Source organism: Flavobacteriales bacterium, assembly GCA_016124845.1.
GTDB lineage: Bacteria > Bacteroidota > Bacteroidia > UBA10329 > UBA10329 > UBA10329.
Map to the genome: position 1 here is coordinate 1 of WGMW01000029.1, position 115,343 is coordinate 115,343.

Here is a 115,343-nt window from a genome sequence, read left to right on the forward strand (position 1 = left end):
AAACAAAACGAAATATTTGTTTCGTATGCAGAGTCGCCAGCATCTGCAATAGGGAAAGAAAAAGCGTGGGAAATAATCAAAAAGCCTATTAAGCTATGAAATATCGGAATCAATCCTTTATAGGGAGACGTACGAAATAAAATAGGTTTTCAAATATATGGCGACTTAATACTTTGGTTTCAAATAATTGATTACGCAAAAGTTAAGAAGAGACCAATAATATTCGTGACTAATGATGTTAAAGAAGACTGGTGGCAGCATGATAGTGACGGTCAAAATAGCAACATACCAAGACACGAACTGTTATTTGAATTCAAAGACAAAAGCCAACAAAAGATTTGGTTTTATACGATTGACCGGCTCATTCATAAGTCCAATCAATACTTAGGTACTGCGGTTTCCGATGAAGTAATTGAGGAAATTGAGAATGTCAATATCAGCAACATTGATCAAGAATGGCTAGAGTTGCTTCAAGATGCGTTGGATAATGATGAAGACGTAAGGGCCAACCATAGATATAAATACAAAGGGAAATCCCTTGGGACTTGGTTAACGGGTATTGCTCAGCGAAATAAAGAGGACAAAAAACTCGACATCAGAGCTGAAATTGAAGAACTTGGATTTGACTACAATCTAAGAGGTCGAACACCTGAAGCATCCACCAAACGATTTATTCGAAAACTAATTTCTGATGAGGATCCTGTGAAAATGAATTATCAGAATTGGTTCAACAACATTATCGCACCAAAGAAAGATGACTTATCCGAAGAGACAATTGACAAGTTGAATCAGGTATGGGAACTGAAGTTTGACGAAGAGCGGTATTGGGAAATCCCATCAAAAATTAAGGATAGAGTTGATGATTGGAAATTATTCCGATATGATTCAGAGAGAAATCCAAGAAACAAGTGGTCAACAAATGACCAAGAGATGGGTGACCTATACACTTGGGTACTTAAACGGAAGAAGTATTCAGAGTTTATGGAGCCAATTATTGACAGATTTGATTCTGAAGAGTTGGAAGAACTCAAAGCTGAGGGGTTTCCAATTAAATAACGATTGCACAACATCTGCTATCAAAATAGGGCGTGACGACAGATACGCAAACCTTGGTTGTTTCTGCCAAGTTCAGTTTAGGCTGAAAGGTCAAAGGAGTTAAAGCCCTATTTTCATAGCAGTGACCGTTGGCGGTAATAAAATGTGACATCTGCGCATGACCCTTTTTTTGAAGACATCAGACAAGGAAATTATGGGGATTCGCAAGAAGATTGTCCTCGACAAGGCTATTCCTGCCTTGCAGAGAAATGGCTTTGACAAATCTCCATTTAGCGGTGCTGACTTTGGCTGGCATGGAAGTTTGGGGTATTTCTACGAACTATGTAGAATCACCGAAGGCTCTATTCTTGAGACGGTGACAATTGAACTTGTCAAAAGAGATAAATGGATTAAAGTCTTTCTTAACGCATTCGAGTTAAATCCTGTCCTAAAATCGCTAAGCGAATTAGATGGATTGGACGGAATACAGTTTAAGTTGCCACCAGCAAGTACCACTCAAATACGTGTGCATTCTGACGACATCAAAGGAATTCCGTTACTAAGTTGTGAGTTCATGGGCGACCTTCATAAACTTAAACGAAGCTACACTCAGCGTGGACAGAAAAGTGCGATTAGAAAGCTCGAATCACGGATTGAAAATGACATGACCCACATCGACTTTTACTTTAGTAGATGGTACAAACTTCATCAACCACTTAGGACGACTTGGGAAGGAAAAACTGTTGAATGAAAAGAAAGAAATTACTACCGCCAACACCCGCTACTGCGCCACAGCCTCCAACACAGGTTTTCCCACCCAGCAATCGGGGGCCTTGATGCCGAGAAGGTAGGCCAAGGTAGCGGCCGTATCGTAGGTTTTCACTTCGGCCTGTAGTTCTCCGTTCACCACACCTGTTCCCGTAAGAATCCATGGCACAAGGCGTTCTTCGGGCGTATCTCCTCCATGCCCGTGGCCAATACCGCCATGGTCGGCCGTAATAAGAATAACGGTGCTTTCCAATTCGCCAGAGGCTTTTACCGCATTCACCAGTTTGTGGATCATGCGGTCGGTTTCGGCAACTGCTGCGTAGTAGGCAGGCGTTCCGTGGCCTTCGTGGTGCCCGGCATGGTCCACCAGGTCCAGATGCACGAACATGAGATCGGGTTTCTGTTTCTTAAAATAGTTGGAGGCCATGCGTGTAATGCCTTTGTAGCCTTTGTGAGCTGCCGCCTGCAACAGGCATGCATCGCGCTGGCGGTCGGTCACACCCTTCTCAAACAAGCGGTTGTAGGCCAGCCAATCGTTGAAGCACGCGATCTTGGATTCCGGTCTCTGTCTCCGCAGCTCGCCAAAGATGGTGGGCCACATGCCGCTGGGTTTGCCGTTCCCGTTCGTCCCTTGGCATTCCAGTTCAATGGTCTGCTTGTTGGGCATCCAATCGTTGGAAGTAACGCCATGCTTGTCGGGTCCCGCGCCCATGATCATACTCGCCCAGTTGGGGCTGCTGCTGGTGGGCAGAACGGCCTCGCACTTGAACGTGTACGCGGCCACTTTCAGGATGCTGTCGATGGTCGGGGTTTCGGCCTTGTGCACGCCATCGGGGCTCATGCCGTCCACACCGATCACGATCACGTGTTTGATGGGTGGTTTTTGGGCCATCACGAAAACAGGAAAAAGGAGCAAGAAGCAGAACGGTAGCCACCGCACAATCTTCATCTGTCTTTCTGAGGAACGAAGAATCTCAAAAAAAAGAGAGACGCTTCCTTCGTCAGCGAAACAAAACGGTTCAGAGTAACAGGTTCTGTTCACTATTCGCCTATCAGCGAAGCAGCCACTTGGCAGCCATCTTAATGAAGTTGGTCTTGCCCGTTGTGTAAGGCGGGTATTTCTGCGCCACATCGCCAAGGAAGGCACGTGTCATTACCGGCTTTTTGTGCGAGAAGGTGTCGAAACCGAGCTTGCCGTTGTAGGCACCCATACCGCTGTTCCCTACTCCACCGAAAGGCAGATTCGGTTGTCCGGCATGCACCATCGTTTCGTTCACACAGATGGCACCCGAAGAGGTTTCGTTCATCAAACGCTTGCGCAATTTGCTGTCGTTAGAGAACAGGTACATGGCCAGCGGACGCTCGCCTGCATTGATGTGGTTGACGACCTCATCGAAATTGTCGTACCCGATAATTGGCATCACCGGCCCGAAGATCTCTTCCTGCATGGAAGGGTGATCCATACTCACGTTATCAATCACGGTTGGTGCGATATACTTGGTGGAAGCATCCGTAACGCCACCAATGATGATGTCGCCTGTCAGCATCTTGCTCACACGGTTAAAGTGCTTGTCGCTGATGATGCGGCCAAGGTCTTCCGATGGCTTATCGGCCGGACCGAAGAACTCGGTGATGTAATGCTTCACACGACCAAGGAATTTCTCCTTGATCTTGTTGTTCACGTAGATGTAATCGGGCGCAATGCAGGTCTGTCCCGCATTCTGGAATTTGCCCCACACCAAACGCTTGGCGGCAATGTCCACATTGATGTTGGTGTCGATGATGCAAGGGCTCTTTCCGCCCAACTCCAAGGTTACCGGAGTCAAATGCTTGGCTGCCGCCTGATAGACGATCCGTCCGATCTCGGTACCTCCGGTGAACAGCAGGTAATCGAAACGCTCTTTCAGTAGCTCGCCCGTTTCAGGAACGCCTCCTTCCACACAAACGATGTATTCCGGGTCGAACGTGTCTTTGATCAGGTCCGCAATGGCCTTGCTACAGTTCGGAGAAATTTCTGATGGCTTCACAACAGCCGTGTTTCCTGCGGCCATAGCGCCCAAAAGCGGCCCGAAAAGGTTCTTCACCGGATAGTTCCAAGGTGCAATGATGAGCGTGACGCCATACGGCTCAGGCACGATCATGGACGATCCCGGCTGAAAGAACAATGGCGTGGCCACGCGTTCCGGCTCCATCCAATCATCCAAATGGCGCAGATAGTGATCGATCTCTGCAACGGTCACTTCAATTTCCGTTGTAAACGCCTCCTGTTCCGGTTTGTGAAGATCGGCCCAAAGCGCATCCAACAGGCTTTTTTCATGCTTGCGGAAAGCATCTTTCAATTTGTTCAACTGGCGTTTTCTGAACCCTGCCGACTTGGTGGCGTGTGTCCAGAAATAATCGCGCTGCTTCTGAACAAGGGCTGAATATGCGGTGCCGGTGGCCGGCTTTTCGAGAACTGCTTCTGACATGATCAATATTTAATACCGAGTTTATTGTAGAGTTTGACCAATACCCACATTGGTCCAACAAGGAAGAATTCGAGGTCTTTGAAAAACGATGGCTTTTTGCCTTCGATCTTGTGTCCTACCAATTGGAACACCCACGAAACGACAAAAATGGCCAAGGAGAATATCCAAATGCTGATCGGGCCGTGGTACAGGTAGCACAGGACCATCCCCACCGCAGTTACGGAAATGATGCCTACTGCTACGGCAAACGATATGGAGAGGTAATACGCGAACACCAGCACCGCCACGATCATGGCCACATTCAGCGGTTCGCCACCGAGGAAACTGAGTTCAACAGGAAGTTTCACATCCCACAGAATTCCAATGGCACTCAGAAAAATAAGCGGAACAAAAATGTTGTGAATGACCTGATTGGTGTCATTCTGATGGCTTTCGCGATACTCACCGAGCAGGCGATCGATCTTTGACATAATGGAAATTGATTTTTGAATTCAGGTAAAGTTAGGGACTTTGCGCTGTTTAACTCGTTAAGCCGCTGCTAAATTTAGCCCGATGCAACATCTAACCAAAAGTTTTAGCCATCTGTTCGGCAAAGCCGAAAATATCCAAGGATTTTTCTCCCCTGGCAGGGTCAATCTCATTGGGGAACACATCGATTATGTGGGAGGATTGGTGATGCCCATGGCCATCTCATTGGGAATAACCGCTTTGGCAAGAAAGAATTTTCCTGACAGGTTTCGCATCCATTCCACCGATTTCGAGGAAACCGTTCTATTCGACCTCGATCACCTCCCTACTTCAAAGCAAGATCATTGGAGCGATTTCGCGCTTGGAGTGATCCTGCATCTGAAAAGCGGGGGAATGGAAATTTCAGGATGCGACATTCTACTGGACAGCAACCTACCAAAAGGCTCCGGGCTTTCTTCTTCGGCTGCGCTGGAAGTGCTCGTCTATTACACGCTTTGCCGACTTCATGGAATTGAACCCGACCGCACGCAAATGTCATTGGATTGCCAGAAGATCGAGAATGAGTTTATTGGTGTGAACTGCGGCATCATGGATCAGTTTGCGGTTGCAAACGGAAAGGCCGGCCACGCCATGCTGCTCGATTGCAACTCTCTTGATTGCGAACACGTGCCGCTTGATCTTGGCAACCACTCATTGCTCATCATCAACAGCAAGAAGCCAAGAGCCTTGGCCGAAAGTGCCTACAACCAACGCAGGGCGGAATGTGCCGAAGCCTTGCGAATCATCCGGCAGCATCGCCCTATGCAGAACTTGGTGGAAGCCAACGAAACAGACCTCGAACTGCTACATGATCCGATTCTCAAACAGCGAACGCGACATGCTTTTACCGAGAATCAACGCGTCAATAAATCGGCTGAAGCTCTCCGAAGCGGTAACCTTATACGGTTCGGGGCGTTGATGTCGGCTTCACATATTTCCTTACGAGACGATTGTGAGGTTTCCTGCGCGGAGCTTGACCTGATCGTAGCAACACTCTTGGAAAGCGAGAATTGCCTCGGAGCACGGATGACCGGAGCCGGATTCGGTGGTTGCTGCATCGCCTTGGTAAGATCAAATGCCATCGAAAGCATCTCATCCGAACTAAAAAACAGCTACCAAAAGATGTTTGGCCACGCCCCGGAATTCTACACGTGCGCACCGTCAGTTGGCGTACATCAGTTACTTGATGTTTAAATTATCTTTAACCCCACTTAACACACAAAATCTTACCATGAAAAGAATTTTTACTCTTCTGATGCTGACGTTCTCCATGTCGGCTGTTGTAATGGCGCAGTCCTCCGAATGTGATGGAACGCGCTATGTGGATTACAATGCATTTCCCAACGTTGATGTAACGAGCGGAGTGACCTTTGGGAGCAATACTGCTTTGGGCGGTGGTCAGGTCGATCTGAAAATGGACGTTTATGAACCTGCGGGCGATAATTTCGACAGCCGTCCAGTGATCATCTTGGCTTTCGGTGGCTCATTCATTGGCGGTCAGCGCAGCGATATGGAATTCCTCTGCCGGATATTCGCCAAACTGGGATATGTGGCCATTGCACCGGATTACCGCGTAGGTTTCTTCCTTCCAAATCAGGTTACTACCACTTTGGCGGTAATGCGCTCCATGCACGACATCAAAGGATGTGTTCGCTATTTGCGTAAAACCGTTGCTGAAGATGGGAATCCTTACGGTATCGACTCTCAGCGCATCATTGTAAGCGGAATCTCGGCCGGTGCCATCGGATCTATCCATGCTGCTTATCTTGACAAAGACTCAGAGGTGCCGTCCTATATGGCCAACGACACGGCCGGGCTCGGTGGTGTTGAAGGAAACAGCGGATCTCCCGGTTATTCCAGCCAGCCGTATGCGGTAATGAGTTTCAGCGGAACCATTGGCGACACCAGCTGGATCGAGCAGGGCGACATTCCCATTAGCAGCATTCATGATGAATTGGACAATGTGGTTCCTTACGGCACCACCGAAGTTTCCGTATCTGGTTTCCCTACAGGTCTGGTTGCTTCAGGTAGCAAGGACATTCACATCAGGGCGGAAAATTTGGGAATTGACAACTGCCTGCTCACCTACCGCGGTGTACAGGGGCACGTGGCATACTTCTCCAACGGGGTCGATCAGCAGGCCATTGACTTTGCACGCGATTTCTGCATGAACATGGTCTGTACCGGAGGCTCCGACTGCCATAGTGTAGACGCAGTAACGGAAGGAAATGGCATCAGCGAGATTGACCGAAACAGCATTGAGGTTTACCCGAACCCAACAGATGGCGTCCTCACTTTTACCATGGATGAAACCTCAACGGTTGAGGTACTTGATGCAACAGGAAGAGTGGTTCTTTCAGGCTCCTTGACCATCGGAAAAAACAGATTGGACGTGAGCGCGCTTCCAACAGGCTTTTACACGCTCCGCACCATCGGCAAAACCATCAGCACGGCTCCGTTCATCAAAAAATAATTGCTCTGAATTTGAGCACAAAGCCTCCGAGATAATTGGTCTCGGAGGCTTTTTTGTTTGCGCACAGACAATAAACCGAAAGCCCCGCGTTACTACTGAACAAACCTTTGCATAGCGGGTTTTATTCTGAGCCGATGGGCGAAGTGATACGCAAATGCTGGTCGTTTTACTTGGTTTATTGGTTGATCGAGTTATCATTAGACCATCGGCATGCCCCCGCACACAAATTGTGTGCGGGGGTTCTTTTTAACGCAATGCTGTTAACAAGTGTATTGCAATGGGCTTTGATCCATCTTAACACAAACATAAATTTGCTCAAACCAACAGTTACATATAGATGGCTTTAGGCATCACCTCCATTTTTAAAAAGAAGGTATCTGAAGAGAAGGTGGCCGAACTGTTTGTCAACATCATTTTCAATGCGGTTGATACGAGTTTCGCAGAGGTGGCCGAACTGTTGAACAACGACCTCAATCTCATTTCCCGCGCTACTATCGATTCTGAGGATCAGGATGACTTCCTGATGGTGGTGATCGCAGGGAATTTTCACCTTCTCGACAACTATTTCTTCGAAGGACAGGAAGACCGGATCCGTCAGTTGACGATTGAGAAACTGGCCGCCATCTATGGCGTTGACACCGTGACGATGCGCTCTGCCATCGACAATATGCTGTCTTATTTCGGCAAGATCAACTACCCGTCAAAGAACACGCATTACGCCATGAGCCGTGCGGTGTTCTACAAATATGGGTTGAACGATTTCCAAAAAGATTACTTCAAGAACCTGAACACGCCTGATCCGATCCTGCTCAAGAACATCGATGAGATCATGGAGCAGTTCATCATCAAGTGGGACACGTTCACGGAGAAGTTCCGGATCACCGATTGAGTCACCTATAAATCACGTCATGCTGAACTTGTTTCAGCATCCATAAGTTCAGACCCTGAAATAAATTCAGGGTGAATCTACCTTATCTTTTAGTGCAAACCGCTCTTCCGCCATTTCACGAATCTGATCGCCAATGGCCAAACTGGCCGTAGCCGCAGGGCTCGGAGCGTTCAATACATGTAAGGAATTTCCTTTCTGCTCAATGCGGAAATCATCAATCGTATCGCCACCCAATCCGAGCGCCATGGCACGTACTCCTGCCCTGCCGGGAACAATATCATCCATGGTCAGGTCAGGGATCAATCGTTGCAAGGTTTGTAGGAAAAGTCGCTTGGAAAATGCTCTTCTGTACTCATTCCAAGCAAAGCCGAAATGGTTGAAAAGCAGATTCCACGTTCCTTTGAATGAAAGCGCCTCAGCCGTGTCACGCAGGTTGAAATCCATCTTGCCATAGCCTTCGCGCTTAAAGGTGAACACCGCATTCGGGCCGCATTCGATATTCCCGTCCGTCATTCGCGTAAAATGCACGCCCAAGAAGGGGAATTCAGGGTTTGGAACGGGATAAATAAGGTTTCGGACCTTGTGTTTGGCATGCTCGGCCAGTTCGTAGTAATCGCCACGGAAACCGACAATGGCCATATCCAACTCTACGCCATCCTTCTTGGCCAATCGGTCTGATTGCAAGCCTCCACAAAAAACCATGTACTTGGCCTGGTAACTTGCCTTATTGGTTCGGATGTTCTTCAGCCCCGCTTCTTCTTTATATGACAGCACCTCCTCGTTGAAAACAACCTTGCTTTCGTTGTTCAACGACTCCGTAATCTCCAGCATTTTGGCCGTGGCACCCACAAAATCGATGATGCCCGTGTACGGCACCCAAATGCCTTTAATGCCGGTACAATGCGGCTCGATCTCTTTGATCTTCTCCGAACCGATGTACTCGATATCGGTCAGGCCGTTGGCTTTGCCATTGTTGAAGACCTTGTCCATCTGCGGCAACTCCTTCTCTTCCGTGGCCACAATGATCTTTCCGCACACGCCATGCTTCACACCATGCTCCTTGGCAAAGGCAATGAGCTGGTCTTTGCCTTTCACGCAGTTCTTCGCCTTGTACGAACCCGGCTTGTAGTAAATACCCGAATGGATGACTCCCGAATTGTGACCAGTCTGATGCGGTGCCGGACGGTTTTCCTTCTCAATAAGTAGCACTTTCAGCTCGGGATATGCCCGCTGAAAACTGTAGGCCGTGGCGGCTCCCACAATTCCACCGCCAACGATACAGATGTCAAAAACTTGGTTTTCGGCCATGCCGCGAAATTATGGAAACAGCAAATGGAAAATCTCAGCCATTGCCAGACCAAGGTAGTTGGCAATGGCATAGCCCACCAAACCTGTGGTAAGACCACTTACTACAATGTCCTTGTTCTTTAGCACACTTGCTACAGGTCCGATAAACGCAGGGCCGAAAATCCCCGCCACGGAAGTGATCAATGTGGTATCTGCATCAATCCTGAAAATCCACGAAAGCAGAAAATGCACGGCAAGCGTTCCAAGGAAAACGCAACTCACATACAGCAACACTTCCGGGCTGGCCGCCAACATTTCCTGAATGTTGGAAATGGAACCGATGCCCATGCAGAACACCAGCAGAAAGTATTCTCCGAACTCGTACGTGCGTGGCAGAAACCGCACCCTTTTAATAAATGACGCACCGATGCTCAATGTGGTGACCGCAAGAATGACCGAAGGCGCGGTGATCTTGCCGTCTATCAGAATGGAGAACCCGATACTGGCACCGACAATTGCTGCCGAAAGTAGAAATGCCCATGACCACGCCTTGGCCAATGTTTTCTTGGAGGCCATCCGCTCAACGCGCTGGTAATGGAACGTCTCGTCCCTGTCATGTTTCTCTTTCGGCACGAAGGATGGAAGAAACTTCAACGCGATCTTCTGCGCCACCGAAAGCAGCAGCAAGAGATAAAGCGCACTCAGAATAAGGTCACATGCGTTGAGCACAATGAATACTTCGTTGGAAATTCCCAAAGCCGTTCCGATGGCCGCCAAGTTGGGAGTTCCGCCCGTGTACACGCCCACCATCATTCCGCTGAGTTTCCAAACGTCATCCACGCCCATCTCCTGCAAATGGAAGTAGGCCGAAACAGCGAAGGAGGAAACGAGTACCGCCACCACGGCCAATCCGAACGATTTGGCCGTTTGCTTGGCGTATTTGAGCCACGCCATAAACCGCGTGGAAAGCAGCATGAGCGAAATGGCCAGCGGCACCATGGCCTCTGCCACGGTTTGGCTCAGTTCGGTATTTACGGGCGAATTGGGCAAGTTTCCAACAATCAGCCCAACCGCGTAGCACAGGATGACCGGCCCGACCATTCCGGCCAGTTTGTTCCGCTTCACGATCTCGATAACGATGATCGGAAACGCCAGCATGACCAGGATCTGAATGATGGACACCAAAGACATATTTCGAAAATAATCAGCGCAAACAAACCTGCAACGGCACATCAAAAAGAGTTATCCATACCACCGAACAGCTGGATTGTACTTACTTTGATGCACCAAGCATGAGCGTCAACCAACGGATAAAAAATGCCTTTTGGCACATTTCTGATGAGGTTTTCAAACCGCTTCATCTCAAGGAGATTAAGCCTTTTGAAAAGGAAGTTGTGGCCTTTGAGGATTCGCGTGTGAGTGATGCGGTGAAGTACCACAACGAGAAATGGTTTCACACGGAAATGGTGGTGAAAGCGAAGAATGCAACGGTGGAGCCGCAGTACGGCTACGCTGTTCACGGACTTCAGACCATCATTGGTGCAAGCATCCGCACGCGCAATAACCTTCCATCGCCCATTCCTATGTTGAAGGCCGTTTTGGGAAACAAAAAGAAACTGAAAAAGGCCATCCTTTTTGACGGAAGCATGGGCATCAACTACTTCCATTTTCTGTCGGATGTGCTGCACAAGATGTACCTGTTGGAAGAATACACGACCATCGACTGTCCCGTTCTGGTCGGTCAGGCCGTGTGGACAAAGCCGTTCTTCCAATTCTTCATTAACGAAACGGAACTGAGCAAATTCGATTGGCAGCCGATAACCGAACCTGTGCAGGCAGAAGAGCTTTGGATCGCGCGTCCACTCCCTTACGGAAAGGAATATTGGCTAAGGACAAAACGGCTTTTCATTCCTGAGGATCAGCCGCTGAACGAAAGAAAGGCCATCTTCATCAATCGGACCGGAACGCGGCATATCACCAATTTTGATGCGATTGAACCGATCCTTCAAAAACATGGCGTTTTGGTGGTCGACCCTGGTTCAATGAACGTCAGACAGCAGGCCGAACTATACAATTCCGCCACACACATCATTGGAATTCACGGGGCCGGAATGACCAATGTCGTCTTCAGCAATCACCAAAAAGTGAAGGTTCTTGAACTCTGCTCGAATAACCGCATCGGTACGCAGTATTACTGGCTTTGCACCGCTCTCGGAATCAACTGGGACATGGTGCTTGGAAGCGAGGCCAATGCCGACCAATCTTTTGAGTTGGATGCGGATGCGTTTGAGAGACGGTTGGCGGAACTTCTCGCTAACTGAAATGGTATTCCTTCACCGTATCAACGAACAATTTCACTTTTAGTGGGTCGATGTCGGGATAAACTCCGTGGCCAAGATTGGCGATATGACGCTGCGGCCCAAAGGATTTAAGCATCGCCTGCGTTTCGGCAACAATCATTTCATCCTCCGCATATAGCACGCATGGATCGAGGTTTCCTTGAAGCGTTTTGTTTGGCCCGATCAAGGCGCGGCTTTCCGCTGCATCCATGTTCCAATCCAACCCAATGGTATGGCAATTGAGTTCGCCCAATTCCTTACGGACGAAATATGCGCCTTTGGCGAATACCGTTATCGGCACTTCATCAATAGCATCACAGATCTGCGAAATATATCGCAAGGCAAACTCGCGGTATTGATCGGGACTTAGAATTCCTGCCCAACTATCGAAGATCTGAACCATGTCGGCACCCGCAGCAATCTGACCTTTCAGATAATTGATGGTACTCAGCGTGATCTTCTCCAACAATTGATGTGACAATTTCGGTTGGGTGTAAAGGAATTTCTTGGCCTTTGAGAAGGTCTTGGAACCACTTCCCTCTATCATGTAGCTGAAGATTGTCCAAGGCGCACCCGCAAAACCGATCAGTGGCACGCGACCACCCAACTCTTTCTTGGTGAGTGAAATCGCATCAATCGTATAACGGACATCATTCGCTTCGGCAACTTTCAGTTTTTCAATGTCGGATGCTGACGAAACCGTTTTCTCAAACCACGGACCACGCTTCTCCACCATTTCATACGGCAAGCCCATACCTTCAGGAATAACCAGAATATCGGAGAAGATGATGGCCGCATCCACGCCCAGGTGGTCAACTGGTTGAATGGTGACCTCACATGCAAACTCTGGACTTTCGACCAATTCTTTGAAGCCGCCCATCTTAGCACGGACCTCGCGGTATTCGGGCAAAATCCGCCCTGCTTGACGCATGAGCCAAACAGGCGTTCTCTCCACTTTTTCTCCTCGCGCTGCGCGCAGAATCAGGTCATTTTTCAGCATGAGGCAAAGCTAATCCTCACAATCGGAAAAACAGAATTTGACAGAGATATGACCTGCCAAAAAACTCACTCGCCTTCACAGGTAGGTTTGAAATGTCTTCAAACAATACCGCCTCACTCCAATTTGAAAAAGATCGGTAGCACCATCTGAACACTCACCTTCTTACCATTCTGCATACCAGCGGTCCAATTAGGCATCTCAGATATTACACGTACGGCTTCGGCATCAAGGTCATCCCTAACTCCTCGCACAACCTCTATTTGTCCAACCTTGCCCGTCTTATCAACCACAAACTGAACGAAGACCTTTCCTGAAACACTATCAGCCTTGGCACTTTCAGGGTATTTGATGGATGTCATCATATAGCTCATCATTTCCTGCATCCCGCCTGGGAATTCAGGCATAACGTCCGCAGTCTTGTACACTTCTTCTGCTTGTTCCTGCACCGCATCAACAGGTGTTTCCGTGCAAGCGGCCATCAACCCGATGACAGCCAATAGTGGCAAGGCGATGAGATAACGCATGCCACCCCATTTCGATGATTTTTCTGAATATATCATGTTTACTCGTTTTTTAAGATCATTTGAATTATTGAAACTGTTCGCAAATGAAAGTTCTGACGGTAGCTGAAACAGTTGATCCAATTGAACCTTAACGTAGTGCTCCTTCGATGAGGATATATATGTGAGAGCATCTGCCTGATACTCGTGGATTTCCTGAATGGCACGCTGATAAAAGACCAGCAGCGGATTGAACCAGAAGACGATGCGCAGCAATTGAAGCCACAGCACATCATACGAATGACCGAGCCGAACATGCGCCAGCTCATGATTCAGAATAACTTCTTGGTGATGAACCGATAATTTCTTCGGCAGATGAATGCATGAGAGAAATGAAAACGGCCCAGCCGAATCGGAACGGGAAACCCGTGTACCGTTTATCGTCTCCGTTTCGGCATTTCGGAACAATAGGATGATCGAAACCATTCCCCGAACGAAAAACAACAACGAGACAATAACACCTGTCAAGTACAGATACAATGGCCAGTTAAAGGATTCCGTTGCCAACGGTGCATTCGCAAATGGCTGGCTGAAATCAATTGTAGGGAGTTGCACGCCCAACACCACTTCCTGTGTTTCGGTACTGAAAGGCAACAGCGGCACAAGCAGCGAAACCACTGATCCGATAAGCAAAAAACCCCTGTTGATGCCATGAAACGTAGTGCGTTGCAGCAGCATCCGATAGCTGAGCAATACAGCTATTAGCGTCAGGTTGCTTATTAATATGTATCGCACAAATTCTTCCATGGCGTGCTCAATACTGTTACGGGTTCTGCGCTTTCTTCGCCTCGATCACCTTCATCAACTCATCCATTTCCTTAACGGTGAGGTCGTTATCCTTCACAAAAAATGAAACCAGATTCTTGAACGAACCCCCGAAATAGTTGTCCACCAACTGATCGGCCGTGTGCTTCGAATACTCGTCCTTGCTCACCAATGGGAAATACTGATGCGTTTTCCCGAACGCCTTGTGGTCCACAAACTCCTTCTTTTCCAGAATTCGGATGATGGTACTGATGGTATTATACGCAGGTTTCGGCTCTGGAAACTCCTCCATCACATCCTTTACGAATGCCTTTCCGAGTTTCCAGAGCGCTTGCATCACCTGTTCTTCAGCCTTTGTCAGATCTTTCATGCAACAAATATAACTATATTTTTAGTTATACAACTATTTATTTAGTTTTTCGAATGGAAGCACTTTCAAAAGCCTGATTCAGACTCAGATTTTCACCGTTCCCAATGCCCCTGACCAGAAAGAACGGTGAACCGTTTGGCCATTCGCTGTTTGATGGTCTGCTTTTTAATCGGCACGAACCATATTTCCGCTACCGATTTTTCCTGCGTCACTTCCAACGTGAAATAGCCGTGGCTTCCGAACTCTTCCCAGCGGTGATGCGGATTTGCTCCCATGCTCCAACTTCTTACCAACGGCAACAAAAAACCAGGCACGCCCGATTCCTTCATGTTGATGCGGCTGATGCTCGGACCTGTGATCTCCACACCCACCGAGCCTTCGCCCGTGCGTTTGTTGTATTCGGTTTTGCAGGTCGGCCAGCCCGTCATATCCATCACAAACGTCATGTGGATATCGCCCGTCAAGACAACGGTATTCTTCAGGTCATTCTCCTTCAGAAAATCATAGAATCGCTGGCGGTCTTCGGGATAACCGTTCCAGTTTCCTGTGTCGAAAACGCGGCCGTTTCCATTCTGCTTCCGCATGAAACTTGGCGTGTCCTCACTCAGCCAATCGGTCATCATTTCCTGATTGCCTATCAACTGCCAATGCGCATCTGAGCTTTTCAGTTGTTCCTTCAGCCAGTCAAATTGGGCTTCTCCCAGCACCGATTTCTTCCCTTCCGCAAACTCCGTCTTTCCACGATAGTAGAACATATCGATCATGTGCAATTCGGCCAATTTTCCGAAACGGAAACTGCGATAGATCTGCTCTGGATGCAACGGATCCATCATCCGAACAGGCACATATTCGTAAAATACCTCGATGGCATCGGATGTTTTTGCCTTATCGGGCAGGTCGATATCGTGGTTGTCCCATTCCGCGATCCACGTCTTTTCCTGTCGCGCCTTGCGCAGATCGGCATCCATCAGATAGTATTTGTGGCGTTCGCGCCAACCTTCCTTATCCTTCACATCTTCCTGCGGGAAAGAAGGCATGCGATTCAGCTGTCTGCTGTCGGGATAATCGTACACGTAATCGCCCAAATGCACCACAAAATCCACATCCTCGCGCTCTGCAATCCGCGCGTAGGCGTTGAAAAATCCAGCCCAAATGCTGGAACACGAAACAACCGCCAACTTCAGTTTGCCCACATTTTCCTGTGGCAGCGTTCGCGCCTTTCCAATGGCAGAAACTTCTCCGTTTTCGGAAATGAAGCGGTAGAAATACCTCCCGCCAGGTTGCAGGCCTGCGGCATCAACCCGAACGCAATGATCATGCATCTCGATGGCCGAAGCGCTTCCTTCAGAAACAATGCTGCTGAAAAGGCTGTCTTCCGAAACCTGCCAAGTTACCTGCACGATGGCCGTTCTACGTGATGGAACGACCTTGGTCCAAAGCATCACGCGGTCGGTCATCGGGTCGCCAGATGCCACGCCATAGACGAATGGTGCATGCAGCGTATCGCCAAACATATTGGCAGGATAGCCGTGTTGCGCGAAGGTGTTGGTGGCAGATACCAGCAATCCAACCAAAAGAAGTCCACGAAACCACTTCATGCCGCGCAAGTTAGTTTTTTGGCTATCGCGATTCGGAATTTCACGAAATCGTAATTTGCCAGCATGAGCAAGACAGCAATCGTTACAGGAGCAACAGCAGGAATTGGTGAAGCCACGGCCCACGAACTGGCCAAAATGGGCTACGATCTTATCCTTACGGGAAGAAGGAAAGAACGGCTTGAAACCGTGAAACAGCAGATCGGAAGCACATTCGGAATTGATGTTTCCATTCACACATTTGACATCCGCGAACGCGAACAGGTGGAATATTTCTGCCGAAATGAAATTGCTGACAAGACAATCGATGTGCTGGTGAACAACGCTGGTCTGGCATCTGGCCTTTCCCCACTCCATGAAGGTGATGTTGAGGATTGGGAGAAGATGATCGACACGAATGTGAAAGGGTTGCTTTACATCACCCGCGAAATTGCTCCACGAATGGTTGAACAGCAGTCAGGTCACATCGTCAATGTTGGTTCCATTGCGGGCATTGAAGTTTACCCGAACGGAAACGTGTATTGCGCCACCAAGCATGCGGTAAAAGCCATTTCGGAAGGGCTGCGCAAAGAGCTTTTCGACAAGGGAATCAAGGTCACGAACATCGCCCCAGGACTTGTGGAGACGGAATTTTCCATTGTCCGTTTTCATGGAGACAAGCAGCGGGCTGATTCGGTTTATGCGGGGATGCAACCACTCACAGCCAAGGATATTGCCGACTGCATCGGTTTCGCAGTATCGCGCCCTGCGCATGTGAATATTGCGGATATGCTGATCCTTTCAACGGATCAAGCGGCCTCCACCATGGTCAATAGAAAATAGGTTTGCACCATTACACGCGCCTGAACATGGAGCGATCGATGTCCACGTAAAACGGGAATTTCATCAGGTAATCCAAACCTTCCTCTACGGTCTTCTCACCATAGATCACATCATAAATGGTCTCTGTAAGCGGCACGCGAATGCCGAGGTAATTGGCCATGGCGCGGGAAATGCGAAGCGTGTTCAGACCTTCCGCCACCTCTTCCATATCGGCCAGAATGGCGGTGAGTGTTTCACCTTTCGCCAAACGATAACCGACCGTAAAGTTGCGGCTCTTGGAACTGGAACAGGTGGCAATAAGATCACCGATGCCAGCAAGACCGAGCACGGCCACAATATCACCGCCCAAGTGTGTTCCCACATGAATCATCTCCACCATTCCGCGGCTAATTAGCAACGCTTTGGCATTCTCCCCGAAACCCAATCCGCTGAGCGCGCCTGCCGCCAACGCGATCACGTTCTTCAAAACACCAGCAATCTCCACACCTGTCAGATCATGGCTTCCATACACCTGAAAACGGGGCGTTCGCAGACTCTTTTGGCCCAGTTTGATCACTTCGTCAAAATGGCTGGCCACAACCGTTGCAGCGGGTTGTCCTTCTAAGATCTCGGCAGCCAAATTCGGCCCCGCCAAGCAGCCCACGCGCCTAACAATTGTTTCCTGAAGGATGACCTCACTCATGGTGTTCACCTTCTTTGGATTGAGCTTGTAATCGGCCGTCAACTGGTCACCTGCTGGAAGCTGAATGTCCACACCCTTGGTTCCGTGTATCAGAATGTGCTCTGGGGTCAGATGCGGAGCGAGTGACTTTATGGTTTCTCGGAACCCAGCCGAAGGAAGTATCGGGAAGATGAGCCGACATTGGTTGGCCACTTCCGCAGCATCAGTTGTGGCACGGACATTCTCGTGCATCACGCGGCCACGATTCTGACGCGTGGTATTGATGCTGTCCGCCACTTCCTGACTTCGCGTAAGCAGAATTACAGGCTGGTTTTCTGCCAACAGGTTGGAAATGGCCGAGCCGAAACTGCCTCCGCCAAGCACTCCAACTGGAGCTATTTCATATGAATTTGTGGAGGCCATATCCTTCTAATCTGTTGTGGTAGAAAAACAGCACTTTGATGTCCTGCGATTGAAAATCCTTGTCCTCGTTGTACATCAGCGGCAACTTGGCGTGATAGATCCCGAGATTCGCAACGCCCTTCTTCACAATATTGGCAATGCTTCCCTCCTGCACTTCCTTCTCCAATTGGATTTCCCCATTGGCATACATTTCTCGAAGTCGCTCCACCAGTTTGCCGACCGCGTCCATCAACTGCTTCGGTCTGATGGTGAGGTCTTCGGACGGCAGCCGCATGAGTCCGTACAGATCCATCTTGCTGTAACGCGCTTTGATGATTCGGAAGGCAGCAAAGGCCACCACCTGACTTGAAAAGACGACTGCCTCACGATGGTATCGTTTCACGATCTCCTCGCCCAGCATGCGCGTGTATTCCGCATCTCGCTGAAGATCCTTGCTTATCTCTCCATTAGAGAAGAAGTATTTCTTGATGTCAACCTCATTTCCGTGCGGGTCGAAACTTCTTCCCTCCTCGTCCAACCGATTTCCGAAAAGATCCATCGGTGTTCCGAAACGTACCGCAATCTCAGACGAAGCGGTGAAAAACCGATAAATGAACTTGATCATTTTGGTAGAAGTGGAGAAATCATCATTCTCCACGTAGTACTGCTCCTGCCCGCTTATTTTCAGATGCTGATCGATCAGGCTCTGTGCTTCCAGCACGAAGTTGTAATTGATGGTAACGGGCACCACGAAAATCTTCTTGGCCTCTTCTCCATCATTCTCAAAATTCAGTCGTTGCGCCTGCAAGGCCGTTCCCAGCAAGCCGAGTTTCAACCGCTTCTCCAGCATACCACTGCGTGAGCGCGTGCCGCCTGGGAAGAACAGCCCGTTGCAACCTCTGCGCAGCGATAGTTCCGAGTACATTTTGAGCGTTTCGAGATAGAGCATGTTCTTCTTGCGTCTGTCCACCTTGTACGCTCCCAAACGGTTCATGAACCATGCAAGGATCTTGATGCCGAACAGGTTAAGTCCCGCGCCATAAAGCACAGGCGGAAGTCCGATGCTCTGAATGGCCCAGCCAATGAGCATGGAATCGAGGTTGCTGAAGTGAGTAGGCACCACGATGATGGTTCCTCTTTTGGCCAACTCACGGATGTGATCGATCTCACCTACGAGATGGATCTTATCGTGTAGATTATGACGGGTTTCGAATAAACGCGCCATTCCCTTTCCTTGCGATGCATTGAGCAATCGAGAGAAGAGCGTGGTGGTGAATCGCTTGGCAAAATCGTACGCATTCACATCAAAAACCCCTGCAATTTCTTCCGCGTAGCGCTTTACAATGCGTTGAACCAGGTCTTCATGCCCGAACGCGTGCGGATTTTCATGACCTGCATTGATGCGCACCATGTCCTTCTTCACCTTGCTCCAGAATTCCTTCTCGTCAGGCGCATCGGCTTTCCAAGGCGTTTGGCTTACGCGAATACGTTCTGAATAAAGCGTCCGTGCCAACTCGTCCTTGAGATTAGCAGGGTTGTTTCCCAGCTGCTCCTTGATGTTCTCGATGGATAAAGCGACAAGTTCCTTGATAAACGCTTCGCGTTCGTGCGCCAGCTTGACGATCGGCCACGTGCTGGCATCGGGATAAATGGGGTCGTAAAGCCACCCATCCTGATTATGCACCTTGGTTGCCATGATCGAATATAGGAATTAACCGTTGCGGGAAGGGCTTATTTGCGGCTTCGCTTTTTCACCGACCAAGTGAATGTCCAGTTGGAAACCTCCGTTCCATCGTCCATTCTTCCAACGGTTTTCATGGGAACGAGAACCGCTTCGCCTGTCTTACAGGTTTCCGTAATGGCATCAAACATCTTCTGACCGTCCTCACATGTAAACGTTACGCTGGCGTTGGCCTTCTTGGTGAATTCTCCTTCAATATTCGAAACCAACATCGCAATGCTCTCATTCGAATTTTCGATGGCCAGCACCGCCAGCATTCCTGTACTCATCTCTGCCGACATGCTCTGTGCCGCAAAATAGATGGACTTGAACGGATTCTGATTTCTCCAACCAAAAGGCATCCTGATTTGACATGCCTCAGGCGTGATCTTCTTCAAACTACAACCCGCCACCCAAGCCAAGGGCAATTCTTTGAGAAGAAAAAGATTGAACAGAAAAGAGTTCTGAATTCGGTTGATGTATTTCTCGCCTTTCGGTGTCAGTTTCATAGGTCAGATGGTTTCGCCAACACGCAAACGCTCGGCATTTTCAGCCATTTGCAGCGCATCGAGCATTTCCTGTATGTCTCCGTTCATAAAATCGGAAAGCGAATATAACGTCAAACCGATTCGGTGATCGGTAACCCTTCCCTGCGGATAATTATAGGTTCGAATTTTGGCCGAACGGTCTCCCGTAGAAACCATGGTTTTCCTTCGGCTGGATATCGCATCCAAATGTTTGTTCAGCTCTTGTTCGTAGAGTTTGGTCCGAAGCATTTCCATGGCCAGTTCGCGGTTGGCCAACTGCGAACGCTCCACCTGACAGACCACTACAATTCCAGTTGGTTTATGTGTCAACTGAACCTTGGTTTCAACCTTGTTCACGTTCTGACCACCAGCGCCTCCAGAGCGCGAGGTATGAAATTCAATATCCGCTGGGTTCAAATGCACGTCCACTTCTTCCGCCTCTGGCAGAACAGCCACCGTTGCAGCTGAGGTGTGCACACGCCCTTGCGATTCGGTCTGCGGCACGCGCTGCACGCGATGAACGCCCGATTCGTATTTCAGCACACCGTAGGCACCTTCCGCATTCACTTTGAAACTGACCTCCTTGTAGCCGCCAGCAGTTCCTTCACTCTCATCCATCAACGAGATCTTCCAACCGCGACCTTCCAAGTATTTGGTGTACATACGATAAAGGTCCCCTGCAAAAATGCTGGCCTCATCACCGCCTGTTCCTGCACGGATCTCGACTATGGCATTCTTGGCATCCTCAGGATCTGCAGGAAGCATCAGAACACGAAGTTCTTCCTCCAATTCTTCCTTTCGGGTTTCCAGTTCACCAAGTTCCGCTTTGGCCATTTCAATGAAATCGGCATCGGTTTCGGTATTCAGAATTTCGCGACTGCTTGAAATATTGGCAACCACGTTTTCATATTCCTTGGCAGCTTTTACCACAGGCTCAAGGTTCCGATAATCACGATTGATCTTTACAAAGCGCTGCATGTCCGCCATCACGGTCGGGTCGCTCATCTGACCTTCGAGGTCATAGAATCGTCTCTGAATATCGCGCAGCTTATCTAACAGTTCCATGTTTAGCTGTAAATGAACTCACCGAACTCAGAACGGATCGTGAGTTTTTTCGCACCTTCCTCCACTCTACCAACTATCTGTGCATCGACATTGAAACTTTTTGAGATGGAAATGATGTCTGCGGCAATCTCTTCGGGAACATACAATTCCATACGATGTCCCATATTGAAAACCTTGTACATCTCATCCCAAGATGTTCCAGACTCTTCTTGAATGATCCTGAAAAGTGGAGGAACAGGCAATAGATTGTCTTTGATGACGTGACCCGAATCGATGAAGTGCAGAATCTTGGTCTGCGCACCTCCAGAGCAATGCACCATTCCATGAACCTGCGACCGATATTCATCCAATATCTGCTTGATGATCGGTGCATAAGTTCGTGTTGGCGACAGTACCAATTTCCCAGCGTCCAACGGAACTCCATCGACAGCATCGGTCAATCCGTACTTTCCCTGATACACCAGATTTGAATCCATCGAACCATCAAAACTCTCGGGATATTTGGTCTTTAGGATATTGCTGAACACATCATGACGGGCAGCGGTAAGACCGTTACTTCCCATGCCTCCGTTGTACGCGTTTTCGTACGTGGCCTGTCCGTAAGATGCCAACCCGACAATAACATCTCCAGGTCTGATATTGGCATTGTCGATCACATCCGAACGCTTCATTCTACAGGTAACCGTTGAATCCACGATCAACGTTCTGACCAGATCACCAACATCAGCCGTTTCTCCTCCCGTGGAGCGAATGTCCACACCATTGTCGCGAAGCATCTGAAGCACCTCCTCTGTTCCATTGATAATGGCTGAAACCACCTCGCCTGGAACCAAAAATTTATTCCGACCAATGGTTGAGGAAAGCAGAATATTATCAACCGCTCCCACACATAGCAGATCGTCTGTGTTCATTACAATGGCATCTTGCGCAATACCTTTCCATACAGAAAGATCCCCTGTCTCCTTCCAGTACATATAGGCCAGCGAACTCTTCGTTCCCGCACCATCGGCATGCATGATCACGCAATGATCTTCCGAATTGGAAAGTGTATCAGGAACGATCTTACAGAACGCTCTCGGAAAAAGCCCTTTATCTACGTGTTTGATGGCGTTGTGCACATCTTCCTTATCGGCCGAAACGCCCCGTTGCTTATATCTCTCTCCTGCACTCATGAACTTTGTCTAACAAAAAAGCATTCCGACCTGCGGAATGCTTTTCTGAAATATCTATGAAGGTTGCTTAGTTTCCTTTAGGAACGTAGTCTGTTCTCAATACTTTGAACTCCGTTCTACGATTCAACTGGTGAGCCTCTTCTTTCAATTCAGTTGTTGGTTGCTTCGCAATGAACGCATCGTTGATAACGCTTCCTTTCTCGAAAGAACCAACTGCGTTCTCCAACACTTTAGGCGTTGTCTCTCCATAACCTTTGGCAACCAAACGCTCTTCTGCAATTCCATTGTCAATCAAATAATCAACAACCGACTGCGCACGTTTTTGTGAAAGCGCCAAGTTAGCTGCATCACTACCTCGCGTATCCGTGTGAGAACCAAGCTCAATCACAATAGTTGGGTTGTCGTTAAGTGTTTCAACAAGTCCGTCCAATGCCACTTTAGACTCAGGACGAAGATCCCACTTGGCCAAATCGTAGAAGATGTTTGGCAGGTCGATAACCTTGTTGATCGGATCCAACTCAAAGTCGTGTACAAGATCCTTATCCTCTTCAAAACCAACAGTTGTGGTCTTACCCGTTTTGTTCAGGTAGAAATCTTTCTTACCAGCGGTGATCACGTAAGATGTTGCTGGAGCAAGATCGAACTTATACTCACCTTTAGAATCTGTTCTTGTTTCAAGCGAAGAACCATCCGTTCCTACGATCGATACGGTCGCATCGGCAACTGGCTTCTTGGTTTTGAAGTCGATAACCGTACCACCCAAAGTGAACTTCAAGGCTGGTAACAGGAACGAATAGATGTCATCGCTTCCTTTTCCGTCCTCACGGTTTGAAGTGAAGTAACCTTTCTCCTGCTCCTTCTCGAAGATGATACCAAAATCATCACCTGAAGAGTTGATCGGGTAACGCATGTTGGTCACGTTGCCCCAAGAATCTCCTTGCGCTTCTGCCATGAAGATGTCAAGTCCGCCCATACCGATGTGACCATTTGAAGCGAAGTAAAGCGTTCCATCGTTATGAATGAACGGATACATCTCATCCCCTGGTGTGTTCACAGAAGCCAAGTTTGTTGGTTTTCCCCAACGTTTTTTCTCGTTATCGAACTTAGAGATCCAAAGGTCTCTTCCTCCTTTACCACCTTCAGCATCAGAAGCAAACACCAATGTCATTCCATCAGCAGACAGTGCTGGGTGACCAACAGTAACCTGTGTACTGTCGTCTCCTTCTGGTTTTTGGAAGAAAGGGATCAACGTTGGCTCTGTCCAGCTATCCCCATTCTTATTGGAAGAGTAAAGCTCACAGCCCATTTTCACTTTCTTCTTCACACCACAACGGGTAAAAATCATCTGGTTGAAGTCGTTGTTCATTACAGCAGCACCTTCATTGTAAATGCTGTTGATGGTAGCTGGAAGCGGCTTCGGCTTGCTCCACTTTCCTTTATTATCAATGGTAGCTTCAAAAATATCAGTAAAGCCCTGACCTGTCCATCCATCAATATCATTGCCTGACGCATTGCTTCTTGAAGATGTGAAGTAGATCGATTTGAAATTTTTGGACGCATAAGAAGGTGCAAAATCCATCTGCTTGCCGTTCAACTGCACCTCATTTTCAACAACATAACGAGAAGGATTGTCAATCCATTTTTGAGCCAGCGCACAAGCCTCTGCACCTGTTTTTCCGCGTGGATCATCTGGCACCAACTCAGCATACTTCTCGTACTCCGGAATGGCGTCTTCGAACTTGCCATTGGCCTTCAAAGCATCTGCATAGTAAAGTTGTATGCTATTCTCAGGATACTTCAGTTTCAACGCTTTTCTATACCACGTTTCGGCCTGCTTCATATCATTTGTAAGACGGTAGCATTCGGCAGTCTTATAGATGATCTCAGCCTTTTTTGCCTTATCCTTCTCTTTTGAGTAGGCTTTTTTCAAGAGCGGAATTGCCTTGTAGTACTCCTGCGCTTCGAAGGCAAGATTTGCTACTTCAAAATGATCGGTCTGAGCGCTTGCGGTGATTGAAAACAATCCTGCAATTACGGCTACTACTAAGAACTTGGTTATTCTCATGGTTTAGGTGTTGGTGCTTGTTTTACGCGGCTGCTAAAATAAATAAATATTTGATTAGGCAAGTTGGATCACAACGCTGTTAAGCATTGTATAAGACACTCATTGCGATAGAATCATTAAATTGATTATCAATGAATTACAAGTGATTTATCGGTTAAAAAGGAGCTCTCTGTACTTGGGTAGCGGCCAATACTCATCCGAGATGATAAGCTCCAATTTATCAACTTCCCGTCTGATCCTTTCGAAGTAAGGAAGCACCTTAACGCAATAATCGTCAGCCTGTTTGCGCGCACTTGACTGCCTGTTGGCCTGTTTCCGTTCTTCAGTCATTTCGCCTACCAGCTTTCGTAAAGCTGTCATTCGTTCCGAGATCTCACGGATCAAACTCATCTGTTCGCTTGCAAGCAGATCGAATTCCTTGGCGCTCAGAACCTGCTTCAATCCAGTAACATTGGTAATAAGCAGATTCTGATATTCAACTGCCGTTGGAATGATATGATTGATGGCCAGATCGCCCATCACGCGCGATTCTATCTGTATCTTCTTAGTATATCGCTCCAGATCGATCTCATAGCGCGCTTCCAGTTCCCGTTCGCTCAGAATCTCATTCTTTGAAAAAAGATCCTTCGATTGGGATGTCATGATGAAATCGAGCGCCTCTGGCGTGGTTTTCACGTTTGAAAGTCCGCGTTTTTCCGCCTCTTTCACCCATTCTTCTCCATACCCGTTTCCTTCAAAACGAATCTTCTTCGATTCGGCAATGTACTTACGCAGCACTTGAAAGATGGCGTCATCCTTCTTCATGCCTTTGACTACAAGTCCTTGAACCTCCTCATGGAATTTGACCAGCTGATCGGCAACAATCGTATTCAGAACCATCATGGCAGTTGAGCAGTTGGCTGATGAACCCACTGCACGGAATTCGAACTTGTTGCCTGTGAAAGCGAATGGTGATGTTCGGTTACGGTCGGTGTTGTCGAGAAGGATCTCTGGAATCTTGATCACGTTCAATTTCAACTCCGTTTTCTCATCAGGCGAAAGCTGTTTGCCTTTCTTCACCCATTCTTCAATATCATCTAAAACCTGAGTAAGAAATGAACCGATAAATACCGAAACAATGGCCGGAGGTGCTTCATTGGCTCCCAAACGGTGGTCGTTGCTGGCACTTGCAATGCTGGCGCGAAGCAGATCCGCGTGTTCACAGACCGCTCTAATGGTTGTGATAAAAAACGTCAGAAACTGAATGTTCTTCTTGGGCGTTTTTCCTGGGCTGAGCAGATTTTTCCCCGTATCGGTTGCCAACGCCCAATTGTTGTGCTTGCCCGAACCGTTGATTCCTGCAAAGGGTTTTTCGTGGAAAAGCACTCGGAAATCGTGGCGGAAGGCCACTTTCTCCATAATGTCCATGAGCAGTTGATTGTGATCCACCGCCAAGCTGACCTCTTCATAAACTGGCGCACATTCAAACTGTCCCGGACCGACCTCGTTGTGGCGCGTTTTTACAGGAATGCCGAGTTTCAGCGCTTCCGTTTCGAAATCGCGCATGTAAGCGGTGACCCGATCATTGATAGAGCCGAAATAATGGTCTTCCAACTGTTGGTCCTTGGCTGAGGAATGTCCGAAAAGGGTTCTTCCTGTAAGCGCAAGATCGGGACGCGCGTTGAATAGCGCCCGATCCACCAAGAAATATTCCTGCTCGCAGCCAAGCGTGCAGATGACACGGGAAACGTTTCTGTCGAAATATTCCTGAACCACGGTTGTGGCGGCACGGTCCAGAAAATGCACCGAACGCAACAGCGGTGCTTTATGGTCGAGCGACTCGCCCGTGTAGGCCACAAAAACCGTTGGAATGCAAAGCGTTCTTCCAATGACAAACGCGGGTGACGAAGGATCCCAAGCGGTGTAACCGCGCGCTTCAAACGTATTTCTGATGCCGCCACTCGGAAAACTGGAAGCATCGGGCTCTTGCTGAACCAATTTATCTCCTCCGAACGATTCCATCGAAAAGCCATCCGCCAGCGGCTCAAAGAATGCATCGTGCTTTTCGGCTGTTGAACCTGTGAGCGGCTGGAACCAATGCGTGTAATGCGTGGCACCCAATTGAAGCGCCCAACTCTTCATGGACGAGGCTACCTGATCGGCCGTGGTTCGATCAATCTGACCACCTTTGTCTACGCAGTTGCGAAGCGTTGCGTAAACCTCTGCCGAAAGATACTCGCGCATCTGCTTCCACGTAAAAACCTTGGATGCAAAGTAGTTGGAAACTTTTTCGCTTGGAAGCTCTACCGCAAGCGGCTTTCTTCTGTCCACTTCCTGCAATGCCTGAAATCGCTGTTTTGCCATAGTTTGAAGCTAAAAAAGGCCCGAACGAGCGGGCCTTTCACATTAAACAATTATTCAATTAAGCTGGTGAAAGTTCTTTTTCAACACTCTTAACCGTTTTGATGATTCGTGCTGCAACCTTGTATGGGTTTGCATTAGATGCAGGACGTCTGTCCTCCAAATATCCTTTCCAACCTTTGTTCACGGTCATCAACGGAATACGGATGGAAGCTCCTCGGTCAGAGATCCCGTAAGAGAACTCGTTGATAGAAGCCGTTTCGTGCTGGCCTGTCAAACGCTGTTCGTTGTGCGCTCCGTAAACGTCAATGTGTTCTTGACGAACTGGACGGAACGCCTCGCAAACTGCCATGTAGATCTCCTTCGAACCACATGTTCTAAGCAGTGTATTGGAGAAGTTCGCATGCATACCTGAACCGTTCCAATCTCCTTTGATAGGCTTTGGATGGTATTCGATATAATAACCATAGCTCTCGGTCAAACGGTCAAGCAGATAACGTGCGACCCATATCTCATCACCCGCCTTCTTTGCTCCTTTGGCAAACAATTGGAATTCCCATTGTCCAGAAGCCACCTCTTGATTGATTCCCTCGAAATTCAATCCCGCAGCAATACAAAGATCGGCATGCTCTTCTACCAGATCTCTTCCCTTTGTGTAACGACCACCAACGGAACAGTAGTATTGACCCTGTGGACCAGGGAAACCTCCACGTGGGAAACCCAGTGGTAATTCTGTTTCGGCATCCATGATGAAGTATTCCTGTTCGAAACCGAACCAGAAATCATCGCCTTCATCTTCGATGGTAGCGCGTGCATTGGAAGGATGTGGCGTACCATCGGCATTCATCACCTCGCTCATCACCAACCAACCGTTGTCTCTTGCTGGATCCGGATAGATCGCAACAGGCTTCAGCATGCAGTCTGACGAATCTCCAGTAGCCTGCTTGGTCGAAGAACCATCGAAGGACCAGTTTCCGATCTCTTCGAGTGTTCCTTTGAAATCTTCGTGCTCTTCAACTTTGGTCTTAGACCTCATGTTCTGAGTTGGCTCATAACCATCGAGCCAGATGTATTCGAGTTTTACCTTCATGTTAGGTTAAATGATTGGATTTAAACGATTTGTGGCGCAAAGGTATAAGTTCAAATAGACCTTATGGCGGAACTTTTCAACTTTTTCTCAACATACCCCCATTTTTACGGGGGTTGTTGGTCGAAATAATACAAACACGAAACTTCCAGACACAAAAAAGGCCCTTTGCAGGGCCTTTTCAATCAGTTTCAGTTACAGGATCACTCTTCCCGTGGCTTTGCCTCAGGATTTGGAGTGATCTTCGGAGTGGGTTTCTTCGGAACTTCGCGCATACTCTCCTCGATCTCGCGTTGCACCCCGCTTGTAGCATCCTTGAATTCTCGGATGCCACGGCCAAGTCCGCGCGCCAACTCTGGAATTTTGTTCGAACCGAAGAACAGCAACACCACCAGCAGGACAACGATGATCTCGCCTCCGCCCAAATTCAAAAACAATAATGTCGCATTCATGCTGTAAAATTAAAAAGGCCTCCTGATCGGGAGGCCTTTCCATTATTTCTTTTTCTTGTCACCCACGGGTTCATCTTTTATGAACTCCAGCAATACTGGCGTTGCAATGAAGATGGATGAATAGGTTCCCACGACCACACCTGCGAGAAGTGCGAAGGAGAATCCTTTAATGGTTTCGCCACCCGCCAAGAACAACACCAACAGTACGATGAATGTTGTAAGCGCGGTAATGGTGGTTCGGCTCAACGTGGTGTTCAAGGCATTGTTCACCGTCACGGCAAGCGGAACTTTACGTGCCTGATGCTCACCCTGAAACTCACGGATACGGTCGAATACAACCACGGTATCGTTAATGGAGTAACCCACAACGGTTAGAATGGCCGCGATGAACGCCTGATCGATCTCCATGCTGAACCACGCAATTCCGTAGAACAGAGAGAACAGAGAGAGTACGAAGAGAACGTCATGCGCCAAGGCGATGACCGCACCCAAACTGTACTGCCACTTCTTGAATCGGATCAAAATGTAAAGGAAGATGACCAGCAATGCGAAAATGATGGACAGCAAAGCCGAGCGTTTGATATCCGTTGCAATGGTCGGTCCGACCTTCTGAGAACTCAAGATCTCACCAGGGTTTGACATGGTAGCAAGGCCTGTTTTCAAGGCATTTTCCACCTCATCATCCACATTTTCACCGCTATCATCAATTCGGTAGGCAGTGATCACTTTCACGCGGTTATCAGCCCCGAATGTTTTGACGGTTGGAGCCATCCCTCCGAAAGCACCTTCCAACGACTTTGTCAGATCCTCCGTGTTCACCGCATCTTGGAATTCAACCAAGTAGGAACGACCTCCCAAGAAATCGACTCCATAGTTGAAACCGCGTATCGTCATCGAAGCAATACCAGCAATGATCACAGCCCCTGAGAACAGGTAGGCGATCTTTCTCTTTCCAGCAAAATCGAAGTTCAGATTGCTGAATGCGTTCTTAGAGAAACTTGTAGCCACTGAAATGGCCTTCTTGGCTTCCAATCGGCCTTCGAAAATCAGACGTGTAATGAAGATAGAAGCGAACAGCGAACAAAAGATACCGATGATCAACGTAGTTGCGAAACCTTGGATCGGGCCGCTACCGAACACGTACAGAATGATACCTGTAAGCAAGGATGTGACGTTGGCATCGATGATGGCAGAATACGCTGCATCATACCCTTGTTTGATGGCCAAACGCATACCTGTTCCACGATGCAACTCCTCACGCACACGTTCAAAGATCAGCACGTTAGAGTCGATAGAGATACCGATGGTAAGAACGATACCAGCAATACCAGGAAGTGTAAGTACCGCACCAAGTGATGCAAGCACACCGAATACGAAGAAAACGTTGGCGATCAACGCAAGATCCGCTGCCCAACCAGCTGTTCCGTAGTAAATGATCATGAAGATCAACACCAAGAGAATCGCGCCCACAAACGAGATCATACCACTGGTGATAGATTCCTGACCCAACGTTGGACCAACAACCGCTTCTTCCACAATACGGGCTGGCGCAGGAAGTTTACCTGCTTTCAGTACCGTTGCAAGGTCTTCCGCTTCTTTAATGGTGAAATTTCCAGTAATGGAAGAGCGACCGCCTCCAATTTCTCCTTGCACCGTTGGGAATGAATACACGTAATCATCCAGCACAATGGCAATGGAACGACCGATGTTGGCTCCTGTGAGTTTTTTCCAAATGTTCGCACCGTCAGGTGTCATGGTCATAGAAACCTCTGGCGAAGCACCGAACTGACCGAAATCGCCTCGTGCATCAGCAATGCCTGCACCATCCAATGGAGGCTCGCCATCCCGGCTTGTCACCTTGATGGCAACCAACTGATGAACCTGCTTTGGATCTTGTGGATCAACAGGCTTCACCGTCCAAAGGAATTTGAGGTCGCGAGGAAAAATGGCGCGGATACGGTCCATGGCCAAGTACTCATTTACCTTGGCCGTGTCCTTAATGGCAGCATAACCGACAACAGGTCCTGCCATTGGTCCGTTCTGTGAAACCGCTGGTGACAGAACAGCAAACAATGGACTATTCTTCTCTACATCCTCCAATTTGTCACTTTGAAGGTTAGCGCCTGTAGAATCCTGATCTCCGAAGAGTTCCGTAAGCGCATTGGAGGACGAATCCTTTTCAGTTTCTTCAGTTGCAGTTGGTTCAACAGCTGGTTCTTCCTCGCCTGCTTTTTCAAGGGTATCTACCTTCGATTCACCTGCCTGAATATCGCGAAGCACCTGATTGGCTTCTGCGAGGTAGTTGATCACTTCTGAGTTGTCATACGTTTCCCAGAACTCCAATTTGGCCGTTCCTTGCAACAGTTTTCTCACACGCTCAGGCTCCTTCACACCTGGAAGTTCAACCAGAATGCGGTCGCTGCCTTCCAATCGTTGGATGTTCGGCTGCGTAACCCCGAACTTATCGATACGCGTACGAAGCACTTCGAAAGCCTGCTCAATGGCCGCTTCTTTCTCAGCACGGATCACCTGCAACACTTCCTCGTTGGTCGCATCGCCTGTAATTCTGTCTTTTAAGGTGTAACCGAAAATGGCAGGGGAAGCCAAACGGGCATTCGGATCGATCTTCTCGAACTCCTGGCCGAAAAGCGTTACGAAATCCAAGTTGCTGGTCGGGAGAAGTTCCGTTGCCTGCTTGATGGCCTTATTGAACGTTGAATCGGTGCTGTTGTTTGACAGCGAACGGATCATGTCCTGAAGCGAGATCTCCAAGGTTACGTTCATACCACCTTTCAGGTCGAGACCCAAGTTCAACTCACGCTCCTTACATTCCATGTAGGTGTATTCCTTCACCAAAATGTTGTAGCGGAAATCCTCCAAGTACTTGTCGGCCTCCTTTGGATCGGTGGCATACATCTCATCGTAATTGGATTCGGCAACACGCGTGGCAACCGTAAATGAAAGCTGGTAGATACAAACCAGTCCGAGCAAGATGGCGAAAACCTTAATAGCGCCTTTGTTCTGCATTATATAATGTATATGGTTATAGCTCCGTTTTTAGAGCGTGCAAATATAGAAGAAGCCCCATTGAATAGCAATACGGTTTTTTGAAGCAAAAAATGGCTTTCGGCTAATGAAATTGATTGACAAAGCAGGCAACTTTTTGCCCTTACATTTGTCTGAAAGACATCCAATAATTCTTCGATGAGATCACTCTTCCTGTTCACCCTGCTCACATTCACCTCGCTTCACACATTTGCTCAACTCTATTTCCAGCGTTACGATTCGGTTCAGGTGACCGAAGAGAATGGTGTCATTTCATTGCCGTGGGGCGGAGGGATCAATCATGCGCAGTTCAGCAACATCGATTTTGATATGGACGGAAGGAACGACCTTTTCCTTTTCGACCGTTCTGGAGATAAAATCATTGCATTGAGAATGAATGAGTCGGGCCAGTTGGAACTTGCCCCCAAATACCGCCACATGTTTGTCGATCAGCACACGCCAGGCAGAGACAGAATGCACGATTGGGTTTTCCTTCGGGATTTCAACGCTGATGGGAAAACCGACATTTTCACGTATTCAAATGGTGGAATGGCCGTTTACAGAAATGATGGCAATGCAGACACGCTCATTTTCACCCTGATGACCACCAAGCTGCTTTCCGATTACGGGAATGGCCTCATTAATATTTATGTAAGTCCCACGGATCTTCCCGCCATCATGGATGTGGATGGCGACAGCGACATGGACATCATCACGTTCAGTCTTTTTGGTACTTCGGCCGAATACCATCAGAATCAATCCATGGAATTGTATGGAATCCCCGACAGCTTGGTCATGCAGCTTACAACGGGCTGCTGGGGCGATTTTGAAGAAGATCCATCAACAGTAGCCGTAAACCTGAATGTGAGTTGCAAAGGCGTTACGGGACCTTCTCAGGAAATGGTCGATGCTGCGGCAGCAAGTGGCGTTCATTCTGGTTTTACCTTGATGGGTTTGGATGTGGAAGGCGATGGCGACAATGACCTGTTGATCAGCAATCTGAGCTTCAATACCATGAACATTCTGATCAATGATGGTGATGCAACCACCGCGCACATCGGTTCTCAGGATCTGACATGGCCTGCCAATTTCACCAATACGGATGCGGTGGACCTTTACACCTTCCCAGCAGGTTTTATTGCCGATGTGAACAATGACGGAAAGACGGATTTTCTGGCCACTCCCAACCAAGAGAACAATGGCCACGACTACCAAGGATGCTACCTCTATCAGAACAGCGCCTCCAGCGGCTACGACCTCTCTTTTGTGAAGAACAATTTCCTTCAAGATCAGATGATTGAACTGGGAACAGGGGCGTATCCAGTTTTCTTCGATTATGACAAGGACGGACTGAAAGACCTACTGATCGGAAACCGTGGCTATTTCGTCAGCACAGGAAACTACTCTACGCAGATCGCCTATTACCGTAATACGGGAACGGCCGCAGACCCTGCCTTCACACTTCAAACCCGCGACCTGAACAACATTTCCAGTCTTTCTCTCGGAAACGTGGCACCGACCTTCGGAGACATTGATGGCGATGGCGATGACGACATGCTTGTAGGCGATTCGGACGGACTTGTTCACCTCTTCACGAACTCAGCTGGACAGGGAAATCCATGCAGCTTCTCCCTTACCAATCCAGGTTTTCAGAACATTGATATTGTCGGGCAGTTCGCCACACCTTTCTTATTTGATGTGGATGGCGACCAATTGCTTGACCTTGTGATCGGTGAGCGCAACGGAAACCTGAATTATTACCATAACGATGGGACTGCTACTTCTCCATCGTTCACGCTTGTTGACAATAATTGGGGCGGTGTTGATATGAAGCGCAACGGACTTTCGTTCGGTTACAGCACACCGTTTCTATTCAGAAGAGACGGCAATCTTCAAATGCTGGTCGGTTCTGAAAGTGGTGTGATCGATCTTTACGATGGCATAACCGAGGTCATTTCGGGTCCAGAAGAACTGGTCGGAACCGTTGGTGAAGGAACCGATTTTACCACGGGAGATCAGGCCACGCCTTTTGGATTCTCGTCTTCCAGCGGTAGAAATCAATATTTGATCCGTGCAGATGAACTGACAGCTCAAGGATTGGCGCAGGGTGTGATCAAAAAGCTTTCGCTGGTTACCGAAAACGGCCCAAGTCAACCCCACGCGCAGTTCTACATTAAAATGGGCATGACCCAATTGGATGAACTGAACGGCTTCATTGACGGGTTCACCACAACCTATTTCGTCTCTTCGGGAACGGTTCAGCAAGGAACGGTTGAATACACCAATCAAACCCCGATCAGTTGGGATGGTGAATCAAACTTGGTGGTTGAGTTCTGCTGGTTTCAGACAAACAACGGCACTCCCGATAATCTGAACGTGCAATATTCCACCCTTCCATATAACTGCACGGCCTACTCAAGTATGAGCGGTTTCTCAGGCTGTGGCATTGCGTATCAAGGCTCCAACCAACAGCGACCTAATTTCACATTCACCGTTCAGCCTTCATTCAATACGGTGGCTGAATTTCCTGTCTACGAAGGCGAGCGTTCGACCCCATGCTTGGGCGATCTGAACGGAGATGACCTGCCAGAATTGGTCATCGGAAATTTGGCTGGAGGCCTCGCCTATTATAAAGGTGACACGGTGGGTGTTACCATTAGCGGCATTGACGAGATCGACCGTGTGGAACGATTCGACATGAATCTCTACCCGAACCCGAACAACGGAACATTCACCATCGAGCCGCATGCGGCCATGAGCGGAACCATCCGAATGCGCGTGTTCAACATTTTGGGTAAGGAAGTTTGGAACGGGAACAGCCAAAACCTGATCCGCGAGACCATTAATCTTTCCATGCTGGAAGAAGGCATGTACATTTTGGATGTTCGGTCTGAGAAGAAAGTTTCGACCAAGCGGTTCATCATCCAGCGCTAATGGACCAAAACGGCCCGATCCTGCTGTTTGACGGTGTCTGCAACCTTTGCAGCGGGTCGGTTCAATTCATGCTAAAGCGAAACAGCAAGGCCAACATCCGCTTTGCTTCCTTGCAATCGGAATTTGCCAAAGAAGCGTTACGCAACTCCGATCTGCCAAGCAACTATCTCGATAGTCTGGTTTTGCTTGAAAACGGCAGAACCCATGTAAAGAGTGATGCGGCTTTGAGGCTATCCAAACACATGGATGGAATCTGGAAGATCGGTTCCGTTTTTCTTATCGTCCCCCGTTTTATTAGAAATGCGATTTACGACCTCATTGCGAAATATCGATACCGCTGGTTCGGAAAAAAAGACGTTTGCTGGCTGCCGAAACCTGAATGGAAAGACCGTTTTCTCGATCAGTAGGTCAAAATAAGTTCTGACTTTCCGTAATCGATAACGACCTCGTATTTCCTTAGGAAGTCACCGCCAAGCACCATGTCAATTGGCACCAGACCGAGTTCTGCGTAAGATGCATTGATATGTGATAGATCCAATGAAACGATGGCGAATTGATCCGCTACAAGATCTCCGAGAATAAACTGTTTCACAGTGAACTTGAAGCCTTCCATGCTGTCTGTTCCAAGACCTTTGGAAAGTTTCTCCGCCTTTTCAAATTCCGTTTCATCCGTAAACAGATGAATTCGGTTCTTATCGAAAACGGTCTGAGACGCTCCCGTATCAACGAGAATGTTTGCCAAATTCCCGTTCACGAACCCGCTCACAGCCACGTGAACGCCCGAGTTTTCAATCTCAACGAATCGGATAGGAACAGAAAATGAAGCCATAGAAGAGACGGTCATCACCGCACTTCAAATTTAAGTACGGAATTCACCTAAAACAAGAAGCCCCATCCGCCTGAGGCGAACGGGGCTTCCATCAGATCAATTCAAGCTGAATCAGGCCGTAGCCGCTTCCAACAGTCCGTTGGTCTTACGAACGCCCTCAGCACTTTCTGCAAGTTTCGCTTTTTCAGCTTCATCAAGATCGATCTCAACGATCTTTTCAATGCCGTTCTTGCCCAAAATGGCTGGCGCACCAATGCAGATGTCGCTCAATCCGTACTCGCCCTCAAGCATCACAGAACAAGGGAACATCTTCTTCTGGTCGCATCCTATGGCCTGCACCAAAGCAGAAACAGCTGCACCTGGAGCGTACCATGCGCTTGTTCCCAACATTCTTGTAAGCGTTGCCCCGCCAACTTTGGTAGCTTCAGCAACCTCGGAAAGTCTTTCGGCAGAGAGGAAAGCCGAAACTGGAACTCCGTTTCTCACAGCCAAACGTGTCAAAGGAAGCATGCCTGTATCGCTGTGTCCACCGATCACCATCCCGTCAACATCAGAGGCCGGACAACCCAACGCCTCACTCAAGCGGTACTTGAAACGTGCGCTGTCCAATGCACCGCCCATACCAATGATCCTGTTCTTTGGAAGACCTGTTGCCTTGTGTACCAAGTAGGTCATGGTGTCCATTGGATTGCTCACCACAATGATGATCACGTTCGGAGAATATTTGATAAGGCTTGTGGCAACACTTTTTACAATTCCTGCGTTGATGCCGATCAACTCCTCGCGCGTCATTCCTGGTTTACGTGGAATTCCGCTGGTAATAACGGCCACATCGCTGCCTGCTGTCTTCGAGTAATCGTTGGTGCTCCCAACAATTTTGGTATCGAAACCGTTCAGACTTGCCGTTTGCATCAGATCCATGGCCTTACCCTCGGCATAATCTTCTTTAATGTCTACGAGAACAACCTCTGAAGCAAAATCTTTGATAGCGATGTACTCAGCGCAACTTGCACCTACCGCTCCTGCTCCTACTACTGTAACTTTCATGGTATGATTTTATTTGGATTTTCGTTTCTGAAACGCCCTTTGACTCACTCAGGACAGGGCGCAAATGTAGAAAAGAAGCGGTACGGCCAAAAGCAGACAAAGGTCAGTTTTGATCCTTTTAACAATCGCGCATTTTTCAGCCATGGCTTAACTTTGATTTCGCAGTCTGTTTACCTTGCGTTCAAATTCGTGTTGCAATAGGCAACCCGTAAAATTCACCCTCGTTATCTGTTTGCGTGCAACCAACTGACCAAGAGCTCCAAGATCTGATAGCCGGTTGTCTGAAAAACGACCGCAAATGCCAGCAGAAGATCTACGAGATGTTCTATGGGAAAATGTTGGGAGTATGCATGAGGTACACCCGAGATCTTGACCAAGGAAAAGAATTGGTGCAGGAAGGATTCATCAAGCTCTTCGGAAACCTCGAAAAGTATAAGAACGATGGTTCTTTTGAAGGCTGGGTGAGGCGTATTTTCACGAACAACGCGATCGACTCATTCAGAAGGAAAAAGCACCAGGATTTTGTACCGGATGATGATTATCAGGTACTGAATTTGGCCGATGACAAGGACGAACACGAATTTTTAGACCCCGAAGAGGAAACCATTCAACCAAAACACGTCATAGAAGCGATGCAGCAACTTTCCCCAGCATATCAGATGGTCTTCAACCTCTATGTAATGGAGAATTACTCGCATCAGGAAATTGCCGATGAATTGGGTATAAGTGTGGGAACTTCCAAATCGAACCTCGCCAAAGCGCGGATGAACATGAAGAAGATCCTGAAAAAACAATTTGCCGACCGACTTTAAAGACACATGAGTAACCCATTTGACGATAAAATAAAGCAGGCACTCGAGGAATTCGAGATGCCATACGATGCCAACGCTTGGGCGGAACTGGAGAAGCAGCTTCCGCAAAGTGGCGGTGCCGCGCCCGGTGGCAACCAGTTCAACTGGAAGCTGGCAGCCCTTTTTGCAGCCGTGGCCACCATTGCCACTACTATTTGGTATGTGAACCGACCTGAGAAAACAGATGTGGCTGAAACAACTACAGAAACCGTTGTTGTTGAAACACCCGAACAGAATGAGGTGATCGAGAGCGATGATGCCATTGGTGTGTCTGGAACACACGAAGAGCGCAGAACTGAAGCCGTAACTGAAACCCATCCTTCGAAAGAAGCTGCTGAGAAAGCTGTGGCTTCGGATAAGTCGGTTCTGAAAGACCAGAAACCTGTCGATGTGCAGAACACTTCTGCACAGAAAGACGAAAAACCAGCTCCTGTTGCCGAACCAACGAAAGATGAATCACCCATCAAAGTTGTTCCGAGCAAAACCGAACAGCAGAATTTTGTGGTGGATTTCAAACCAAGCGCGGTGGTTGTGTGTGCTGGATCGGATGTCACATTCATCAACAGTTCATCTGATAAGAACGCTGAAATGGTGTGGGATTTCGGTGATGGCGAAACAAGCACGGAACTGAACCCGGTTCATAACTACGTTCTTTCAGGAAACTACACCGTCACCTTAAGCGGCTCTAAGGGTTCCAAAAGTGCAGATCATTCGGTAACGGTTACCGTCAATCCCGCTCCAACGCCAATGTTCTCGGCTTCTCGAAAACTGGACGGTTACGTGGTCATTCCGCTCTACTCTTTCGGCACGGGAACACAACCGGGCGAAACTGCCGTTTGGAGCTTCTCTGATGGTTCGAAAAGTGTCGGAAACGCAACGGACCATCTGTTCAGAGAAGGTGGAAAACACAAGGTTGAGCTCACCGTTACCAATCAGTACGGTTGCTCTACTAAGATTGACGAATCGTACACGACCTACGAGGATTTTGACCTGCTGGCGCCACAGGCATTCACTCCCAATGGCGATGGCAACAATGAGACTTTTATTCCAGTTGCTTTATCAGAAATGGGAATTGCTTTCAATCTGATCATTCGCAACCAAACAGGCCACATCGTTTATCAGACAAGCAACGCCAACGAACCATGGGACGGAACGCTGAACAATGGCAGCCAGAAAGCAGATGTAGGCGTTTATTTCTGGACCGTACTGCTAAAAGAAAATGTAGTTAGTAAAAAAGACTTCAATGGTACAATTCACCTGTCACGCTAAGTTCAACTTTGTATCTTTGGAAGTCGCACAAGAACCAAAATCCATGACCTCACACATTTTAAACCCGATAAAACGACTGATTCCCATCTTGGCATGGGTTCTCGGCCTTTTGTCTGCCCAAACAATGGTGGCGCAAACAGTTGATGTTGGACCACCGGATACGTCTGTTTGTAACGGTCAACCGATAACACTTACCGCGGTAACCACAGGAGTGAACACGAATCCAACATTCACGTCCATAAACGTTCCTTCGGATGATATTCACTCTCAGGTACTGAACATTGGGTTTCCCTTCCAATTCTTCGGGAACACTTACACACAATGCGTGGCATCGTCCAATGGCTATATCACGTTCGATCTTACGCAGGCAAATGCATATTCTCCTTGGAGCATTGGTAGTGCAAGCCCAACTCCGGGTGTACCCGACAATGCCATCATGTTCCCTTGGCAGGACATTAATCCAGGTGCAGGTTCTGGTGGAACCAATGCTGCCGATTGTGGAGATGGAACCTTTGTCATAGACTATGTGGATATTGCCATGTTCAGTTGCACCAGTTTGAACTTCACCATGCAAGTGGTGCTCCATCAGGGAACAAATTATATAGACACCTACATCACCAACAAACCGCTTTGCACCACTTGGAACGGTGGTGCTGCCATTCACGGTCTGGAGAATGCAACCGGAACCCAAGCAGTTATTGTGCCCGGAAGAAATTTCCCGACACAATGGTCTGTGACCAATGATGCGGTCAGATTTGTTCCGGATGGATTTGGAAGTTACACCATCGACCAGACCATTCCTTTCAACCCGATTCCTGTGGGGCAGGAAGTGATCGAATGGACAGATGAGTCAGGAACAGTTTTGGGAAACCAGAACAGCATCACAGTAACACCGACACAACCGACCTGGTATTACTGTACTTACAAATCCGCTTGCTCTGCCATCACCGTTTCAGATTCCATTCTGGTTACGCTCGGAAACGTGAACATTTCGGCCCAACCTACTGACGCAAGCTGCTATAGCTATGATGATGGGTTTGTACGCATCGACCCGGTTGGGAGTACATTCCCGGTAACGTTGGGTCTATTGGATGCCAATCAGAATGTGCTTCAAACAGTCAATAACGTAAACGGAATCGACACCCTTTTTGGGCTGATCGCTGGCGACTATACCGCCACCGTAACCGATGGTGTCGGTTGTACTACCGAACTCAATTTCGCTATTGATGAACCCACGGAATTGGTTGCAAATGCAGATCATTTGGACATTCTCTGCAACGGTGACGACAACGGAACCGCCTGGGCATACCCAAGCGGAAGCGTTCCTCCGTACACATTCCAATGGAATGATCCGCTTCAGCAGGTTAAAGACTCTATCGGTTTCCTTGCTCCGGGAGCTTACACGCTTACGGTCACCGATTCTCACAATTGTGTTGACGACACCACATTGAGCATTCTTGAGCCTCTTCCGCTGATCTTGGATCTTACCTCTGGTGCTGACACCTGCCTTTACACGAATGGTGCTGTGCGCGCTGCCTTGCAAGGAGGCACACCGCCTTATGCTTATGACTGGAGCAACTTGGGCGGTGACTCTGCAAACTATTCCATCGATCTTGTGAACACAGCATGGAGCATGATTTCCAATCTCTCTCAAGGCGAATACGCAGTCACCGTTACAGACTCGAACAACTGCGAAATTGACGGCAGCATAGAAGTACCGCTGATTCCGCCACCGTTGGCCGATTTCCTAAGCCGTTCAAAACCAGAGGAATTCGTTGACCCGAACGTCTTGTTTGACAACCAAAGTACAGCTGCGCTCACCTATGAATGGCATTTTGGCGATGGCAATATTTCTTACGAAGAAGACCCTGAACATTCGTATGACACATCAGGAGTTTATCTGGTGATGCTTATTGCCTATAACGAACCTCAGTACGGCTGTGCCGACACTACATTCAATTACATTGAAGTTGAACCGTTCTTCACGTTTTATGTGCCAAGCGGCTTTACACCGGATGATGATGGCAAAAATGACACGTGGGGTCCAGTGGGACAGAATTTTGAAGTAGAGAGCTACAACGTGAAAATTTACGACCGTTGGGGAACGCTGATCTGGCAGACCGACAACCCGGAGAAACGATGGGACGGAACCATGCAGAGCAGCACAAAAGATGTTCCGCAGGGAATGTACGTCTATGTGTTCACTATGAAGAAGTTCAACACGTTTGAACCCAAGGTGATAAAAGGAACGGTAACGCTGTATCGACATAAATAAGTTGACCATTCAAATTAGCAGGAGGTGTATGATCTGAAGTTTTATCGAATAAGTTTCTTTAGCCTTCTGATCTTTCTGACCGCATGGTCGGATGCCTTTGCCCAACCGGGTTGCCCGAACATTGTCTGCGGCCCCAATCAATCTGTCGATTGTAATGTCAATTGTGTTGACCTTACGGCAACCGTGCTTGAAACTGGCACTACCGAAACCTATACCGTATCGTCTGTTCCCTACGCTCCTCCCGCACCTTTTACCGGAGGAACCGCTCAGTTCATAAACACAGATGACATTTGGGGAGACGTAATCAACCTTCCGTTCAATTTCTGTTTTTATGGAAACCAGTACAATCAGGTGGTCATTGGTGCCAACGGGTTGATAACATTTGATGTATCCCTGGCCACTCAGTTCTGTGCCTGGTCCTACACGGCAAGTTGCCCCACACCAGGCCCACCACCAGGTGGACTCTACAACAATTCCATCATGGGCGCCTATCACGATATCGACCCAAGCATGGGAGGCGATATTTCATACTTCATTCAAGGTTCGGCTCCTTGCAGAATGTTTGTTGTCAGTTTTCATGACGTTCCTCATTATGACTGTGACTGTAGTTTCTTCTCATCTTGCAAGAAAACGACCCAGCAGATCGTTATTTACGAAACGACCAACGTAATAGAAGTTTACATTCAGCAAAAGGAACTCTGTAGCAGTTGGAACAATGGCAACGCCACCATCGGCATTCAGGATGCCACCGGTAGCACGGGAGTTACACCTCCTGGAAGGAATACCGGTGCATGGACGGCCAGCAACGAAGGTTGGAGGTTTACGCCCAGCGGCACACCGAACTATGTTGTCACCTGGTACGATGGAAATACTGTTGTTGGAAATGGCCTGACCGTAAACGTGTGTCCGAGTGCCACAACCACCTACGATGCAGAAGTTGTATATACCAACTGCGATGGAGCTACGGTTACGGTAACCGACCAAGTAACGGTGACCCAGAACAGCACCGTTTCAGTAAGTGTGTCTCCTGCCAACACCGATGTTTGTAGCGCAACTCCCACAACACTTACGGCCAGCAGTCCCAACTCGGGAATGAGCTACACTTGGTCTCCGGCCACAGGGCTTTCGGCAACAACGGGGACAACCGTTGATGCCACGCCAACCACAACCACAACTTATACGGTTACGGGAAGTGACGGCACCTGCTCAGCAAGTGCCAATGCCATCATCAACGTAGTGCAAGTTTCAGCAACCACATCATCCACAGATGCTTCTTGCGCGGGCGATGACGGTACAGCTACCGTCACTCCGAGCGGAGGCGTAACGCCCTACACCTATTCTTGGAGTACCAATCCTCCACAGAGTACGCAAACAGCTACAGGCTTGGCCGCTGGCAATTATGATGTAACCGTAACGGACGCCACGGGCTGCACCCACACAGAAACGGTTACCGTGAATCTGACCCTTGGTTCGCTTTCTCCTCCTGACGTTACAGCAACAGATGCCATTTGCACCAGCGATAACGGAACCGCAACGGCTACTCCAATAGACGGAACTGCTCCATTCGCATATCAATGGGATGATGCTGCCGCACAGACCACACAAACGGCTGTTGGACTGGCGGCTGGCACATACAATGTCACTATTACGGATGCAGGAGGATGCCAATCATCCAATTCGGTTGTTGTCGGTATCGATCCCGGAGACCTCGCAGTAAGTATTTCAAACTCAACCGATGTATTGTGCAATGGATCGTGTGATGGAACTGCTACCGCCACAACACAGGGAGGAACAGCGCCTTACCTTTTTGTTTGGGACGATCCCGCCAATCAGCAAACAGCACAGGCAACCAACCTTTGTGCAGGAACTTACAATGTGGGTGTTGCTGACGCGAACGGCTGCCTGGCCACCGATCAGGTTATAATTGGGGAGCCAACGGCCATAATACCAAGTGCGGTCATGGACGCACAATCCAATTGTGGCAACCCAGATGGGCAGGCAACAGCATCTGCAACAGGAGGAACTGTCGCTGTAGATTATAGCTATTCATGGAACTCAACTCCAGTTCAAACCTCTGCAACAGCCACGGGGCTGACGCCTGCAACATACACGGTCACGGTTACTGATGACAACGGCTGTACAGCATCTACAGACGTGGATGTAACCTCCACACCGGGATTCACGGCCAGTATCTCATCATTTACAGACGCAATTTGCTTTTCGAACTGCGATGGCGAAGCTACCGTACAGGCCAATGCAGGCAATACACCACCGCTCACTTATGCTTGGAACACAGTTCCTGTACAAGCCTCTGCAACCGCTACTTCGCTTTGTGCAGGAAATTACGATGTGACCATAACTGATGCACTCGGTTGCATGGCCACAACCTCGGTCACCATCGGCCAACCTGTAAAGTTGACCGCCACGGTCAATGCAAGCGCCAGCCCAATTTGCATCGGTGAGTCAAGCGATCTTACATCTGTGCTGATCGGTGGTACGGCTCCTTATGGGCAATTCTCTTGGACAGCTTCGCCAACCGACCCAACACTGGTCGGGTCGCAGCAGAACCCAACAGTCTCTCCGATCATTTCCACCACATATACATTTAGCGGAGCCGATGCCAACGGCTGTACTTCTACACCTGTGGACGTTACAGTGGAAGTCCTCGATCCGCTTACCCTAACTATTGAACGGCCTTTGTTCAGCCCAGATACGGGAATCTGTCCGTACGATTTTGCTGTGATCGACCTTTCTGCAACAGGCGGTGACGAGAATTACAGCTACTATCTGCAACCCGACCTGACAACACCTTTGAGTTTGCCAATGCAGGTTGAACCGGGAACCACCACCACATACGATTTTGTTGTGAATGACGGATGCACCACACCGCCTGCTTCAGCTTCAAGTACCATCACGGTTTTTCAATTGCCTCAAGTGGATTTCACCGCTGAACCGCCCAACGGCTGTGATGAACTGACGACCAATTTCACCGATCAGACAACGCCTACCCCGGTAGCATGGAATTGGAATTTTGGAGACCCGAACTCAAACTCCAACACAAGTGCAGTTCAAGACCCCATCCATAAGTTCTCAGGCCCGGGGCTTTACAGCATTTCGCTCTCTGTTGAATCTACAGATGGCTGCGTGAACGATTCAACGAAGACCGATTACGTGGAGGTGTACCCGTTGCCACAGGCAGACTTTGACCTCAACCCGGAGACAACGGATGTGATGAACGCAGAGGTCACTTTTACGGATCAATCAAACGGAAATATCGCCACATGGAACTGGAGTTTCGGTACGGGCGATACTTCCATGGCTCAAAATCCTGTTTACACGTACGAAGACACAGGAACCTACACGGTCACACTTCTGGTTGTCACCGATCATGGCTGTGAAGACAATACTTCCCGAAGAGTTATCATTGAACCGTACTACACATTTTATGTTCCCAATGCTTTTTCGCCAAATAGCGATGGCAAGAACGACTACTTCCGTGGCTATGGTGAAGGCGTAGACTGGAACACTTATCAAATGTCCATTTTCGACAGATGGGGGGAAGAGATCTTTTACACCAACGACATTGACAACCCTTGGAACGGCTGGTTCAAGAACAAGCAGGTGCCTAATGACGTGTATGTATGGTCCATCACCATTTACGATCTGAAAGGCGAGATGCATACTTTCCGTGGACGTGTCACGGTAATGCGTTAGTGTAGTGAATTGCAGAAGTCCATTCCATGTCTTAGAGTGTTGGCGACAATGCAATGAGGAGTCCTCAGATCACCTTATTTTTATGCACTTTTCCACACCACCTCAACCTCACTTCTGCGTCTGAGCCATAATATGTTTTCTCCGAAACGTTTCCATCTTATCTTGATGCTGCTCGCCATGTTGATGGCACGTGGTAAGGAAGCGTTTTCGCAATGCGGACCGCTGACGACCATCTATGCCGGAAACAACGGTCAGGATGGGATCATGTTCGACATTACCGCCATCAATAGCGTAAACATTACCCATTTTGACATTGATGCCTACGGGAACACCCACAACTACGAGATCTACCACAAGGTGGGCACGCACGTTGGGTTTGAGACCAATGGAGGCGCATGGACCCTTTTAGGAACGGCAGGAAACGTACCCGGAAACCCGAGAAACTCCCCAACAGCAGTTCCCATCAACTTCAGCGTGCACATGTGTCCCGGTGAAAGACATGCTTTTTATATTACCAGCACAAGTACAAGTGCCAGTGTGAGTTACACCAACGGTACGGGCGTAGGCAACATTGCAGCCTCAGATGCAAACATTCAGATCAGAGAAGGAACGGGCAAGGACTACCCATTCAATACGAGCTACACGCCAAGAATTCCCAACATAACCTGTTACTACAACTGTACGCAAAGCTGTTGCGAACCGCCAACGATCAATCCGACCGCAACGAGTTGTCAGGGGGCGTGCGATGGTAGTGCCACTGCCTCGGCAGGAGCAGGAAGCGTTGCACCATATACCTACCAATGGAATGCGGCTACAGGAAACCAGACCGGAACAACTGCCTCCTCGTTGTGTACCGGATCCTACTCGGTAACGGTTACAGACGCAACCGGCTGTGTTGCCACTTCATCGACCGTGGTACCAAGCGGCCCGCCCATCACTGTTCCCAGCATCAGCCCGGCAGGTCCATTCTGTGAAACACAGGGCAACCAGACCCTTTATGCTTCCGTTTCGGGCGGAACTTGGAGTGGAAATGGCATCACCAACGCCTCGGCAGGGACATTTTCGCCCTCGGCAGCCGGCCCCGGAACATGGACCATCACGTATTCGCTTCCCGGCCAATGCGGAAGTTCGTCCACCACAACAATTACGGTCAATGCGCAGGCTGATGCATCCATCATTCCGGCAGGTCCTTTCTGTGTTTCAGATGCTCCTGTCAATCTATCTGCTGCCACTCCTGGGGGCTCTTGGAGCGGAAATGGCATCATTAACAGCACTACCGGCACATTTCAACCATCGATTGCGGGAGTAGGGACCTGGAACATCCAATATCAGATAAATGGATCGTGTGGAGCAACCGACAGCGAATCCATCACCGTTACGGCAGGAGCAGATGCCACCATAACCACAGCGGGTTCCTATTGCGAAAACGTGACACCCTTCAACTTAACGGCCTTGTCTCCGGGAGGAACTTGGAGCGGACCGGGAATTGTGGATGCTGCCACAGGTCTTTGGGATCCAAGTGTAGCCGGCCCTGGAACTTGGACCGTGACATACACCATTCCCGCCCCATGTGGCGATACGGATGACGCGACCCTGACCGTAACGCCCGGAGCAGATGCAAGCATCACCCCTGCCGGCCCCTTCTGCTTGAATGATGCGCCAGTTGTGCTGTCAGCAGCCGATCCTGGCGGAACCTGGGTCGGAGCCGGAATAACCAATGCGAACACGGGTGCTTTCGATCCGGGTACCGCAGGAGTTGGAACATGGACCATCCTCTACACGATACCCGGAGCCTGTGGTCAGAGCCAATCCACGCAGATCTCTGTAAGTAACGGTTATGACGCAACTATCAACGCTGTTCCTATTCAATGTACTACTGGTTCGCCCATAACGCTGACCGCGGCCAATGCCGGTGGCACGTGGAGCGGTCCTGGAATTACCGATGGACTGGCCGGAACATTCGATCCAAGCGTTGCCGGACCTGGAAACCACATCATCCACTATGACATTCCCGGAGGTTGTGGTGATTCGGATGTGCGTGTGATAACCGTGAATCAGGGCGCAGATGCAACGATCGACCCAATTCCAACACTTTGTACGAACAGCCCGATCATGAATCTGACGGCCGCTTCTCCCGGTGGTTCTTGGTCAGGAACGGGAATCATCAATCCAAGTGCAGGAACTTTCTTCCCAGGTGCCGTGAGTCCGGGAACTTGGACCGTGACCTACAATATTACCGGCTCGTGTGGCGACATCGACACGGAAACCATCACCATCGAACCTGTGGGGAATCCGACCATCACTCCTGTTCCACCGATGTGTTCAGATGGTCTGAACATTACGATGACCGCTGCCACAGCAGGAGGCACATGGAGCGGAACAGGAATCACCAACCCAAGTACTGGAAGTTTCAGTCCGGCCGTGGCAGGACCCGGGAACTGGACCATCACCTACACGCTTCCTGGCGCCTGTGGAGGAACTGACACGGAGGTTGTAACGGTTTCGCCTCCAATCGTTCTTAATACGACCGTTGACCAGCAATCTCACTGCGGACAACCAGATGGGATCATATCAGTCAGCGCCTCTGGCGGAACGGTTGCCAATGGTTATTCCTATACATGGAGCACATCGCCAGCGCAGACAGCAGCAACAGCTTCCGGTCTCGGGCCGGGAAACTACGCGGTTACTGTAACGGATGATCTTGGCTGTACGGCCTCTTCAAGTGTGACGGTTACTCCAACAACCGGTTTTACAGCCTCCGTCAGTTCTACCACCGATGTTTCGTGTGCACAATCGTGCGATGGCACCGCAACCGTGACCGCTGGCGCGGGAAGCATTGGCGCATTGACCTATTCGTGGAACACAACTCCTGCACAAACAGGAGCAACAGCAACAAACCTTTGTGCTGGCAATTACGATGTGACCGTGACCGACAACGTGGGATGCTCGACCATTGCTTCCGGAACAGTTGGAGCACCACCGAGTTTTACCGCAGCAGCAAGTAATTCAGGCTCGCCCATCTGTTTTGGAGAATCGGCTACGCTGAACGTGACGGCCTCTGGTGGAGCCACGCCTTATGCTTCCTATTCGTGGAGCGCCAGTCCATCCGACCCGACACTTACCAGCCCGAATTCGCAAAGCCCAACGGTTTCCCCAACGGGTTACACCACATACACGGCCACGGTAACGGATGCCAATGGTTGCACAACCACCGCACAAACCTCTGTGGATAGAGGAACTGAGATCATTCTGACACCTGAATTGATCCAGCAATCGAACTGCGGACAGCCGGATGGAATCATCACGGTGAATGTGACGGGCGGATTCGTGGACAGCACTTACACCTATTTGTGGGATACCACACCAGCCGAAACAACTGATACGGTTACAGGGCTTGTTGCCGGGACTTACAACGTAACGGTAACCGATGATGTCGGCTGTTCGGCCACCACAAGTGTGACAGTCACCACATCTGCCGGATTTACTGCTTCGGTTGACACGTACAATGATGTCTCGTGCTATTCGCTTTGCGATGGCGATGCCACGGTGACCATTACAGGAAATTCCGTGGCTCCGCTCTCCTATTCGTGGAACACAACGCCAGCCCAGACAACGGCCACGGCCACCAACCTGTGTGCTGGAAGCTATGACGTGACCGTGACCGACAACACGGGTTGTTCTGCAACCGCATCGGTCACCATCACCGAACCTGCTGAACTGACCATTACGGCAGCCGCTTCTCTTACGCAGCTTTGCGAAGGTGAATCTTCCGACCTGACCTCTTCCGCTTCTGGCGGAGCCGCACCTATAACGTACTCTTGGGCTGCAAGCCCTGCTGATGCTTCGTTGACCGCATCGCAACAGAACCCAACGGTCTCGCCAACGGCAACCACCACTTACACAGTTACTGCAACAGACGCTGGTGGATGTACGGCAACCGAACAAGTGACCGTGAATGTTTCACCCGCCATTGTTCTGAATGCCGTGATGGATCAGCAATCCAACTGCGGGCAGGCCGATGGCGCGGTTTCGGTGACCGCTTCGGGCGGAACGGTTGCAACGGATTATTCTTATTCGTGGGATTCTTCGCCCACGCAGAATACCGCTGCGGCAACAGGTCTGCTCCCGGGAACGTACAATGTGACCGTGACCGATGATGTCGGCTGTTCAGAAACAGCAAGTGCTGTGGTCACCTCATCTGCCGGATTTACTGCTTCGGTTGACACGTACAATGATGTTTCGTGCTATTCGCTTTGCGATGGCGATGCCACGGTGACCATTACAGGAAATTCCGTGTCGCCTCTCGCTTATTCGTGGAACACAACGCCTGCCCAGACAACGGCCACGGCTACCAACCTTTGCGCAGGAAGCTATGACGTGACCGTGACCGACAACACGGGTTGTTCCGCAACCGCATCGGTCACCATCACCGAACCTGCTGAACTGACCATTACGGCAGCCGCTTCACTCACGCAGCTCTGCGAAGGTGAATCTTCCGACCTGACCTCTTCCGCATCTGGCGGAGCCGCTCCGATCGCTTATTCGTGGGCAGCCAGTCCAGCAGATGCTTCGTTGACCGCATCGCAACAGAACCCAACAGTTTCGCCAACGGCAACAACCACCTATACCGTAACTGCAACAGATGGAAACGGGTGTACGGCAACCGAACAAGTGACCGTAGATGTAAGTCCCGCAATTACCCTCAATGCCGTGATGGATCAGCAGTCGAACTGCGGGCAGGCGGACGGTGCGGTTTCAGTGACCGCTTCGGGCGGAACAGTTGCCAACGATTATTCCTATTCATGGGATTCTTCGCCCGCGCAGAACACGGCTGCGGCTACGGGTCTACTTCCTGGAACGTACAATGTGACCGTGACCGATGATGTCGGCTGTTCGGAAACGGCAAGTGCGGTGGTCACTTCTTCGGCCGGATTCACCGCTTCGGTTGACACCTACAATGATGTTTCGTGCTATTCGCTTTGCGATGGCGATGCCACGGTGACCATTACAGGAAATGCCGTGTCGCCTCTCGCTTATTCGTGGAACACAACTCCGGCACAGACAACAGCCACGGCCACCAACCTATGCGCAGGAAGCTATGACGTGACCGTGACCGATAACACGGGTTGTTCCGCTACCGCATCGGTCACCATCAGCGAACCTGCTGAACTGACCATTACGGCAGCAGCTTCACTCACGCAGCTTTGCGAAGGTGAATCTTCCGACCTGACATCTTCCGCATCTGGCGGAGCCGCTCCGATCGCTTATTCGTGGGCAGCCAGTCCGGCAGATGCTTCATTGACCGCATCGCAACAGAACCCAACGGTCTCGCCAACGGCAACAACCACCTATACCGTAACTGCAACAGATGGAAACGGGTGTACGGCAACAGAACAAGTGACCGTGAATGTTTCGCCCGCCATTGTTCTGAATGCCGTGATGGATCAGCAATCCAACTGCGGGCAGGCGGACGGTGCGGTTTCGGTGACCGCTTTGGGCGGAACAGTTGCCAACGATTATTCCTATTCATGGGATTCATCGCCAGCACAGAATACCGCAGCGGCAACAGGTCTGCTTCCGGGAACGTATAACGTGACCGTGACCGATGATGTCGGCTGTTCAGAAACAGCAAGTGCTGTGGTCACTTCTTCGGCAGGATTCACAGCATCGATTGACACCTACAATGATGTTTCGTGCTATTCGCTTTGCGATGGTGATGCCACCGTGACCATTACAGGAAATGCCGTGTCGCCACTCGCTTATTCGTGGAACACAACGCCAGCGCAGACCACGGCCACGGCCACCAACCTTTGCGCAGGAAGCTACGATGTGACCGTGACCGATAACACGGGTTGCATGGCAATGGCCTCTGTAACGATTGCAGAACCAGCAGCTTTGACGGTTACTGCAGCAGCTTCCAGCACATTGCTCTGCGGAGGGCAATCATCCGACCTAACGGCAACTGTTAGCGGTGGAAACCAACCAACTTTCAGTTGGACGGCAACACCTGCCGATGCTACATTGAATGGCTCCACGCAAAACCCGACCGTTACACCAACGGCAAACACGGTCTATGAAGTAACCGTAACCGATGGTGGATGTACGGCCACCGATCAGGTTTCGGTGAACGTGAGTCCTGGAATCACACTCAATGCGACCATGGACCAACAATCGAACTGTGGTCAATCTGACGGTATTGTTTCGGTTGCTGCCTCTGGCGGAACGGTGGCCAACGACTACGGTTATTCTTGGGATTCTTCACCAGCACAAACGACCGCGTCCGCCACGGGACTTCCTCCCGGAACCTATACCGTGACCGTGACCGATGATGCCGGTTGCACAGAAACAGCTTCGGTGGATGTCATCACTTCTGGAGGATTTGCAGCTTCCATTTCGGCTCAGACAGATGCAAACTGCTATCAGGGATGCGATGGAGCGGCTACCGTTGTTGCAGATGCGAATGCCATCGCACCGCTCACCTACGCTTGGAATACAACTCCAGCCCAATCAACGGCAACAGCCACGGGTCTTTGCGCAGGAACAATTGATGTAACCGTGACCGACAACGTTGGCTGCGTGGCCACCACATCGGTTACCATCGCGGAACCGACAGCGTTTGAAGTCACCGTTTCGGCATCCAGTCCAACGGTCTGCACCGGAGGTTCTACCGACCTGAGCGCAGCAACCACCGGAGGAAATCAAACCAACGTGACATACAGTTGGTCGGCATCGCCTGCCGATCCTTCGTTGAATGCCTCTGCACAGAACCCAACGGTCTCTCCGACCGCAAGTACGGTTTACACCGTAACAGCAACAGACGGAAACGGATGTACGGCCACGGACCAGATTACCATTGACATTGCTGCTTCGCTGACGGTAAACGTGACCTTGGATCAGCAGGCTGCTTGCGGACAGGCTACAGGCGTGGCAACAGCAATCGCCTCTGGCGGAACCGTAGCTGTTGATTACGCGTATGGCTGGAACACAACTCCCGCCCAAACAACCGCAACCGCAACGGGGCTTGCTCCGGGAACCTATACGGTTGTTGCGCTGGATGATGCTGGTTGCACGGGTTCTGCTGACATCACGGTAACGACATCGGCAGGATTTACGGCTTCCATTTCTGCCTCCACCGATGCCACCTGCTATCAGGCGTGTGACGGAACGGCTACTGTGGCGGAAGATGCCAATGCGGTGGCACCCGTAACGTATTCATGGAATACAACGCCAGCACAAACCACCGCGACAGCCACCAACCTCTGTGCAGGAAACTATGATGTGACGCTGACAGACGCAGCAGGATGTGTGACCACAGCATCGGTCACTATTAACGAACCGACCGAATTGACCGCGACAGCCGCAGCATCTCAAGCAACTATATGCGGTGGTGGAACTTCTGATCTTTCGGCCATTGGCGCAGGCGGAACCGGACCTTACACTTACAGTTGGTCTGCAACACCTGCGGACGCATCCTTGAGTGCATCGCAACAGAACCCAACCGTTTCTCCAACGGCAAACACAACTTATACGGTGACTGTCGCAGATGACAATGGATGTTCGGCAACCGATCAGACTTCCGTGTCGATTTCTCCGGCCATTTCGCCAAGCGCGGTGATGAACCAAGAGTCGAACTGCGGACAGGCAGATGGAGAAGCAACCGCTTCGGCAACAGGTGGCAGCGTGGCCAATGATTACGCGTATTCGTGGAACTCGACACCAACGCAAACAACGGCCACCGCAACCGGACTTCTGCCCGGAACTTACACCGTGACCATTACGGATGATATTGGATGTTCGGCAACTGCCGATGTCGACATCACTACAACTTCCGGTTTCACCGCAAGCATTACAGGCTCAACGGATGCCAATTGTTTCCAAGGATGTGATGGAACGGCAACGGTGCAAGAAAGTGCCGGGGCGGTAGCTCCGGTAATCTATGCTTGGGGAACGGTTCCACCGCAACTTTCTGCCACCGCCACCAATCTCTGCGCTGGAACCTATCAGGTATTGGTTTCGGATGCAACCGGATGTACAGCAAACGCCTCTGTAACTATTGCTGAACCGACCGAATTGGAAGCCACAGCTGATGCTTCGGTCACGCAAGTTTGTATAGGTCAATCTGTGGACCTTACCGCGAGCGCTGTAGGAGGAACCACACCTTATGTTTCTTACTCCTGGACCGCTACGCCCACTGATGCAAGTTTGAATACCACCCAGCAAAACCCAACTGTTTCGCCCACAGCCAACACGACCTACGAGGTAACCGTTACAGATGCCAACGGATGTACCGCATCTAAGCAGGTTTCCGTAAGTGTTCTTTCTGCGCTTACGCTGAATGTGGTTACACCTTCTTCCAGCCCAGATACATCCATCTGTCCGGGAAGCACGGCAACAATCAACCTTTCAGCATCTGGCGGAGATGGCAATTACAGCTATTATCTGCAACCCGACCTGACGAATCCTGTCAGTCTTCCGATGGCAGTTCAACCCAATGCAACCACAACGTACGATTTTGTAGTTACCGATGGCTGCACCACACCCTCTTCCTCGGCATCAAGCACTATTTCCATTTTCTCGCTTCCGCAGATCGATATTTCGGGTGGAGATGCCGGATGTCATGTTCATTCCGTTCAGTTGGCGGACAATACGGTTCCAACACCTACTTCTTGGAACTGGAACTTTGGTGACCCGCAATCGAGCAGCAATACGTCCAGCTCATCATCACCATCTCATACATTCTCCAATCCGGGGTTGTATGACATTTCTCTAAGCATTGTAACTGCGGATGGCTGTTCGGTTGACACGACCCTGACCGATTACGTTGAGGTTTATCCGTTGCCAGTTGCCGACTTCAACCTCGACCCGAACGTGGTCTCGGTGGTGGACGGAACCATCACATTCACCGACCAGTCTTCTGGCAACATTGACACCTGGAACTGGAATTTTGGAACAGGCGATTCTTCCATTGTTCAGAACCCGGTATATACGTACACCGACACGGGATCATTCATTGTACAGCTTACAGTGACCACGGTCAATGGCTGTCAATCTACCACGAGAGGTTCTGTCAAGGTGACACCCGTTTTCACATTTTACATTCCCAACAGTTTCACCCCGAACGGAGATGGCGTAAATGACTTTTTCCAACCTTATGGGGAAGGAGTAGACTGGAACACGTTCTCAATGGAGATCTTCAATCGATGGGGGGATAAGATCTATGTTACCAACGACATCGGTCACCCTTGGGATGGAACCATGAACGGGCATCCTGCTGAAATGGGTGTTTACGTTTGGTCGATATCCATTCGTCAAACAAAAAACATGATGCACTACTACCATGGACATGTCAACCTTTTGAGATAGATATGTCATTTTGTGAACATGTTTGAATTTTCGGTTTCTTACATTGTACTTTCAACTTGATGAGAATTCATCGTTATTAAATGTTGAATTTTTCGCGTTTTTAGGTCTGCGAACAGCAACCCGAAAACATTGTGAGAGTCTTGAGCATGAACCAACCTACTACTGAGCTTTGAGGCCGACCGACCTACGCCTGATCGCGTTTTTGTCTTTTACTGTGCTATCCGTTCTGGCGAGCGGCAAACTGTTTGCGCAGATCGATCAGCAAACATCAACCATCTATTCCAGTGCTGGCGTTTCCATTACATCGCAATTGGAAGATTGCCATGACACTAAAAACGGCACACATAAACAGTACGTTCTCCTTTCCATCTCCAACGAGAAAAATACTGCCATCAAAATCTCTTGGAAACGGGAACTCTGGCATGATGGAAAGTGTACTACCTGCATGGCAGATAGTGATGAATACCATACTTCTGTAGAGATTCCGGCAAATACCACATTGAGTGGCGAATGCACCGAAAACAACGGGCTGAGGATCTTTGTAAAGATGCTCGATCTGAAAGATGTTCGGCAGTTGACGCATTACGAACTGAAAGAAATAACGGTGACCGATGTGGAATAGAAAAGTCATCTCGTTTCTTCCTGTTCTTGTGCTGCTCTATGGCAGTTCGTTTGGGCAATGCACGGTAAATGCTGATGCGACTTACACGGAGATCACCTGTGGTGAATGTGTAACGCTTTCGCATTTCGGTTCCACATCCGGTAACATCAGTTTTTCGGAGGACTTCAATAACGGACAACCGACAGGGTGGTCGTTCACGCAGCAGGCGTCTTTTAACAATCCTTGCAGCCCGAACGGTGTGGATGGTACCACGCATCTTTGGATGGGCGACCAATCAGCCTCTCCCCGCTCACTCGAAACGCTTCCGTTGAACTTCGGCCCTTCTGTTGCTCCCGCAGGTGGCACCATCTGTTTCGATATGTTGTATGCCATCCAAGGAAACGCCTCGCCCTGCGAAGGTCCGGACGAACCGGATGAAGGCGTTTATCTCCAATATTCCATCGATGGCGGCAACACATGGATCACCATTCATTATTTCGACCCGAATGGTGGAAATGACCCGCAATTAGTGAACTGGAACAACTGGTGTTTCCCAATTCCAGCTGGAGCATTGGTGAATAACGTTCAGTTCCGATGGTTTCAGGATGCCGATTCGGGTGCAGAGTACGACCATTGGGGGATTGATAATGTTGAAATCATCGTAAACGACCCGAATGTGACCTACACCTGGCAGCATGACGGTTACACCACCTCATTGCCGGGAGACGACCCGACACCTGTTTGTCCGCTGGTAACCACAACCTATACGGTGGATATGACCACGAGCACCGGTAACTGCCAGAATTCCGTTCAAGTGGTGGTGACCAATCCGGATGTTCAGGTAGATGCCGGAGCGGATCAAACCGTGTGTCCGGGAGATTGCATCAACCTTGCAGGAACTGCTGCCGTTGTAAATGACCCGGGAGGTCCGAAAACATTTGAGAATAACCAGACCGAAACGTTCGATGCATCCATTTTTGGAGGTGCTTCGGTGAATGTGAACGTTCAGGATCTGAACATGAGTACCGTCAACCCCGGTTCCATTACACAGGTATGTCTTACCAGCTTGGATTTTACCGGACTTAACCTTCCACCTTCGGGTGTTGAGGCGTTATCCGTGACATTGGTCTGTCCTGATGGAACCCAAGTAGAACTTGTTCCTATCGGAGGAGCCCCGGCAGGCAGTTTTATCAATGCGTCCTCCTATCAGAATACCTGTTTTGTTCCTTCCGGAGGATCGGCACTTTCGGGTGCAAACCCCACCCCAATAACCGGAACTTACAACACAAGCCAACCACTATCTGGCATGAACGGCTGCACCGCAAATGGTGTTTGGTCCATTTCGGTTGAAACAAATGCCTTCAGCGGATCGGGGACATTTGACGGGTGGTCCATCACGTTTGATGACGAACCGGATGAATACACGCCCGATGTGGTCTGGTCTCCAACCACCGATATGGCAGCTGGACAGGAAACCACGCTCACTCCTCAGGTCTGCCCCACAAGTGCCATCACCTACACGCTCACAGCATCGGACGATGCCGGCTGTGTAACTGTTTCGGATGATGTGACCATAACCATCGACCCGAACTGTTGCGATCCACAGACACCACCAATTCAGGGTCCGTCTCCGGTCTGCGAGAATGAAAGTGGATCCGTCTATTCGGTTACCAATACGCCTGGTTCTACCTTCACGTGGACTGTTCCAACGGGTGCTTCCATCGTTTCGGGCCAAGGAACCAATTCCATAACTGTGAACTGGGGAACCACCAGCGGACAGGTTTCCGTGGTGGAGACCATCCAATGTGGCGATGGCCCTGCTGTAACGTTTGATGTGACCGTGCAACCTTGTGCCGGTTGCACCATGACAGCCTTGGATCTGACCATGACCGATTGCTACACGACCAGCCAAAGCACGCTGGAATATGATCTGGAAGCCACGCTCACATTCAGCAATCCACCAAGTACAGGACAGCTTATTGTTTCCGATTGTTTTTTCAACACGCAAACATTCACACCACCGTTCATTAGCCCGATGACGGTCACATTTACCGGGCTGCCTCAAGACGGCCTTGCCTGTGATTTCGGAGCCGTTTTCAGCGATGATCAGAACTGCAACATCACCACTACGTTCACAGCTCCTCCTACTATAACCTATTACGAATCTGAATGTGTTACAGGAACGGGCGAGGTAACCGGCTCCATTGAATTCAATAATCCGCCATCAACGGGAACTATTGTAGTGGAGATAAATGATGGAACCAACACGCAATCGACCAACATTCAGCCACCCTTCAGTAGCCCTGAAGCATGGTCGGTGACCGGATTGGACCCGGCAGCCGCCAGCTACACCATCACCTACTATTTCTCAGATTTCCCAACCTGCGAACAGACACAGACCATTATCTGTGGTTGTAGTGCAGATGCAGGTACCACTACGGCCACCATCACAGGCAGCGGCCTGAATGATGTTATTCTCTGCGATGGCGACCAGTTTCAATTGGTTACCAATGGTGATTACACCTACCCGGAAGACAATGGGCCGCTTGTTGACGGAAACGGCAATCAATTTCCGTATGCACCTGCCATCAACTTCCTCGTTTATAGTTGTCCGCCAACGCCTGGAGTTTTCCCAAATGATGACCCTTGTTTCCTTGCTCCGATTCCAATTGCCGATGGAATTGCCGATATCAATGATGCAAACTCGATCATCAGTCTGTTTCCTCCGGGTACCTTCACGAACAATGAGGTCTATTATGTTCCGATAACCACTTACTCCTTCGACCCGGTTGCGCCAACATTCATTGTTCTGCAAGATTGCTGGAATATGGGACCGACAACGATGGTAACGTATCTGGAGCCAACTGCTTCTGTAGTGACTCCCGATTGTCAGACCAATACTGTGAGCGTCAACCTGAGTGGCGGCTATGCTGAGGTTTACGGTGGAGATTTCACAGCCTCCAACCTACAGCCAGCAACTGCCGATTTCGTGAACTCTACATGCCAGAATGGTGGAGACATCGTGGTTGAGAACCTTCAGAACGGTGACAACTATTCGTTTGATGTAACCGATGAGAATGGTTGCCCTCTGACAATAAGTGGTGGGCCGTTCGTGGCGTTGCCGATCGCTGATGCCGGAACGGATGCGCAGACCTGCCAGTTGTTCTACCAATTGCAGGCCGTAGCAAGTTATGGAACCGGAACATGGACAGGTGGTCCTGCCGGAACGACTTTTACGCCTGATGCCAACACACCTGATGCAACCGTGACGGTAACAACCGCTGGTTCCTACACTTTCACGTGGACTGAAGACAACGGAAATGGATGTACCGCATCCGATGAAGTGGTGATCGATTTCTCTGAAATGAGCATTCCTGCGGTGATCACCGATGCATCATGCGGAAGTAGCGATGGACAGATCGTGGTTGCACCGCAGGGAGGCGTCAGTCCATACAGCTACAGTTGGACAAGTGGAGGGAATGGCCCTGTCGAAGGCAATCTTGGCGTTGGAAACGTTACTGTTACCGTAACGGATGCCACAGGTTGCAGTTTGGATTCCACGTTCACCATCAACCAACCCGTTTCATTCAACACCGTTGTTAACAGCGCAGATGAAACCTGCTTCAATGCATGCGATGGCAGCATCGACATACAACCCGATGGTGCCGGTCCGTACACTTACACGTGGACACCGAATGTGGCCAACTCGAACTCATCATCCACGCTTTGTCAAGATGATTATCAGATTCTGGTGTCCGATCAGGACGGATGCACGAAGGTGGTAAACGTCACCATCTCCGGTCCAGCGGAAGTGGTTGTTTCCGTGTCTTCCGATGTAAACGAAGTGTGCATTGGCGGAACCGCCAATCTAACCGCTCAAATTACGGGTGGCGTTGCTCCGTTGAACTACGCCTGGACTGCAAATCCAGCAGACCCAACGCTTAATTCTACAGCATCAAATCCTGCGGTAAATCCAACCCAAACAACCACTTACAGTTTGATGGTAACGGATACCAACGGCTGCCAATCTGCTCCGAAAACCGTTACAATCGATGTGCTTCCTCCTTTGACATTGAGTGTCATTCGTCCATTGTTCAGTCCTGACACGAGTATCTGTCCTTACGATTTTGCAACCATCGATCTGCAAGCAGGTGGAGGCGATGGCAACTATGACATCTTCCTTTTACCGGACAACACGACACCCGTAACGCTGCCCATTGACACCCAACCGTTGGTGACAACCACCTTTGATTTCATGGTATCTGACGGATGTGGCACGCCACCTGCATTTGCTTCCAGTACCGTTACCATCATCCCGCTCCCCACCATTGTTGTGAATGCCGAACCAGATAGTGGTTGTCAGCCTCTGACCGTTGATTTCAGTGACCTGACGCAACCCACACCGGCTTCATGGACATGGAGCTTCGGAGATCCCAACTCGGATTCAAATACCGCAAGCGTTCAAAACCCTTCGCACGAGTACGAAGATGCGGGAAGCTACACGATTTCGCTCTCCGTTACCACAGTAGAAGGGTGTGTGACAGATACCGTTCTTACCGACTTTGTACAGGTGTTCCCGTTACCCTCTGCCAGCTTCGATCTAACCCCTGAGGTAGTGAATCTTCTCAACGCAGATATTGAATTCACCGACCACTCTATTGGAGATCTTGCCAGTTGGAACTGGACCTTCGGTGATGGGGCATCTTCAACACAACAGAATCCGACACACCTGTATTCAGATACGGGAACGTACATCATACATGAGCTCGTTACCACAATTCATGGATGTACGGATGAGGCGGTCGGACAGGTCATCATCGAACCTGATTTCATGTTCTATGCTCCCAATGCCTTTACACCAAATGAGAACGGTAAAAACGATGGGTTCCGTGGCTACGGAGAAGGCATTGATTGGGACACCTATAAGATGTCAATATTTGACCGTTGGGGAGAGTTGATCTACTATACCGAAGACATAAACGACCCGTGGGATGGAACATACAAAGGGGCACCCGTTCAAATGGCCGTTTATGTATGGAGGATAAAACTGAATGATGTGAAGGGAAATGACCACTCATACATTGGTCATGTTACACTACTGAGGTAAGATCTGTCGGTAGAAAAGCGCGGATCTGCTTCTTAGATAACACCAATTTTACAACCGATTGAAAATTTCAACATTTATGTACATTTGGGACTTCTTACAAAACCCCTATTCATGAGAATGAATCTACGACTTCTTGTTTCGAGCATATTTACCCTCGTGCTATTCACGGTGGCTCAGGTATCCGCTCAGGATAACGTTGGTATTGGAACGACCACTCCTCACCCGAACTCGATTTTGGATGTGACCTCTGCTGAGAAAGGAATGCTGGTACCACGGGTCAATACGCTACAGCGATTGGGAATTGCCAACCCACCAACTACAACGCTACCCAATGATGCGCAAGGTCTGTTGGTATATGATATTGATCTGAACCAATTCTGTTACTGGGATGATGCTACGGTTGACTGGATATGCTTCGGATCCGGTGGCTATGGAGCTACAGGACCAACTGGACCACAGGGACCTCAAGGGCCAAGCGGATCAAATGGCGTTACTGGCCCGACCGGTCCCCAAGGACCCACAGGGGTTGGTTTACAAGGACCTACAGGTCCGACCGGTCCTCAGGGACCTACGGGTCCTGTAACAGGTGTAACAGGACCGACCGGACCAACCGGTGTGAATGGGGCTACTGGTCCCACCGGAGCCAATGGTCCTACTGGTGCTACGGGACCTGCCGGACCTGCCGGGCCTACTGGTCCTACCGGAGCCAACGGTACAACCGGACCGCAAGGACCTGCCGGACCAACTGGTGCTAATGGTTCCAACGGATCAACGGGTCCTCAAGGATCTCAGGGGCCTCAAGGACCACAAGGGCCTACTGGCCCTGCCGGAACTGGATCTCAGGTTTTCAGTACCACCGGAACAACCGATATCAGTATGAACTCAACTACGTTTACAAGTACTGGGTTGTCGTTGACCTTCACTCCTACTACAAGTAATGGACTTGTGATGATGACCATTTCAGGACGTTCTGATCCGCAGGCATATCCAATTCAAAACGTCTTTGTTCGTGTCCTACTTGACGGAACACCGATCGGTGGTGCAAATACAACCGGTGAGGATTACGATGATGTCTACGGAGTTGCCACCACATGGTCACTTTCTTTCACTAAACCGGTAAGCATGACCGCAAACGTATCTCATACTCTGACGCTTGAATGGATGAGAACAGGTCTTTATACTGGAACGATCTACTGTGAGCCTGCGACCTCTACAAATGGCACAAATCACAGAACACTAAGTGTTATCTGCTATTAATTAATGATTGGTTTCTCAATGAAGCACTACTTCACATTCATTATCGCACTCTTGTTGGGAGGGTCGGCCATGGCTCAATCCACCAAAAAAGAAGCGCACATACGTAAAAGTGAAAATGTGGATGAAAAGGTCTCAAAAGAGGCTGCTACAACATCTGAAAATGTTACGGAGAAGAGAAGCCAAAGCGCTGAAAGCACTTCCGATAAGGAATCCGCTGCCCCAAATCGTGAGTTGATGGAAAAGCGTAGGAACGAAAGAAAAGTGGTTAACTCAAAAGAGGCTGCAACTCCAAAGTAGCTTTGAGAAAACAAAAGAGAAAGCCCCGATCAGATGTCTGATCGGGGCTTTCTAATTTTGCAATGGTGTGGTTTCGCGAATTACGCGTCAATCTTCGCGTATTTGGCGTTCTTTTCAATGAACTCTCTACGAGGTGGTACATCATCACCCATAAGCATGGAGAAGATCCTATCGGCCTCTGCGGCATTTTCAATGGTCACCTGACGCAGCGTTCTTGCAGTTGGATCCATAGTGGTTTCCCAAAGCTGTTCCGCATTCATCTCTCCGAGACCTTTGTAACGCTGAATGCCCACAGAGCTTTCCTTGCCTTCACCTTTCAGTCTTAGCACAGCGGAATCCCGCTGATCGTCATTCCAGCAGTATTCAGATTTTGCGCCCTTCTTGACCAAATACAACGGTGGCGCAGCAATATACAGATAGCCGCTCTCCACCAATTCTCGCATGTAGCGGAAGAAGAATGTCAGAATCAACGTGGCGATGTGCGAACCATCCACATCCGCATCACACATGATGATGATTTTGTGGTATCGCAATTTGTCCATGTTCAGCGCACGCTCATCTTCTTCCGTTCCAATGGTTACACCCAAGGCGGTGTACATGTTCTTGATCTCCTCATTTTCGAACGCCTTGTGCTGCATGGCCTTCTCCACATTCAAAATCTTACCACGAAGTGGAAGTATTGCCTGGAAGTTACGGTCACGTCCTTGCTTGGCTGTACCGCCTGCCGAGTCACCCTCAACGAGGAAAAGCTCGCAACGCTCTGGATCTTTGTCCGAACAATCGGAAAGCTTACCGGGAAGTCCTGTTCCTGTAAGTACGTTCTTCCGCTGAACCATCTCACGCGCCTTGCGTGCCGCATGACGTGCAGTAGCGGCCAGAATCACTTTCTGAACGATGGTTCTCGCGTCAGCTGGATGTTCTTCCAAATAGTTCTCAAGCATCTCACTCACCGCCTGACTTACAGGTGCGGTCACCTCGCGATTACCGAGTTTGGTCTTGGTCTGTCCTTCAAACTGAGGCTCAGAAACCTTTACCGAAACGATGGCTGTCAACCCTTCACGGAAGTCATCACCAGAAATCTCAAATTTGAGTTTATCGAGCATTCCAGATGTTTCCGCATACTTCTTCAATGTGTTGGTCAAACCTCTTCGGAACCCTGAAAGATGCGTACCGCCTTCGTGCGTATTGATGTTGTTCACATACGAGTGAATGTTCTCGCTATAAGACGTATTGTAAACCATCGCCACTTCCACAGGAATGCCGCCTTTCTCGCCTTCAATACTGATCACATCATCGATCAACTTCTCGCGATTGCCATCCAAGAAGGTCACGAACTCACGCAGACCTTCCTCTGAGTGGAATGTCTCCGTTGGGAATTCGCCCTTCTCATCTGGATTTCTAAGGTCTGTAAGTGTGACCGTGATTCCTTTATTCAGATAGGCCAGTTCGCGCATACGCGTGGCCAACGTTTCGTAGTTGTACTCAAGCGAATCGAAAATCTGCTCATCCGGCTGAAATTCGACCTCCGTGCCACGGTAATCGGTCGGGCCAACCTCTTTCACCTCGTAAAGACGCTTACCGCGTGAATACTCCTGCTGCCATTCTTTACCATCTCGGTAAACCGTAGCACGCAACGCGCTCGAAAGTGCGTTCACACAGGAAACACCCACACCATGGAGACCGCCCGAAACCTTGTACGAATCCTTATCGAACTTACCTCCAGCCCCGATCTTGGTCATAACGACCTCCAAGGCCGAAACACCTTCTTTCTTGTGCATATCAACAGGAATTCCGCGACCGTTATCGCGTACGCGGATTCCATTGTTCTCTGTAATGGTCACATCGATGTGGTCGCAATGCCCTGCAAGCGCCTCATCGATGGAGTTATCGACCACCTCATAGACCAGGTGGTGAAGACCTCTTACACCAACATCTCCAATATACATTGACGGACGCATCCGCACGTGTTCCATGCCCTCAAGGGCCTGGATACTATCGGCCGAATATGCTTTCGGCTTTTTCTCGTTTTCTTCCACTATTTCCGACATTTTTAGGTACTGAAAATTGAACTTTCAAAGATACCCAAAATAGACCCGAAAGCCGCGCAAACAGCGGCTTTCACGCTTGAGGTTATCAACAAAAAGAGAGCAGTTTTACACAGTAGGTCAGAAGCTGAAATTCAGCCCCGCAATAAAGCTGAATCCTTGCATCTTGTATTGCTTCCAAACTTCATTGCGGTAGCCCGCAATATTTCGGAAATCGATGAAGGCTCCGAGCCATCTGCGGTAGCGATATTCCACCCCGATGCTGGCCTGCGCGTAGCCTTTGAGCGTTTGTGGTGTCATAGAGACAACACCCAACGAATCGGTGCTGAACGCCTGCACCACACGCGGTCCGAATGCGCTGATGGCCGCTTTGAAAATGAACTTGTCCTTGATGTTGTAATTACCTGAGAAGGTGAATCGGAAAGGTGACTGATGCCAAGGCTTGATGCTGTCGGTCGGCATGACGAACAAACGGTATTCCGCCTCCGCAACCAATTGCAGTTTGCTCTTTAACTGGTAGCTCAGCGCACCTTTGAAACTGGTGGTTCGGACATCATGATACTCGGTCAGGAACTTATTGCCAATGCCGCCTGTGGTGTCGTTCACAAAGAACATCTGTTGCCCTGTGATGATCTCGGCCACCGACACATCGAACCCGATGCTGCGCGTAATGCTTCCTTTGAAACCACCATAAATATTCAAGCGTTCCCAACTGTTGCTGAGTGCCTGATCGGTCTTGAAATATGGGTTGATCTGCGAGATGGAGCGCAATCCGTTACGCTGCACGCCACCTTTCGCGCCCACATAAAAGCGCAGAATGTCCTTCACAATAAAGTAGTGGAAATCCAACACTGGGAACACCAGCACTTTGGTGGTTGTGTCGTTCACATCCAATGAAAGATTGACACCGAGGTCGATGGCCCAGCGTTCCCGCTTTGCTCTGAATTCGGGCTGAATGTACCAGATGAGGTTGTTGCTGTTGTAGCTTGGCTGCGCCAGATTGTAATAGTTGAAGGATGTTTTGATGAACATCTGCTCCTTCTTCACATTGAACGCCACACCGCCCACCAATGCCGCAAAATGCTCCTGCGCCTGAAAGTTGTCGCGCGTATAGCCGTAACCGACCGACAATTGATCCAACACGTTCAATTTCTTCTCTTGCAAGGATTTCAGATCAACATTGAGACCAACATGATGGAACACCTGATGCAGACTGTCCTTCTGCACCGACTGCACGTTCCGAAACGTCACATCCTTGGTATCAAAACCGTAGTAATAGTTCTCATCCACGTCATAATTCAACTTGCCTTCGAGCACATGCTTCTTCATAAAGTACTTGCCGAAACCTGTGATCCCCGCATCGGTGAAACCGAAATTCCGAACCTTGTTCAGCTTTGCGTACGAAGCATGATAACGTGCAAAGAAGCCTGCCTGATACTTCTTGCTGCGCAGACTGCTGAAACTCACCTCAGCAAATGGCATGGTGTAATTACCGAAACCGACCTTGGCAAAGCCGTTGTACAATTTCTGAAGCGGTTCGTTGCTCAGTTTGGCCGCTTGCAACGGCTCAGCCTCATACGTGACCTCTTTTGTCTTGTTGAGCACTTCGTAGTCCATTTTGGCCAGACTTGCCGTGTCGTGTTTCACTTCTGGCTTTGCCAAGATCTTTTTGGCATCGCGGGCCACAGGCCGATAGTTCTTTTTAATGGTGAAGCGAAGACTGTCCGGCAGCTGATCCGATTCGGTCTGCGCGAAGCTCTGCGAAGCAAAACTCATCGCCACCGACAACAGAATTATATGGAAGATCCACTTTTTCATTCTTTCTCGAAATCGATCTGATATTCTTCGTCCGCATCAATGCTGTCCGCTTCGAATATCTCGTCACGCACCTTGCCTTCCTGCTCAAACTCAATGTTCCATTCTTCTCCGTCCTTGCGCTCTTCCAGTTTCGGTTGAGCGGCATTCAGTTCATCCAATTTGCGTTGTGCCTCTGCTTTCAATTCTCCCTGATAGTTATCCACCACGTTCTGCAAAGTGAGCTTCGCTTGGAACAGATCGCCTTGTTTCACATAGTTGTCGGCAAGCAACAGGAAGGATTTTGAGATCCACTTTCCGTAGTTCGGGAAGATGTTCACCATCTCGAAAATGAGGCTCTGCGATTGTTCGTATTCCTCTTCCAGATAGTGGATGTACGCCAAGTTGTACATGGCCTCTGCTCCCACTTCGTTGTTCGATTCGAGCAGCGTTTCCTTGAAGCGTTCCTGCGCCAATCGGAGGTTGTTCTGCGCCAGCGCACATTTTGCCGATGTCAACCGCGCCTCTCCGATCACCTCTTCAGGTACCTTGTCCGAACGGAGCAATTTCTCCGCATACTCGTTGGCCGCATCGAAATTATTGAGTTTGTAGTTGCAGCGCATAAGTCCAGCACGTGCTTCCATCAGATTTTCAGCACTTTCGGCCACTTCTTCCAGCATGGTGAAACGAAGCAACGCATCGTTGTATTTCTGCTGGTACAGATAGATCTCCGATGCCGCCATCAGCGCCCGCTCGGTAAACGCATTCTTCTTAAAATCGAGCACACGGTCGTAGCCCGTGATGGCCTCATCATACTTCTTGAGCTCCACAGCGGCTTCGCTTCGGTAGAAGTTTGCGTTGAGCACAAAATAGCCATGCGGGAACTTCTCCAGATACTTGCCGAATTCGGCCATGGCACCTTCCATATTTCCTTTCAGGAACATGAATTCCGCACTTTCATAATAAGAAGTGTCGAGTGCGCCCGTGGTGATGTCTGGGAAGTTATTCGCAGCCACATATTTCTCAAAACCAGGCACATCGCCCCGTTCCACGTAGATCTTCTGGATCTTCATCAACGCCTCTTTGGCCTCTTCCGTGGCAGGATAATTCTCTGCCACATCCTCGAACAACGGAAGTGCTGCCTCATCCAAACTTTGGTTGTAGAACAGCAGGCCTTTGTTCAGCTTGGCCTTGCGCACATAGCTCGAATTCGGATGTTCGTTGATGACCTTATCGAAATACTTGACCGCCTCCGAACTGTTGTCGGTAAAGAAGTACGTTTCTGCGATCTCATACTTGGCATCGGCCGCAAAATCGGTCTCCGGATAATTCTCCAGCATCGCCTTGAGCGTTTCCACTTTTGAGGCATTCTGCCCCTCAAGCCCATAGCAGACCGCTATCTGGAAAATGGCGTAATCCGTATCGAACTTGTTGTACTTGATGGCCTTGTCGTAGAACTCGATGGCGCGCTTGTTCTCCTTTTTCAGGTAGAATGCATCCGCAATTCGCAACAGACCGTCATTCACGCGCAGCGAATCGTGCTTTTCGTAATCCACAAACTTGCGGAACCAGTTGATGGCCTCATCCAGTTTCTCATTCTCGAAATACACGTACGCCAAGCCGTAATGCGCCAAGCCGAATTCGGGCAGATTGATGGCGCTCGGTGCTTCCATGAAAAGTTTGTAGTGCTCTTCGGCCGCTTTCCAACGCTGCATGCGCGCATACGCTTCGGCCTGCCAAAAAATGGCCTGGGCCGTGATGTCAGGGTTGACAGGATACTTGTCGGAACGCTTGAAGTAATGCACCGCATTCTTGAAACGCAGGTCGTTGAAAAGCTCCGTTCCACGGACATAACTGATGCGCTGATAGGTTTCTTTCAAGGCATCATCCACGCGCTTCATCTTATCGATGGACTTGATGGCATCCTCGTAATTGTGCGTGGTGAGATAGACCTTAAGCAGGAAATTGTACGCCTCATCCACGCGCTCGCTGTTCGGGTTCTTATCGATGTATTCCTCAAACGCCTGAACCGCCTCGTTGTACGGATCGTACGAAAGTTCGTAGGCCGTTTTGGCAAAATTGAACAGCGCATCTTCCTGAATCTGCTTGTCGAACGCGTATTTAGATGCTGAACGGAACGCACCACGCGCTTCCATTTTGCGGTCCAGTTTCAGGTAGCAATCGCCCATGTGGTAATAGGCCAACTGCGCGAGTTCGTCCTCTTCGTCCGTTACCTGCTGGAAGTAGGTCAACGCCTTTTCATAATCACCTCCGCGATAGGCAGCGTACGCCAGTTTGTAGCGGTCATCACGGTTTCCACCCAATTCTGAAATGGCCATTTCCATTTCGGGAATCGCCTCTGCGTAGCGTTCCAAATTGTAGTACGCTTCGCCCAACATGCGATGGATCTCTCCGCTTTTAGCTTCGGAATAATCCTTTTCGAGCAGCGCTTTTCCGTAAGAGATGACATCTTCATTCCGACCTTGTCGGTAATAGATCTGCAGCACATAAAATGGCGCGACCTTTCCGAACAGTTTATCCGATTCGAGTTCCTGAAAACCTTTGAGTGCGGCATCGTTTCTACCTTCTCTATAAAGGATGTACGAACTGTAATACAACGCAGGCGAACGGTACTTCTGCCCACCGTTCACCACATGCGAAAGCGCTTCCTTGGAACGGTCGTACTCTTCTTGCATGAAATGCGAATAGCCTTTCTTGAAGTAGAATTCCTCCAAATACTGCTCATCCAACTTGGTCGGATCGACCAGCTCAAACTGATCGAGAACAGACTTGTACCGCTTTTTGGTGAAGTAGTATGTGCCCAACTGGAAATTGGCCAGATTGATGAACGGATGTTCAGGATGATCGGCAATGAACGTGGTCATCAGGTTCTCGCCATCGCCATTGAACAGTTCCAACGCACATGATGCCTGATAATAAATGGCGTTCTCCTGCTGGATGCTTGGCAGCGCGCGATGATGCTGCAACGCGTTACCGAAACGCTCCTGCGCCTGACCATATTTCTGCTTCTGATAGAGTTCGAGCGCTACGGCATATTCGCGTTCTGGCGAGACATCTGCCGAAACCCGCTGCGCGAAAACGGACACGCTTGTCAGACATGCCAAAAGCACCGACAGCATCACTTTTCGAACCGCAGTTTGCCCCAAACTCATCCGTGCTAAATTATCGGGCATGCGGCCAGCCCTAAGCGGCATGCACAATACTTTTCAACGCGGGCGTGTTAAGAGAAGAGTACGCTTTTCACTTCCGTAGAATATTAACTTTGGCACCTCCGCATGGAAAACCAAGACCATATCATTCAGCTTTCGGACGTGACCGTTTTCATCCGCGACAACGCGGTTTTGAACAAGGTTTCGTTTGCCGTGGACAAAGGTGAGTTCATCTATCTGATCGGTCGTACGGGAGCGGGAAAAAGCAGCCTGCTACGCACGCTTTATGCAGATCTTCCGCTGCGCGAAGGTGAAGGCTACGTGGCAGGACATGCATTGGCAGGAATCGGCCAGAAGGAAATTCCTTTTCTACGAAGAAAACTTGGGATCGTATTTCAGGATTTTCAGTTGCTGACAGACCGCTCGGTGGAGAAGAATCTGAAATTCGTGATGGAAGCCACAGGCTGGAAAGACAAGGCCAAAATGGACGAGCGTGTGGATGAAGTGCTTAAACTGGTGGACATCCCGTTGGTTTACAAGACCAAAATGCCGAACCAACTTTCGGGCGGTGAGCAGCAGCGTGTGGCCGTGGCGCGCGCGCTGATCAATCATCCCGAAGTCATTTTGGCCGATGAGCCGACTGGAAATCTAGATCCCGAAACATCGGAAGGTATCCTACAACTGATGATCGATATCACGGAGACCGGAACAAGCGTGCTGCTTGCTACGCACAACTATTCCTTTTTTAAAAAGCATCCGGCCCGCACCTTAAAATGCGAAAGCGGCTATGTGGTAGACACCTTACAAAAGGTCGGCCCGGAAGATTTCTGAGGAAATTCTGTCATCATCTTAACCAAACCTCACCTTAACGTTATGATTAGTGAACGTTGAGGTTTACCTTCACGGATTCAAACCAAAATTCACCGAATGATGAAAAATCTACGCATTGCCGCAGCAACCGTTGGGTTGTCTGTACTTGGGTTATCGGCATGGGCCCAAAATCTATTCTTGGTGGAATCACCATCCAACATTGCCGGATCTTACAACTTTACTGATTCTTACACAGCCGATGGCTGGGGTGCGAATCTGGACACGACCCATGTTACTGCGGAAGCGGCCTGGGCGTATGATGATGGAACGTATGTTGACCCAACGAATGGTGCTGCTGGCGATTCTGCCTGTTGTGGCCCGATCATCAATACGGGTGACATCAACGGAAAGGTCGCTTTCCTTTATCGTGGAACTTGCAATTTCTCGTTGAAAGCGTACAGAGCACAGGCCGCAGGAGCGGTTGGCTGCGTCATCGTGAATAACGTTCCTGGAAACCTGATCAACATGCTCTCTGGAGACAGCGCCAGCGCAATCACCATTCCAGTGATCTTTATCAGCGATGCCAATGGTGCTGCTCTTGCAGACTCCATTAACGCAGGTGGTGTTCAGGTTTTCATTGGAAATCCGAACGGTGTATTTGCCAACAACATCGGTGCTTACTCTGGCGATTTCGGAATGGCAAACAGCCAATCCATCCCTTCCACGTTTGTAAGCAACACAGGATACGAGGTTCCTATTGGAGCTTGGATCTTCAACTTCGGGTCAGCGGATGCAATAAACGCTGTTCTCTCTGCAACCATTGACCGCGATGGAACTCAGGTCTACGATGAAAGCTCTGTCGGAGCGACCATCTCTCCCGGAGACAGCCTTTTTGTCTCATTGCCGAACTATTCGGAAACCACATACGAGGAAGGTTTTTATACCATCACTTACAACATGGTTTCGGATGCGACCGATGACCTTCCATCGGACAATGTCAATACAGCATCTTTTTGGATCAACGGCAACGGAGTGTACTCCAAGAGCCGTGTTGACCCGAACGATGGCCCTCAGGGTTCTGGCGGCCTTCGACCTGCAACCGGTACCGAATTTGAATGGTGTGTTGCCCTTCAGTCGCCAAATGCGTCAAGCATGCAGATCACAGGCATGACCTTCAACACATCTACCAACAATATCGACCTTACCACACAGTCGGTTCAGTTGGCCGTTTATGAGTGGAATGATCCGTTTGACGGAACTGCTGCCGCAACGTTCAACGACCTGACCGAACTGACGAACAACGAGTTTTACGACTATGCAGCAGACCTTCAAGGTGAGTTCGTTACCCACACATTCGCTCAACCGATCGACCTTATTGACGAGCAGAAGTATCTTGGCTGCGCCACCATCTTTATCGACAATATGTTCTTGGGAGTTGATGGAAGCTTGGATTACAACACCACGTACGATGGCTACCCTACCGAACTGTTCTTCCCGCTCAATGACATAGATGGTGGAACCTGGTATGCCGGTGGTTTTGGAACGGACAACGTTCCTGCCATTATTCTGAACATGCAACTGGCAAACGGAATTGCTGATGAAGTGAAGGCTTCAGACGTCAAGCCATATCCGAACCCGACAAAAGAAATGATCAACATTCCGCTTGGCGTTGCCATGAACGGAAATGTTACGGTTACCGTTTTTGATATGGAAGGAAGAATGGTGCTTTCAGAGAACCTTTGTCAGAACAACAGTACCAACATTCGCATGGATGTAAGTCAATTGGCAAGCGGAATGCACACATTCAAACTGCAGTTTGAAGACAACTCAACTACAACTTTCCGAGTTGTGATCGCAAAATAATCTGCGATAATTGAAAATTTCTGAGGCCGATCGAAGTTCGATCGGCCTTTTTTATGAATTAAAGCCTTCGAAAGTTAATTTCACGGGGCAAATCAAAACATATCAAATGATGAAAAAATCTACGTTGCTCATTCTTGGAGTTGCATTGGGTTTTGGAGCTTACAGCCAAAACCGCGCTGTCACCCCAGAATCCATCAAGAACCTTCGCATTAGTGCAACCGCACCAAAAACGGGAAATGAGGTCGCTCAAGAAGCACCGAGTTCAAATTCCTCCACGGCAAATGCCGGTGACTTTGCAGAAGAGATCGTTGGCGAAACGAAATACGACCTTCAGACCAACTCATCCATCTGCAACCGAATTGTGAATCATGAAAATGGAATTTCGGTTACTTGGACCATGTCGTTGGCCGGTGGCAATTACGTGGACCGAGGAACAGGATATAACTATTGGGACCGCGTTCCTGATACTTGGGCAGATCAACCGACCGCGCGCATCGAATCTGACAGAACAGGTTGGCCATCAATCGCTGTTCTTGTAGATGGCAGCGAGCATGTGATCTCTCACAACACCAACACAAATAACTTGGATGTCATCAGCCGTTCTGCTGCTGGAACGGGAACTTGGACCGAGTCTGAAACGCTGCTTCCTCCAGTAATTTCTGATGGAAACTACTGGCCGCGCATGGTTGCCGGTGGCGCAGATGGTAACTCATTGCATGTAATTAGCATCTCTTATCCGGCCGACCCTGTAACTGAAGATTGGATCTTCTACAACGGACAGGCAGGAGCCATCTGCTACAGCCGTTCTACCAATTCAGGTGCTTCCTTCGATGTTGTCCATGAAGTTATTCCAGGTATTGATTCAACTTACTACTTCGGGTTCTCATCTGACGATTACGCAATTGATGCGGACGGAGACAATGTGGCCATTCTTGCTGGCGGTCTTGCTGCCGGACTGACACTTCTGAAGTCGACCGACAATGGTGACAGTTGGACGAAAACAGTTGTGGACACATTCCCAATTCCAAAGTATGATTACAAAACCATGATCTCTGACGTTGATGGCGACCAAGTGGCCGATACGATCGAGTGTAATGACGGCTCTGTTTCAGTCCTTATCGATGGCAACGGAACCATCCATTGTTTTTGGGGTGTTACCCGTATGTTGGATGATGTGGAAGCCGACCCATATTCGTATTTCCCAGGTTGGGATGGTCTGGCCTACTGGAACGACTCACGTGCCATTGGCGATGTTGATACGATCGCGTTTGCACTTGACCTGAACGGAGACGGTCAGTTGAACACCCCATCAGGCGGAACGACCAATTTCCCATTTGGGGTTTATGGTACGGGACTTACATCGCATCCTTCATCAGGTATTGATGAGAATGGCATCATCTACTTGGCTTACAGCTCTGTAGTAGATGGTACGGACGATGGTGCCGGCCGTTTGTTGCGACACACTTACGTGATGGAGTCGGAGGATAACGGAAGCACTTGGTCCGATCCGGTTGACATCTACGAAGATGATTTCAGCGAATGTGCTTTTGCTTCCATCGCCCGCAAAGTAGATGATTGCATCCATATCGTATACCAGCGCGATGACCAGGCAGGTCATTCGCTTTCGCAAGATTCTAACGGAAACCCGACAGATCCAGGAAACACTGGCGGTGAGATCGTGTACACATGCGTTCCTCGCGATGCCGTAAGTGTTGAGGAAATTGCTGCTGAAAGCGCACTTTCGTCTTACGCTGTTTATCCAAACCCGTTCAATCAGGAAACCCGTTTCTTCCTTGAGTTGAAGGAGAGCACCAAGATCGTTGCTACGGTTGTTGACCTTACCGGAAGACAAGTGATGGAAATTGCCAGTGGCGAATTGGCCGCTGGTCGTCACAACTACGTGGTGAACTTGGAATCTGTGACAAGCGGAATCTATTTCGTGAACCTACGGTTGAACAACGAGCTTTACTCACAGAAAGTGATGAAGTTCTAAGATCACCAATATGAAGAATTGCCAAGCCCCGCCTGAATTCAGGCGGGGCTTTTTATTCACCGTAGATCAATCCATAGAGCTTCTGCGCATTGACCCGATTGCAGAAACGCGCATCCAGCACTTCCTGCCGTCTTTCGCGGCTGTCGCCATTGAACTCCTCTGAGAAAAGTGTCTTCACCGCCTCCATGAACCGCTTATCGGAATCTTCCACCTTGCACAGCGATTCCAATCCCGTGTTCTCGACCATGAAGGAATTGACCAGGCAATGCCGTCCCATGTAAAGCGCGGCCAGCAGTTTCAATTTGATTCCCGTTGCCTGAAACGTGGGCAGCACATTTATCTGCGCTTCGCGGATGAGCTGATGAATGTCCTCCGTTTTCAGCCCTGAGCGTATCTCCACGTTCGGCAGCTTGGCCACTTCCGCTTTCAGTTCAGCCGAAGGCTTGTTTCCGGCAATGATGAGCGGCACATCCAACTGCGAAAAGATATGGCGTACCAAGTAAAGCACAGCTTCATTGTTCTCGCCTATCTCCAAGCTGCCGTGGTACAAGCAAAACTTGCCCATTCCTTCGGCAATATCCACATGGTCGTTCGGGTGGAATGCCGAAATGTGCTGAACGTTCGGGTATTTCGGTTCCAGATATTCCGTGTCGGCTTTGGAAATGGCAGCAATGAGCTGTGCATTGCAAAGCGTGCGCTCGAACCGTTCCAGTTTTCCAGCCTCATTCAAGAAGTAGTATTTCTTGAAGACATTCTTCTCCACCTTGGCCAGATTGCGGTAGTAATCGTGCTCGATATTGTGCGTCCGCACGATCTTGAAGCGATCCGCCAACCGTTCATCTGCAAGATGAAAACAAGTGTGCAACCCTTCAAAAAGGATCGGATGATCGTCTTTCAGCAATCGCTTAAGCAGTTCTTCGGAAGAACGCGTGACCACAATGAACGGGCGTCTTCGGAACAGATAGCTCTGTGTGGTCTTTCGATGATAGTAGTGAACTTCTTCACATATCGCTTCCAGTTCGGGTGATGGCTTTCGGCCATATTCAAAGCAATGCAAATGGATCTTCACGCCCAGAGATGCCAATGCTTTCAGCTTGAAATACACATCAATGACGCCACCATAATTGGCAGGATATGGAACATCGAACGATATGACGTGCAAGTGCTTATCCATTCAGCGAATCGATCATTTTTCCCAACACTTCCGATTCCTTTTCCCAGGTGAGTTCTGCGCTGGCCTTCACAGCATTGGCTCGCCATTCGGCAACCTTTTCTGAATGCAGCATTTCCTGTATCTGTTGTGCCAATTCCTTCGGCTCGAAGGAGCGGACGATCTCACCAACTCCATAATTCTGAATGATGCGCTTGACCTCCACCAGCTCGGAACCGAGAACTGGAATTCCTGCCTGAATGTAATCGAACAATTTGTTCGGCAGACTGAAACGATAATTCACGTTCGTGTCCTTATCGAGCGAAAGGCCGAGATCGGACAGGCGCGTGTGCGCCATCATCTTTTCGTACGGCATTCTGTCCTTGAAAATGACGCGGTCAGAAAGGTTCAATTCCTTCACGCGGTTTTTCAGAGCGGAAATCACATCTCCCGAACCAAGAATGAGCAGCACAGCATCTTGAATGTACTGCATCGATTCCACAGCCTCTTCCGCTCCGCGATGCATGTTGATGCCTGAACCTTGCAGAATGATGACCTTTTTAGCTGTCGGCATTCCCAATTCTTCTCGGCTTGCTTTCGGTTGTTCGGGCGAAAGTGCCTTGGGTACATTCCGCAACACCTTCATTTCGATGCCGTAAAGGTTCTTGTAAAGTCCCGCAATGGAAGTATTTACGGTAAGCGTGTTTTTCAGTTTTGGCAGTACGCTTCGCTCAATCTTTTGCCATACGCGCTGCACTTTGGGACGATGCACGAGTTCGGGCACTTCCGTAAAAAATTCGTGGCTGTCGTAAATAAGTGACGTACGTTTCAATCGGCTCACGAAATAGTTCGGAAGCAGTGTATCAAGGTCGTTGGAGAACAGCAGATCCGCCTTTCGGAACAACAGATTGAAGAACAGACCGATGTTATACGAAGCGTAGAACAGCGGACCTTTTTCGAACGGAAGCCACATGCGATGCATGGTGTATCCGCGGTCATCCAGCGGAACGCTGACGGAAGTTGTTCTACCGATCAGCAACACGTCATACCCTTTTTGCCCAAGCAGCAGGCAATGCCGATGCACGCGCTGGTCGGTAGATAGGTCGTTGATGACGGAAACGATCGCCTTTGGTCTGGCCAATTTATTCGATGCTCAGGTTGGCGTAAAGGTCAGTCGATGCTGAAAGGTTAAGGAATTGTGATGGCCAAATTAAGCCAATTTCCGTGCGATGAGCAAACCGTCTCGAACAGGAAGCAGCACGGTTTCCACACGCGGATCGGCCTTCACCTTTCGGGCATATTCTTTCAGTGCCAGCGTGTCTTTGTCAAGATTCGCATCGTCTTCCAGCACCTTGCCGCTCCAAAGCACATTATCTGCAATGATGTAACCTCCCGTATTCAATTTATCGAAAACGAGATCGAAGTAATTCGGATAATTCTCCTTGTCGGCATCAATGAAAACAAGGTCGAATTTCATATCCAGCGTGGGAATGATCTCCATCGCATTGCCGATACGCGCATCGATCTGCGATGACCTCCCAGACTTTTCAAAATACTTCTGGACGATATCTTCCAACTCCTCGTTCACATCAATGGTGACAAGTTTGCCGTCTTCCTGCAATCCATCCACAAAACAGAGGGCGCTGTAACCCGTGTAAGTTCCAATTTCCAAGATGTTCTTCGGACGGATCATCTGCGAGAACATGCGCAGGATCTGTCCTTGCAAATGCCCCGAAAGCATGCGAGGCATCATCACCTTGGCGTACGTTTCGCGGTTCAGTTCGGCCAGAACCTGACCTTCTTCGCGCGTAAATTCTTCTGCGTACGCTTCTATTTCCTTGGCAATAAAATCCATGATGATGCTTTATGTTAAGTTCAATTAGATTGAATAGAACATGTTTTTAGCCACAGATGCACAGATTTTCTCTGATTGCTCTGATTGACATTTCATCTGTGGCCACTACATGTCAAAAGTTAGAACTGCCAGCTCAGTCCGATACTTGGAAGGATCGGAAGTTGGTTGACGCGCTCGTACTTCACGCGGTCGATGTAGAAGATGTTCTGACGATTGTAAACGTTGGTGATACCAAGAACAAGATCCAATGTATGCTGTCCAAGCTCGAAGCTTCTCTTCACGGTAAAATCCAATCGGTGATAATATGGCAAACGACCAGAATTGTACTCGCCATACTGCACACCGAGGTTTCCATTTTGTGTGGTGTAATCGGTGTTGATCCCGTTGGTGAACATCAGGTTCTCGTAGAAACCTGCCGTTTGCGTGAATGGGAATCCAGAACCGAGGTTCCAGCGGACGCTTGCCTCCCAGTTCAGGTCTTTTCCGAATCGGTACGAAGCGACCAAGTTGACGTTGTGGCGTCTGTCAAACAGCGGGTAATATTCCTTGATGCCATCGTAGCGCGTCACCTTGCTGAGTGAGTAAACCGCCCAGATGTAAAGTCGCTTGTAGTTGTACTTGAACACGAAATCGATACCCATCGCCTTTCCGTTCTCGATGATGAAATCCTTCTTCAACTGATCGGGAACCTGAGAATTCTCAGGCGTGTCGGCAAAAAGTTTGTTTCGGTTCACATTGGTCAACTGAAGGAAGTTCTTGTAGTAGCCTTCCACATTCAACGTGATGCGCTTGCCGAGGTCCACTTCAAACCCAACGATGTTGTGCATGGCGCGCTGCAACGGGTTCTTCACAGGTTTGCCGTCAAACGTTTTGGGCAGATTCTCTGGAGCGGTGAGGTAACCGTAGAAGAGGTTCACCACATCGCGGTCTGATTTGGCACTGATCAGGTTCTGCGCGTACAGACCGAAAGCGTATTTGAAACGAAGCCACTTGGTGATGTTGTACTTGAGCCCCAAACGTGGTTCTGGCGAAGCCACGCCAAGCGATGCATAATAGTGCAAACGGAAGCTTGGTTCGAGCACGATCTTGTCTCTCCAGCTCCACTTGAATTTGGCGTAAGCACCGAAGTCGGTGGTGTTGTACGCATCGTTGGCACCAACCTGCGTACCGACCGAATTCGTGAATTCATACTGCGTTTGAAATCCTTGAAGGAAAGGCCCGAATTTCAATTCACTCTTCCCGAAATAGTAGGTGAAATTCATCCCTCCTCTAAAACCACCGATGGAACTGAACCTTCTCCCTGCAATACCCGAAGTGTTGAGTTCGATCTTGTAGGTGGAATAGTTGAAGAACGGTTCCAACAACACCTGCGATCCTGCTGGAACCACCAGTACGTTCACCCCAACTCCATAGGAGTTCCATTTGTAGTTGTTGATAGATTGATAGGTGACCTGATCGTTGAAACTGAAACCGAACAGATTCACCTTGCTTCCTGAGTTAGAACTGTAGGTCAGTTTGGCAAAGATGTCGGTGAAATTGAATGGCAGCCCGTTGCCGTTGTTCACATACGGATAAAGCGCCTTGGACGTGTATTTCAGGTAAGAGGTCTTACCAGAAACCAAGTAGGTCAGCGAACCTCCACGGTCTTCACGCATCTTGATGATCGGCCCTTCCAGAATAGCATTGGCACCGAACGGGTTGAACGCCAACTTGCCTGAGAATTTCTTGCGGTTACCATCGCGGGTTTTAATGTCCATGATGGAAGAGATACGGTCACCGTACTGCGCATTGTAACCTCCAGTATAGATGTCGGCCGTTTTGATGATGTCCGTCTCGAAAACCGAGAAGAACCCGATGCTGTGAAACGGATTGTAGATGATCATTCCATCCAACAGAACCTTGTTCTGGATGGGTGATCCACCACGGATATACAGCTGTCCACCTTGGTCACCAGTAAACACAACCCCTGGTTGTACCTGAAGCACCTGCGCCAGATCGGATTCACCACTCACGGTCGGAATCTGCTTCATCTGCTTAGGCGTAAGCGTGGTTACGGAAGTACGAACCTCCGTCAATGCTTCCTGTCGTGCAGCTGTGATCTGCACTTCGCTCAGTTTCACAGAGGATTTCTCCACGTACAGGTTTACCGTTTCGATATTGTTTGCCCGAACGTTGACCGAAGTTTTCAAGGTATCGTAGCCGAGATAAGTGACCACCAATGTTTGGTCGCCTACCGGAACGTTGGTGATGGTGTAATAGCCATTTACATCGGTGGCCGCACCCAGCGTGGTTCCTTTCACGATCACATTTGTGAAGAGAACAGGTTCGCCCGATTCCTTGTCATAAACAAATCCCTTGATCTTTCCGGTCTCCTGACCCCATGCCACCGAAGCTACAAGAAGCAGCACAGCAATGATGGAAATACCACGATTTAAACCCATACGCGTTTTTTGTAAGCGTGCAAAGGTAAAAGTTATCATGCGCGGTTTTGTCTGCATTCGGATAATTCAGAAGCCACTCAATAATGAAGAAGTCTTTCCGCTTTCAACTGATTTTCAGTCGTTTACAAACATGAAATCGAATAGAACTGTTATTTGAGTGAAAATTTTGCGGCAAAATCGCTTGCTGGAACAAGCATCTATCAGCATGTTCCAACGTCCGATAAATGCCCTACATTCGATAACTCAAAAGTTTGTTCCGACCGAACCAGAACATGAGAAACCGTTACCAACGCTTTCTAAGTTTTTTTCTGTTGCTCAGTCTGCTGACAATCGCAAATGAAAACGCCTTTGCCCAGCTGACCGTTACGGGTGGATTGAATGCCACAGCTTTGGCGCAGATGCTGGCCGGTCCGGGAATCACGGTTTCAAACGCCACACTTACCGGAGCACCGGATGCGGCCGGCTCGTTCAATGGGTCGGCAAGCAATATTGGTCTGACAAGCGGTGTGATCCTTTGTACCGGACCAATTACCATTGCTCCGGGGCCGAACAATTCGGGTAGTGCCGGGCAGGACAATGGCCAGCCGGGAAACAGCCAGCTGAACGGTCTTGCCGGTGCAAGTACGTACAATGCTGTCGTTCTGGAATTCGATTTCATTCCGCTTTCCAACGTCATCCAGTTCGACTACGTTTTCGGTTCGGAGGAATACCCGGAATTCGTGAACTCGGGCTACAACGATGCCTTTGCTTTTTACATCAGCGGACCGGGAATTGCCGGACAACAGAATATTGCATTGATCCCCGGCACGGCAACTCCCGTGACCATTGATAATGTGAACGCAGGCTCCTACTCGCAGTATTATGTTGACAATTCGGGAGGAACGACCGTGCAATATGATGCTTTCACTACGGTGCTGACCGCCACTTCTACGGTTCAGGCCTGCCAGACCTATCACTTGAAATTGATGATTGCCGATGCTGGCGATGGCGTTTGGGATTCGGGGGTCTTCTTGGCAGAAGGAAGTTTGACAAGTGAGGTGGTTGAGATCTCCACATCAACCGCTTCTGCAGATTCAACCGCTTACGAAAATTGCTCCAATGCGACTGTCACATTCACGCTGAGCGATGTGCTGCCTTCTGATTACACGGTCAACTTCAACGTTTCTGGAACGGCAACCAACGGAACCGACTATCCGACCATTCCTTCTTCGGTAACCATTCCTGCCAATCAGCTTTCCACCAGTTTTACCATCGACCCTGTGTATGACGGAACGCCCGAAGGCATCGAAACCGTGATCATTGACGTGCAGACAAGCATCTGTGGTTCGGACACGATCATCATCTACATTAACGATGTAACGCCTGTGACCGTGGAAGCCTTTGGCGACACGGCTTTCTGCGGTGGTACCGCCAAACTTTGGGCGCACGCGGATGGCGGAGCGGGCAGTTACACCTTCAATTGGTCGAACGGAATGACGGGTGATACCATTTACGTAACCCCATCTGCCACCACCACCTACACCGTTTCTGCAAATGATTACTGTGCATCCACGGTTCCAGAACCTTCGGCCGATGCAACGGTTACCATCGACCCGACACCTGTTGCAGATGCCGGACCGGATATTCCGTATTGCGCAGGCGACCCCGTAACGCTTAGCGGTTCGGGAGGAACGGTTTACGAGTGGTACGACATTACGAACGGTGCGGTGGTTGGCAATCAAGCGTCCATCACGCTCAACCCCGTTGGTGATGTTGACTATAGAATGATCACATCGATCGGGGTATGTTCAGACACAGATTATGTTTCCATCACGGAATTGCCCGCATCGCCAGCGCAGGCCATCGGTGACACTTCATTCTGTGAGGGCGGCTCTGCCCAACTGAATGTGGTAGGAGGTGTCAATTCCACATTTTCCTGGTCGCCAACTATCGGACTGAACGACCCGTTGATTCAGGACCCGGTTGCCACGCCCAATGTGACCACGGTATATACGGTAACGGTTACGAGCAGCAGCGGTTGCATCAAAACAGATTCTGTTGAGGTCATCATCGACCCAGGTCCAGTTCCGGATTTTGTTGTGAATGACGTATGTCTGAATGAGACATCGATCTTCGTGAACGCCTCCTCCATCGCTTCAGGTTCCATTCAATCTTTCGCATGGAATTTTGGCGATAGCGCCACCAGTTCCAGTTCAAATACCAATCATTTGTACGCTACTGACGGAACCTACAGCGTGAAACTGGTGGCTGTTTCGGACATGGGCTGTACCGACAGTCTGACCCAATCCACCACCGTTCATCCCATTCCAATTGCCGATTTCAGCTTTGCAGATGACTGCCAGGACAAGCAGATCACCTATTCCGACCAATCTTCTGCTTCGTCTGGATCGGTGGCAACTTGGCAATGGGATTTCGGGAACAATCAAACCTCCACCGATCAGAATCCGGTTCCGCAATCCTATCCAACGGCTGGTTTTTATCAGGTTCAATTGGAAGTTGCCTCCGATTTTGGATGTGTTGATGATACAACGCAAACCGTTGAGATCTTCCCAGTACCTACTGCCAACTTCACATTCGATAGCGTTTGTCTCGGTCTGGCAAATCAGTTCACCGACCTTTCGTTGGCCAATGGCAATTATCCGATCATCGATTGGAGCTGGAGTTTCGATGATCCCCAATCGCAAACGTCTACCGACCAGAATCCATCCGCGACCTTCAACCAATATGGACAATATGGTGCCACGCTCACAGTAACCACATCAGCCGGTTGTTTGGATGTGATCACTCTGGGAAATGCGGTTGTACATCCGCTGCCTGTGGCAACATTCAGTAACGCCATCAAAAACTGTCTGAACGATACCAGTTGGTTCGAAGACCAATCGACCGTGCCGAATCTATTGAACGACCAGGTCGTTGCTTGGAACTGGGGTTTCGGAGATGGTTACAGTGCAAACACGGCCGATACCTTCCACATTTATGGAAGTGATGGTCACTTCGCAGCTTCGCTGGTAGTTGCAACGGACAAAGGCTGCTTGGACACGATGACCCACGATGTGGAGATCTATCCGTTGCCCACGGTTAGTTTCACTTCGGATGTTACGGAAGGTTGCCAGCCACTACGCGTATTTTTTGAGGAGACATGTGCCATTCCCGCACCTTATTCCATCTCATCGTATGTCTGGAATCTGGGTAACGGTGATGGCGATATTTCCTCGCAGAACCCAATGAATGTGTACAACGCGGAAGTGCTACCTGACACATCGGTTGCCCATTACACGGTCTCGCTGCAAGCAACCTCCGGCAATGGCTGCGTTTCTTCTGATACCGTGGTAGACTACATTACAGAATATCCGAAACCGGATGCGCTTTTCGAGGCCGACAGGTATGTTACCGACCTTCTGAATCCTGAGATCGATTTCACCGACAAATCTTCTGATAACGTAACCGAATGGTACTACGATTTCGGTGAAGGAAACTACAGCACGGAGCAGAATCCGGGCAACCTGTTCACCGAAGTTGGCGAATATGAGGTGACGCAGTACGTGACCACGCAGTATGGTTGCATGGACACGATATCAGGCATGGTGAAAGTGGAACCGATCTACACCTTTTACATTCCGAACACGTTCACACCCGATGCTGATGGGAAAAACGAGGAGTTCTTCGGCACAGGAGAAGGGTTCGTTTCGTACTCCATGTACATCTTCAACCGTTGGGGCGAAGAGATATTCACGTCCTTTGACAAGGATTACCATTGGGATGGAACGTACAATGGCAAGCAAGTGCAAGAAGACGTGTATGTTTACAAATTCTACATTGTGGACTGGAAAAATGACGACCATGAATATTTTGGTCATGTGACGTTGATGAGATAGAGAACCATGCGGTTGGAGAAAGCTTACTTACTGTTCCTTTTCCTCATGCTTCTTGGATGGAAGCAATCATTTGCACAATACCAGATCAACGGCAATGCGGCCCAGACCTCCTGTAACTGTTGGAGGTTGACACCTGCCGCCAATGGTCAGAATGGATCTGTTTGGAATGTGAACCTTTACGACCTAAGCACCCCTTTCAATTTCACCTTTGATGTTTTTCTTGGTTGCAATGATGGTGGCGCGGACGGCATCGCCTTCGTGCTACAACCATTGAGCGTAAATGCAGGCAGCTCGGGAGGTGGAATCGGTTATGCAGGGATCAATCCAAGTTTGGCCGTGGAACTGGACACATACCAGAACGGTGGCGAGCCTTCATACGACCACATGGCCATTCAGCGCAACGGAGATGTTTCGCATACTGGAGGCAATATGCTCGCAGGTACGGTTCCCATCAGCGCAAGCTCCAATAATGTGGAAGATTGCGCTTGGCACCAACTGAATGTGGTCTGGGATCCCACCACCAATACAATGACCGTTTACTTTGATGGTGTGCTTCGCCTCAGCTATACGGGCGACATCATCAACAATATTTTCGGTGGCAACCCGAACGTGTACTGGGGTTTTACTGCCGCCACCGGAGGTGCAAATAACGAACACCAGTTCTGCAACGCACTCGATCCCGCATTCATTATCACTTCTCCCGTGCAATGCACAGGTTTTCCGGTCGATTTCCAAAGCTCCTCGGCTGTTGCTACCGGACAGATCACCGACTTCACTTGGGATTTCGGAGACGGTAGTACGGGTAGTGGCGGGCAGATATCGCACACATTCACAGCTCCCGGAACGTACACAGTAACCCTCACTATCTCTTCAGAAGGTTGTACACAGAGTAGCAACACAGATGTGACGATCAATCCGCTTCCCAATTTCAGCCTTGGTACCGATCAATCCATCTGCGATGGCGATTCCTACCAAATTTCACCTACTGGATTATCTGGTGGTGAGCAGTTGACATGGAGCCCTACAACGGGACTTGACAATCCAGGCGTCTCGAACCCGACCGCTACACCAACAACCACTACTACCTACACATTAGGTGTTCTGGATGCGAACGGTTGTCCGACATCGGATGACATTCAGATAACGGTTAATCCATTGCCGGTGGCGGATGCGGGTGCAGACCAGACCATTTGTGATGGCGATGTGACCAACATGGCCGCATCAGGAGGCGTGCAGTACGATTGGACGCCAACCACCGACCTTGCCGATGCCACCAGCGCCACCACGCAGGCTTCGCCAACAGCAACCACGAATTACAGTCTGACCGTGACCGATGCCAACGGCTGTCAGGACGCGGATGACATGACCATCACCGTAAATCCATTGCCTGTAGTGGATGCCGGGGCAGATTACAGCATGTGCGACCAGCAAACGGTTCAGTTGCAAGCATCCGGTGCGACAAATTACAGTTGGAGTCCCACAACAGGATTGAGCGATGCAGCAATCGCGAATCCTGTCTTCGATGGTTCAACCACAACCACATTTACGGTTACCGGAACTGATGCCAATGGCTGCCAGAACACCGATGATGTGACGGTAACGGTTTTCCCATTACCCGTTGCAGATTTTGCGCAACCTGCTGCCGTTTGTCTTGGACAGCCAACGGTTTTCACGGACAACAGCAGCGGAACCGGGCTGACCTATACGTGGGATTTCGGAGATAACAGCCCGACAGACAACACCCAAAGCCCTTCTCACACGTACGCTACCGATGGCACATTCAACGTGAGTCTTGCGTTGGTTGATGGGAACGGTTGTACAGCGAGTGCTTCATCTACAGCCGAAGTTCATCCTCTTCCGGTACCGGCCATGAACATTACCGATGGACAGGAATTCTGCGAGGACGACCTCATCCAATTTCACAATCAGAGCACGGGAAACATCACGAATGTGTTCTGGGATTTTGGCGACAACGCCTTCCTTCCGGCCTACCCGAACCATACAAGTAACTTAGATGACCCCACGTTTGCGTACCACAACTTTGCGTTCAGTCCGTATACTGTGCGGCTTGGCGTGGAAGATGCTGCCGGATGCTACGATCAGACACAGGTGGTGATCATTGTTCATGATAGACCAGAGGCGGATTTCACTTCCACAAATGCATGTGAAGGTCAAATGACGCAGTTCACGGATCTCTCAACCGTAAACTCATCAACCATTAATGGTTGGAGCTGGGATTTTGGAGATGCAAGTGGTACTTCGGCACTTCAGAATCCGACCTATTTATACGCAACCGCAGGCACTTATCAGGCAGAACTGACCGTGACCTCAACGGATGGCTGCAAAGACACCATTACAAACGAGGTACTGGTAAATCCAACTCCCGTTGTGAGCCTTGCGGGAATCGACACGTGTTTGAATGACGAGACCTCGTTTGTGAACACCACCGCACCACAGGACAGCACCATCAGCAATTGGGATTGGGATTTTGGAGACGGGAACACCACCACGGGAATCACGGCCACGCACACCTATTCCGATCATGGAACGTTTACGGTAACGCTAACCGCCACTTCGGATAGCGGCTGCGCGGCATCGGGAACCACACAAGTGACAGTATTTCCGAATCCCGAACCGGCATTTCAGGCCATTGAACCGGAAGGATGCACACCGCTGGATGTTCTTTTCGTGAACCAATCGACCATTGCTACCGGTTACATCGCTTCCTACGAGTGGAGCTTGGGAGACAGCATCGTCTCTACCGATATGAGTCCGACCAATGTATATCCTGATTCGGGATATTACGACATAACGCTTGTTGCCACCAGCACGGAAGGTTGCACCACAACTCTTACAGTGAACAACGCCATTCGCGCCAACATCACGCCTGTGGCAGATTTCACGGTAGATGAACCTGTGGTGTCGCTCCTGGACGCTCAATTGGAACTTTCCGATCAGTCTCAGCATGCTTTGACATGGGATTGGAACTTGGGTGATGGAACGACCTCCACGGTAGAAATACCCACGCATCGTTATAATGACCCAGGCACCTACAATCTCACGCTGCGCGTAACCAATGGCGATTGCGAAGATGTGGCCTACGGCACGATAAAGGTGGAGCCGCTTTTCACGTTCTACATTCCGAACACGTTTACTCCGAATGCCGATGGCAACAACGACACATTCTACGGTGATGGCGAGGGAATTAAAACCTACAGCGTTCGAATTACAGACCGTTGGGGTTCATTGATCTTCGAATCGAACGACAAGGATTTCCATTGGGATGGCACCTTCAAAGGCAAGCAGGTCGAAATAGGTGTCTATATCTACGATTTCACCATTGTGGATGTGTATGGCGAAACGCACTTCTACCGCGGGGGCGTGAAGCTGATGCGGTGACACCTTGGCTGTTCCTTACCCGGTAATCATCTCGTAATCCATCTGGCATTCCCTGCACTATTCCTTCACCACTTTTACCACCGAGCGGGTGCCTTGCCCATTGGTAGCATGCAGCAGGTAGATGCCGCTGGGCCAAGTGGACGTGTCCACCGCCCACTTGTTTCCCTGAGCGGAGCGAAGGGTCTCTATGGTACGCCCCAGCATATCGGTTACCTCGATGGAGGCCAGCATAGTTGTGTAGGAGTGTATGTTGAGAACGTTTGTGCAGGGGTTGGGGTAGACAAGTAAACCTTTGCCATCCGTTGGTTCTTTTCCAATGCCAACGGATATATCATCCATCATTTTGATCATATACGGGTCATACGTTTGACCTACCAGATAAATGTTGCTTGGCGTGTTCATTCCCACATTTATGGTATCCGTGCCAACCGTACCAGAGGCAAGCACTCCACCGTTCGGGTATGCCTCCATAGACCAATGCATCCAGATAACCTGAGATGCTGTTGCATAGACATTGGCCCAAAGAGCAGTTCCAAGACTATCGAATTTCACAATGCCGCTGCCTACAGTTGGGTACATTTCGGGAACAAGCACATTACCCAATTGGGTCTGAAAATCCAGACCTGTGTAATAGACGAATTGAACCCAAGGGTTCTCGTTGATATCAACAGCAACTGCACCGAATATATCAGGACCATCGGGTCCCAACGTCTGAACCCATCTGAATTCGCCTTCGGAACTTAATTTGAGCAGATACCCTCCAGGCTGGCCGACAACGTGAGTACCGCTACCAGGGTCAAAATCAAACGCTCCACTTGCAATACTACCTACCACATAGATGTTGCCTGCCGGAGAAACCGTAATGGAAGAGGTGACCGCAACGGAATTGGGGTCCACGCCTTCCAATTGCCAATGATCGAGCATTTCCCCATTCTTTGAGATTTTCGCGATGAACACATCGGCCAACCCAGAGGAGGTGACACTGATGGTATCGAACGGAAGTTCAAAATTCTTCGTTCCTGTGAAATAACCTACACAGATCACATTCCCCTTATGGTCTATGGCCAAGGCACTTTTTTCTGAACGTGCACCACTGGTACTAATAAACGTATGGTCAGGTTTTGGAGGTAGCGTACACCCCCAGTCAAAACCTCCCACCGAGTCCAATTTGAACAAGTGTCTTGAGTAATAATCGTACGGATGATTGGGATTCACTATGGCTGTACCCGGCACTGAAGCGTCAAGGTCAACCGTATCACTGTAAAGACCCGTCAGATACATACTTCTGTCGTCATCAATGACCGCATCCCACATGTTCAGGACCAATCCTTGGTCAAAATGATCTCCATCGTACACTACATACCAGAGTAAATTGCCGTTGGGGTCAATTTTTTCAATCACAAGATTATCCTGCGCATCACTTATCAACTGAACATTGGCACTTGGGTCAATATCGGCCTCAGCCCCTGCATAGAACACCAGATAGATATTCCCATCTGCATCAATATTAATATGGGACTTCATACTGTAACCTCCACTTAACGGTGGATTACTGACACCATCAGGCGCTGCTCCGCCTATCTGCCACACATTGACAAAATTGCCGCCAGTATCGAGTTTGAGGAGGAAAATGTCCCAAAGCCCGTTCGATACGAGTTCATGAACACCCGTTGGCGAGGGGTCGAAGTCAACCGTATCGTAAAAACTTCCTATCAGGTAGCTATTGCCCGCTGAATCGATGGCCACGGAATGCGCCTCATTCTTCCTGTAGGGGGGATATGTATTTGAGAAACGATAGGCCCAATCTACAATTGGCAACTGCTGCCCTACCCCTACCAGCGGCAGTAAACCAAAAACCACAAGAAGCCACCCACGCATCATGCGCTCTAAGATAGTGTTGTTAACGGCCTGTTGGGCGGAGAGTCAATCATGCCTTGCTGTTTATTCCTTCACCACCTTTACCACCGAGCGGAGGCCTTGGGCATTGGTGGCATGCAACAGGTAGATGCCGCTGGGCCAGGGGGATGTGTCGAGTTGTATGACCTCCCCCGACCCCTCCTCTCGAGGAGGGGAGCTGATAGTGCGCCCCAGCATATCGGTTACCTCGATGGTCATTCCATCCGCCTGAGGCGGAGAGGAATCTTGAAGTCTGATGTTGAGAACGTTTGTGCAGGGGTTGGGGTAAACGGACACCTCCGTTCCATCCTTTTCCACTTCTCCGATGCCTGTCACCGTGTCCTCGATCACACTCACATCATCAATATAGAAATATGCTGCATCAGCGCCTTCTCTAATCTGTCCCCGATAGTAAGGGTTACTATCCGTATCTGGTCGAAAACTCCCAATGAACAATTTGTCTTCTCCTCCCAGTGCAGTATAGACCGCGTTCAACTCGTACCATAGCTGATCACTGAGCGTGGACGCATCCATCTCAAGTTCGACATCTGACAAATTCGTGTTGAACGGAGGAAGGGGAGGAGCGACATTGCTCAGAATAGCACCCATGCAGCACGTGCTGTAGTTTATGCTGTCTGCCAAACTGACCTTGAATGAAACCCTGTATTTCACTCCACTCTGCAACGGCTCGGTCAACTCCAAGAAAACCGACTCTTGTCCACCACTGAACTGAGGCGTATAAGTTGCCACACCGACATAAGCACTATCGATTGCATTCTGAACACCATAGACATTCAACGGAACATCAAAATCGCCCGTGCTGCATCCATGAAAATAATCTGGACTTCCATGGAGCGGCCACCAATGGTCACAGTCACCAAGGCCGCCAGGATTGGTCGGACAATCCGAATGTTCCTCGAATCCCCCATTGGGCACCAGATTAACGGGTGTGTTCTGTGCAATGGCACTACCAGCCATCACCACCCCAAAAACCAAAAGAAGCCACCCGCGCACCATGGGCTCTAAGATAGTGTTGTAAATGCAATGTGGGCTGCTGCGCGCATAGGCCACGCGGTACGGAAGCGTGCTTCGGAGGCTGGTAGTAAAAATTCCTACTTTTGGCGCGCTCAAAAAGTTTAGGGAAGTCTGCGAATGGAGGTAGAAAAAAATCAAGGTCTGGATTTCGATTCATCCAACCTGCTGTTGTTCATCTTCCGATGGAGGAAGCCCTTGATCATTGTATCGGTATTGGCGGCCGTGCTTTCGGCCATCTTCTCGGGACCGTATTTCATTCCGCCCAAGTTCGAGAGTACGGTCATCATGTTCCCTACGTCCACGGCCTCCATTTCCAAATCGCTGCTGGCCAAGAACAACCCTTCCAAAGAAGACCTGTTGGCCTTTGGAGAGGAGGAACAGGCCGAGCAGTTGATCCAGATCCTGAACTCGGACGAGATCCGCAACCGCATCATTAAGAAATACGACCTGCGCGACCACTACAAGATCGATTCGACCGAGCAGTATGTGGAAACAAAGCTCTTTAAGGAATACGAGAGCAACATCACCTACAAGCGTACAGAGTTCCAATCGGTGCGGGTGGATGTGCTGGACACCGACCCTGTGCTGGCCGCGGCCATTGCCAACGACATTGCCTCGTTGGTGGATTCGGTAAAGAACCGCATGCAGAAGGAGCGTGCCGAAAAGGCCATGCGCATTGCCGAGGCCGAGTACCTGGAAATGAAGGCGTACGTAAAGGAACTGGAAGACTCGCTGAACCGCATGCGCGAAATGGGCGTGAACGACTACGAGTCGATGTCGGAGCGTTTTAACGAGTACTACGCCAAGGCCATTTTGGAGAACAACACCCGCGCCATTGCCAAACTGGAAGAACAGTTGAAGATCCTATCGCACTACGGTGGTGCGTATGTTTCCATCCGCGATATGCTGGAGCATGAGAAGGAGCAGTTGAGCCACCTCCGCGCCAAGTATCAGGAGGCCAGAGTGGATGCCGAACAGACGCTTCCGCACAAGTTCATCGTGAACAGTGCCTTTCCTGCCGAAAAGAAATCCTATCCTATTCGTTGGTTGATCGTGCTGGTATCAACTGTTTCCACCTTCATCATTGCGCTGCTGGCGATCATTGCCTACGAGAACATCCGAAAAACCAACCTCTGATACTATGGGCGAGTACAAAGACAGTTCGGAAGTATTGGCACTTGTTGTAAGGTGGTGGAAGCAACTGCTTGTCGTTTCTCTGGTGGCGCTTGGGCTATCGGTTCTGTTCTCCAGCCCGTTTGTCATTCCGCCCCAATACAAGTCGTTTGCGGTGCTTTATCCTGCCAATATCATCCCGATGGGAACGGAAACACCCACGGAGCAGATGCTTCAGGTGTTGGAATCGGACAATATCCGCGATTCGGTTGTCAATCTCTACCATCTCTACGAAGCGTATGGCATCGACCCGCAGTCCAAGTCGGCCAACAGTACGTTGATCAAGGATTATCAGGATCATGTCACCTTCCGAAAGACCGAGTATGAATCGGTGGTGATCGAGGTGCTGGACGAGAACCCGGTTCAGGCGCGGGACATGGCCAAATCCATCATCTACTTCTTCAACCGCAAGGAGCGATTCCTCCAGAAGGAGAAAGCGATGGAACTTGTGAAGATCCTTCAGGAACAGGTAGGTAAGAAGAAGGCCGAGATGGACAGCATGGAAGGCGTGTTGGTCAACCTCCGCCAGAAGTACGGCATCCTCGACTATCAATTGCAGACCGAGTACGCCACGGAGCGTTATTTGGAGGTCATTTCCACGCCCGGTAGACAATCGAACGCCAAGGAGATAGAGCCATTGTTGGATGCCCTGAAGGAAAAGGGTGGCGAGTTCTTGGCGTTGAACGAACACCTTTGGAGAATCAGAGGCGGTTACAACGACCTGAAAGAACAACTGGAGGCTGCGCAGCGCGATGTGGAGAAGAACCTGACCTACTGCAACGTGATCACCAACCCTGTGGTGGCTGATAAGAAGGCATACCCGATACGGTGGTTGATCGTGGTGTCGTCCGTACTCAGTACGTTGCTGATATCCATTCTGGTGCTGAGCATTGCCGAAAGTGTGCGCGCCACCGCAAACAAAGCCTGAATCGTTTGGCCGGTTTACTGAAATCGAATGCTGTCAATAGCAAACTGATCTACCTTGTAGGCGGGATGTTTGCATTGATCAACGCCCTGCTGGTCGCTTTCGAATTCTACTACGCTCCCATCCTACCCGCACTGATTGCCATTCTTCTGCTGGCCTTCTTTGCCTTGGACAAGCTGGTGCTGTTCATCGTGTTTCTTACACCGCTTTCGGTCAACCTTACAGACATTGGCCTGGGCGTGGGGCTAACGCTTCCCACCGACCCGTTGCTTTTCGGGGTAATGCTGATGTTCTTTCTGAAACTGTTTGCCGAACATAAGTTCGATAAGCGCATTGCCGATCACCCCGTAACCTTGGCTATCATCATCAACTTGGTTTGGATAGCCGTGACCACCGCCACCAGCGAAATGCCGTTGGTGTCACTCAAATTCTTCGTTTCGAGGCTTTGGTACGTGGTCACTTTCTTCTTTGTCGCCACGCAGATCTTCCGAAAGTTCGAAAACATCCGCTGGTATGTCGGTCTGTACATCGCGTCCTTCATCGGCATCATCTGCTACACCATCATTCACCATGGCATGTACGGCTTTTTGGAGCAGCCCGCGCACTGGGTCATGTCGCCTTTCTTCAACGACCATACTTCGTACGGAGCCATGCTTGCCATGTTCTATCCGCTTTTGGTGGGGCTGGTCTTCAGTAAGGATTACAGCCGCAGTTGGAAAGTGATCTTTGTAGGTGTGCTGCTGCTGTTCACGGTGGCGTTGATCCTATCCTACACCCGCGCGGCATGGGTGAGCCTTATCGGAGCGTTGGGCGTTTACATCGTCATGCGGTTGCGTATCAAGTTCATCACCATCTTCTCCATTGCGGTGGTTTTCATTGTGGGGCTTGCGCTTTCTTGGGACTCAATCCTCATGAAACTGGAAAAGAACCGACAGGACTCCTCTGCTGAGTTGGCGGAGCACGTGCAATCCATCTCCAACATCTCCACGGATGCCTCTAACTTGGAGCGACTGAACCGTTGGTCTTCGGCCTGGCGCATGTTCAAAGAACGCCCTTTTGTAGGTTGGGGACCCGGCACCTACATGTTCCAATACGCTCCGTTTCAACTTTCTGACAACAAAACCTCCATCAGTACCAATGCAGGTGACAAAGGGAATGCGCACAGCGAGTACATCGGACCTCTTGCCGAGTCTGGCGTGTTCGGAATGCTTTCTTTCGTGATCATTGTCATCTGCGTGATCTATTATGCGGTGAAGCTCTATTACCGAATGGAAAACCGTGAGCACCGCCTGTACCTGATCAACATGCTTTTGGGACTCATCACCTACCTAATCCATGGTGCCCTCAACAACTTCTTGGACACGGATAAGGCCTCTGCTCCCTTCTGGGGTTTCATTGCCGCCATTGTGGCGCTTGATGTGTATCACACCAAAAAGAAGGAGGAAGGGAAATTACTTGAAGCGCGTGGTGAGTAGCGCAATGTCGTCCACGTAAGGCATCTGGCCTTTGTGGTTGCGCAAAAGCCGAACGATGTTCTCGTTTATCTCTTTCACCGGATTGTCCTGATTGTCGAGCAGCACCAGTTCCAGTTTACTCTCTCCGAACTCCTTCTCGCGCATGTTCTCCAACTCCACCGCACCATCGGTATAGCAGGTGATGATCGAATCTGGGTCCATGACCACAATTCCTTCCTTGATGGCAGGAAGCTCATCCAACATTCCCAAGCCCGGACAGCCGGTAGACAGCAAACTCGTTGTATCGTTGGCAACCAGAATAGGTGGCGTTTGCCCCGCGTTGACATACTGCAGAACACGCGTCATGAAATTGTAGCGCGCTATGAAGATGGTGATGAACTTCTCGCCCATGGCCGAATTCATCACTTTGGTGTTCAGTTCCTGAACAAGTTCAGTAAGCGAGGTCTCATGTTTGAAGAGGGCGCGGAGATTGGCCTGAAAATTTGACATCAGCAAAGCAGCGGAAACTCCTTTCCCCGATACATCCGCCATGCAGAAGGCGATCTCATTGTCGCTCAACTGGATGAAATCATAGTAATCGCCCCCCACATCCTGATGCGGTTTATGGTAAGCGGCCATTTCCACATGTTCATTCTGCGGAAGCTTGCTTGGGAATAGCATGTTCTGCATTTCCGAGGCCAACTCCATCTCACGCTTCATTCCCGCTCTGCGCAAGTTCTCTTTAAAGAGACGCTTGTTCTCGATGGACACCATAATGATGTTGGCCAATGTTTGGATGAACGGAATGTGGCGTGTTTTGGTGTTCTCGATCAGATCCTCGTTGATGTCTCCGGCCAGCAGGTATGCCAGCGGCTCGCTCTTGTGCAGAATGGGAATGATGACATCGAACTGACCGAAGAACTCATTGCCTTTCTTTCCTTCCTTCACTTCGCGTATGGGCAGAATCTCTGCTTCCAGATCAGGCAATTTAACGCCAGCAACCAAGCCATGACCGATGGACTGCTCCCACTCATCATCCTTGGTGTAAAACAGCAACCGACCTATGTTCAGCTGGTTTCGCAGAACAAATTCGAAGATCTTCAGCAGTTGCTCTCGCGAGAAATTATTGTTGATGGCATTGGTGATCTCCAGCAACGAATTGAGCTTAAGATTCTTAAGCTTTAGCGCAGAGTTTGCGATCTTGAGCGTTTCAAGAATGATCTGCTCGTTCTTATTCTTGCTGATGCTGGTCACGTGAGTCTGAAAAACTCTATGAAATTACCAAGTTCACGTAGTGAATAAAAATCATTTAGACCAAAACAATTAACAACGTGATGAGAACAACCTTTCGGCTGTCGGCTCTACAATCGACCTACTATTTCAGTTGCTGAATGATGCTTGGAAGCTGCTTGATCAGCGCCAGTTCCTTCATTTTTTCGCGTGCTTCGCGCACGGGGCTGCCAAAGTAGGTGATGCCTCCTTTCAGCGACTTGGCAAGACCTGATTGCCCCAAGACAACCGCACCTTTGCCGATGGTAAGATCCTTCTGAACGCCCACCTGACCCCAAAGGATCACGTCATCCTCCACCGTAACCACACCGGCAATGCCCACTTGCGATGCGAAAAGACAATTCCTGCCCACAACCGTATCATGCCCAATTTGAACCATGTTGTCGATCTTCGTTCCTGCACCGATAACCGTTTCTGCCGTTACACCTCGGTCGATGGTGCAGCTCGCGCCTATCTCCACATCATCCTCAATACGAACCGTTCCACTGCTATGGAGTTTATTGTAACCTGAAGGTTTACGCTGGTAATAGAACGCATCTGCACCGATCACCGTTCCCGAATGGATGATGACGTTATTCCCTATTTGGCAACCGTCATAGATGGTCACGTTCGGGTGGATGATGCAATCATTGCCAATTGTGACATCCTTCCCCACGAAGGTGCCAGGCATAATGACCGTGTTGCTTCCGATGCGTGCCGTTGAACTGACCATTTCGTTGGAAACAAAATCGCCTCGGAGTTCTTTTGAAAGCTGTGTGAACACATCGAACGGACGTTCCACCAAAAGCAAAACCTTTCCTTCAGGAGCTTCCGTCCGTTCATTCACCAACACACAGGTTGCTTCAGAGCAAAGCGACTTCTTCAAATATTTGACACTATCGCAGAAGGTGACATCACCGTGCTCCACGCGATGGATCTCGTTGATTCCCGTAAGTTTCAGTTCAGAATTACCGATGCACGTGGCACCAACCTTTGCCGCCAGTTGGGCAGCGGTTATTGGCTTCGCGAATTTCAATCTTATTCTTTCACGCGCTCCATGTACTCACCTGTGCGCGTATCGATCTTGATCTTGTCGCCTTGGTTCACGAACAACGGCACTTTGATCTCCGCACCTGTTTCAAGCGTTGCAGGTTTCATGGCATTGGTGGCCGTATCGCCTTTCAGACCTGGCTCCGTATACGTGATCTCCAGTTCAACAAACGTTGGTGCCTCTGCAATGATCGGCTGATCGCTTTCAAAACCAACCTTTACGATCATACTTTCTTTCAGAAATTTGGCATTGTCTCCGAATAGCGCCTTCGGAATATGGATCTGCTCATACGTTTCCTGATTCATGCAAACGAAATGGTCACCTTCTTCATAGATGTACTGCAATTCGGTGTAAACCAGCCGTGCAATATCTACCGACTCTCCAGAACGGAAACGGTTCTCATAGCTTCTACCCGATTGAATGGATTTCATCTTCACCTGATAGAACGCACCGCCTTTGCCCGGCATGGTGTGCTGCTTATCGCTCACAATACAAAGTTCTCCGTTGTATCGGATAACCGAACCTACCTTAATATCTGAAGTTGATGCCATTCGTCTGTTTTTGAGGTTGGCAAAATTACACATGTTCGCTTGCGGTGCAACGCTCAATTACGGTTTGATCTTGTAGTTTTCCGCCACCGATAAAAATGGTTTTCAGTAGCAGCCTGTTTCTCGTATACTTCCTTCCGATATTCATCGGACTGTATCTTCTTGCTCCCCGTAAAGCCAAGAATTTGGTTGCGCTGTTGGGAAGCACCTTTTTCTATGCTTGGGGTGCTCCATTGTTCGTATTTGTGGTTTACGCAAGCATGCTTGCCGATTTCTATCTGGTAAGATTGTATGATAATCAACGGTACAAACGTTTTGCGGTAACACTTAATGTGCTGCTTAACGTGGGGCTTCTCGCCTACTTCAAGTACGCCAATTTCTTTGTTGAGAGTTTTAATGAGTTTCTGAGCGCATTGGGTGCAGAGCACATCGGTTGGACATCTGTTGCGCTTCCCATCGGGATCTCCTTCTTCACTTTTCAAAAGTTGAGTTACATACTTGACGTGTACAGAGGCAAGCACGCTCCTCTGAAAAAGTTCTCGAATTACGCCTTGTACATCATTCTGTTCCCGCAGCTGATCGCTGGCCCGATCGTTCGATTCAATGAGATCGCAGACCAGCTGACCGAACGTTCTGACCACGAAAATGTGGACAATAGACTTTTGGGCTTCTTCCGCTTCTGCATCGGTCTGGCCAAAAAAGTACTTGTTGCCAATGTGGTCGGTGGTGTCGCTGATACTGCTTTTTCCATGCAAGGCGATGGATTGTCCCTCTCTTGGGCCTGGACCGGACTTTTGGCCTACAGCATGCAGATCTATTTCGACTTTTCGGGCTACTCGGACATGGCCATCGGGCTGGGACGGATGATGGGATTCGTGTTCCCTGAAAATTTCAATAGCCCGTATATCTCAGCAAGCATCACCGAATTCTGGAGGCGATGGCACATGACCCTAAGCCGCTGGATGAAAGACTATCTGTACATTCCATTAGGCGGCAATCGGATAAGTGTAGGCAGAACATATCTCAACCTGTGGGTCGTTTTCCTCATTTCCGGGCTTTGGCATGGTGCTTCTTGGAATTTTGTCATCTGGGGCGCGTATCACGGGCTTTTCCTTGTGCTGGAGCGATTGTTTCTTGGAAAGTTCTACAAATTCATTGGGCGGATACCGAGTACTGTGATCACCTTTTTCATCGCCATCCTCGGATGGGTCATTTTCAGGGCCGAGACACTTGGCGATGCCATGAACTACTACCACGCGCTTTTCAAGTTTTCGCAAAAATTTCAGAATCCTGGAGTTGGCCAGGAGTTCAAGGTCACGATGATCCTTGCTCTTGTCTTCTCATTCATGGCCATTGTTCCGGCCGTTGAAAAATGGGGAAATGACATGGTTCAGATAGCCAAGGTCAACTTGGGCTCCATCATCCTGAAAACTGTTGTCTCCATCGCGCTTTTCATTTTCTGTTTGAGCATGATCTCAGCATCAGGATTCAATCCCTTCATCTATTTCAGATTCTGATGAAGAACACAATCAAATATCTTCTGTTTGCCATGGTGCTCGCGGTACTTTGGCTACCGATTGCAAATCTGCTGTTCGGACTCCTTCCCAAATGGCCGCTCGCTGGTTCGTACGATGTGGCCGAAAAACCCGTGTTCAGTTTAAATGGATGGTCCGAAAGGACATTTCAGGACAAAGCGGAGATATGGCTGAATGAACAGGCAATGCGAGAATACCTTGCCCGTATCCGGAATCAGTACTATTTCGATGTTTTTGACATGGCCATGGCCAATGGCGTGTGTCCCGGAAAGGATGGTGTGTTGTTTGAACTGGCCTATGTGGAAGCATTCTATGGAAAAGACTATGCAGGCGATGACTACCTGACCGATAAGCTTACACGGTGGAAACATGTTCAGAAGGGTCTTGATTCGATCGGTGTGAAAGCCTTCTTGGCCTTGGCGCCCGGAAAGGGAAGTTTTTTCGAAGACAAGTTCTCCGATTTTCTGAAAGATGAGCATCGGCCGATGACCAATTACAAGTTCATTGCCGATTGGGCCGGAAAGAATGATATTCGTCTGCTTGACCTCAAAAAGGTCTATCACACATGGAATGACACCAGCCGTTATCCTCTCTTTTCAAAGGGTGGCATCCATTGGAGCGAATATGGTGCGGCCCATGTGTGCGATACGCTGCGGGGATACATTCAATCACTTACCGGAAGGCCGTTGCAGAAGTTCTGGTTCGATATTGAACTATCTGATACGGCACGAAATGGCGACAATGACATTGCAGAAGGTATGAATCTGTGGTTCACCCCGAAGCACGAGAAACTGGCCTACCCGCTTCGCTACTTCGGTGAGGACACAACCATTGCACCTACCAAATTTCTGGTAATTGCAGACAGCTACTACTATGCATTGATGTACAGTGGATTTGCAGGCCGCGTCTGCAGCTATGGAGGATTCTGGTTCTATTTCCGCCATGCCGAACCGCCAGAGGTGTTCCCAAATTCAAACGTAGAGGAACTTGATATTCTGGCAGAACTCAAAAAACAGGATGTGTTGATGTTGATGATGACCGAACCACAGATGCAACGGTTCGGTTGGGGTTCGGTAGAAAAACTGGAAGAAGTTCTTTACCCTGATTCAGAATCCGCCAGATGACGTACAGGTCGCCCCAGCGGCCTCACGGTCGGCAATGGCGTCTTCGTACTGCTGAGAGTTATCGAACTCAGTCTCGCAAATGGTTTCGGTATTGTTGTTCACCGTGCATTCCTGACAGCGATTGCAGCCTGCGAAAAGCACACCCGACACGGTCGCAGCCATCAGGTACTTACTGACATACTCCATCTGGCTGTGCCTCATATTCAGACACATACTTCTGATAATCGTTTGCATTTTGAAAATCGCCTTTGCATATCTTCTGTGGTGCCGTTGGACCGGTACATTCCACACAACCGTCATTACAGGCAGCGAACGAGATCAGCGTCATCAGGAAAAAACCAATCAGTATTGGGCGAATCAGATTCATCTTGACCACAAAGTTAAACGTATCCGTTCAAACCACGAAACGGGCAGTTTATTGCTTCCATCAATTGGTGCCATACTTTTTGGCATAAGCTCTGGCCAAAGGAACCAGTTCCGCCAGTTTGGCACTTCGCTTTTCGGGATCAGGGTGCGTACTTAAAAACTCCGGTGGGCGCTGACCGCCCAGCTTTGACATGCGCTGCCAGAACGGAATGGCCTTAGCTGGATCGTAACCTGCCATGGCCGTGAAGATCAAACCCATTTCATCTGCCTCGCTCTCATGTAAACGCGAAAAAGGAAGCATGGCACCGACCGTAGTGGCCACTCCATACGCCTGATCGAAAAGTGCACGTGTTTGCTGAGGTTGTTTGGAAAGCGCCAGATCCAATCCCATGCCGCCCGCCTGCACCAACAGGCCTTCGCTCATGCGCTCGTTCCCGTGGCGGGCAATGGCGTGTGCCACCTCATGCCCCATTACCACGGCAATGCCATCCTCATCCTGACAGATAGGAAGAATGGCCGAATAGAAAACCACTTTGCCACCCGGCATGCACCATGCGTTCACCTCATTGCTGTTCACCACGTTGAACTGCCAGTTGAAACCAGCTACGCGATCGGAAGCACCTTTTGCATTCAGGTAGCGCGTAGCAGCTGCCGCTATCTTCTCTCCCACCCGCTTCACCTGCTGCACTTTCTGGTCACTTGCAGGTAACGCAGGGTTCTGCCCCAAAAACTGATTGTAATTGGTGAGTGCCATGCTCATCATCTGGCTTTCGGGCAACAGATTCATCTGTTTTCTGCCCGTGATCGGAACGGTGGTACAGGCTGCCGTGAATCCCAGGATCACTGAAAGGACAACAAGTTTTTTCATGCCAGCATTAATCATGGTCAAAAATAAGTACCTGCTGAGGTTTGACTTCAAAAAACCGACAACTTCTCGAAAGTTCCGACTTCGCGCATATTCAAAGCGATATTTCTTAACATTACCACACTATACCGATAAAACGATTTGTCTGACTTCCGTTTTTCAATTCGATTCATCCTCTTTTGGATGATCCTGTTTGCCGTTGGGCGATGGTTGTTTCTTTTTTCCATACTGGGTTTGTTAGATTCTGTGCCACGGCCAGAGATATTTGAATCGTTTTACGCAGGTCTTCGGCTCGACCTATCGACTGCTGCCTACCTTCTTTTGCCGTCCATTCCACTGCTTATCCTCTTCAACTTCACACGCTGGAATTCGGTACTGCGGAGCGTTCACATTCTTAATCGAATGCTGATCATTGTTTATTGCCTGATCTGCTTCGGGGAACTTGCCCTTTATCAGGAATGGCACACCAAATTGAATACGCAGGCGCTTTCCCATTTTCAGCATCCCGCAGAAGTGCTCAGTTCCGCATCTTGGCAACTGCTTCTGCTCTTCTGCCTTCCGTTGGGACTGTTTGCTTTCTTGTACTTGAAGCTATATGACCAATGGTTGGCCAAGCCAATGCCGCATCCGTCCAGTATGGAACAAAGACCTTCAATTATTTGGAGCCTTGCTTTCCCGTTGATCTCTGTTCCGCTCTTGATCATCCTTATCCGTGGAGGGGTTCAGGCCATTCCGATAACCGAGAGCGACCCGTACTATTCCAAGCATCAGCCGCTGAATGATGCTGCACTCAACCCGTTGCGCCATTTGGCCAAAGATGCACTCGAATCACATTCATCATCCTCCGAGAACCCCTATCTGGCCATGCCAAATGAAACTGCCGACCGAATTGTCAGCGAACTGTTTCGGGCAGAAAAAGACACCACCGTTCTCATTCTGAAAGACCAGCGCCCGAACGTGGTTCTCATACTTCTCGAAAGCTGGAATGCCAATGTCTGCGGCTCTTTCGGTGGTCTGCCGCTTACACCGTTCTTCGACAGTCTGGCCTACGAAGGCATCCGCTTCAGCAATTTTTACCCTGCCGCCTATGTTTCAGACCAAGGTATTCCGGCCGTGCTCAGCGGCTATCCCGCCACTTCCAGAGTTGCTTTGGTCAACGACCTGAAAAAAGTGAGCGGTCTTCCCTGCCTGAGCATCGATATGGGAAAGAATGGATACGAGACCGGTTTTCTCTTCGGTGGAGAGTTGAACTACGGTAATCTGAAGGGATATCTGATCAACAGACAATTTGACCATGTGACCGAAACGGCTGACCTGCCGGCCGATCTTCCACGTGGCGACCTTGGAGTTCACGACTACCTGATGGCGGAAGAATTCGCTTCGATCATTCATCGCTCAAAACAACCATTCTTCCAATGTTGGTTCACGCTCAGTTCCCATTCGCCTTATGATTTTGAACCTGCGCCAGATAGCGAAGAGACCAACGATTATGTCGGTTCCATCCGATACGCAGACCGTGCTTTGAGGCATTTCTTTCAGCTTGCCAAGAAGGAACCTTGGTTTGAGAACACGCTCTTCATTCTCGTTCCGGACCATAGTCATGGCTCCCCCGCAAACTTTGATCTGGAACAGAAGGAGTATCATCATATTCCACTGGTGTTCTATGGCAATCCGATCAAAGAAGCATGGCGAAAGCGCGAGATCGGAAACACGTTTTCGCAGAACGACATTGCTACCACGCTACTGAAGCAACTTGGCATGGAAACCGAGCAATATCATTGGGGCAAGGACATGTTCAACCCATACAGCAACCATTTTGCCTACTACTGTTTCTATTATGGTTCAGGATGGGTCACGGACAGCGGCTCGGTCACCTTCCATCATTCGCTTGATGAACCTTTGATGTACGAGGTTGAGAATGACGAACAGCTGAACCAATTGACCCGGCAGGGACGAGCGTTTCAACAGGCGATCTACAACGATCTCCTTAGCCGATGATGATGTGTGGACAAGGTGTGTCCCAAAAGTTCCGATCGCGTACCTTAGAACCATAAACCATCAAAATCAAACAGCATGATGCACAGCGCAAATTGGATCGCAGTGGCCGTTGCGACCCTATCAACATTGGTCATCGGATTCATCTGGTACAATCCGAAAGTGTTCGGAAAGGCTTGGATGGAATCTGTCGGCATGACGGAGGACGACACGAAAAAGGGAAACATGCCTCTCATTTTCGGGGTATCGTTCCTGTTGGCAATGGTCGTGGCCTACAAACTTTCGGGTGGGGCCTACAAGCACCCGGAGGAATTCAGACACACGCTTCATGGCGCGTTCCATGGCATGCTGGATTCGTTGTATTACGCCCTTCCAGTGCTGATCACCAACGCCCTTTTTGAGCGAAGAAGCCTCAAAGGAATCCTGATCAATTCGGGTTATTGGGTACTCTGCTTCTCAGCGATCGGAGCCATCCTTTACACCTTTTCGGGTGCCGGATTGTAATTCATCCGAGACAATTCATTTAATAGAAAAGCCCTGTCCGCCTGAGGCGGGCGGGGATTTCTTATTTCCGTCATTAAGACAGACCACGGCTCCCCGAAGCAGATACCCGATTCAAGTAATTAGCTTTGTTCCTCATCCATGAGCACAGACACCGAAGTTTCCAGACTGGTACGGATTACCAAAATAGCCACCATGTTGCAATCAAAACGCATGGTGACGGCAACGGAAATTGCTCAGAAGTTCGGTGTAAGCGTGCGCACGGTTTACCGCGACATCCGCGCGTTGGAGAATTCGGGTATTCCCATCAGCACGGTAGAAGGAAAAGGCTATACACTTGTGGAAGGTTACTCGCTTCCGCCTCTTATGTTCTCTGAGGAAGAGGCCAACGCACTCATTACTGCGGAATACCTTATCAATCAGGCCAGAGACGGTTCGCTGGTCAAGCATTTCGATGCGGCCATGCTCAAGATAAAATCGGTTTTCCGATACAACATCAAAGAGAAAAGCGAAACATTAGCGGGTAGAATGTTCCGAATGCGTTTTGAAGAGGATAGCTACACCACCAGCCATTCCCTTTCCGAACTGCAAAAGGCCATTACGGATTGTATTCGAACACGAATTGACTATCAGAAACCCACGGACGAAACACCCATTACGCGCACCATTGAACCTGTGGCCATCTACTATTCCAAGGGCAATTGGATCCTGATAGCCTGGTGCCATCTTCGTCAGGCCAATCGGGCATTCAGAATAGATCGAATGACGAAGATCGAGTTCCTGGATGAAACATTTGACGACCGAAAATTCGACCTTCAGACCTATTTTTCTCAGCAGATGGAAGAATTTCTTTCCACCCCTGACACACCCTTGTCATAAGCCCCTATCAACTTTGCCGCTGTAACCTGATAAACACGGTAAAATGAAAAACATGATCAACTGGTTCGAGATTCCAGTCAAAAATTTCGAGAGAGCAAAATCCTTTTACAGCAGGGTGCTTGACGTGGAAATTACTGAAATGCCGCATGACAATATGAAGTACGGTGTATTCCCTTACGACCCCAACGAGGGTGTAAGTGGGGCATTGGTAGAAGGCGAAGGGTATGAACCATCGCATAACGGTGTTGTCATTTACCTGAATGGTGGTGATGACCTTGCTCCTGCACTTGAGCGGGCCAAGGAAGCAGATGCTACCATTCTTATGCCTAAGACTTCCATTGGCGAAAATGGGTTCATGGCACATTTCATCGATTCGGAAGGAAATCGAGTGGCGTTACATTCGCCAAATTGATTTTGGATCAATCCAGAACAGAAAGCCCTGCCAATTGGCGGGGCTTTCTCATTCAGCCAAAACAACTTACGCTGTGGCTTCTTCCTTCGTTTTGTTTCTGAACACCACTTCCCTATCGAAACAATCAAGAACAATGGCTCCACCCCTGTTCACTTTTGCAGTGAGTATCTGCTTGGAGAGGTCATGCGACATTTCTTATTGATGGTCGCCATACTTCATACCGTTCACCTCAAAGATTTTGACAGAACATTTCGTTTTCGCGGTTTACTTTCTTAACTCTGAAAAACTTTTCAGAGGTTGAAGACATTCATGAACAAATGGGGATTACTACTGGTACTGATGGTGTTCCAAAGCATCGCCTCCATAGTGGTGCTATGGCATTACGGCTTTACACATGAGGCGCATCGGGCATCGGTCACCTTTACCATGCGGTACTGTACCGTACTCTTCTGTCTCACATACATGCTTCGTGGTATTCACCTGCTGTTCAACTCAAAATTCACCCGTTACCTTCTGGCCCATCGTAAAACGCTGGGCATTGCCTTTGCCTACTCGTTCACATTCCATCTTTTTCAGTTGATGTTCTTGCACAAGACCATCAGCATGAGCCCGTTCATGTTCGGGCTGCAACTTATTCCCATCGCCTTCATCAACCTGATGGGTATCACGTCCATTCCCGTTGTGGAGCGCAATATGTCAAGGCGTATGTGGAAAATCATCCACCGCTGGGGGTCCGTGGTCATCTGGCTGGCACTTTTCAAGAATTATATCCTCATCTATTTTGTCCCGTCCCTGCTTGGCGACAGAAGTATTTTCTATTTCGGAACGTTTCTGGTTGCCATTACACCTGTGGTTCGGCTCTACCTCATCTATCGGAAGAAATACCTCCGTAACGTTCCTCAGACCTAAACCCCATGAGAAACCTGTTCCTTTCTTTCCTTTTGCTCCTTCTGGTCACGGCCCAAATCTCCCATGCCCAGAGCACATTTCCAAAGATCGACCCCGGCAACATCACGCTTGTGCGCGACAGTTTCGGTATTCCGCACATTTTCGCGCCTACTGATGCCGAAGTGGCCTACGGACTGGCCTGGGCCAATGCCGAAGATGCGTTTTCAGAGACACAGAACCTGGTCTATATCGGCAAGGAAATGATGGGGCGTGTGGATGGTATTGAGGGTGCTCCTGCCGATTATTTCATTCACGCCATCGGTGCGCGGCAGTTGGTAGAGGAACGGTTCGAAGCAGACCTATCGCCCGAATTCAAGAAGTATATTGACGGTTTTGTTCAAGGACTGAACGCCTACGCAGCTGCCCATCCTGATGAAGTGAAACTGAAAAAGGCGTTTCCTGCCACCTCCAAGGACATCATCACCGCTTTTGTGGTAACGATGGCCTTTCTGTCGGATGCACAGAATGCCGTGGGCGATGCCGTTGGTGGCACTTATGATACCGTGACGGTTAACTTCCCTGTGCACAACCGCAAACCCGTTGGTTCCAACGCCTTTGCCCTCAACAGCACTTTGACCGTGGACGGCCAAACATACGTGTGTACCAACCCGCACATGGGCATGGACGGAGGTCTCTCCTTCTACGAGACCCATCTGCATAGTGATGAAGGACTGAACATCGAAGGCGCGCTTTTTCAAGGCACCAGTTCGGTGAACATGGGAGCCAACGAAAACCTGGCATGGGGCATGACCTGGAATTTCTTTGACCGTTTGGACGTGTTCAAACTGAACATGGTGAAAGGCAAGGCCCTCACCTACGAAATGGACGGTGAAGAGCTGAAATTGGAGAAACGGCCGGTTTGGTTGAAGGTCGGGTTGGGCAAACACCATCGGTTTGTCATTCCCGTTAGGAAGATGACCTATTGGAGCAAATATGGCTGCACCATCAAAAGCGACAAGGGCAATAACTTCTATTCCGTACGCTTCCCAGCCAATCAAAGCGTGAGGGCGGCCGAACAGCTCTACTACATGAACAAGGCCACGGATTACGATTCATTCCGAAAAGCCCTCGATATCCACGCCATCGTATTGTTCAATGTGGTCTATGGCGACAGGGATGACAACATCTTTTACTTGGAACACGGCACGCTGCCCAAGCGCGACCTTAGTTTCGACTGGCAAGGGCTTCTGCCCGGAAACACCTCCAAAACGCTATGGACAGAACTTGTTCCGCTGGACAGCATGCCGCAGACGGTGAACCCTGAATGCGGATTTGTATTCAATACGAACAACACCCCGTTCCACGCCTCCTCCAAAGAGTGTTTTGAGGGGTCATGTCCCTACCCGAACTATGCGGTGGACGACCTGCCGGGCGATAACAACCGCGCCAACCGCTTTCAGGAACTGATCCACGAAAAGGACAGGTTCAGTTTGGATGACCTTCGGAAGATAAAATTCGATGTCACGCTTTCGCACAAAGGCGGTTTCGGTGAATCGATGGAGCCGCTGTTCCATTTGGATGGGAACAAATACCCGGACCTGAAGGAGGCCATCGGAATTTTGAAGTCGTGGAACCGCACCAGCGAGATACATGAATATGCTCCGACCCTGCTGGGGCTGATTCTCCGTGAGATATTCACAAGACGCGGTTATGACGATAATGAATTCGTACGCGGGTTCGCGGTGGATGAGGACGAATGGGTGAGCACGCTGCGCAATGCCTGCGACACGCTGAAGGCACATTTCGGCACAGTGAAAGTGGAATGGGGCACCATTCATCGGAACATCCGTGGCGATAAGAATCTGCCCTTGCGCGGCTTTGCCGACATGCTCAGTCCGAGCTATCCTGAACAGCGGCCAGGCTCTTTCATCTTCACACCCGAATACGGTGATTCGTACATGCTCTTTGCCGCTTTCGATAAGGATGGTCTTACCCGGCTGCAGGCCCTGCAACCGCTGGGTAATTCGCTCGACCCCGAAAGTCCACATTACAACGACCAGATGGAACTGTTCAGCAAGCAGCAACTACGGCAGTTGAGCCTGAAAAGGGAAGATGTAATGAAGAAGGCCGAATCGGTCTATCATCCAAAGTAATTTCGCATACCCATGAGCAGCATCATACTACTTGACGACATTCCCCTGATCGAAGGCCCCATTGCCGATTATAAACTGGACCCAGTAGGTATCCTCTACTCCTACTCCAAAAACCCCAAGCGCACGGTTGCCAACATCTCGGAAAACATTGCGCTGGTAAAGAAGATCACTGGAAACAAACGGGTGCCGTTGCTCATTTATCTCTGCGATTCGCCTGTTCCCGACAAGGAGACACGGAATTTCTCCACGGAACAGCTTCCGAAGGTCTATACGGCCATGGCCATGGTTTCCAAGCCTGGTCTTTCGAAGCTCATCATGAACATCCTATTCCGATTGAAGAAACCGCCCATTCCCATGCGGTCGTTCACAGACGACAGGGAAGCACGGGAGTGGCTGATGCAGTTTCTATGATTGAAACATACACCCCAAGGGAGCTTGCGCTGCTCTCTGCTGATCATACCAATTGCATCTTGCTTCTGTTGATGCTTTCAACAATTGCTTTCTTCAATTACAACATTTCGGTTCCACTTTAAATGGTAAGCCCCATCCGCTTAAGGCGAACGGGGCGCAAGCTGTCGGTGAAACAACGTCTGAAACCGCAGGTTAGACAGACCGCAGCTTTTATCTTCAGGTAACCACCATCACCACCACATCGGAGTAAGCCCCATAGCCCTTGGTGCCTTTCGCACGTACGCGCACTTCATAGTATTTAAGAGGAGTAAGTCCCGTTATCACCGCATTGGCTGGCCTGGAAGCCACCGTTTTCCATGGACGTTCCACCACCGCTACCTCCGGTCCATTAACGGTCGAACCGTCAGTAGGTGGAATCGGTGGTGTCGGATCCGGTGGCATCGGTTGTTCAGAAACCACCTCGCGCACGTCCACCTCATAGAAGGCCGCGTTCTCCACCCTGCTCCACTTCAGTTTCAGCGTACCCGACTCCTCAGAACGCATATTCTTAACATTTTTCACCTTGGGCATATCACCTGCGCTGGCACGGGGCTTCGTGTGCTTGAATCCTGAACTCAGAATAATGTCGGTGTTGCCATCAGCAATGTCCGTCACGTAATCGCGGTACTTGCGCACCATATTGTCCACCTCCCGCTCCTTGGTACGCATCAAGGCGATCTTGTCTCTTGCTCCGCTCTGTGCATTGTCCACCGCCAATTGCTGTGCATTGATGGAAATCAGAAAATCGGCATAAGGCACGGGCGGATCCGCGAAAAGCGGGTCTGTGGACATTTTTGCTTGAATCACACGCTCCTCTGGGGATTTCTCCTCAATGGACCTGTTGAATTTGAATACTGCTTTGTAATAGCTCATAGCTTCTACGTGTTGCGCAGTATCAGACGTTGTTCACATGCTATAACATCAACATATTTCACTTTATTGCATGGCATGAAAAAAAAAGTTTTTCACCCACTCTCCTACCCACGGTCCAGGATGTCATTCTACGCAAAAAGCAAGCTAACCTTCGCGCTCCGTTAACCGACTGAATCGGCCCGTTAGCTATCCCATGCGTTTTGCATCCATTCTTTTTCCCTGCGTTAACCAACTGAACCGCCCCGTTAACTAACCAATGGCGTTTTTAGGATTTCTTTTTGGGGGAGTTAACTAACGGAAGCGGTGGGTTAGGTAACCAGTTATCTTTGAAATTCCAGAATCAGCCTCAACCATCCGTTGTGGTTTGATTGATAAGCGATCTTTGAAATACTTTATAAATAAGGAAGCCGTCATTGATAACAGTTGTGGTTTGATTGATAAGCGATCTTTGAAATACTTTTACCGCAAGCCGTTCGGTGGGGATGATAGTTGTGGTTTGATTGATAAGCGATCTTTGAAATACTCGCGCCATTGCTGGCTAACGTAACGCCAAGGTTGTGGTTTGATTGATAAGCGATCTTTGAAATACTTAAAATCAATGGCTCTGTTGCCTCAAAGAAGTTGTGGTTTGATTGATAAGCGATCTTTGAAATACTACAAAGTCCAAAGGCGATCAGAAGTCAAAGTTGTGGTTTGATTGATAAGCGATCTTTGAAATACTCGTTTACTGAAGAAGAGGCTGAAGAGACAGTTGTGGTTTGATTGATAAGCGATCTTTGAAATACTCTTCTTCGGCCTTGTTCTGAACCGCCTTCTGTTGTGGTTTGATTGATAAGCGATCTTTGAAATACTTCAAGGACACGCAATTTACAACACGTTTGAGTTGTGGTTTGATTGATAAGCGATCTTTGAAATACTATAGTAGGAGCAGGCACAGCTGCAGGCAGGTTGTGGTTTGATTGATAAGCGATCTTTGAAATACTAAGTTCAGCGATCACCATTCGTAAGAGGTTGTTGTGGTTTGATTGATAAGCGATCTTTGAAATACTCATACGGAAACGCGTGCGCGTGTCTGCAGTGTTGTGGTTTGATTGATAAGCGATCTTTGAAATACTTGGGAATTGAAAGTGGAAGAGCCAACAGCAGTTGTGGTTTGATTGATAAGCGATCTTTGAAATACTCATGATAGAGGCAAAGAACAGCGAGAAGCTGTTGTGGTTTGATTGATAAGCGATCTTTGAAATACTTTCGGCACTTGTTGGGGCGGTTGTCTCTTGGTTGTGGTTTGATTGATAAGCGATCTTTGAAATACTAGAAGTACTTCAAAGACCCGAAGGTTCCAAGTTGTGGTTTGATTGATAAGCGATCTTTGAAATACTTTTCGTCTGCGGACGGTGCGGGGATTGACAGTTGTGGTTTGATTGATAAGCGATCTTTGAAATACTTTGGCGTTGTACAACCATGCGACCTGAACGGTTGTGGTTTGATTGATAAGCGATCTTTGAAATACTAATCTCAGGCGACAGCAGCTCTACAAGCGTGTTGTGGTTTGATTGATAAGCGATCTTTGAAATACTGGCGAAGTCCTTGTCTTGACCAATGAGCCAGTTGTGGTTTGATTGATAAGCGATCTTTGAAATACTAAAGCCGCGCCTCACTTCCTGTACAAGAAGTTGTGGTTTGATTGATAAGCGATCTTTGAAATACTACGCCCTTGGCTGTGAGCGAAAGCCGAAAGTTGTGGTTTGATTGATAAGCGATCTTTGAAATACTATCATGTATTTCATTGATCTGAAAAACAGCGATTTAGAAAAGTCTTTCAATTTGGAAAATGCCCTTGTTGCACAGATAATGCAGCTTGGGCATTTGCTTTTTTAGAACAATTCCAATTGGGGCGATGCTTGCGGCAACGTCTCCTTCTTCTTGCCCCAGAAGTTGAGGATATCACCATACTGCTTGTCTGTTATCTGAACAATGCTGACGTGTCCTTTGCTCGGTATCAGACCCTTGACCCGTTTGATGTGTACCTGGCCGCTCTGCCAACTGGCGCAATGGCGTGTATATACACTGAACTGCATCATCGTAAATCCATCCTTTTGCAGCTCCTTTCTGAACTGTTGGGCCTTCCTACGGTCAGTCTTTGTTTCGGTAGGGAGATCAAAGAATATGAATAGCCACATGATATGGTATTTATTGAGTCGTACCTGGCGGTCTTTCATCTTGTATTTCTAAATCAACCCTGTCAGCGTTTAAAACGCTGACAGGGTTATCGTTGCTGAATCAAAGCCCATCCATGTGATAGTTCACAAACTCATCCTTTCCCTCAAACCAACCAATTACCGTTTCCCTTTCAAGGTGCGTGGCCGATTCTGACAAAATTGAACGGTATGAACTGAATACCCAATCGTCCAAATGGTTGCACAGTCCGGCCTTTACCGGATTGTGATGGATATACCTGACAAGTTTTTGAAAATACTCTACACCATCCATTTCAATACGCTGAAATGGTCTACTGAACAGCGAACCATGTCTTGCGTGTGCCTTATTGAATGCCTGCGTATAGCCATTGAACAGGTTGGAGAACCGTTGGGAAATGAATTTTGAAAGAATTTCTTCCTGCTCTAACCCTGTCAGAGTTCGGAACTCTGACAGGGTTGTCCTCCTGCCTCCGGCACTCTTCAGGTATTCCCCAATCAGTTCCGATTCGTTCCTGCAACTGATGAACAGATGAAAGTGGTCAGGCATTAGGCAATACGCATACGTTTTTACCAATGGTGTAAGATGATGACGGTACCGATCTAAAAAATAACGGTGATTGTCGTTTACTCTGAACAAGCGTTCATTGCCATTGGTACGATTGTAAACATGATAGAACCCGTTCGGTCTTAAAACGCTCTGTCTGTTTTTCATTCTCGTGCTTACAACTAAACCCTGTCAGAGTTTTGAACTCTGACAGGGTTTTCATTCAATTCAAACTGGCATACTTCAAGCTCTTATCCGTCCCCTCAAAACAGGCGGCTAAGCTGGCCGTAGTTTCCTGCAACGCCAACATTAAAGGCCGCTGACGTTTGCCCACCATGGTGTCCATGGTCAGTACCCCCAGCAGATGCGCTTTTGCCTCCTTCTCCACCTCATTGGTCATGCCGTGTTCTTCTATCCAATCAAGCACCAGCCTATCTACAAACGGACGGTAAGGTTCCATAATATCATCTGCCAAGCAGTAACTGTTGTACTGATTGCGATGGAAGATGCCCAATGTGGGATGCAGACCACTCCCCGCCAATGACCTTGCCGTAGCAGCCCGCAATATGGCATAACCGTAATTGAGCATGGCATTGGGCGCATCACCGAACCGCTCTCTTCTAAAATCGCTTCCTAACAGGCGCGGCCAGTAAATGGCCGCCCCCTTCGCTTCCTCATTGGTAGGGTCGCCACTGCGCACCTGCTTGGCCTTGAACAATAATGCCTCGTGGTCCTTCCCCTCCTGTTTCAGAATAGCCGCCTGATTTACCAGCTTCTGCTTCACCGTCTGCATCCACAGGTTTTTCTTCAGCGGTTCACTCGCCTCTAGTTGTGAACGAAAGCGTTTGGTCTGTACAAGATTACCATCCAAATTGAGCAACATACCGTTGGGTAGGAACTTCTCGTTGCAGAAGATAACCGCCACATTATGCTGCAAGAACAACCGCATAATGCCCTGACTGAACGTGATCTGCGGATGCTCCAGCACCACAAAACCAAGATCCTCCACAGGGCGCGTATGCACCTCCCCTGTTTCCTTATCGTCTATCACTAACTGTTCCAGTCGGCTATGCAAATGATAGGGCTTGCTGAAGAAGAGGGTCTTATTGGCCATTGTATTTGTGTTTGATCGATCAAGTCTAACCTAAACCCTGTCAGAGTTTTTGAACTCTGACAGGGTTCTTCGTGGCTAAAAATCAAAGGTTATCTGCCCACTACGGCTTATTTCAAATCCTTCTCCACTTGCCAAAAAATTCCAACTGTTTCTGGTCAATACGATTTGTTCCCAAGGAGAATCAAGGTCAATTGAACTCTTCTCCTTCAGGTCAGAGGCTGCACGTGCTTCTGTATGTGGCCTGAAGTAAAGCCTGCCACTTTTATCAAATTTCACAAGCTGGTACATTCTGGCACTCAGTTGTTTGGTGGATAAACCTTTAAGCTCGTCAGGATGGTTCTCGTAGAATAGAGCTAGAATTCCCTTTGTCAGCTTGAATTTCAGTTTTAAACCCTTTGGGCTCACCTCTGACACCGCCATTCCATTGGAAGCCTCCAGCATATTCAGAATAGTGAAATCTCGAATTATCTTACCATTCTTATCCGTTCCCTCGTAAACCGCAAATAAATGATTGCCATCATTCATTACATGATAGTTTGCCTTATGCGCGTGTCTTGAAACATGGCTGTGCGGTTTCAAATGGATAGGGTCGGTTACCGTTGGCTGGTACACTCTTACCTTCTTGATGGGCGTAAACTGCGTTTTGCCTTCTCGTGGCGGTATGCGGTAGAGGTCATTCTCAATACGTAGTTTGATGGCCTTTATCTGTGCATCAATGGCTGCAAGTTCTTCTTCCTCGGCCTTTTTACGCAGCTTGTTCAGTTCTGCGATCTCTTTATTGAGCGCGTTCTCCGTATTACGGGCTGCCTTTACGATTTCCTTAACCTTCTCGTCAACTATGTTTTCCAGTTCATTATCTTTTAAACCACTTATCTCCTTCCTAACCACATAAAACACTTTCTCCACCACGTTGCCGTCCTTATCCAACGTTGGTTTGTTCACATCCTTGTTCGCTGGCCTCAGGATGGCACCATAGAAAGTATCCTTGTGCAATGAACCCCGTGCCGAATCTCCTTGCAGATAGACCACCTTGCCATTCTTGTCCTTGTCTATCTTTCCACGTTTACGCCTTTTTCTCTTGGAGGCTTTGCCCACGTTGTCAGGTGAATGATGCACTACCAGCACCTCATCCCGTAGGGCTTTTACATTCTCAGTAAAGCCTTTCCACGGCTTGGCGGCCTCCAAAATGGCCTTGGCTGCTTTGATGTTCCCATCCTCTTCCTTGCGCCAAGCCGAGGCGAGCACATCATATTTCTGTTTACTCATGCAGGCTATCACCACGGCATCTTGACAATGGTGCGTGTGGTTGCTTCGGTCTTTGGGCAAGTAAATTCGTTCGCTATTGGCATCGTGCAAGTAGTTTCCATTCTCATCTTTGGCAAATTCATGCAGCCCCCATGCTTTGCGGAACTGATCCACCATGGAACCCTTAACGGAGTACACCTTGGGAAATAACGAAGCAAGAAATGCCCTCGATAGTTTGGAGATGATGCCGATATCGACCTTCTGGCTGTTCTTGAAACCGCTTTTCACTTCCTTCATGGCAAAACGTTCGTACTTGCCGTGCAGGTAGTCGCGTTCCAACCGCAACAGATGCCGTTTTTCAATTCGGGCATCTTTAGCCTCTTTGGTGGTTGATGCTTTTACGGCTCGTGAAACAGCTTCTATCTGTCTGTCCAACGCCTCATATTGGTCTTTCCAATGCTGAACATTTTCAAGGATGTCATCATGGTTCGGACAATCAGCAGGTATCCTGTTCTTCTTTACCTCGCGATTGTACTCACGGTCGCAGAGCGTTTTATTCATGTCTGAGTTATCCTCAGAAATACTGCGAGGCAGGGTGTGTTCAATATCGAACTTGGGATCAGAACCAACGAAGTCACAAACGGAAATCGTCTTGTTCGTATAGATACATTTCTTCCCCTGTTCAAGCCAAAGTTTGTACTTCAGAACATCATCTTCATTGGGCGTAATGCTCTTGCCACATTCCTTTTCGTAGAGTATGGCAATCTCTTTTCGGTTAGCCGCCTTTTCATCTTCCAACCGTTTCTGCCATTTCTGTATGGCCTTGCGCTTATTGGCATCATTCAACTCGCGCGAAAGCTCTATGTGAATAATGGTCTCTTCATCTATAATGTCCTCTTTGATGAGGGTATTGATCAGCTTGCGCAATTGATGCAACGAACGCATGGCCATCGGATTCCGCACCGAATTGGTCATCGGGCTTCCCAAGTACAATTTACCATCGGCAGCCCGTTCAGCATCTGGGTAGGTATCAATATCAGAAGGATGATAAAGCCTTTGTAATCGTGATTCGTCCGAACAAAGACTGTTATCTTTTATAAGGTCTAGCACCTTTTCGTCCAACCGCTTTTTGGGAAGGAATTTGCCTGTACGTATGCAGCTTAGGTATTTGGCCTCCACATCTGAAACAAGTTCCTTCCTTCGCTCCTCGTTCATGGCTTCAAGCCCTTTGTTTCCGTAGACCTCTATCAGTTTGTCTGCCACCATCTGATGATCAATGGCATCCAGTTGATGTGCACTATCATGCTTGTTCGGATACTGTTCCTTATAGGATGCAAGCAGGTCGTTTATCAGATTAACCCGCCTGTTGTCTTCCTTATCGTTGTCAATCACATCTTTGATGGCTCCCTTCAGGAAATCCTCATTTCCCTTCCATTTATCGACATCAATAATGTCGGGCAACTTGGCCATAAAAACCGCATGCGAATACAGCAGTCCTTTCTTCAGATACGGAAGTATGCCGTTAATGGCTTTCAGACTCAATGCAGCGTAATCCTTTTTCAGACGGATGGCCGCAAAGGCATTGGCCTTTTTATCACTTAGTCCCAGCTTGTCTTTGGCATAGGCAACAAGCCGTTCGTTACTGTCAAACGAGAACAGTACGTGCCACAGGTCGCGGTAATCCACTGCTTTATTGACCGTTTCACCCTTTCCGTTCTTGGCGGTGTAAGTGACATGGATGTCTTCGAGTTCGCAACCGAACACATCCTTCAACCGTGCTGTAACGGGGCATCCCGCCACCGTGGCATTCATCTGATAGTTGAACAGGTACCCTTTGTTTCCAGCGTCCTTTCCTTTGTAGTAGGCGTAGTCATTCTTCGGGGCAATGGCCTTGGCTATTTCCTCAAATGGGAAATTAGGCTTCTTGAGCGCAAAGCGTCCAAGGGCCTTTTCTCTTTCTTTTTCATTCAGAAAGCGTAGTTTCTCGTCCTCAGGGGTCTTTATCTTGATATTGTTCAGGAATGCATACATCCTGAACGCCTCAAAATCGGGATGTGAAACAGGGCAACGGCTTTTACTCGGTTCAAAGGAACATTTACCAACAGTCCCTTTCTGCGATTTTAACGGCCGTTGAAAGAAGATGGCATCTTCCAATTCCTTTTTAAGTGCATCATTAACGTTCTGTGCCTTACATATTTCATGGAATTCGTGCAGGTAATGCTCCTCCCGTGCCGTGTAGCGTTTCCTGATGGGCTTCGCATCCGTATATAAGGAGTAGAAATACTCGCCCATGGTTCGGAATCCGCCCTCTGATATTTCCTCGCTCAGTTCGGAAATTCCACCTTTAACCTTTCCAAGGTCATCTTTCTTGTTAAGACGTTTGTCCAATCGCTCTTTTAATTCTTCAAATGGTAGTGAGCGATTATTTTTGATAGTTCCCAAAAACGAGTTTCTTAGCGTTTTAACTCCCTTGAACTCCTCCTGTGTCAGGTCGTAATTCTCAAAGAACTCTTCCAATTCGCTTTCAAGTTCCTCCAACGATACAGATAGATTCAGCAGTTGCTGTATCTCGGGCATGAGTTTCTCCAGTTCACTCATGTCAGAACTATCAAGCCGATTACTCAGAAAGCCTCTGCGCTGCGCAAAATGATAGAATACCCTTCCCAGCTCCTCTTTGGTCAGTTTTTCATCCAATGCCTTTGCCCGCAAGTAGTACGGATTCTTGCGCTGCTTTTTGCGTTCTGTCTTATCTCCTTCATTGTCGGTATGCAACCATTCACGGAAAGCATTGCTGCTCGGATAGTGTTTAAAGGATCGCTTTTTCCCGTTCTCAGGATTAATGGAACTTTTCCAATGTTCCAATTCCTCTATGGTTAACGGACACATCCCTTCCTTAATCAGAACTTTCAGTGTCTCATACTTTCGCAGTTTTCTACGGAACTTGATCTTCCGTGCGCTCCGGTATCCCGTCCTTTCAGCCGCCTTAGAAGATTCATTTCCTTTTTCAATCTTCACTCCTTCCGAGAAGATGAGAACGCCCTTGTCCTGTAGGTCGTGATGCTCTTCATTTCGCCAAAGGCCGTTAGTTTCCACCTTTTCGGTGTATCTATTTACCACGGCCCAACCGATACTATTGGTCCCGAGGTCTAATCCGAGTATTCTTTTCATGGTCTGTTGGTCTTTTACACTTTGAAAGTATGAATAATGTTGATGCGTGAAATAAAAAGCAGCAGACCGTATCCTATTTACGGTCTCAAATAGTTGAAAAACTGCTTGGAAGCTCTAAATTTTCAATCTAAATTCGCAGTATCAATCTTATCACAATAAGGCTATATGCCGTAGGGTAAGACCTTCAACCCCGCGTACTCCGTGGGGTTTTGTTTTTCTCTACATCAGTAAACAGAAATCCCCGTCCGCCTGAGGCGGACGGGGATTTCCCGTTCAATCAAAACAACTTACGCTGTTGTTTCTTCCTTCGTCTTGTTTCTGAACACCAC

The 115,343-nt window shown here is 49.2% G+C and carries 77 protein-coding genes and 1 CRISPR repeat array (1 of these 78 running past the window's edge); of the genes, 35 read left to right on the top strand and 42 right to left on the bottom strand.

What is annotated here, in order from left to right; translation table 11 throughout:
• Positions 1-225: 225 nt before the first annotated feature.
• Together GC178_11195 and GC178_11200 are read left to right on the top strand one after the other, a co-directional pair.
• A complete protein-coding gene (locus GC178_11195) occupies positions 226-1,056 on the top strand; it encodes a hypothetical protein (protein ID MBI1288127.1) in 831 nt (276 codons plus the stop codon).
• Positions 1,057-1,213: 157 nt separating this feature from the next.
• Positions 1,214-1,786, top strand: a complete 573-nt coding sequence (locus GC178_11200) for a hypothetical protein (GenBank protein ID MBI1288128.1) — start codon at positions 1,214-1,216, stop codon at positions 1,784-1,786.
• A gap of 30 nt (positions 1,787-1,816) precedes the next feature.
• Here the strand turns inward: GC178_11200 and GC178_11205 are convergent, their stop codons facing one another.
• The 3 genes from GC178_11205 to GC178_11215 are packed head-to-tail and all read right to left on the bottom strand — an operon-like array spanning position 1,817 to position 4,741.
• Complete coding sequence (locus GC178_11205; GenBank protein MBI1288129.1) at positions 1,817-2,935, bottom strand: sulfatase-like hydrolase/transferase; 1,119 nt, start codon at positions 2,933-2,935, stop codon at positions 1,817-1,819.
• Positions 2,856-4,271 carry an aldehyde dehydrogenase family protein gene (locus GC178_11210; GenBank protein MBI1288130.1) on the bottom strand — a complete coding sequence of 472 codons (1,416 nt, stop codon included), beginning with the start codon at positions 4,269-4,271 and terminating at the stop codon, positions 2,856-2,858. The genes GC178_11205 and GC178_11210 overlap by 80 nt, the downstream gene beginning before the upstream one ends.
• A 2-nt stretch (positions 4,272-4,273) precedes the next feature.
• Complete coding sequence (locus GC178_11215) at positions 4,274-4,741, bottom strand: DUF962 domain-containing protein (GenBank protein MBI1288131.1); 468 nt, start codon at positions 4,739-4,741, stop codon at positions 4,274-4,276.
• Positions 4,742-4,823: 82 nt separating this feature from the next.
• On the opposite strand from GC178_11215, the gene GC178_11220 reads away from it, so the two are divergent.
• The 3 genes from GC178_11220 to GC178_11230 all read left to right on the top strand — a co-directional run bounded on the left by GC178_11220 (position 4,824) and on the right by GC178_11230 (position 8,140).
• Positions 4,824-5,972 carry a galactokinase gene (locus tag GC178_11220; GenBank protein MBI1288132.1) on the top strand — a complete coding sequence of 383 codons (1,149 nt, stop codon included), beginning with the start codon at positions 4,824-4,826 and terminating at the stop codon, positions 5,970-5,972.
• A complete protein-coding gene (locus GC178_11225; GenBank protein MBI1288133.1) occupies positions 5,965-7,251 on the top strand; it encodes a T9SS type A sorting domain-containing protein in 1,287 nt (428 codons plus the stop codon). Before GC178_11220 ends, GC178_11225 begins: the two co-directional genes overlap by 8 nt.
• 337 nt (positions 7,252-7,588) lie before the next feature.
• Positions 7,589-8,140 (top strand): hypothetical protein, encoded by a 552-nt coding sequence (locus tag GC178_11230; GenBank protein MBI1288134.1) that lies wholly within the window; start codon positions 7,589-7,591, stop codon positions 8,138-8,140.
• A gap of 66 nt (positions 8,141-8,206) precedes the next feature.
• On the opposite strand, the gene lhgO is transcribed toward GC178_11230, so the two are convergent.
• The gene (lhgO, locus tag GC178_11235; GenBank protein MBI1288135.1) at positions 8,207-9,448 is read right to left on the bottom strand and encodes an L-2-hydroxyglutarate oxidase; all 1,242 of its coding nucleotides are present in this window, start codon (positions 9,446-9,448) and stop codon (positions 8,207-8,209) included.
• 9 nt (positions 9,449-9,457) lie between these two features.
• Positions 9,458-10,660, bottom strand: coding sequence for a DUF819 family protein (locus tag GC178_11240; protein ID MBI1288136.1), 1,203 nt, complete (start codon positions 10,658-10,660; stop codon positions 9,458-9,460).
• A gap of 59 nt (positions 10,661-10,719) precedes the next feature.
• Between GC178_11240 and GC178_11245 the strand changes: the two genes are divergently transcribed.
• Positions 10,720-11,748, top strand: a complete 1,029-nt coding sequence (locus tag GC178_11245; GenBank protein ID MBI1288137.1) for a DUF563 domain-containing protein — start codon at positions 10,720-10,722, stop codon at positions 11,746-11,748.
• On the opposite strand, the gene hemE is transcribed toward GC178_11245, so the two are convergent.
• The 4 genes from hemE to GC178_11265 all read right to left on the bottom strand — a co-directional run bounded on the left by hemE (position 11,741) and on the right by GC178_11265 (position 16,059).
• Positions 11,741-12,766 carry a uroporphyrinogen decarboxylase gene (gene hemE / locus GC178_11250; GenBank protein ID MBI1288138.1) on the bottom strand — a complete coding sequence of 342 codons (1,026 nt, stop codon included), beginning with the start codon at positions 12,764-12,766 and terminating at the stop codon, positions 11,741-11,743. The two genes, GC178_11245 and hemE, sit on opposite strands and share 8 nt — an antisense overlap.
• A gap of 113 nt (positions 12,767-12,879) precedes the next feature.
• Entirely contained in the window at positions 12,880-14,073 is a 1,194-nt protein-coding gene (locus GC178_11255; protein MBI1288139.1) for a TonB family protein, read from the bottom strand.
• A gap of 16 nt (positions 14,074-14,089) precedes the next feature.
• The gene (locus GC178_11260; GenBank protein MBI1288140.1) at positions 14,090-14,461 is read right to left on the bottom strand and encodes a BlaI/MecI/CopY family transcriptional regulator; all 372 of its coding nucleotides are present in this window, start codon (positions 14,459-14,461) and stop codon (positions 14,090-14,092) included.
• 92 nt (positions 14,462-14,553) lie between these two features.
• A complete protein-coding gene (locus GC178_11265; protein ID MBI1288141.1) occupies positions 14,554-16,059 on the bottom strand; it encodes a hypothetical protein in 1,506 nt (501 codons plus the stop codon).
• 63 nt (positions 16,060-16,122) lie between these two features.
• Between GC178_11265 and GC178_11270 the strand changes: the two genes are divergently transcribed.
• Positions 16,123-16,878, top strand: coding sequence for an SDR family NAD(P)-dependent oxidoreductase (locus GC178_11270; GenBank protein ID MBI1288142.1), 756 nt, complete (start codon positions 16,123-16,125; stop codon positions 16,876-16,878).
• 10 nt (positions 16,879-16,888) lie between these two features.
• On the opposite strand, the gene GC178_11275 is transcribed toward GC178_11270, so the two are convergent.
• The 10 genes from GC178_11275 to GC178_11320 form a co-directional block, all read right to left on the bottom strand.
• Positions 16,889-17,962: an NAD(P)H-dependent glycerol-3-phosphate dehydrogenase gene (locus tag GC178_11275; protein ID MBI1288143.1), complete on the bottom strand. Its 1,074-nt coding sequence runs from the start codon at positions 17,960-17,962 to the stop codon at positions 16,889-16,891.
• Positions 17,940-19,637: a glycerol-3-phosphate acyltransferase gene (locus tag GC178_11280; GenBank protein MBI1288144.1), complete on the bottom strand. Its 1,698-nt coding sequence runs from the start codon at positions 19,635-19,637 to the stop codon at positions 17,940-17,942. The genes GC178_11275 and GC178_11280 overlap by 23 nt, the downstream gene beginning before the upstream one ends.
• 35 nt (positions 19,638-19,672) lie before the next feature.
• Positions 19,673-20,170, bottom strand: coding sequence for a DUF4442 domain-containing protein (locus GC178_11285; GenBank protein MBI1288145.1), 498 nt, complete (start codon positions 20,168-20,170; stop codon positions 19,673-19,675).
• A gap of 3 nt (positions 20,171-20,173) precedes the next feature.
• Positions 20,174-21,253, bottom strand: a complete 1,080-nt coding sequence (prfA, locus tag GC178_11290) for a peptide chain release factor 1 (GenBank protein ID MBI1288146.1) — start codon at positions 21,251-21,253, stop codon at positions 20,174-20,176.
• Between the two features lie 2 nt (positions 21,254-21,255).
• Entirely contained in the window at positions 21,256-22,425 is a 1,170-nt protein-coding gene (locus tag GC178_11295) for a phosphoribosylformylglycinamidine cyclo-ligase (protein ID MBI1288147.1), read from the bottom strand.
• 67 nt (positions 22,426-22,492) lie between these two features.
• Positions 22,493-24,490, bottom strand: a complete 1,998-nt coding sequence (locus tag GC178_11300; protein MBI1288148.1) for an OmpA family protein — start codon at positions 24,488-24,490, stop codon at positions 22,493-22,495.
• Positions 24,491-24,637: 147 nt separating this feature from the next.
• Complete coding sequence (locus GC178_11305) at positions 24,638-26,833, bottom strand: glutamine synthetase type III (protein ID MBI1288149.1); 2,196 nt, start codon at positions 26,831-26,833, stop codon at positions 24,638-24,640.
• Between the two features lie 58 nt (positions 26,834-26,891).
• A complete protein-coding gene (locus GC178_11310; GenBank protein MBI1288150.1) occupies positions 26,892-27,920 on the bottom strand; it encodes a glutamine synthetase in 1,029 nt (342 codons plus the stop codon).
• Between the two features lie 200 nt (positions 27,921-28,120).
• A complete protein-coding gene (tatA, locus tag GC178_11315; protein MBI1288151.1) occupies positions 28,121-28,369 on the bottom strand; it encodes a twin-arginine translocase TatA/TatE family subunit in 249 nt (82 codons plus the stop codon).
• Positions 28,370-28,411: 42 nt separating this feature from the next.
• Entirely contained in the window at positions 28,412-31,396 is a 2,985-nt protein-coding gene (locus GC178_11320) for a protein translocase subunit SecDF (GenBank protein ID MBI1288152.1), read from the bottom strand.
• A gap of 177 nt (positions 31,397-31,573) precedes the next feature.
• On the opposite strand from GC178_11320, the gene GC178_11325 reads away from it, so the two are divergent.
• Both GC178_11325 and GC178_11330 read left to right on the top strand, forming a co-directional pair.
• A complete protein-coding gene (locus tag GC178_11325; protein ID MBI1288153.1) occupies positions 31,574-34,348 on the top strand; it encodes a T9SS type A sorting domain-containing protein in 2,775 nt (924 codons plus the stop codon).
• On the top strand, positions 34,348-34,755 hold the full coding sequence (locus GC178_11330; protein MBI1288154.1) for a DUF393 domain-containing protein: 408 nt from the start codon (positions 34,348-34,350) through the stop codon (positions 34,753-34,755). Before GC178_11325 ends, GC178_11330 begins: the two co-directional genes overlap by 1 nt.
• On the opposite strand, the gene GC178_11335 is transcribed toward GC178_11330, so the two are convergent.
• On the bottom strand, positions 34,749-35,192 hold the full coding sequence (locus tag GC178_11335) for a hypothetical protein (GenBank protein MBI1288155.1): 444 nt from the start codon (positions 35,190-35,192) through the stop codon (positions 34,749-34,751). The genes GC178_11330 and GC178_11335 overlap by 7 nt on opposite strands.
• Positions 35,193-35,288: 96 nt before the next feature.
• Entirely contained in the window at positions 35,289-36,224 is a 936-nt protein-coding gene (gene mdh / locus GC178_11340; GenBank protein ID MBI1288156.1) for a malate dehydrogenase, read from the bottom strand.
• 236 nt (positions 36,225-36,460) lie between these two features.
• Here mdh and GC178_11345 point away from each other — a divergent pair, with 236 nt between their 5' ends.
• The 9 genes from GC178_11345 (at position 36,461) to GC178_11385 (ending at position 60,958) form a co-directional block, all read left to right on the top strand.
• Entirely contained in the window at positions 36,461-37,036 is a 576-nt protein-coding gene (locus GC178_11345; GenBank protein ID MBI1288157.1) for a sigma-70 family RNA polymerase sigma factor, read from the top strand.
• Positions 37,037-37,042: 6 nt separating this feature from the next.
• Positions 37,043-38,344, top strand: coding sequence for a PKD domain-containing protein (locus GC178_11350; GenBank protein MBI1288158.1), 1,302 nt, complete (start codon positions 37,043-37,045; stop codon positions 38,342-38,344).
• Positions 38,319-40,619: a T9SS type B sorting domain-containing protein gene (locus GC178_11355; GenBank protein MBI1288159.1), complete on the top strand. Its 2,301-nt coding sequence runs from the start codon at positions 38,319-38,321 to the stop codon at positions 40,617-40,619. Before GC178_11350 ends, GC178_11355 begins: the two co-directional genes overlap by 26 nt.
• Before the next feature lie 24 nt (positions 40,620-40,643).
• Positions 40,644-44,333 carry a T9SS type B sorting domain-containing protein gene (locus tag GC178_11360; protein MBI1288160.1) on the top strand — a complete coding sequence of 1,230 codons (3,690 nt, stop codon included), beginning with the start codon at positions 40,644-40,646 and terminating at the stop codon, positions 44,331-44,333.
• A 132-nt stretch (positions 44,334-44,465) separates the two neighbouring features.
• On the top strand, positions 44,466-53,696 hold the full coding sequence (locus GC178_11365; GenBank protein ID MBI1288161.1) for a T9SS type B sorting domain-containing protein: 9,231 nt from the start codon (positions 44,466-44,468) through the stop codon (positions 53,694-53,696).
• A 169-nt stretch (positions 53,697-53,865) separates the two neighbouring features.
• On the top strand, positions 53,866-54,318 hold the full coding sequence (locus GC178_11370; protein MBI1288162.1) for a hypothetical protein: 453 nt from the start codon (positions 53,866-53,868) through the stop codon (positions 54,316-54,318).
• Positions 54,308-59,404, top strand: coding sequence for a T9SS type B sorting domain-containing protein (locus GC178_11375; GenBank protein MBI1288163.1), 5,097 nt, complete (start codon positions 54,308-54,310; stop codon positions 59,402-59,404). Before GC178_11370 ends, GC178_11375 begins: the two co-directional genes overlap by 11 nt.
• Before the next feature lie 261 nt (positions 59,405-59,665).
• Positions 59,666-60,661 (top strand): hypothetical protein, encoded by a 996-nt coding sequence (locus tag GC178_11380; protein MBI1288164.1) that lies wholly within the window; start codon positions 59,666-59,668, stop codon positions 60,659-60,661.
• An 18-nt stretch (positions 60,662-60,679) separates the two neighbouring features.
• Positions 60,680-60,958, top strand: coding sequence for a hypothetical protein (locus GC178_11385; protein MBI1288165.1), 279 nt, complete (start codon positions 60,680-60,682; stop codon positions 60,956-60,958).
• An 80-nt stretch (positions 60,959-61,038) separates the two neighbouring features.
• Here GC178_11385 and gyrB read toward each other — a convergent pair whose 3' ends face one another.
• From gyrB to GC178_11400, 3 genes are all read right to left on the bottom strand, one after another.
• Positions 61,039-63,006, bottom strand: a complete 1,968-nt coding sequence (gyrB, locus tag GC178_11390) for a DNA topoisomerase (ATP-hydrolyzing) subunit B (protein MBI1288166.1) — start codon at positions 63,004-63,006, stop codon at positions 61,039-61,041.
• A gap of 117 nt (positions 63,007-63,123) precedes the next feature.
• On the bottom strand, positions 63,124-64,821 hold the full coding sequence (locus GC178_11395; protein ID MBI1288167.1) for a hypothetical protein: 1,698 nt from the start codon (positions 64,819-64,821) through the stop codon (positions 63,124-63,126).
• Positions 64,818-68,012: a tetratricopeptide repeat protein gene (locus tag GC178_11400; GenBank protein MBI1288168.1), complete on the bottom strand. Its 3,195-nt coding sequence runs from the start codon at positions 68,010-68,012 to the stop codon at positions 64,818-64,820. Before GC178_11400 ends, GC178_11395 begins: the two co-directional genes overlap by 4 nt.
• Positions 68,013-68,093: 81 nt before the next feature.
• On the opposite strand from GC178_11400, the gene GC178_11405 reads away from it, so the two are divergent.
• The 3 genes from GC178_11405 (at position 68,094) to GC178_11415 (ending at position 72,633) form a co-directional block, all read left to right on the top strand.
• Positions 68,094-68,798, top strand: a complete 705-nt coding sequence (locus GC178_11405; protein MBI1288169.1) for an ATP-binding cassette domain-containing protein — start codon at positions 68,094-68,096, stop codon at positions 68,796-68,798.
• A gap of 96 nt (positions 68,799-68,894) precedes the next feature.
• Positions 68,895-70,640 (top strand): T9SS type A sorting domain-containing protein, encoded by a 1,746-nt coding sequence (locus GC178_11410; protein MBI1288170.1) that lies wholly within the window; start codon positions 68,895-68,897, stop codon positions 70,638-70,640.
• A gap of 106 nt (positions 70,641-70,746) precedes the next feature.
• Positions 70,747-72,633, top strand: a complete 1,887-nt coding sequence (locus tag GC178_11415) for a T9SS type A sorting domain-containing protein (protein ID MBI1288171.1) — start codon at positions 70,747-70,749, stop codon at positions 72,631-72,633.
• A gap of 52 nt (positions 72,634-72,685) precedes the next feature.
• Here GC178_11415 and GC178_11420 read toward each other — a convergent pair whose 3' ends face one another.
• The 4 genes from GC178_11420 to GC178_11435 all read right to left on the bottom strand — a co-directional run bounded on the left by GC178_11420 (position 72,686) and on the right by GC178_11435 (position 78,136).
• Entirely contained in the window at positions 72,686-73,807 is a 1,122-nt protein-coding gene (locus tag GC178_11420; protein ID MBI1288172.1) for a glycosyltransferase, read from the bottom strand.
• A complete protein-coding gene (locus GC178_11425; GenBank protein ID MBI1288173.1) occupies positions 73,800-74,924 on the bottom strand; it encodes a glycosyltransferase in 1,125 nt (374 codons plus the stop codon). Before GC178_11425 ends, GC178_11420 begins: the two co-directional genes overlap by 8 nt.
• Positions 74,925-74,993: 69 nt before the next feature.
• Positions 74,994-75,638, bottom strand: a complete 645-nt coding sequence (locus GC178_11430) for a methyltransferase (protein MBI1288174.1) — start codon at positions 75,636-75,638, stop codon at positions 74,994-74,996.
• A gap of 119 nt (positions 75,639-75,757) precedes the next feature.
• Positions 75,758-78,136 carry a TonB-dependent receptor plug domain-containing protein gene (locus GC178_11435; GenBank protein MBI1288175.1) on the bottom strand — a complete coding sequence of 793 codons (2,379 nt, stop codon included), beginning with the start codon at positions 78,134-78,136 and terminating at the stop codon, positions 75,758-75,760.
• A 215-nt stretch (positions 78,137-78,351) separates the two neighbouring features.
• Between GC178_11435 and GC178_11440 the strand changes: the two genes are divergently transcribed.
• Positions 78,352-81,954 carry a PKD domain-containing protein gene (locus GC178_11440; GenBank protein MBI1288176.1) on the top strand — a complete coding sequence of 1,201 codons (3,603 nt, stop codon included), beginning with the start codon at positions 78,352-78,354 and terminating at the stop codon, positions 81,952-81,954.
• A gap of 6 nt (positions 81,955-81,960) precedes the next feature.
• Positions 81,961-85,353: a PKD domain-containing protein gene (locus GC178_11445; protein ID MBI1288177.1), complete on the top strand. Its 3,393-nt coding sequence runs from the start codon at positions 81,961-81,963 to the stop codon at positions 85,351-85,353.
• Positions 85,354-85,410: 57 nt separating this feature from the next.
• On the opposite strand, the gene GC178_11450 is transcribed toward GC178_11445, so the two are convergent.
• Both GC178_11450 and GC178_11455 read right to left on the bottom strand, forming a co-directional pair.
• Positions 85,411-87,234 (bottom strand): T9SS type A sorting domain-containing protein, encoded by a 1,824-nt coding sequence (locus GC178_11450; protein ID MBI1288178.1) that lies wholly within the window; start codon positions 87,232-87,234, stop codon positions 85,411-85,413.
• A gap of 60 nt (positions 87,235-87,294) precedes the next feature.
• The gene (locus GC178_11455; GenBank protein MBI1288179.1) at positions 87,295-88,380 is read right to left on the bottom strand and encodes a T9SS type A sorting domain-containing protein; all 1,086 of its coding nucleotides are present in this window, start codon (positions 88,378-88,380) and stop codon (positions 87,295-87,297) included.
• A gap of 21 nt (positions 88,381-88,401) precedes the next feature.
• On the opposite strand from GC178_11455, the gene GC178_11460 reads away from it, so the two are divergent.
• The 3 genes from GC178_11460 to GC178_11470 are packed head-to-tail and all read left to right on the top strand — an operon-like array spanning position 88,402 to position 91,857.
• A complete protein-coding gene (locus GC178_11460; protein ID MBI1288180.1) occupies positions 88,402-89,421 on the top strand; it encodes a hypothetical protein in 1,020 nt (339 codons plus the stop codon).
• A gap of 4 nt (positions 89,422-89,425) precedes the next feature.
• Positions 89,426-90,385: a hypothetical protein gene (locus GC178_11465; GenBank protein MBI1288181.1), complete on the top strand. Its 960-nt coding sequence runs from the start codon at positions 89,426-89,428 to the stop codon at positions 90,383-90,385.
• 5 nt (positions 90,386-90,390) lie between these two features.
• Entirely contained in the window at positions 90,391-91,857 is a 1,467-nt protein-coding gene (locus GC178_11470; GenBank protein ID MBI1288182.1) for a hypothetical protein, read from the top strand.
• Here the strand turns inward: GC178_11470 and GC178_11475 are convergent.
• From GC178_11475 to efp, 3 genes are all read right to left on the bottom strand, one after another.
• Positions 91,834-93,090 (bottom strand): SpoIIE family protein phosphatase, encoded by a 1,257-nt coding sequence (locus GC178_11475; GenBank protein ID MBI1288183.1) that lies wholly within the window; start codon positions 93,088-93,090, stop codon positions 91,834-91,836. The genes GC178_11470 and GC178_11475 overlap by 24 nt on opposite strands.
• A gap of 121 nt (positions 93,091-93,211) precedes the next feature.
• Positions 93,212-94,141, bottom strand: coding sequence for a UDP-3-O-(3-hydroxymyristoyl)glucosamine N-acyltransferase (locus GC178_11480; GenBank protein ID MBI1288184.1), 930 nt, complete (start codon positions 94,139-94,141; stop codon positions 93,212-93,214).
• A 2-nt stretch (positions 94,142-94,143) separates the two neighbouring features.
• A complete protein-coding gene (gene efp, locus GC178_11485; GenBank protein ID MBI1288185.1) occupies positions 94,144-94,707 on the bottom strand; it encodes an elongation factor P in 564 nt (187 codons plus the stop codon).
• 95 nt (positions 94,708-94,802) lie between these two features.
• Between efp and GC178_11490 the strand changes: the two genes are divergently transcribed.
• On the top strand, positions 94,803-96,221 hold the full coding sequence (locus GC178_11490; GenBank protein ID MBI1288186.1) for an MBOAT family protein: 1,419 nt from the start codon (positions 94,803-94,805) through the stop codon (positions 96,219-96,221).
• A complete protein-coding gene (locus GC178_11495; protein MBI1288187.1) occupies positions 96,221-97,363 on the top strand; it encodes a hypothetical protein in 1,143 nt (380 codons plus the stop codon). Before GC178_11490 ends, GC178_11495 begins: the two co-directional genes overlap by 1 nt.
• On the opposite strand, the gene GC178_11500 is transcribed toward GC178_11495, so the two are convergent.
• The 3 genes from GC178_11500 to GC178_11510 are packed head-to-tail and all read right to left on the bottom strand — an operon-like array spanning position 97,346 to position 98,597.
• Entirely contained in the window at positions 97,346-97,549 is a 204-nt protein-coding gene (locus tag GC178_11500; protein MBI1288188.1) for a hypothetical protein, read from the bottom strand. The genes GC178_11495 and GC178_11500 overlap by 18 nt on opposite strands.
• On the bottom strand, positions 97,533-97,730 hold the full coding sequence (locus GC178_11505) for a hypothetical protein (protein MBI1288189.1): 198 nt from the start codon (positions 97,728-97,730) through the stop codon (positions 97,533-97,535). Before GC178_11505 ends, GC178_11500 begins: the two co-directional genes overlap by 17 nt.
• Positions 97,731-97,790: 60 nt before the next feature.
• Positions 97,791-98,597, bottom strand: a complete 807-nt coding sequence (locus tag GC178_11510) for a M48 family metalloprotease (protein ID MBI1288190.1) — start codon at positions 98,595-98,597, stop codon at positions 97,791-97,793.
• A gap of 180 nt (positions 98,598-98,777) precedes the next feature.
• Here GC178_11510 and GC178_11515 point away from each other — a divergent pair, with 180 nt between their 5' ends.
• From GC178_11515 to GC178_11545, 7 genes are all read left to right on the top strand, one after another.
• Positions 98,778-100,592 (top strand): sulfatase-like hydrolase/transferase, encoded by a 1,815-nt coding sequence (locus GC178_11515; protein ID MBI1288191.1) that lies wholly within the window; start codon positions 98,778-98,780, stop codon positions 100,590-100,592.
• 78 nt (positions 100,593-100,670) lie between these two features.
• Complete coding sequence (locus GC178_11520) at positions 100,671-101,093, top strand: DUF1761 family protein (protein MBI1288192.1); 423 nt, start codon at positions 100,671-100,673, stop codon at positions 101,091-101,093.
• A gap of 138 nt (positions 101,094-101,231) precedes the next feature.
• Positions 101,232-101,969 (top strand): WYL domain-containing protein, encoded by a 738-nt coding sequence (locus tag GC178_11525; GenBank protein ID MBI1288193.1) that lies wholly within the window; start codon positions 101,232-101,234, stop codon positions 101,967-101,969.
• Between the two features lie 43 nt (positions 101,970-102,012).
• Complete coding sequence (locus tag GC178_11530; GenBank protein MBI1288194.1) at positions 102,013-102,381, top strand: VOC family protein; 369 nt, start codon at positions 102,013-102,015, stop codon at positions 102,379-102,381.
• Positions 102,382-102,678: 297 nt separating this feature from the next.
• Positions 102,679-103,290: a hypothetical protein gene (locus tag GC178_11535; protein MBI1288195.1), complete on the top strand. Its 612-nt coding sequence runs from the start codon at positions 102,679-102,681 to the stop codon at positions 103,288-103,290.
• A 5-nt stretch (positions 103,291-103,295) separates the two neighbouring features.
• The gene (locus GC178_11540) at positions 103,296-105,422 is read left to right on the top strand and encodes an acyl-homoserine-lactone acylase (protein ID MBI1288196.1); all 2,127 of its coding nucleotides are present in this window, start codon (positions 103,296-103,298) and stop codon (positions 105,420-105,422) included.
• A 12-nt stretch (positions 105,423-105,434) separates the two neighbouring features.
• Positions 105,435-105,833, top strand: coding sequence for an STAS/SEC14 domain-containing protein (locus GC178_11545; protein MBI1288197.1), 399 nt, complete (start codon positions 105,435-105,437; stop codon positions 105,831-105,833).
• A gap of 216 nt (positions 105,834-106,049) precedes the next feature.
• Here the strand turns inward: GC178_11545 and GC178_11550 are convergent, their stop codons facing one another.
• From GC178_11550 to clpB, 6 genes are all read right to left on the bottom strand, one after another.
• Positions 106,050-106,745, bottom strand: coding sequence for a hypothetical protein (locus tag GC178_11550; GenBank protein ID MBI1288198.1), 696 nt, complete (start codon positions 106,743-106,745; stop codon positions 106,050-106,052).
• A gap of 300 nt (positions 106,746-107,045) precedes the next feature.
• A CRISPR array of direct repeats spans positions 107,046-108,518; the repeat unit is 36 nt; unit sequence GTTGTGGTTTGATTGATAAGCGATCTTTGAAATACT.
• Between the two features lie 101 nt (positions 108,519-108,619).
• Positions 108,620-108,964, bottom strand: a complete 345-nt coding sequence (gene cas2, locus GC178_11555; protein MBI1288199.1) for a CRISPR-associated endonuclease Cas2 — start codon at positions 108,962-108,964, stop codon at positions 108,620-108,622.
• 61 nt (positions 108,965-109,025) lie between these two features.
• A complete protein-coding gene (locus GC178_11560) occupies positions 109,026-109,490 on the bottom strand; it encodes a hypothetical protein (protein MBI1288200.1) in 465 nt (154 codons plus the stop codon).
• A gap of 220 nt (positions 109,491-109,710) precedes the next feature.
• Positions 109,711-110,601 carry a type II CRISPR-associated endonuclease Cas1 gene (gene cas1 / locus GC178_11565; protein MBI1288201.1) on the bottom strand — a complete coding sequence of 297 codons (891 nt, stop codon included), beginning with the start codon at positions 110,599-110,601 and terminating at the stop codon, positions 109,711-109,713.
• Between the two features lie 75 nt (positions 110,602-110,676).
• On the bottom strand, positions 110,677-115,014 hold the full coding sequence (locus GC178_11570; protein MBI1288202.1) for a type II CRISPR RNA-guided endonuclease Cas9: 4,338 nt from the start codon (positions 115,012-115,014) through the stop codon (positions 110,677-110,679).
• A 287-nt stretch (positions 115,015-115,301) separates the two neighbouring features.
• A protein-coding gene (gene clpB, locus GC178_11575; GenBank protein MBI1288203.1) for an ATP-dependent chaperone ClpB crosses the window boundary here: on the bottom strand, positions 115,302-115,343 show its 3' end. Its footprint extends 2,571 nt past the window's final position; the window shows 42 of its 2,613 coding nt (coding positions 2,572-2,613); the start codon falls outside the window, past its right edge; its stop codon occupies positions 115,302-115,304.

Bases quoted from the DNA above. Each gene is read 5' to 3' on its own strand.
- GC178_11200 (MBI1288128.1), top strand. From the start codon at position 1,214: ATGACCCTTTTTTTGAAGACATCAGACAAGGAAATTATGGGGATTCGC.
- GC178_11205 (MBI1288129.1), bottom strand. From the start codon at position 2,935: ATGTGGCGCAGAAATACCCGCCTTACACAACGGGCAAGACCAACTTCA.
- GC178_11210 (MBI1288130.1), bottom strand. From the start codon at position 4,271: ATGTCAGAAGCAGTTCTCGAAAAGCCGGCCACCGGCACCGCATATTCA.
- GC178_11215 (MBI1288131.1), bottom strand. From the start codon at position 4,741: ATGTCAAAGATCGATCGCCTGCTCGGTGAGTATCGCGAAAGCCATCAG.
- GC178_11220 (MBI1288132.1), top strand. From the start codon at position 4,824: ATGCAACATCTAACCAAAAGTTTTAGCCATCTGTTCGGCAAAGCCGAA.
- GC178_11225 (MBI1288133.1), top strand. From the start codon at position 5,965: ATGTTTAAATTATCTTTAACCCCACTTAACACACAAAATCTTACCATG.
- GC178_11230 (MBI1288134.1), top strand. From the start codon at position 7,589: ATGGCTTTAGGCATCACCTCCATTTTTAAAAAGAAGGTATCTGAAGAG.
- lhgO (MBI1288135.1), bottom strand. From the start codon at position 9,448: ATGGCCGAAAACCAAGTTTTTGACATCTGTATCGTTGGCGGTGGAATT.
- GC178_11240 (MBI1288136.1), bottom strand. From the start codon at position 10,660: ATGTGCCGTTGCAGGTTTGTTTGCGCTGATTATTTTCGAAATATGTCT.
- GC178_11245 (MBI1288137.1), top strand. From the start codon at position 10,720: ATGAGCGTCAACCAACGGATAAAAAATGCCTTTTGGCACATTTCTGAT.
- hemE (MBI1288138.1), bottom strand. From the start codon at position 12,766: ATGCTGAAAAATGACCTGATTCTGCGCGCAGCGCGAGGAGAAAAAGTG.
- GC178_11255 (MBI1288139.1), bottom strand. From the start codon at position 14,073: ATGGAAGAATTTGTGCGATACATATTAATAAGCAACCTGACGCTAATA.
- GC178_11260 (MBI1288140.1), bottom strand. From the start codon at position 14,461: ATGAAAGATCTGACAAAGGCTGAAGAACAGGTGATGCAAGCGCTCTGG.
- GC178_11265 (MBI1288141.1), bottom strand. From the start codon at position 16,059: ATGAAGTGGTTTCGTGGACTTCTTTTGGTTGGATTGCTGGTATCTGCC.
- GC178_11270 (MBI1288142.1), top strand. From the start codon at position 16,123: ATGAGCAAGACAGCAATCGTTACAGGAGCAACAGCAGGAATTGGTGAA.
- GC178_11275 (MBI1288143.1), bottom strand. From the start codon at position 17,962: ATGGCCTCCACAAATTCATATGAAATAGCTCCAGTTGGAGTGCTTGGC.
- GC178_11280 (MBI1288144.1), bottom strand. From the start codon at position 19,637: ATGGCAACCAAGGTGCATAATCAGGATGGGTGGCTTTACGACCCCATT.
- GC178_11285 (MBI1288145.1), bottom strand. From the start codon at position 20,170: ATGAAACTGACACCGAAAGGCGAGAAATACATCAACCGAATTCAGAAC.
- prfA (MBI1288146.1), bottom strand. From the start codon at position 21,253: ATGGAACTGTTAGATAAGCTGCGCGATATTCAGAGACGATTCTATGAC.
- GC178_11295 (MBI1288147.1), bottom strand. From the start codon at position 22,425: ATGAGTGCAGGAGAGAGATATAAGCAACGGGGCGTTTCGGCCGATAAG.
- GC178_11300 (MBI1288148.1), bottom strand. From the start codon at position 24,490: ATGAGAATAACCAAGTTCTTAGTAGTAGCCGTAATTGCAGGATTGTTT.
- GC178_11305 (MBI1288149.1), bottom strand. From the start codon at position 26,833: ATGGCAAAACAGCGATTTCAGGCATTGCAGGAAGTGGACAGAAGAAAG.
- GC178_11310 (MBI1288150.1), bottom strand. From the start codon at position 27,920: ATGAAGGTAAAACTCGAATACATCTGGCTCGATGGTTATGAGCCAACT.
- tatA (MBI1288151.1), bottom strand. From the start codon at position 28,369: ATGAATGCGACATTATTGTTTTTGAATTTGGGCGGAGGCGAGATCATC.
- GC178_11320 (MBI1288152.1), bottom strand. From the start codon at position 31,396: ATGCAGAACAAAGGCGCTATTAAGGTTTTCGCCATCTTGCTCGGACTG.
- GC178_11325 (MBI1288153.1), top strand. From the start codon at position 31,574: ATGAGATCACTCTTCCTGTTCACCCTGCTCACATTCACCTCGCTTCAC.
- GC178_11330 (MBI1288154.1), top strand. From the start codon at position 34,348: ATGGACCAAAACGGCCCGATCCTGCTGTTTGACGGTGTCTGCAACCTT.
- GC178_11335 (MBI1288155.1), bottom strand. From the start codon at position 35,192: ATGACCGTCTCTTCTATGGCTTCATTTTCTGTTCCTATCCGATTCGTT.
- mdh (MBI1288156.1), bottom strand. From the start codon at position 36,224: ATGAAAGTTACAGTAGTAGGAGCAGGAGCGGTAGGTGCAAGTTGCGCT.
- GC178_11350 (MBI1288158.1), top strand. From the start codon at position 37,043: ATGAGTAACCCATTTGACGATAAAATAAAGCAGGCACTCGAGGAATTC.
- GC178_11355 (MBI1288159.1), top strand. From the start codon at position 38,319: ATGGTACAATTCACCTGTCACGCTAAGTTCAACTTTGTATCTTTGGAA.
- GC178_11365 (MBI1288161.1), top strand. From the start codon at position 44,466: ATGTTTTCTCCGAAACGTTTCCATCTTATCTTGATGCTGCTCGCCATG.
- GC178_11375 (MBI1288163.1), top strand. From the start codon at position 54,308: ATGTGGAATAGAAAAGTCATCTCGTTTCTTCCTGTTCTTGTGCTGCTC.
- GC178_11380 (MBI1288164.1), top strand. From the start codon at position 59,666: ATGCTGGTACCACGGGTCAATACGCTACAGCGATTGGGAATTGCCAAC.
- GC178_11385 (MBI1288165.1), top strand. From the start codon at position 60,680: ATGAAGCACTACTTCACATTCATTATCGCACTCTTGTTGGGAGGGTCG.
- gyrB (MBI1288166.1), bottom strand. From the start codon at position 63,006: ATGTCGGAAATAGTGGAAGAAAACGAGAAAAAGCCGAAAGCATATTCG.
- GC178_11395 (MBI1288167.1), bottom strand. From the start codon at position 64,821: ATGAAAAAGTGGATCTTCCATATAATTCTGTTGTCGGTGGCGATGAGT.
- GC178_11400 (MBI1288168.1), bottom strand. From the start codon at position 68,012: ATGCCGCTTAGGGCTGGCCGCATGCCCGATAATTTAGCACGGATGAGT.
- GC178_11405 (MBI1288169.1), top strand. From the start codon at position 68,094: ATGGAAAACCAAGACCATATCATTCAGCTTTCGGACGTGACCGTTTTC.
- GC178_11410 (MBI1288170.1), top strand. From the start codon at position 68,895: ATGATGAAAAATCTACGCATTGCCGCAGCAACCGTTGGGTTGTCTGTA.
- GC178_11415 (MBI1288171.1), top strand. From the start codon at position 70,747: ATGATGAAAAAATCTACGTTGCTCATTCTTGGAGTTGCATTGGGTTTT.
- GC178_11420 (MBI1288172.1), bottom strand. From the start codon at position 73,807: ATGGATAAGCACTTGCACGTCATATCGTTCGATGTTCCATATCCTGCC.
- GC178_11430 (MBI1288174.1), bottom strand. From the start codon at position 75,638: ATGGATTTTATTGCCAAGGAAATAGAAGCGTACGCAGAAGAATTTACG.
- GC178_11435 (MBI1288175.1), bottom strand. From the start codon at position 78,136: ATGCAGACAAAACCGCGCATGATAACTTTTACCTTTGCACGCTTACAA.
- GC178_11440 (MBI1288176.1), top strand. From the start codon at position 78,352: ATGAGAAACCGTTACCAACGCTTTCTAAGTTTTTTTCTGTTGCTCAGT.
- GC178_11445 (MBI1288177.1), top strand. From the start codon at position 81,961: ATGCGGTTGGAGAAAGCTTACTTACTGTTCCTTTTCCTCATGCTTCTT.
- GC178_11450 (MBI1288178.1), bottom strand. From the start codon at position 87,234: ATGATGCGTGGGTGGCTTCTTGTGGTTTTTGGTTTACTGCCGCTGGTA.
- GC178_11460 (MBI1288180.1), top strand. From the start codon at position 88,402: ATGGAGGTAGAAAAAAATCAAGGTCTGGATTTCGATTCATCCAACCTG.
- GC178_11465 (MBI1288181.1), top strand. From the start codon at position 89,426: ATGGGCGAGTACAAAGACAGTTCGGAAGTATTGGCACTTGTTGTAAGG.
- efp (MBI1288185.1), bottom strand. From the start codon at position 94,707: ATGGCATCAACTTCAGATATTAAGGTAGGTTCGGTTATCCGATACAAC.
- GC178_11490 (MBI1288186.1), top strand. From the start codon at position 94,803: ATGGTTTTCAGTAGCAGCCTGTTTCTCGTATACTTCCTTCCGATATTC.
- GC178_11495 (MBI1288187.1), top strand. From the start codon at position 96,221: ATGAAGAACACAATCAAATATCTTCTGTTTGCCATGGTGCTCGCGGTA.
- GC178_11500 (MBI1288188.1), bottom strand. From the start codon at position 97,549: ATGGAGTATGTCAGTAAGTACCTGATGGCTGCGACCGTGTCGGGTGTG.
- GC178_11505 (MBI1288189.1), bottom strand. From the start codon at position 97,730: ATGAATCTGATTCGCCCAATACTGATTGGTTTTTTCCTGATGACGCTG.
- GC178_11510 (MBI1288190.1), bottom strand. From the start codon at position 98,597: ATGAAAAAACTTGTTGTCCTTTCAGTGATCCTGGGATTCACGGCAGCC.
- GC178_11515 (MBI1288191.1), top strand. From the start codon at position 98,778: ATGATCCTGTTTGCCGTTGGGCGATGGTTGTTTCTTTTTTCCATACTG.
- GC178_11520 (MBI1288192.1), top strand. From the start codon at position 100,671: ATGCACAGCGCAAATTGGATCGCAGTGGCCGTTGCGACCCTATCAACA.
- GC178_11525 (MBI1288193.1), top strand. From the start codon at position 101,232: ATGAGCACAGACACCGAAGTTTCCAGACTGGTACGGATTACCAAAATA.
- GC178_11530 (MBI1288194.1), top strand. From the start codon at position 102,013: ATGAAAAACATGATCAACTGGTTCGAGATTCCAGTCAAAAATTTCGAG.
- GC178_11540 (MBI1288196.1), top strand. From the start codon at position 103,296: ATGAGAAACCTGTTCCTTTCTTTCCTTTTGCTCCTTCTGGTCACGGCC.
- GC178_11545 (MBI1288197.1), top strand. From the start codon at position 105,435: ATGAGCAGCATCATACTACTTGACGACATTCCCCTGATCGAAGGCCCC.
- GC178_11550 (MBI1288198.1), bottom strand. From the start codon at position 106,745: ATGAGCTATTACAAAGCAGTATTCAAATTCAACAGGTCCATTGAGGAG.
- cas2 (MBI1288199.1), bottom strand. From the start codon at position 108,964: ATGAAAGACCGCCAGGTACGACTCAATAAATACCATATCATGTGGCTA.
- GC178_11560 (MBI1288200.1), bottom strand. From the start codon at position 109,490: ATGCCTGACCACTTTCATCTGTTCATCAGTTGCAGGAACGAATCGGAA.
- cas1 (MBI1288201.1), bottom strand. From the start codon at position 110,601: ATGGCCAATAAGACCCTCTTCTTCAGCAAGCCCTATCATTTGCATAGC.
- GC178_11570 (MBI1288202.1), bottom strand. From the start codon at position 115,014: ATGAAAAGAATACTCGGATTAGACCTCGGGACCAATAGTATCGGTTGG.